105 protein-coding genes and 1 riboswitch (2 of these 106 cut by a window edge) are annotated in these 114,411 nt (G+C 68.0%); of the genes, 63 read left to right on the top strand and 42 right to left on the bottom strand.

The features are described from left to right. The 9 genes from ACN22W_RS06095 to ACN22W_RS06135 form a co-directional block, all read left to right on the top strand. A protein-coding gene (locus ACN22W_RS06095; protein ID WP_419686776.1) for a choice-of-anchor Q domain-containing protein crosses the window boundary here: on the top strand, window positions 1-2,755 show its end. The gene continues 5,963 nt to the left of window position 1, outside the view; the window shows 2,755 of its 8,718 coding nt (coding positions 5,964-8,718); its start codon lies beyond the left edge, outside the window; the stop codon is at window positions 2,753-2,755. Beyond that, window positions 2,752-3,255 (top strand): hypothetical protein, encoded by a 504-nt coding sequence (locus ACN22W_RS06100; protein ID WP_048249436.1) that lies wholly within the window; start codon window positions 2,752-2,754, stop codon window positions 3,253-3,255. The genes ACN22W_RS06095 and ACN22W_RS06100 overlap by 4 nt, the downstream gene beginning before the upstream one ends. A 63-nt stretch (window positions 3,256-3,318) precedes the next feature. Next, window positions 3,319-4,158, top strand: a complete 840-nt coding sequence (locus ACN22W_RS06105) for an outer membrane lipoprotein-sorting protein (protein WP_419686778.1) — start codon at window positions 3,319-3,321, stop codon at window positions 4,156-4,158. Between the two features lie 5 nt (window positions 4,159-4,163). Beyond that, the gene (locus ACN22W_RS06110) at window positions 4,164-5,003 is read left to right on the top strand and encodes a hypothetical protein (protein ID WP_419686780.1); all 840 of its coding nucleotides are present in this window, start codon (window positions 4,164-4,166) and stop codon (window positions 5,001-5,003) included. Then, on the top strand, window positions 5,000-6,700 hold the full coding sequence (locus ACN22W_RS06115; RefSeq protein ID WP_419686782.1) for a c-type cytochrome: 1,701 nt from the start codon (window positions 5,000-5,002) through the stop codon (window positions 6,698-6,700). Before ACN22W_RS06110 ends, ACN22W_RS06115 begins: the two co-directional genes overlap by 4 nt. A gap of 156 nt (window positions 6,701-6,856) precedes the next feature. After that, a complete protein-coding gene (locus tag ACN22W_RS06120) occupies window positions 6,857-8,245 on the top strand; it encodes a cytochrome C (protein ID WP_419686784.1) in 1,389 nt (462 codons plus the stop codon). A gap of 156 nt (window positions 8,246-8,401) precedes the next feature. Next, entirely contained in the window at window positions 8,402-9,235 is an 834-nt protein-coding gene (locus ACN22W_RS06125) for a c-type cytochrome (RefSeq protein WP_419686785.1), read from the top strand. 152 nt (window positions 9,236-9,387) lie between these two features. Continuing rightward, window positions 9,388-10,611 carry a c-type cytochrome biogenesis protein CcsB gene (gene ccsB, locus ACN22W_RS06130; RefSeq protein WP_419686787.1) on the top strand — a complete coding sequence of 408 codons (1,224 nt, stop codon included), beginning with the start codon at window positions 9,388-9,390 and terminating at the stop codon, window positions 10,609-10,611. A gap of 135 nt (window positions 10,612-10,746) precedes the next feature. Next, entirely contained in the window at window positions 10,747-11,256 is a 510-nt protein-coding gene (locus tag ACN22W_RS06135) for a DUF1269 domain-containing protein (RefSeq protein ID WP_412022174.1), read from the top strand. A gap of 134 nt (window positions 11,257-11,390) precedes the next feature. On the opposite strand, the gene ACN22W_RS06140 is transcribed toward ACN22W_RS06135, so the two are convergent. Continuing rightward, window positions 11,391-12,020, bottom strand: coding sequence for a lytic transglycosylase domain-containing protein (locus tag ACN22W_RS06140; RefSeq protein WP_412022173.1), 630 nt, complete (start codon window positions 12,018-12,020; stop codon window positions 11,391-11,393). 540 nt (window positions 12,021-12,560) lie between these two features. Here ACN22W_RS06140 and ACN22W_RS06145 point away from each other — a divergent pair. Next, window positions 12,561-13,346, top strand: a complete 786-nt coding sequence (locus ACN22W_RS06145) for a response regulator (RefSeq protein WP_412023410.1) — start codon at window positions 12,561-12,563, stop codon at window positions 13,344-13,346. A 63-nt stretch (window positions 13,347-13,409) separates the two neighbouring features. On the opposite strand, the gene ACN22W_RS06150 is transcribed toward ACN22W_RS06145, so the two are convergent. Together ACN22W_RS06150 and ACN22W_RS06155 are read right to left on the bottom strand one after the other, a co-directional pair. Further along, on the bottom strand, window positions 13,410-14,612 hold the full coding sequence (locus tag ACN22W_RS06150) for a histidine kinase (protein ID WP_419686789.1): 1,203 nt from the start codon (window positions 14,610-14,612) through the stop codon (window positions 13,410-13,412). Window positions 14,613-14,693: 81 nt separating this feature from the next. Next, a complete protein-coding gene (locus ACN22W_RS06155) occupies window positions 14,694-15,089 on the bottom strand; it encodes a hypothetical protein (protein WP_419686791.1) in 396 nt (131 codons plus the stop codon). A 169-nt stretch (window positions 15,090-15,258) separates the two neighbouring features. Here ACN22W_RS06155 and ACN22W_RS06160 point away from each other — a divergent pair, with 169 nt between their 5' ends. The 13 genes from ACN22W_RS06160 to ACN22W_RS06220 all read left to right on the top strand — a co-directional run bounded on the left by ACN22W_RS06160 (window position 15,259) and on the right by ACN22W_RS06220 (window position 26,721). Next, a complete protein-coding gene (locus tag ACN22W_RS06160; protein ID WP_419686792.1) occupies window positions 15,259-15,780 on the top strand; it encodes an SCO family protein in 522 nt (173 codons plus the stop codon). 192 nt (window positions 15,781-15,972) lie between these two features. Then, window positions 15,973-16,647: a response regulator gene (locus ACN22W_RS06165; RefSeq protein WP_412022171.1), complete on the top strand. Its 675-nt coding sequence runs from the start codon at window positions 15,973-15,975 to the stop codon at window positions 16,645-16,647. Window positions 16,648-16,829: 182 nt separating this feature from the next. Beyond that, entirely contained in the window at window positions 16,830-17,279 is a 450-nt protein-coding gene (gene gspG, locus ACN22W_RS06170; RefSeq protein ID WP_048251278.1) for a type II secretion system major pseudopilin GspG, read from the top strand. Between the two features lie 55 nt (window positions 17,280-17,334). After that, window positions 17,335-18,537, top strand: coding sequence for a type II secretion system F family protein (locus ACN22W_RS06175; protein ID WP_048251279.1), 1,203 nt, complete (start codon window positions 17,335-17,337; stop codon window positions 18,535-18,537). An 18-nt stretch (window positions 18,538-18,555) separates the two neighbouring features. After that, window positions 18,556-20,277 carry a GspE/PulE family protein gene (locus ACN22W_RS06180; protein WP_412022169.1) on the top strand — a complete coding sequence of 574 codons (1,722 nt, stop codon included), beginning with the start codon at window positions 18,556-18,558 and terminating at the stop codon, window positions 20,275-20,277. Then, the gene (locus ACN22W_RS06185) at window positions 20,258-21,139 is read left to right on the top strand and encodes a hypothetical protein (RefSeq protein WP_419686795.1); all 882 of its coding nucleotides are present in this window, start codon (window positions 20,258-20,260) and stop codon (window positions 21,137-21,139) included. Before ACN22W_RS06180 ends, ACN22W_RS06185 begins: the two co-directional genes overlap by 20 nt. Continuing rightward, window positions 21,136-21,666, top strand: a complete 531-nt coding sequence (locus tag ACN22W_RS06190) for a hypothetical protein (protein WP_412022167.1) — start codon at window positions 21,136-21,138, stop codon at window positions 21,664-21,666. The genes ACN22W_RS06185 and ACN22W_RS06190 overlap by 4 nt, the downstream gene beginning before the upstream one ends. After that, complete coding sequence (locus ACN22W_RS06195) at window positions 21,663-22,229, top strand: hypothetical protein (protein ID WP_419686797.1); 567 nt, start codon at window positions 21,663-21,665, stop codon at window positions 22,227-22,229. The genes ACN22W_RS06190 and ACN22W_RS06195 overlap by 4 nt, the downstream gene beginning before the upstream one ends. Continuing rightward, entirely contained in the window at window positions 22,226-22,834 is a 609-nt protein-coding gene (locus ACN22W_RS06200; protein WP_419686799.1) for a hypothetical protein, read from the top strand. Before ACN22W_RS06195 ends, ACN22W_RS06200 begins: the two co-directional genes overlap by 4 nt. Beyond that, window positions 22,835-25,141, top strand: a complete 2,307-nt coding sequence (locus ACN22W_RS06205) for a secretin N-terminal domain-containing protein (protein WP_419686801.1) — start codon at window positions 22,835-22,837, stop codon at window positions 25,139-25,141. 3 nt (window positions 25,142-25,144) lie between these two features. Next, window positions 25,145-25,702: a type II secretion system protein gene (locus ACN22W_RS06210; RefSeq protein ID WP_419686803.1), complete on the top strand. Its 558-nt coding sequence runs from the start codon at window positions 25,145-25,147 to the stop codon at window positions 25,700-25,702. Window positions 25,703-25,711: 9 nt separating this feature from the next. Then, window positions 25,712-26,101 carry a type II secretion system protein gene (locus ACN22W_RS06215; protein ID WP_419686804.1) on the top strand — a complete coding sequence of 130 codons (390 nt, stop codon included), beginning with the start codon at window positions 25,712-25,714 and terminating at the stop codon, window positions 26,099-26,101. Continuing rightward, window positions 26,098-26,721: a type II secretion system protein gene (locus ACN22W_RS06220; RefSeq protein ID WP_419686805.1), complete on the top strand. Its 624-nt coding sequence runs from the start codon at window positions 26,098-26,100 to the stop codon at window positions 26,719-26,721. Before ACN22W_RS06215 ends, ACN22W_RS06220 begins: the two co-directional genes overlap by 4 nt. Before the next feature lie 202 nt (window positions 26,722-26,923). Here ACN22W_RS06220 and ACN22W_RS06225 read toward each other — a convergent pair whose 3' ends face one another. From ACN22W_RS06225 to ACN22W_RS06235, 3 genes are all read right to left on the bottom strand, one after another. Further along, the gene (locus tag ACN22W_RS06225) at window positions 26,924-28,888 is read right to left on the bottom strand and encodes a PhoX family protein (RefSeq protein ID WP_419686807.1); all 1,965 of its coding nucleotides are present in this window, start codon (window positions 28,886-28,888) and stop codon (window positions 26,924-26,926) included. Window positions 28,889-29,053: 165 nt separating this feature from the next. Beyond that, complete coding sequence (locus tag ACN22W_RS06230; RefSeq protein WP_419686808.1) at window positions 29,054-30,247, bottom strand: ammonium transporter; 1,194 nt, start codon at window positions 30,245-30,247, stop codon at window positions 29,054-29,056. Between the two features lie 244 nt (window positions 30,248-30,491). Beyond that, window positions 30,492-30,827 carry a hypothetical protein gene (locus ACN22W_RS06235; protein WP_419686810.1) on the bottom strand — a complete coding sequence of 112 codons (336 nt, stop codon included), beginning with the start codon at window positions 30,825-30,827 and terminating at the stop codon, window positions 30,492-30,494. Window positions 30,828-31,020: 193 nt separating this feature from the next. Here ACN22W_RS06235 and ACN22W_RS06240 point away from each other — a divergent pair, with 193 nt between their 5' ends. The 4 genes from ACN22W_RS06240 (at window position 31,021) to ACN22W_RS06255 (ending at window position 33,504) form a co-directional block, all read left to right on the top strand. Beyond that, window positions 31,021-31,449, top strand: a complete 429-nt coding sequence (locus ACN22W_RS06240) for a hypothetical protein (protein ID WP_412022157.1) — start codon at window positions 31,021-31,023, stop codon at window positions 31,447-31,449. Window positions 31,450-31,539: 90 nt separating this feature from the next. Further along, on the top strand, window positions 31,540-31,995 hold the full coding sequence (locus ACN22W_RS06245) for an Rrf2 family transcriptional regulator (protein WP_412022156.1): 456 nt from the start codon (window positions 31,540-31,542) through the stop codon (window positions 31,993-31,995). Window positions 31,996-32,109: 114 nt separating this feature from the next. Further along, window positions 32,110-32,751, top strand: coding sequence for an NAD(P)-dependent oxidoreductase (locus tag ACN22W_RS06250; RefSeq protein WP_419686812.1), 642 nt, complete (start codon window positions 32,110-32,112; stop codon window positions 32,749-32,751). Window positions 32,752-33,033: 282 nt separating this feature from the next. Further along, window positions 33,034-33,504 (top strand): Lrp/AsnC family transcriptional regulator, encoded by a 471-nt coding sequence (locus ACN22W_RS06255; RefSeq protein WP_129514137.1) that lies wholly within the window; start codon window positions 33,034-33,036, stop codon window positions 33,502-33,504. 49 nt (window positions 33,505-33,553) lie between these two features. Here ACN22W_RS06255 and ACN22W_RS06260 read toward each other — a convergent pair whose 3' ends face one another. The 3 genes from ACN22W_RS06260 to ACN22W_RS06270 are packed head-to-tail and all read right to left on the bottom strand — an operon-like array spanning window position 33,554 to window position 37,053. Next, window positions 33,554-34,327 (bottom strand): ABC transporter ATP-binding protein, encoded by a 774-nt coding sequence (locus ACN22W_RS06260; protein WP_419686814.1) that lies wholly within the window; start codon window positions 34,325-34,327, stop codon window positions 33,554-33,556. A 4-nt stretch (window positions 34,328-34,331) separates the two neighbouring features. Then, window positions 34,332-35,966 (bottom strand): ABC transporter permease, encoded by a 1,635-nt coding sequence (locus ACN22W_RS06265; protein ID WP_419687376.1) that lies wholly within the window; start codon window positions 35,964-35,966, stop codon window positions 34,332-34,334. 43 nt (window positions 35,967-36,009) lie between these two features. Further along, window positions 36,010-37,053, bottom strand: coding sequence for a Fe(3+) ABC transporter substrate-binding protein (locus ACN22W_RS06270; protein ID WP_419686816.1), 1,044 nt, complete (start codon window positions 37,051-37,053; stop codon window positions 36,010-36,012). 242 nt (window positions 37,054-37,295) lie between these two features. Between ACN22W_RS06270 and ACN22W_RS06275 the strand changes: the two genes are divergently transcribed. Continuing rightward, entirely contained in the window at window positions 37,296-37,457 is a 162-nt protein-coding gene (locus tag ACN22W_RS06275; protein ID WP_009688068.1) for a hypothetical protein, read from the top strand. Window positions 37,458-37,607: 150 nt separating this feature from the next. Here ACN22W_RS06275 and ACN22W_RS06280 read toward each other — a convergent pair whose 3' ends face one another. Both ACN22W_RS06280 and ACN22W_RS06285 read right to left on the bottom strand, forming a co-directional pair. Further along, the gene (locus ACN22W_RS06280) at window positions 37,608-38,975 is read right to left on the bottom strand and encodes an amino acid permease (protein WP_412022154.1); all 1,368 of its coding nucleotides are present in this window, start codon (window positions 38,973-38,975) and stop codon (window positions 37,608-37,610) included. 285 nt (window positions 38,976-39,260) lie between these two features. Further along, window positions 39,261-41,552 carry an FUSC family protein gene (locus tag ACN22W_RS06285; RefSeq protein ID WP_129514142.1) on the bottom strand — a complete coding sequence of 764 codons (2,292 nt, stop codon included), beginning with the start codon at window positions 41,550-41,552 and terminating at the stop codon, window positions 39,261-39,263. Between the two features lie 182 nt (window positions 41,553-41,734). Between ACN22W_RS06285 and recC the strand changes: the two genes are divergently transcribed. Genes recC through arfB form a run of 4 tightly spaced genes read left to right on the top strand, consistent with a single transcriptional unit; the run spans window position 41,735 to window position 51,496 of the window. Then, entirely contained in the window at window positions 41,735-45,073 is a 3,339-nt protein-coding gene (recC, locus tag ACN22W_RS06290; RefSeq protein ID WP_419686818.1) for an exodeoxyribonuclease V subunit gamma, read from the top strand. After that, window positions 45,070-48,780 carry an exodeoxyribonuclease V subunit beta gene (gene recB / locus ACN22W_RS06295; protein WP_419686820.1) on the top strand — a complete coding sequence of 1,237 codons (3,711 nt, stop codon included), beginning with the start codon at window positions 45,070-45,072 and terminating at the stop codon, window positions 48,778-48,780. The genes recC and recB overlap by 4 nt, the downstream gene beginning before the upstream one ends. After that, window positions 48,777-51,095, top strand: a complete 2,319-nt coding sequence (locus ACN22W_RS06300; protein ID WP_419686821.1) for an AAA family ATPase — start codon at window positions 48,777-48,779, stop codon at window positions 51,093-51,095. The genes recB and ACN22W_RS06300 overlap by 4 nt, the downstream gene beginning before the upstream one ends. Further along, window positions 51,092-51,496, top strand: a complete 405-nt coding sequence (gene arfB, locus ACN22W_RS06305; RefSeq protein ID WP_048251302.1) for an alternative ribosome rescue aminoacyl-tRNA hydrolase ArfB — start codon at window positions 51,092-51,094, stop codon at window positions 51,494-51,496. Before ACN22W_RS06300 ends, arfB begins: the two co-directional genes overlap by 4 nt. Before the next feature lie 58 nt (window positions 51,497-51,554). Here the strand turns inward: arfB and ACN22W_RS06310 are convergent, their stop codons facing one another. From ACN22W_RS06310 to thiC, 5 genes are all read right to left on the bottom strand, one after another. After that, on the bottom strand, window positions 51,555-52,835 hold the full coding sequence (locus tag ACN22W_RS06310) for an EAL domain-containing protein (RefSeq protein WP_419686824.1): 1,281 nt from the start codon (window positions 52,833-52,835) through the stop codon (window positions 51,555-51,557). 329 nt (window positions 52,836-53,164) lie between these two features. Beyond that, window positions 53,165-54,091, bottom strand: a complete 927-nt coding sequence (locus ACN22W_RS06315) for a DMT family transporter (RefSeq protein ID WP_193097976.1) — start codon at window positions 54,089-54,091, stop codon at window positions 53,165-53,167. Window positions 54,092-54,216: 125 nt separating this feature from the next. Beyond that, window positions 54,217-54,465, bottom strand: a complete 249-nt coding sequence (locus tag ACN22W_RS06320) for a hypothetical protein (RefSeq protein WP_048251305.1) — start codon at window positions 54,463-54,465, stop codon at window positions 54,217-54,219. Window positions 54,466-54,655: 190 nt separating this feature from the next. After that, entirely contained in the window at window positions 54,656-54,868 is a 213-nt protein-coding gene (locus tag ACN22W_RS06325; protein ID WP_048251306.1) for a glycine zipper 2TM domain-containing protein, read from the bottom strand. Between the two features lie 233 nt (window positions 54,869-55,101). Next, on the bottom strand, window positions 55,102-57,033 hold the full coding sequence (gene thiC, locus ACN22W_RS06330) for a phosphomethylpyrimidine synthase ThiC (RefSeq protein ID WP_419686828.1): 1,932 nt from the start codon (window positions 57,031-57,033) through the stop codon (window positions 55,102-55,104). A gap of 124 nt (window positions 57,034-57,157) precedes the next feature. Next, a riboswitch (TPP riboswitch) is annotated at window positions 57,158-57,274 on the bottom strand. Between the two features lie 270 nt (window positions 57,275-57,544). Between thiC and ACN22W_RS06335 the strand changes: the two genes are divergently transcribed. The 3 genes from ACN22W_RS06335 to ACN22W_RS06345 all read left to right on the top strand — a co-directional run bounded on the left by ACN22W_RS06335 (window position 57,545) and on the right by ACN22W_RS06345 (window position 59,344). Beyond that, window positions 57,545-57,817: a pentapeptide MXKDX repeat protein gene (locus tag ACN22W_RS06335; RefSeq protein WP_048251308.1), complete on the top strand. Its 273-nt coding sequence runs from the start codon at window positions 57,545-57,547 to the stop codon at window positions 57,815-57,817. Window positions 57,818-57,893: 76 nt separating this feature from the next. Further along, complete coding sequence (locus ACN22W_RS06340) at window positions 57,894-58,526, top strand: cytochrome b/b6 domain-containing protein (protein ID WP_129514149.1); 633 nt, start codon at window positions 57,894-57,896, stop codon at window positions 58,524-58,526. Between the two features lie 29 nt (window positions 58,527-58,555). Continuing rightward, window positions 58,556-59,344: a molybdopterin-dependent oxidoreductase gene (locus tag ACN22W_RS06345; RefSeq protein ID WP_419686830.1), complete on the top strand. Its 789-nt coding sequence runs from the start codon at window positions 58,556-58,558 to the stop codon at window positions 59,342-59,344. 25 nt (window positions 59,345-59,369) lie between these two features. On the opposite strand, the gene ACN22W_RS06350 is transcribed toward ACN22W_RS06345, so the two are convergent. Together ACN22W_RS06350 and ACN22W_RS06355 are read right to left on the bottom strand one after the other, a co-directional pair. Next, window positions 59,370-59,651, bottom strand: a complete 282-nt coding sequence (locus ACN22W_RS06350) for a helix-turn-helix domain-containing protein (RefSeq protein WP_419686831.1) — start codon at window positions 59,649-59,651, stop codon at window positions 59,370-59,372. Then, window positions 59,648-60,001 carry a type II toxin-antitoxin system RelE/ParE family toxin gene (locus ACN22W_RS06355; protein WP_129514152.1) on the bottom strand — a complete coding sequence of 118 codons (354 nt, stop codon included), beginning with the start codon at window positions 59,999-60,001 and terminating at the stop codon, window positions 59,648-59,650. The genes ACN22W_RS06350 and ACN22W_RS06355 overlap by 4 nt, the downstream gene beginning before the upstream one ends. A gap of 525 nt (window positions 60,002-60,526) precedes the next feature. Between ACN22W_RS06355 and ACN22W_RS06360 the strand changes: the two genes are divergently transcribed. Continuing rightward, entirely contained in the window at window positions 60,527-61,708 is a 1,182-nt protein-coding gene (locus tag ACN22W_RS06360; protein WP_419686834.1) for an EamA family transporter, read from the top strand. Between the two features lie 21 nt (window positions 61,709-61,729). Here the strand turns inward: ACN22W_RS06360 and ACN22W_RS06365 are convergent, their stop codons facing one another. The 9 genes from ACN22W_RS06365 to ACN22W_RS06405 form a co-directional block, all read right to left on the bottom strand. Further along, window positions 61,730-62,929: an MFS transporter gene (locus ACN22W_RS06365; RefSeq protein WP_193097981.1), complete on the bottom strand. Its 1,200-nt coding sequence runs from the start codon at window positions 62,927-62,929 to the stop codon at window positions 61,730-61,732. A gap of 183 nt (window positions 62,930-63,112) precedes the next feature. Next, a complete protein-coding gene (locus ACN22W_RS06370) occupies window positions 63,113-63,937 on the bottom strand; it encodes a phosphodiesterase (protein ID WP_419686836.1) in 825 nt (274 codons plus the stop codon). A gap of 109 nt (window positions 63,938-64,046) precedes the next feature. Next, the gene (locus ACN22W_RS06375) at window positions 64,047-65,078 is read right to left on the bottom strand and encodes an ABC transporter ATP-binding protein (RefSeq protein WP_129514156.1); all 1,032 of its coding nucleotides are present in this window, start codon (window positions 65,076-65,078) and stop codon (window positions 64,047-64,049) included. A gap of 8 nt (window positions 65,079-65,086) precedes the next feature. Next, window positions 65,087-65,983 carry an ABC transporter permease gene (locus ACN22W_RS06380; RefSeq protein WP_419686837.1) on the bottom strand — a complete coding sequence of 299 codons (897 nt, stop codon included), beginning with the start codon at window positions 65,981-65,983 and terminating at the stop codon, window positions 65,087-65,089. A gap of 10 nt (window positions 65,984-65,993) precedes the next feature. Beyond that, entirely contained in the window at window positions 65,994-66,818 is an 825-nt protein-coding gene (locus ACN22W_RS06385) for an ABC transporter permease (RefSeq protein WP_419686839.1), read from the bottom strand. A gap of 17 nt (window positions 66,819-66,835) precedes the next feature. After that, window positions 66,836-67,864, bottom strand: a complete 1,029-nt coding sequence (locus tag ACN22W_RS06390) for an ABC transporter substrate-binding protein (RefSeq protein ID WP_129514159.1) — start codon at window positions 67,862-67,864, stop codon at window positions 66,836-66,838. A gap of 73 nt (window positions 67,865-67,937) precedes the next feature. After that, a complete protein-coding gene (locus ACN22W_RS06395) occupies window positions 67,938-68,963 on the bottom strand; it encodes a substrate-binding domain-containing protein (RefSeq protein ID WP_129514160.1) in 1,026 nt (341 codons plus the stop codon). Window positions 68,964-69,238: 275 nt separating this feature from the next. Further along, on the bottom strand, window positions 69,239-70,327 hold the full coding sequence (locus ACN22W_RS06400) for a hypothetical protein (protein WP_419686842.1): 1,089 nt from the start codon (window positions 70,325-70,327) through the stop codon (window positions 69,239-69,241). A gap of 1,028 nt (window positions 70,328-71,355) precedes the next feature. Next, a complete protein-coding gene (locus ACN22W_RS06405) occupies window positions 71,356-72,513 on the bottom strand; it encodes a LysR family transcriptional regulator (protein ID WP_419686844.1) in 1,158 nt (385 codons plus the stop codon). On the opposite strand from ACN22W_RS06405, the gene ACN22W_RS06410 reads away from it, so the two are divergent. From ACN22W_RS06410 to lpdA, 5 genes are all read left to right on the top strand, one after another. Then, window positions 72,442-73,473, top strand: a complete 1,032-nt coding sequence (locus tag ACN22W_RS06410; protein ID WP_419686845.1) for an alcohol dehydrogenase catalytic domain-containing protein — start codon at window positions 72,442-72,444, stop codon at window positions 73,471-73,473. The two genes, ACN22W_RS06405 and ACN22W_RS06410, sit on opposite strands and share 72 nt — an antisense overlap. A 490-nt stretch (window positions 73,474-73,963) precedes the next feature. Then, on the top strand, window positions 73,964-75,196 hold the full coding sequence (locus ACN22W_RS06415) for a 3-methyl-2-oxobutanoate dehydrogenase (2-methylpropanoyl-transferring) subunit alpha (protein ID WP_412022142.1): 1,233 nt from the start codon (window positions 73,964-73,966) through the stop codon (window positions 75,194-75,196). Beyond that, window positions 75,193-76,239, top strand: coding sequence for an alpha-ketoacid dehydrogenase subunit beta (locus ACN22W_RS06420; protein WP_129514173.1), 1,047 nt, complete (start codon window positions 75,193-75,195; stop codon window positions 76,237-76,239). The genes ACN22W_RS06415 and ACN22W_RS06420 overlap by 4 nt, the downstream gene beginning before the upstream one ends. 1 nt (window position 76,240) lies before the next feature. After that, window positions 76,241-77,557 carry a dihydrolipoamide acetyltransferase family protein gene (locus ACN22W_RS06425; RefSeq protein ID WP_419686847.1) on the top strand — a complete coding sequence of 439 codons (1,317 nt, stop codon included), beginning with the start codon at window positions 76,241-76,243 and terminating at the stop codon, window positions 77,555-77,557. Between the two features lie 5 nt (window positions 77,558-77,562). Continuing rightward, on the top strand, window positions 77,563-78,954 hold the full coding sequence (gene lpdA / locus ACN22W_RS06430) for a dihydrolipoyl dehydrogenase (RefSeq protein WP_419686849.1): 1,392 nt from the start codon (window positions 77,563-77,565) through the stop codon (window positions 78,952-78,954). A gap of 178 nt (window positions 78,955-79,132) precedes the next feature. Here the strand turns inward: lpdA and ACN22W_RS06435 are convergent, their stop codons facing one another. Beyond that, on the bottom strand, window positions 79,133-79,336 hold the full coding sequence (locus ACN22W_RS06435; protein ID WP_419686851.1) for a hypothetical protein: 204 nt from the start codon (window positions 79,334-79,336) through the stop codon (window positions 79,133-79,135). A 243-nt stretch (window positions 79,337-79,579) separates the two neighbouring features. On the opposite strand from ACN22W_RS06435, the gene ACN22W_RS06440 reads away from it, so the two are divergent. Further along, window positions 79,580-80,209, top strand: coding sequence for an NAD-dependent epimerase/dehydratase family protein (locus ACN22W_RS06440; RefSeq protein ID WP_419686853.1), 630 nt, complete (start codon window positions 79,580-79,582; stop codon window positions 80,207-80,209). Window positions 80,210-80,234: 25 nt separating this feature from the next. On the opposite strand, the gene ACN22W_RS06445 is transcribed toward ACN22W_RS06440, so the two are convergent. Further along, complete coding sequence (locus tag ACN22W_RS06445; RefSeq protein WP_419686854.1) at window positions 80,235-81,152, bottom strand: LysR family transcriptional regulator; 918 nt, start codon at window positions 81,150-81,152, stop codon at window positions 80,235-80,237. 128 nt (window positions 81,153-81,280) lie between these two features. On the opposite strand from ACN22W_RS06445, the gene speB reads away from it, so the two are divergent. The 4 genes from speB (at window position 81,281) to ACN22W_RS06465 (ending at window position 86,004) form a co-directional block, all read left to right on the top strand. Further along, window positions 81,281-82,231: an agmatinase gene (speB, locus tag ACN22W_RS06450; protein ID WP_412022136.1), complete on the top strand. Its 951-nt coding sequence runs from the start codon at window positions 81,281-81,283 to the stop codon at window positions 82,229-82,231. A 129-nt stretch (window positions 82,232-82,360) separates the two neighbouring features. Further along, window positions 82,361-83,038: an SOS response-associated peptidase family protein gene (locus ACN22W_RS06455; RefSeq protein ID WP_419686856.1), complete on the top strand. Its 678-nt coding sequence runs from the start codon at window positions 82,361-82,363 to the stop codon at window positions 83,036-83,038. 303 nt (window positions 83,039-83,341) lie between these two features. Beyond that, window positions 83,342-84,772: a purine-cytosine permease family protein gene (locus ACN22W_RS06460; RefSeq protein WP_419686858.1), complete on the top strand. Its 1,431-nt coding sequence runs from the start codon at window positions 83,342-83,344 to the stop codon at window positions 84,770-84,772. 161 nt (window positions 84,773-84,933) lie between these two features. Continuing rightward, window positions 84,934-86,004, top strand: coding sequence for a porin (locus ACN22W_RS06465; RefSeq protein WP_419686860.1), 1,071 nt, complete (start codon window positions 84,934-84,936; stop codon window positions 86,002-86,004). Between the two features lie 58 nt (window positions 86,005-86,062). Here the strand turns inward: ACN22W_RS06465 and ACN22W_RS06470 are convergent, their stop codons facing one another. Next, window positions 86,063-87,019, bottom strand: a complete 957-nt coding sequence (locus tag ACN22W_RS06470; RefSeq protein ID WP_174419065.1) for a LysR family transcriptional regulator — start codon at window positions 87,017-87,019, stop codon at window positions 86,063-86,065. Window positions 87,020-87,210: 191 nt separating this feature from the next. On the opposite strand from ACN22W_RS06470, the gene ACN22W_RS06475 reads away from it, so the two are divergent. The 4 genes from ACN22W_RS06475 (at window position 87,211) to ACN22W_RS06490 (ending at window position 91,268) form a co-directional block, all read left to right on the top strand. Then, a complete protein-coding gene (locus ACN22W_RS06475; RefSeq protein WP_419686862.1) occupies window positions 87,211-88,521 on the top strand; it encodes an MFS transporter in 1,311 nt (436 codons plus the stop codon). A gap of 31 nt (window positions 88,522-88,552) precedes the next feature. Next, window positions 88,553-89,824: a Zn-dependent hydrolase gene (locus tag ACN22W_RS06480; protein WP_419686863.1), complete on the top strand. Its 1,272-nt coding sequence runs from the start codon at window positions 88,553-88,555 to the stop codon at window positions 89,822-89,824. A gap of 25 nt (window positions 89,825-89,849) precedes the next feature. Next, the gene (locus ACN22W_RS06485) at window positions 89,850-90,872 is read left to right on the top strand and encodes a histone deacetylase family protein (protein WP_419686865.1); all 1,023 of its coding nucleotides are present in this window, start codon (window positions 89,850-89,852) and stop codon (window positions 90,870-90,872) included. 105 nt (window positions 90,873-90,977) lie between these two features. Next, the gene (locus tag ACN22W_RS06490; RefSeq protein ID WP_129514186.1) at window positions 90,978-91,268 is read left to right on the top strand and encodes a hypothetical protein; all 291 of its coding nucleotides are present in this window, start codon (window positions 90,978-90,980) and stop codon (window positions 91,266-91,268) included. Window positions 91,269-91,284: 16 nt separating this feature from the next. On the opposite strand, the gene ACN22W_RS06495 is transcribed toward ACN22W_RS06490, so the two are convergent. The 6 genes from ACN22W_RS06495 to ACN22W_RS06520 all read right to left on the bottom strand — a co-directional run bounded on the left by ACN22W_RS06495 (window position 91,285) and on the right by ACN22W_RS06520 (window position 99,301). Beyond that, window positions 91,285-92,247, bottom strand: a complete 963-nt coding sequence (locus ACN22W_RS06495) for a spore coat U domain-containing protein (RefSeq protein WP_419686867.1) — start codon at window positions 92,245-92,247, stop codon at window positions 91,285-91,287. Then, window positions 92,244-94,628: a fimbria/pilus outer membrane usher protein gene (locus ACN22W_RS06500; protein WP_419686868.1), complete on the bottom strand. Its 2,385-nt coding sequence runs from the start codon at window positions 94,626-94,628 to the stop codon at window positions 92,244-92,246. The genes ACN22W_RS06495 and ACN22W_RS06500 overlap by 4 nt, the downstream gene beginning before the upstream one ends. Window positions 94,629-94,635: 7 nt before the next feature. Further along, window positions 94,636-95,355, bottom strand: a complete 720-nt coding sequence (locus ACN22W_RS06505; protein WP_419686870.1) for a molecular chaperone — start codon at window positions 95,353-95,355, stop codon at window positions 94,636-94,638. A gap of 15 nt (window positions 95,356-95,370) precedes the next feature. Continuing rightward, the gene (locus ACN22W_RS06510) at window positions 95,371-95,868 is read right to left on the bottom strand and encodes a spore coat U domain-containing protein (RefSeq protein WP_412023406.1); all 498 of its coding nucleotides are present in this window, start codon (window positions 95,866-95,868) and stop codon (window positions 95,371-95,373) included. A gap of 561 nt (window positions 95,869-96,429) precedes the next feature. After that, entirely contained in the window at window positions 96,430-97,635 is a 1,206-nt protein-coding gene (locus ACN22W_RS06515; protein ID WP_419686872.1) for an MFS transporter, read from the bottom strand. Between the two features lie 754 nt (window positions 97,636-98,389). Next, window positions 98,390-99,301, bottom strand: a complete 912-nt coding sequence (locus ACN22W_RS06520) for a LysR family transcriptional regulator (RefSeq protein ID WP_419686874.1) — start codon at window positions 99,299-99,301, stop codon at window positions 98,390-98,392. A 166-nt stretch (window positions 99,302-99,467) separates the two neighbouring features. Here ACN22W_RS06520 and ACN22W_RS06525 point away from each other — a divergent pair, with 166 nt between their 5' ends. Further along, on the top strand, window positions 99,468-100,388 hold the full coding sequence (locus ACN22W_RS06525; protein ID WP_419686875.1) for a pyridoxal-phosphate dependent enzyme: 921 nt from the start codon (window positions 99,468-99,470) through the stop codon (window positions 100,386-100,388). A gap of 270 nt (window positions 100,389-100,658) precedes the next feature. Here the strand turns inward: ACN22W_RS06525 and ACN22W_RS06530 are convergent, their stop codons facing one another. Further along, entirely contained in the window at window positions 100,659-101,747 is a 1,089-nt protein-coding gene (locus tag ACN22W_RS06530; protein WP_419686876.1) for a DUF2242 domain-containing protein, read from the bottom strand. A gap of 114 nt (window positions 101,748-101,861) precedes the next feature. Further along, window positions 101,862-102,755 carry a LysR family transcriptional regulator gene (locus ACN22W_RS06535; RefSeq protein ID WP_343491663.1) on the bottom strand — a complete coding sequence of 298 codons (894 nt, stop codon included), beginning with the start codon at window positions 102,753-102,755 and terminating at the stop codon, window positions 101,862-101,864. A gap of 108 nt (window positions 102,756-102,863) precedes the next feature. On the opposite strand from ACN22W_RS06535, the gene ACN22W_RS06540 reads away from it, so the two are divergent. Next, window positions 102,864-103,619: a TerC family protein gene (locus tag ACN22W_RS06540; protein ID WP_129514195.1), complete on the top strand. Its 756-nt coding sequence runs from the start codon at window positions 102,864-102,866 to the stop codon at window positions 103,617-103,619. 91 nt (window positions 103,620-103,710) lie between these two features. After that, a complete protein-coding gene (locus ACN22W_RS06545; protein ID WP_129514196.1) occupies window positions 103,711-104,010 on the top strand; it encodes a zf-TFIIB domain-containing protein in 300 nt (99 codons plus the stop codon). Window positions 104,011-104,129: 119 nt separating this feature from the next. Here the strand turns inward: ACN22W_RS06545 and ACN22W_RS06550 are convergent, their stop codons facing one another. Together ACN22W_RS06550 and ACN22W_RS06555 are read right to left on the bottom strand one after the other, a co-directional pair. Continuing rightward, window positions 104,130-104,540, bottom strand: a complete 411-nt coding sequence (locus ACN22W_RS06550) for an Hsp20/alpha crystallin family protein (RefSeq protein ID WP_419686877.1) — start codon at window positions 104,538-104,540, stop codon at window positions 104,130-104,132. Between the two features lie 16 nt (window positions 104,541-104,556). Further along, window positions 104,557-104,997 carry an Hsp20/alpha crystallin family protein gene (locus ACN22W_RS06555; RefSeq protein ID WP_419686879.1) on the bottom strand — a complete coding sequence of 147 codons (441 nt, stop codon included), beginning with the start codon at window positions 104,995-104,997 and terminating at the stop codon, window positions 104,557-104,559. Window positions 104,998-105,243: 246 nt separating this feature from the next. On the opposite strand from ACN22W_RS06555, the gene ACN22W_RS06560 reads away from it, so the two are divergent. Continuing rightward, on the top strand, window positions 105,244-106,161 hold the full coding sequence (locus tag ACN22W_RS06560) for a 3-hydroxyacyl-CoA dehydrogenase NAD-binding domain-containing protein (RefSeq protein ID WP_419686880.1): 918 nt from the start codon (window positions 105,244-105,246) through the stop codon (window positions 106,159-106,161). 39 nt (window positions 106,162-106,200) lie between these two features. On the opposite strand, the gene ACN22W_RS06565 is transcribed toward ACN22W_RS06560, so the two are convergent. Together ACN22W_RS06565 and ACN22W_RS06570 are read right to left on the bottom strand one after the other, a co-directional pair. After that, window positions 106,201-106,479 carry a DUF4148 domain-containing protein gene (locus ACN22W_RS06565; RefSeq protein WP_419686881.1) on the bottom strand — a complete coding sequence of 93 codons (279 nt, stop codon included), beginning with the start codon at window positions 106,477-106,479 and terminating at the stop codon, window positions 106,201-106,203. A 167-nt stretch (window positions 106,480-106,646) separates the two neighbouring features. Beyond that, window positions 106,647-107,495 carry a LysR substrate-binding domain-containing protein gene (locus ACN22W_RS06570; protein WP_048242454.1) on the bottom strand — a complete coding sequence of 283 codons (849 nt, stop codon included), beginning with the start codon at window positions 107,493-107,495 and terminating at the stop codon, window positions 106,647-106,649. Between the two features lie 329 nt (window positions 107,496-107,824). On the opposite strand from ACN22W_RS06570, the gene madL reads away from it, so the two are divergent. The 9 genes from madL to ACN22W_RS06615 all read left to right on the top strand — a co-directional run. Continuing rightward, a complete protein-coding gene (madL, locus tag ACN22W_RS06575; protein ID WP_048242453.1) occupies window positions 107,825-108,220 on the top strand; it encodes a malonate transporter subunit MadL in 396 nt (131 codons plus the stop codon). A gap of 11 nt (window positions 108,221-108,231) precedes the next feature. Then, complete coding sequence (gene madM, locus ACN22W_RS06580; protein WP_193098073.1) at window positions 108,232-108,999, top strand: malonate transporter subunit MadM; 768 nt, start codon at window positions 108,232-108,234, stop codon at window positions 108,997-108,999. Between the two features lie 145 nt (window positions 109,000-109,144). Continuing rightward, entirely contained in the window at window positions 109,145-110,791 is a 1,647-nt protein-coding gene (gene mdcA / locus ACN22W_RS06585; protein ID WP_193098074.1) for a malonate decarboxylase subunit alpha, read from the top strand. A gap of 10 nt (window positions 110,792-110,801) precedes the next feature. Further along, window positions 110,802-111,116 carry a malonate decarboxylase acyl carrier protein gene (mdcC, locus tag ACN22W_RS06590; protein WP_034183256.1) on the top strand — a complete coding sequence of 105 codons (315 nt, stop codon included), beginning with the start codon at window positions 110,802-110,804 and terminating at the stop codon, window positions 111,114-111,116. Continuing rightward, a complete protein-coding gene (locus ACN22W_RS06595) occupies window positions 111,113-112,048 on the top strand; it encodes a biotin-independent malonate decarboxylase subunit beta (protein ID WP_419686884.1) in 936 nt (311 codons plus the stop codon). The genes mdcC and ACN22W_RS06595 overlap by 4 nt, the downstream gene beginning before the upstream one ends. Next, window positions 112,035-112,742, top strand: a complete 708-nt coding sequence (mdcE, locus tag ACN22W_RS06600) for a biotin-independent malonate decarboxylase subunit gamma (protein WP_419686886.1) — start codon at window positions 112,035-112,037, stop codon at window positions 112,740-112,742. Before ACN22W_RS06595 ends, mdcE begins: the two co-directional genes overlap by 14 nt. Further along, window positions 112,729-113,397 (top strand): malonate decarboxylase holo-[acyl-carrier-protein] synthase, encoded by a 669-nt coding sequence (gene mdcG, locus ACN22W_RS06605; RefSeq protein WP_419686888.1) that lies wholly within the window; start codon window positions 112,729-112,731, stop codon window positions 113,395-113,397. Before mdcE ends, mdcG begins: the two co-directional genes overlap by 14 nt. Beyond that, on the top strand, window positions 113,394-114,260 hold the full coding sequence (gene mdcB / locus ACN22W_RS06610; protein WP_419686889.1) for a triphosphoribosyl-dephospho-CoA synthase MdcB: 867 nt from the start codon (window positions 113,394-113,396) through the stop codon (window positions 114,258-114,260). Before mdcG ends, mdcB begins: the two co-directional genes overlap by 4 nt. Then, a protein-coding gene (locus ACN22W_RS06615) for an acyltransferase domain-containing protein (protein ID WP_419686890.1) crosses the window boundary here: on the top strand, window positions 114,257-114,411 show its start. The gene runs 778 nt beyond the window's last position; only the first 155 of its 933 coding nucleotides appear in the window; the start codon lies at window positions 114,257-114,259; its stop codon lies beyond the right edge, outside the window. Before mdcB ends, ACN22W_RS06615 begins: the two co-directional genes overlap by 4 nt.

The following is a 114,411-nucleotide window of genomic DNA, read 5'->3' on the forward strand; positions in this document are numbered from 1 at the left end:
CATGATCGTCGTCGGCCCGGGCACGTACAACGAGATGCTGGTGATGTGGAAGCCGGTGCGGCTGCAAGGCGTCGGTGCCGCGTCGGTGACGGTCAATGCGAACACGCATCCGTCCGGCAAGCTTGATCCGTGGCGCAGGCTGATCGCGTGCCTGTTCGGCACGTCGCTGGACGGTGGGACGATTTCGGCCGCGTACGACCCGACGAAGCCGATTTCGCCGACCAACAACCCGTACGATCCGTCGGGCACCTATCAATGCTCGACGCAGATGCAGGGGCACGTGGATCCGATCCCGTTCGAGCCGACGGTCGGTTGGGACAGCTCGCAAAACGGCAATCTCGGCGAGCTGCTGATGGAGCCGTCGCTGATGGGCGCGTATGAAGGCGCGGGCATCACGGTGCTGGCCAAGGGCGTGCAGACGAGCGCGAACTGCAGCGCGAACGGCGTCTGCACGCTGCTCACGAAGCACGATTGCACGACGGACCCGAACAACCCGAACTACAGCAACTTCATGTGCAATCCGTCGCGCATCGACGGGATCACGTTCACCAACAGCTCGCAGGGCGGCGGCGGGATCTTCCTGCACGGCTGGAACCACTATACGGAGGTATCGAACAATCGCGTGACCGGCAATGCCGGCACGCTGTCGGGCGGCATCACGGTCGGCCAGGTGGAAGTGCCGGACGGCACCATCGCCGCGGACGGCGTGACGCAGTTGCCGTTCATGTACAACACGTTCGTCAACGTCCACCACAACGCCGTCACAGGAAACGCGTCGTATGGCGACGAGATCAACTCGACCACGCCATCGGCGGCCGGCGGCGTGACCCTGTGCTCGGGCGCCGACTACTACCGCTTCAACTACAACTGGGTCTGCGGCAACATCAGCGGTGGTGACGGCGGCGGCGTGGCGCACTTCGGGTTCAGCTACAACGGCGACCTGTCGCACAACGTGGTGTTGTTCAACCAGAGCAACAACCCGACGTTGCCGACGTATGGCGGCGGGATCATCGCGCAGGGCGTGCCGCCCGACGGCACGTTCTGCGAGAACTCGACCATCGACGTCGATTGCGCGCCGCAGCTGTCCGACGGCATCGGCCCGAATCTCGTGATCGACGGCAACCTGATCATGGGCAATACGGCGGAAAGCGGGAAGGGCGGCGGCCTTCGGCTGCAGAACGTCAACGGCACGGACGTGCAACGCAGCCTCGGCAACCCGAACAACTGGTACCAGGTGCGCGTGATCAACAACATCATCGCGAACAACGTGGCCGGCTGGTCGGGCGGTGGCGTGTCGCTGCAGGATGCGGTGCGCGTGAACTTCATCAACAACACGGTGATCTCGAACGATGCGACGGCGTCGGCGGGCGTGCTCTTCAATACGCCGGCCGCGTCGCAGTCGAACGTGCCGCCGCCGGGATGCACGAGCAGCCCGAACAGCGCGGACTCGACGTGCACGAGCTTCATCGAGGCGTCGACGCAGCAGCCGGCCGGGCTGGAGACGGCGGGTCATACGCAGAACCTGATGGCAGCGTTCGTCCCGCCTGCGGGTTTCACGGGGCAGGTCACCTGTCCCGCGAATTCGCCGAACTGCATGAAGTTCTCGAACCCGGTGCTGACCAACAACGTGTTCTGGCAAAACCGCTCGTTCTACATCTCGGTGAGTTCGCAGCCGAACCCGAACATCCCCGGGGTGCAGAACGCGGTCACGCTGAACCCGGTCCTGAACCAGAAGGGGCTGTCGACAGGCACCTGCGTGACGGGCGGCACGACCCCGCCGTTCTATTGGGACATCGGCGCGTACGGCGACACCGGGCCGGCCAATCATCAATCGGGACTGACGATGAACCCGCAGTACTCGATCATGACCAGCACGGCGGGTTACGGCGCGACCAACAAGGCAGCGAATCCGCAGACGGTGGGCCAGTACTGCAACGGCTCGCGGGTGCCGCCGGAAGCCGGCGGAAACGGCTTCGCGGTGCCGCCCGGGATTGCCGACGCGGTGATGCCGAACCCGCTGTTCGGCCTGATGCCGACGGCCACGCCCGATGAAGGCAACCAGTGGATCAACATGTCGTACGGGCCGCTGTCGCTGTTCAACGAGGCGCTCACGCAGGGCAGCACGGGTTACAACGTGATGATGGGCAACTACTCGATCAAGGGCACGTCGCCGGCGATCGGGGCGGCCACGGCATCCGGCGCGCCGAATCACGACATCTTCGGCACGCCGCGGCCGCAAGCCAACGGCTACGACATCGGCGCTGTCGAGTACGTGACGCCCGGCCTGCTCGGCGGCCTGCTCGGTGGCGGCACCCCGATCGATCCGCTGGCGCTGGGCAGCCAGCCGACCGGCCTGGCCGCTCTTGTCCCGAAGGGCATCGGCGGAATCCCGGGCATCGGCGGAATTCCGGGTGTTGGCGGAATCCCGGGTGTTGGCGGAATTCCGGGCCTGTTCAACGGCGGCGTGCCGCTGCCGCCGATCCTCGCCCCGGCACTGCGGCGGCCGCTGGCAGGCGCGCTGCGGCTGGCTCCGCCGGCGCGGCCGCTGCCGGCAGGTGCATTGACGCAGTCTCCGGCGCTGGCGCGGCCGCCGTCAGGCGTGCTGTTGCAGAACCCGGCTCAGACGCCGCTGCGTGCGTGCACGCGGACGCCGGTGCAAACGCCTGCGCAAACGCGTGCGCTGCCGCCGGTGCGGCTCCCGGCGCCGACCCCGGCACCGGCGGCGCCCGCGCCGCTCGCGGGAGCGCTGCAATGAAGCCGGCGGCCTTCCGTGCGGCATCGATGCTGCTGCTCGCGTGCGGCGCCTGCCTCGCCGCGGTCCGGCCTCAGCCGGCCGCGGCCGGGCAGGATGCGCCGGCCGAGCCGGCGGCCCGCCGGCACTCGCCTTACCTGCCGGTGAGCCTGCCGCGGCAGGCGAAGGCCTATTACCAGATGGCGAAGGGCATCGACGACCTGCACGTGCGCAGCACCGCGTCGGGCAACCTGATCCGCTTCAGCTACCGCGTGACCGATCCGGAGAAGGCGCGGCTGCTCGGCGACACGAAAGCGACGGTCTATCTGTACGGCGAAACGAGCCACGCGTTGCTCGTGATTCCGGTGATGGACCAGATCGGCGCGCTGCGGCAGACCGGTCAGCTGGAGACCGGACACGAATACTGGATGGTGTTTTCGAACAAGGGAGGGCCGATCAAGCGCGGTGAACGGGTCAGCATCCTGATCGATTCGCTGCATGTCGACGGGCTGGTGGTCGAGTAATCACAACCATGCGCATGCCGCCGCGCATCGACAACAGGCGGCTTGCATGCGGGGAGAGCAGTCATGAACCGGTTTCTTTTCAAGTCGATTTCGGCGGCGTGCGCCGCCGGCTTTTTGACTTGCGGCCAGGTCGCATCCGCGGCTTCGGCGGCGGGGAATGCGCAGGCGGCGTCGGCGTCGCATATGGACGCGGCGCAGATCGCCGAGCGCAATATCGCGGCCCGTGGCGGGCTGCAGGCGTGGCGGGCGGTGTCGTCGATCAGGATGACGGGGCAGCTCGACGCGGGCGGCAAGAAGAACGTCAGGCTGCCGTTCACGCTGACGTTGAAGCGTCCGCACAAGAGCCGGCTCGAAATCCAGTTCGAGCAGCAAACCGCGCTGCAGGTGTACGACGGCTCGCAGGGCTGGCTGGTCAGGCCGTACCTCGGCCGCAACGATGTCGAGCCGTATACGCCGGCGCAACTCAAGTCCGCCGCGTCATCCGCCGAACTCGACGGTCCGCTGATCGACTACGCGAACAAGGGCACCACGATCCAGGCGCTTGGCACGGAGCAGGTGGAAGGGCATCGCGCATATGTGCTGAAGCTGACGTCGAAGGATGGCGCGTCGCGGCGCCTGTGGGTCGACGCGTCGAGCTTTCTCGAACTGAAGATCGATGGAGAGTCGCGCGTGCTGGACGGCAAGACGCACGGCGTCACGGTTTTCTATCGCGATTACAGGAAGGAGAACGGTCTGGTCATGCCGCACACGCTCGAGACTGTCGTGAGCGGCGTCAAGGAGACGCACCGGATCACGATCGAGCATGTCGCGCTCAACGAGACGGCCGACGACACGATGTTCGGCAAGCCGCCGCTCACCTTCGCGAAGGCGCCGAGTCACCCGGCCGAGATCCGGACGAGGTGACAACCATGGGACGGATCGGATCGTGGGTGCTCGCCGGCTGCGCGATGGCGGCCTTGTGCGGGTGCGAGCAGTTGCCGGGGCAGGGCCTCGGCGTGGACCAGATCGTCGAGAAGAATATCGCGGCGAGAGGCGGGCTCGACGCGTGGCGCAAGGTCCAGACGATGGTCTGGTCGGGCCATGTGGACAGCCCGAACGCGCCCGTGCGCGACGTGCCGTTCATCCTCGCGATGAAGCGGCCGAACAAGACGCGCTTCGAGATCACCGTGATGAACCAGAAGGCCGTGCGCGTGTTCGACGGTCGCGAAGGCTGGAAGCAGGCCGCGAGCGGCAGCGCCGGCTTGCGGTCGTACACGCCGGGCGAGCTGATGGCCGCGCGCGACGAGCAGGTGATCGACGGTCCGCTGATCGACCACGATGCGAAGGGCATCGGCGTGACGCTGGACGGCGTCGACCCGATCGGCGGGCACGATGCGTACCGCCTTGCGGTGAAGTTGCCGTCCGGCGCGGTACGGCATGTGTGGATCGACGGGCGGACGTTCCTGGACGTGAAGGCCGACCGCCAGGTGCGCGGCCCGAGCGGCCCGCTCACGGTGGAGGTGAACTACGGCAACTTCAAGCGCATCGACGGCCTGCAGATCCCGCTCAGGATCGAGAGCGGAACGGCGGCCTCGCCGACCAAGGACACACTGATCATCGACAAGGTGTCGCTGAATCCGCCGCTCGACGACGCGCTGTTCGCCCGGCCCGCATCGCCGGTCGGACGCCGTCCGGCGTCGATCGATGCGCACGTGTCGCAGGCGCCGCCGGTACCGCCGGGCGCCGGCTGGCCGACGGCACGGCCATGAGCGGCATCCGGGGGCGACTGCGCGCCCTCGCGGCGGCGGGCCCGCCGGCCTCGCGCGGGCGGCTGGCGCGATGGGTGTTGCTGGCCGCGTTGTGCGCAAGCGCGGGTCATGCGCTCGCCGACGACGCAGCGGCGCCCGTCGTGCCGGCGGATGCCGGAGAAGCGATCTTCCAGCGCGGCATCCTCGGTTCGGGCGCACCGCTCGAAGCCGTGCATCAGGACGGCGTGCGCCTGCAAGGCGCCGCCGCCGCCTGCGTCAATTGCCATCGGCGCAGCGGGCTGGGCTCGAAGGAGGGCAACAACACCATCCCGCCGATCACGTGGCGCTACCTGGTGCATCCGCGCGAGCAAACCGCCGAGGATCTCGACATCCCGTACGTACCCGGCATGCGCACCGACCGCGAGCCGTACACGGAAGAGCGTCTCGCGCGCGCCTTGCGCGACGGGGTCGACCCGGAAGGCAGGCCGCTCGGCAGCCTGATGCCGCAATACGCGCTCGGCGATGCCGACATGGCCGCGCTGACCGGCTATCTGAAGCGTCTCGATCGCCGCAAGCCGTCGGGCGTCACGGACACGGTGCTGCATTTCGCGACGATCGTCACGCCGGACGCGGACCCGGTGAAGCGGGCGGGCATGCTCGACGTCCTGCAGCACTACTTCGCGGACAAGAACACGTTTCCGTTCGGCACGACGCCACCGCTGCGTTCCACGCGAAGAATGATGTTCATGGTCAATCGCCACTGGGAACTGCATGTGTGGGAACTGAAGGGGCCGCCGGATACGTGGCGTGCGCAATTGACGCAGTTTCTCGCCCGGCAGCCGGTGCTGGCCGTGGTGTCGGGGCTCGGCGGCAGAAACTGGGCGCCGGTCCACGACTTCTGCGAGGCGGAGGCCGTGCCCTGCCTGTTTCCGAACGTCGAGGTGCCGGTCGAAACCGACCACGATTTCTATTCCGTGTACTTCTCGCGCGGCGTGCTGCTCGAATCGGACCTGATCGCGAAGCGCATCCTGGACGAAGCCGGTGCGCGGCCGCCGCCGCAAGCGGTGAAGACGGTCTGGCAGGTCTATCGCAGTGGCGACAACGGCGAGCGCGGCGCACGCGCGCTGGCTGCCGCGCTGAAGGCGCACGGCATCGCCGTGTCGAATCGCGCGCTTGGATCCGGCGACAGCGTTGCGCGCGCATTGCGCCGGCTGCCGCGCGACGACGTGCTCGTGCTGTGGCTGCGGCCACCGGACCTCGCGGCGCTTGCTCACGTGCCGCCCGCGTCGGACACGGTATTCATGTCGGGGCTGCTCGGCGGGCTCGACAATACGCCGCTGCCGACGAGCTGGCGCGGCGTGACGCGTATCGCCTATCCGTTCGACCTGCCCGAAGGGCGGCGCGTGCGCGTCGACTATGCGTTCGGCTGGTTCTCGATCCGGCAGATTCCGATGGTCGCGCCGCAGGTGCAGGCGGACACGTATCTCGCATGCGGCCTGCTCGCCGAGACGCTCAGCCATCTGGTCGATGCGTTCGTGCGCGAGTATCTCGTCGAGCGCATCCAGGACATGCTCGAGCGCCGCATCCTGACCGGCTACTACCCGCGCCTGACGCTCGCGCCCGGGCAGCGCTTCGCGTCGAAGGGCGGCTATATCGTCCGCTTCGCCGGGCCGGATCGCCTGAAACTCTCCGCCGACGGGGGCTGGATCGTCCCCTGAGCGGCCGCGCGCGCCGAGATGGAGTAGGGATCAGACCGCGTAAAGAGGGAGTCGCCCCATGTCGGTTTTCATGGGCGCTCCGCACAATGAAGACATCGTCCGACGTGCGAATGTCGCGTCGGAACGTGGCGACAAACGGCATGGGGGGAAACAGCCATGACTACGTTTCTGGTCGGCCATCGCGCACGCCCTCGCTGGAGACGTGGCGGCTGGATGGCCGTGCTCGCGACGCTCGCGTTGCTGCAGGTGTCGGCCGCGTGGGCGCTGCCTATCTTCGCGCGCCAGACGGGGCAGAGCTGCGTCGCGTGTCATGCCGGCGGACAGTTTCCGGAACTCACGCCGTATGGACGCCTGTTCAAGCTGAACGGCTATACGCTCGGCGAGCGCACGATTCCGATCGCCGCGATGGCCATCGGCGACCTGAGCACGACGCGCGGCAACACCGACTCCAGCGGCAACAAGATCAATCCGAAGAATGCGCTGCCCATGTTCGATTTCGCGAGCGTGTTCCTTGCCGGGAAGATTACCGACAAGCTCGGCGGATTTGCTCAGTTTACCTATATAAACTACGATCACCAGGACGGTAACGGAAAGTGGAAAGGCCACTGGACGTCGGACAACACCGACTTCCGCTTCGTCGACCGGATCATCACCAGCGCGAACGACCTGATCCTCGGCGTGACGTTGCACAACAACCCGACCGTGCAGGACGTCTTCAACACCGCGCCGGCCTGGGGCTATCCGTACATCTCGTCGACGATCAGCCCGGTCGCCAAGATCCCGAGCCTGCCGCTCCTCGAAGGCGGGAGCCTTGCGACGCAGGCCGTCGGCACGGGTGCCTACCTGTACTGGAACAAGCTCGTGTACACCGAGCTGACCGCCTACAGTACGGCCGACGGCATCTGGTCGTTCCTGAGCCACGGGAACAAGCCGGGGGATCCCGTCCACCCGCAGATCTATCTGCGCGGCTACAACCCGTATGCGCGCATTGCGCTGACGCGCGACTGGGGGCCGCACAGCCTGATGGTCGGCGCGTTCGGCTTCAGTGCCGAAGTCTATCCGAACGACCCGAACAATTTCCCGATCTTCGGCACGGGCGTGACGCGCTATCGCGACTACGGCTTCGACGCGCAATACGAGTACCTGCTCGAACCGCACACGGTCACCGCGCAGGCGCGCTACGTGCGGGAGAACATTCACGATCCGAACAATTTCGTGCTGGCCGACAACACGGCGGCGAATCTCAACTCGCTTCGGCTCAAGGCCTCGTACGTTTACCAGAGCAAGTACGGCATCTCGTTGTCGTTCTTCAACACGACAGGTACGCCGGACAGCGCGCGCTACTCGGCCAGCGCGAACTTCTATCCGAATACGCAGGGCTGGATGCCGGAAATCTTCTGGATGCCGGTTCAGTACGTGCGCGTCGGCCTGCAATACACGCACTTCACCCGATTCCTCGGCGCGGCGACCAACTATGACGGAAGCGGACGCAATGCGAGGGACAACGACACGCTGTTTCTCTATCTATGGGTCGCGTCGTTCTGACATCACGTCCGGCGTTTCCCGCACACCGGACCGACCGAAGCACGCGCGGCGAGCGGGTGTCGCGCATCTCGCATCGCGTCGCGATGCGGGCACGTATCCCTGTCGAACGGAATCGATTCGGCAGGCGAAGGCAGTTGCGGCAAGGAGGTGTCTGACATGAACAAGGTGGCCCATATCGTCTCGCTCGCGATGGTGCTGGCCGGGGCGGGTTGCCACGACCTGGAGCGGTCGCGGCAGGTCGACAACCCGGCCGTGTCGGGCAAGACCATCGCGCTGCAGGTGTGTTCGAACTGCCATGGCGCGACCGGCGTGTCCGTGTCGCCGATGTTTCCGAAGCTGGCCGGACAGCGCAAGGAGTACCTCGTCGATCAGTTGACCGACTTCAAAAGCCACGCACGTGCCGATCCGAACGCGAAGCGGTACATGTGGGGCTTCACGCATCTGACCGACAGGCAGATCGACGAGCTTGCCGACTATTTTTCGGGCCAGGGGGCGGTGCCGGGCGAAGCCGGCGATCGCACGCTGCTCGACGCGGGCAAGGCGATCTTCGTGGGGGGCCTGCCGGACAAGGGCGTTGCGGCCTGTATCGGGTGTCATGGCCAGCATGGCGAGGGCATGAGCCGGTTCCCCCGTCTCGCCGGTCAGCATGCGGACTACGTGGTGAAGCAGCTCGCGATTTTCCGGGAAACCGAGACACGGCCACGCGGCGCGATCATGAAGTCGGTCTGCGCGAACATGACGGAGCAGGACATGCGCGCCGTCGCGGCCTATGTCGAGGCATTTCCGCCGGAAGCCGGCGTACCGGCGAGCCCGCCGGTAGCCGGTGCATCGGCGAGCCCGGCGGAAGTCGGTGCATCGGCAAAACCGGCGGAAGGCGGTGCATTGGCGAGCCCGCCGGAAGTCGGTGCATCCGCGAACCCGCCGGAAACCGGCTTATCGGCGAGCCCGCCGGAAACCGGTACATCGGCGGGCCTGCCGGCCGAACAATGAGCAAGCGCTGCCGAATCGGCATCGCATGCGGCACGTGCCGCGCGGCGGGCAGGCAACCGGCGCCGGCAGTGATCATTTAGGTGTCTCGTCTTCCCCGGGACGGGGCGCCTCTTTTTCTTCCAACCCTGCACGGGTCCGTTCAGGTGAATACCATGAAAGCGATGCAATCCTCTCGCGACGGTGCGGCGCCGGTCGCCAGGCTGCCGTATCGGCGACAACACGCGTCCGCCGCGGTTCGTGCTTGCGAGCCGGGCGACGATCGTCCGTTCCTCGCGCGCCTGTCGCTGTTCGACTGGCTGTTCGCACTGGCGCTCGTGGTGGGCGCGGGCTATGCGCTCGCGCACTACAACGCGCACATGGATGACTACGACAAGGCGGTGATGATCGGCGCCGTGCCGGCGCTCATCACGCTCGGCTGGCGCTGGAAGCCCGCGCGGCTGATGATGGCGTCGATCGCCGTGATGTCGCTGCTGTCGATCCAGATCTACCAGGGCGATCTCGCGCGCGCCGATTCGGCGTTCTTCCTCAAGTACTTCCTGTCGAGCCAGTCGGCGATCCTGTGGATGAGCGCGCTGTTCGTGCTCGCGACGATCTTCTACTGGATCGGTTTGCTCGCGCGCTCGCAAACGGGCGCCGCGATCGGCCAGAAGCTCACGTGGGTCGCCGTGCTGATGGGCTTCACGGGGCTGATGGTGCGCTGGTACGAGTCCTACCTGATCGGTGCCGACGTCGGGCATATCCCCGTATCGAACCTGTATGAAGTGTTCGTCCTGTTCAGCCTGATCACCGCGCTGCTCTATCTGTATTACGAAGGCCACTACGGTACGCGCGCGCTCGGCGCGTTCGTGCTGCTGGTGATCAGCGCCGCGGTCGGCTTCCTGATGTGGTATTCGGTCGCGCGCGATGCGCAGCAGATCCAGCCGCTCGTGCCCGCACTGCAGAGCTGGTGGATGAAGATCCACGTGCCGGCGAACTTCATCGGCTACGGCAGCTTCGCGCTGTCGGCGATGGTGTCGGTCGCGTACCTGATGAAGGAGCGCGGCGTGCTCGCCGATCGCCTGCCGACCCTCGAGGTGCTCGACGACGTGATGTACAAGTCGATCGCGGTCGGTTTCGCGTTCTTCACGATCGCGACGATTCTCGGCGCGCTGTGGGCGGCCGAGGCATGGGGCGGTTACTGGAGCTGGGACCCGAAGGAAACCTGGGCGCTGATCGTGTGGCTCAACTACGCGGCGTGGCTGCACATGCGGTTGATGAAGGGCCTGCGCGGCGCGGTTGCCGCGTGGTGGGCGCTCACCGGCCTGCTCGTGACGACGTTCGCGTTCCTCGGCGTCAACATGTTCCTGTCCGGGCTGCACAGCTACGGGAAACTTTGATGCGCACGCATGATGTCCTACCGCCTTCTACCCATGTGTTTCGGTGGGTGTTCCCACTTCAAGCGGGGTGCGCGCCGAACGAGAATGTCATCAGCGGGGCCGATGCATGTCTGACGTGAGATGGGGGGAGTCACCATGAGACGCATTTATTTTCTGTTGCCGACGCCGCAAAGCGCGCTGTCGATCGTCGACGAGTTGCTGTTGCTGCGTATCGAGTGGCGGCATATTCATTTCATCGCGAATCACGGCGTCGTGCACGATGGTTTGCAGGAGGCCACGCTGACGCAGCGCAGCGACTTGCTGCCGTCGCTTGCACGCGGCACGATGGTCGGTTGCGCGACCGGGGCGCTGCTGGGGCTGATCGCGCTGGTGTTCCCGCCCGCGGGCTTGCCGATCGCCGGTGGCGCGTTCGTGACGATCACGTTGTCCGGCGCCGGCTTCGGTGCCTGGGCGGCGTCGATGATCGGCGTCAACGTGCCGAGTACACGCCTGAAGCGTTTCGAGGAAGGTATCGAGCGCGGCGAGTTGCTGTTGATCGTCGACGTTCCGAAGGACCGGGTCCACGAGATCGAGCACCTGATCACGCTTCACCACGCGGACGCGCATCTCGAAGGCGAAGATCCGACCGTTCCCGCGTTTCCCTGAACCGTCGGCCGGCCGGAGTGGGTCGGCGCATGTTGCCGGGCATCGCGGCAGCGCGATATCCGGCAACGCGTTCGTCTGCGCTGCACGGACTGCGGCGCCGCGGCGCGGATTGCCGGAAACATCAGCCGGAAACATCAACTCGAATCGAGGAGCCGTTTGTAGCGCGCGAGCACGCGCGGGACATACACGCGCGTTTGCGGCGACGACGGAATGCGATAGCCGGCGCGAATCACGGCATTTTCTCCGGCATTGTAGGCGGCCAGCGTGAGTTCGACGTTGTCCTTGAACATGTCGAGCAGGAAGCGCAGATAGCGCGCGCCGGCCAGCACGTTGTCGCGCGGATTGAACATGTCTCCGCTCGAAAAGCGCCGAGCGGTGTCGGGCATCAACTGCATGAGCCCTTGCGCGCCCTTGTCCGAGACCGCCTTCGGGTTGTATCCCGATTCGACGTCGATCACCGCGCGCAACAGTTCCGGTGGTACGCGAAACGCGCGGCTCGCTTCCTCGATCACGTCGGCGAACGAGGGCAGCGCGCCGCCGGCCAGCTTCGATGCGGCGTGCTTCATGTCGGGTGGGGCGGGCGCGTTGCTCGCGACGATCACCTTCAGGCCGGCCGTGCCGAGTTCGTTGGTGAGGATGATCGCACCATTGCTGGTCACCGTGCCGAATATCTGCGCGTTCGCGGCGCACGTCCACGCCGAGCCGAGTGCCACGCATGCGGCAGCGATCGCGATTCTCAATCCGGATAAAGGTCGGCGGTGCATCTTCCAGGTCTCCTGCACCTGGATTGTCGGCGACGGGAAACCGGACCGGCAATGGGGCACCTCCCTACACTTCGAGGCCAAAACGGCGGCCGCAAAAAACGGTGCAAAGTTGTTACTCCCGTAACGGCTGGTAATGAGCAGTAACCGGAGAAGATTAACAATCCTTACTACACGGCGTTGGTTTCTTCTCGATTTGGCGTAGTCGCGGCGGGAATGTTTTTATTCATGTTGGAATGCGAGTGACATTCCCGCCATCGGTATTCACACTGACGCGCCGAAAAACATGAAATCGATACAGTTCTGAAACATTTCCGGAGGGCGGCGAGGGTGCGCCGCGGACAGGCGGAATCCGGATCGCCGCCGCCGCAGGCTGGTGGCGCGATGGCGCGATCCTTGCTGTAGCGACACGCATGGCTGTTGGTTGTCGCGAAATTCAATCATCAATCCGGGCAGGGGAAACCACGCAGCGAGCGTTTCCGGAACTGCGCAGGATGTGTCGGTGCGACACGCCGCGCAGGGATGGAGGAACGGGGGATCGTCGTGAATACCAAATGTCGCGTTGTAATTGCAGAGGACCATGACCTGCTGAGAAATGGCCTGCGGTCGATGTTGTGCGCGCAAGGCGACTATGACGTCGTCGGCGAGGCACGGGACGGCAAGGAGGCGTGTCATCAGGCATTGGCGCTGGCTCCCGATCTGATCCTGATGGATCTGTCGATGCGCGGGATGAACGGCATCGATGCGAGCGCAACGATCAAGCGGCGCACGCCGACGGTCCGGATCATCGCGCTCACGGTTCACCAGAGCGAGGAGTACGTGCGGGAGGCGCTGCGGGCGGGGGTCGACGGTTACGTGCTCAAGGACGTTTCGTTTGACGAATTGCTCCTCGCGATGCGCATGGTCAGGCAGGGGAAGAAGCATCTGAGCGCGGACGTGTATGGCTACATGGTCGACTCGTTTGTGACCGGCCGCGAAATGCCTGCGCCGAGAAAGGCCTGGGACATCCTCACCGCGCGCGAGCGTAGTGTGCTGAAGCTGATTGCCGAAGGGCGCACCAACCGACAGGTCGGCCAATACCTGAATCTGAGCCCGAAGACGATCGAGAAGTATCGGGCGAGCATGATGCACAAGCTCCATCTCGCGAACGTGACGGAACTGGTGCTGGTCGCGATGAGCATGGGCTTGTTGACCTCGCTCGCGGCGAAGTGCGCGGAACCGGATGCGGACGACGTGCCGACTCACTCGATCGACGACGTCGGGGCCCCGGAAGACGCCGGCGCGCATGCGAGACTGGACGATTATCCGCTCGGCGGCATGAAGGATTGACCGCGGGATTGACCGCGCGATTGACGGCGGGGCTGACTGCTTGACCGACTGCGATCGCGCGCGTCAGCAGGCCCAGCTCGCCGAGATGAGCGTGCCCGTGGCGGCCGACGACTGGATCGAGAACGTGCCGCCGTGCGACTCGACGCGGTGCTGCATGCCGATCAGGCCGAGCCCGTCCGTGTGCGCGTCTTCCGTCGTCAGCGTGCGATGTTCGTAGCCGATGCCGTTGTCGCGAATCGTCAGCAGCAGGCCGTCGGCGTCGTGGCGCAAGCCGAGTGCGATCTTGGTGGCCTCCGCATGCTTGACGATGTTGTTGAGCGCCTCCTGCGCGACCCTGAACATGTCCGCCTTCAGATGGTCGGGTATGTCGTCGTCGTCGACATCGCAATTGAACTCGACCGTCAGCGTGTTCACGTCACGCTCGATGCGCCGGCACAGCGAAGCGAGGGCCGCCGACAGGCCGAGCTTGTCGAGCATCGGCGGCCGCAATTCACCGCATATCTGCCGTACTTCGCCGATCGTTTCGCGGATCCGGAGCACCGTCGAATCGAGCAGATTCGCCGCCTCGTCGATTTCGCCGCGACGAATGCGCATCAGCGCGTCTTCATTCATCAGCTTGATGAGCGTCAACGCCTGACCGAGCCCATCGTGCAATTCCGCGGCAAGCCGGTAGCGCTCCTTCTGCTGGCCCATCAGCAGATAGGCGTGGCGGGCAGGCGCGCCCGCGTAGTGCTCCGCGGCTGCATCGTGCGGCTCGGGCTCGAGGGCCGGCGGTTCCTCGAACAGCGTCAGCAGCAGGCGCTCGCTGGTTGTCGTGGCGGGAAGCGCCTGCTGGTGCACCATGAACTGCGCGGGATGGCCGGTTCGACCGCTGAGCATCGTCGTGAACGAATGACAGGGAAGGGTGGCGCCTCTGGATAATTCGTCTGCCAATTCGCCGTGGGCATCGTCGAGCGCCATGTCGGACAGATGCTTGCCGACGAGCTCGGCGCTCGAATAGCCGAACAGTGCCTCGGCGCTGCGATTCGCCGAGACGAAGGTTCCGTCGGCCGTGAGAATGGCAAGGGCGGCGCCGCGTGCATCGGTGACGATACCGTCGCCGCGATCGCCCGCGCGCACCGCACCGCGAAGCTTGCGCATCGCATCGATCAGATCGAGCAGCCTGATTTGTGGCCTGGCGGGCTGGCGTTCAATCATGGGAGCTCCCGATGCGCAGTTTTCAGGAAACCGTAAGATTGCGTCCATTCTAGGACGCGACCGCTGCACGCCGCAACAAGGGGAATGCGGGGTTGGAGCATGGGGACATCCCGGCACCCGCCAGCGGGTAATCCAGCAAGCGGACATACCCTACCGGCCTTTGGGGGGCGTCATCCCATGACGCTCGGGACCGAATTCAAGACACTGCGCTGACGAGGCACGGAAACGGCCATTGTCTTGTTTATCGTCAGGGGAGGTCGGTATGAAACGGATTGCCAGATCGACGATGGGGGCATTCGTGGTGGCGGGTGTCACGATCGCCGCGACCGCCGCGTGGTGCGCGCCCGTCGATAGCGTCGCCGAGGGCGTGGGCGAGAACGTCAGCGAGCGCGTTGGCGAGCATTCCGCCGCGAATGTCGATGAAAATGCGATGCCTGCGATGCCTGCGATGCCTGCGATGCCTGCGATGCCTGCGATGCCTGCGATGCCGGATGTTGCCGCGAGCCCCGACGACCACGCGATGCCGGACGCCGTCGGGCACGTCATGGAGCACGACGCGCAGGGCGCCGCCGGGAGCGCGGTCAAGCAAGCTGATGAAAGCACAACCGAAAGCACGCGCGGAAAAACCGCGGAAAGCAGTACCGGGGACGCCGCCGGACCCGCCACGGAAAACGCGGAGCCAGCCACCGCCGGGACCGCACCCGAAGCAGCCGGCATGCACATGCATCACGTCGTGATGCCGGGCACGATGCACACGACGGCCCAATACACGCTGCCGTCGGTCGACCTCGTGCGAGACGACGGCAAGACCGTATCGCTGGTCAAGGAAGTGGACGACGGCAGGCCGGTGATCCTGACGTTCATCTACACCACCTGCACGACCATCTGTCCGATGATCAGCCAGACCCTCGAGCGGCTGCAGGGCGAGCTGGGCCCCGACCGCGACAAGGTGCACATCGTGTCGATCTCGATCGATCCGGAGCAGGACACGCCGGAGCGGCTCAAGGCCTATGCCGCGCACTTCGAAGCCGGGCCCGAATGGCAGCACTACACGGGCACGGTCGAGGCGAGCATCGCGGCGCAGCGCGCGTTCAACGTCTTTCGCGGCGACAAGATGGCTCACACGCCGGTGACGTTCATGCGGGCCGCACCCGGCCAGCCGTGGCTGCGCATCGACGGCTTCGCGACGCCGACCGAACTGCTCGCGGCCTATCGCGACGTCGTCGCTTCCAACTAGCGTAGTGTCCGCTGGCAAGCGGTGCTTATGTGCCAGCGGAGTCGTGCTCGTGGCAAGGCGCAAACCGCAGCGATGCCCAGTGGCATCGCGAGGATTTGCCACGCAGCCACGGGCGCGAAGGCGCAGCGCATAAGTGCCGATCAGCGCCGTACGCTGCACTAGGTGCAACGCGTCCGTCAGGGAGCGTCGAAATTGGAAAAGAAGCATCGCGTGCTGATCGTCGAGGATCAGCATCTGCTGCGGCTCGGTCTCAGCCACATGGTGTCCGAGCTGGACGACTACTGCATTGTCGGCGAGGCGAGCGGAGGGTTCGAGGCCTGCTGTCTCGCCGCGCAGACGCTGCCCGACCTGATCCTGATGGATCTGTCGATGCCGGGCGGCAGCGGCTTCGAAGCGATTGCCGCGATCAAGCGCGATGCGCCGCGTACGCGGATCATCGTCCTCACCGTCCATCGCAGCGAAGACAACGTCAGGGAGGCGTTCGCGTCCGGTGCGGACGGCTACGTCGTCAAGGATTCGTCGTTCGCCGACCTGGTCCGCGAGATGCGCTTCGTGATGCAGGGCAAGTGCGTGATCAGCCTGGACGCGTATCGGGCCCGCGCCGGCCTGCAGGGGCTGCACGAGACGAGCGCTCACAAGGCGCGCCTGTGGAATGCGCTGACGACCCGCGAGCGCACGGTGCTGCGTCTCGTCGTCGAGGGGCACACGAGCCGGCAGGTCGGCGAGTGCCTCCAGCTCAGCCCGAAAACGGTGGAAAAGCATCGTGCGAACCTGATGCGCAAGCTCGGCATCGTGAACCTGACCGGCCTCGTCCACTTCGCGATCGACATCGGCGTGCTCGCGCTGACCGACGACGACCGTGTGTGAAAACCCTCCATCGCGCCATCGCGCAACTGGGGGGGATCTACCCATGTCGATGGACGGCCCTCCCTACTTCTGACGCGTATCGCCCTGAACAAGAATGCAATCAACGGCTTCAGCGGTGCTGAAGCGGCAGGCGATACAGGGAGAAAGCCGTGCGCGACGAATTGTCCTCGATCCGGCCCGGCATGCCGGGGCTGCAGCGGCAGGGCGGCGGGCTCGCTCGCCGCATCCGTGCGAACCGCGGCTTCACGCTGCTCGAGCTGCTCGTCGTGATGGTCATCATCGGGTTGCTGGCGGGGCTCGTCGCGCCACGGTATTTCGAACAGGTCGGCAAGTCGAACGTGAAGATCGCCCGCGCGCAGATCGTGTCGCTCGGCCAGGCCCTCGATCAGTACCGGCTCGACGTCGGTTTCTATCCGACGACCGAGGAAGGGCTGGATGCGCTCGTCAACAAGCCGCAGAGCGCGCCGCGGTGGAGCGGCCCGTATCTGCAGAAGGCGGTTCCGGTGGATCCGTGGGACCGTCCGTACCAGTATCGCTCGCCCGGCGAGCACGGCGACTACGACCTGTATTCGCTCGGCAAGGATGGGCGCGGCGGCGGCACCGGCGAGAACGTGACGATCTCGTCGTGGTAGGGCGGTGAGGCCCGGCGGCCGTGCCTGTCGTGCGCAGTCAGCAAGGAGAGTCGACGTGAAGTTCGTGCTGCGTGTCTTCGATACGAATGGCTCGGTCCAGACGCTTCGCCTCGACAGCGACTCGCCGGCGACCGCGGCGGCGCTCGCGCGCTCGCGCGGCCTGCGGGTCGTGTCGGTCAGCACCGACGCGCGGCGGCAGCGGCGCGGCGCGCGCCGGTTCGGAATGCCGGGCGCGCGGTTCGACGTCGCGATGTTCGCGCGCGAGCTCGCGGCGCTGCTCGACGCGGGCGTCGGCGTGGTCGACGCATTGCGCACGCTCGGCGGCAACGTGCGGCGCGAAGCGTCCGCTCAGGTGTATCGCGACCTGCTGCGGCAACTGGAGGAGGGGCAGTCGCTGTCGGCGGCGCTCGAGCACGCGAGCCCGATCTTCCCGCCGGTGTTGATCGCGTGCGTGAAGGCGAGCGAGCAGACCGGCGGCCTCGCCGACAGCCTGACTCGTTACTCGCGCAATAGCGCGACGCTCCACGAGCTGCGCGCGCGTGTGGTGTCGGCGGCGATCTATCCGACGGTGCTGTTGTTCGTCGGCGCGGCCGTCGTGCTGTTTCTGCTCGGTTTCGTGGTGCCGCGGTTCGCGTCGCTCCTCGAACACAGCGGCCGCGAACTGCCGCTGATGTCGCGGCTGCTGATGGCGTGGGGCGGCATGGTGCACGCGCACGGCGCCGGGCTGGCGGCCGCGTTTGCAGTGCTGGCCGTGGCAACCGGCGTTGCGCTGCGCCGGCCGGCGCTGAGGATCTGGATCGCCGATCGCCTGCTGGCGCTGCCCGGCATCGGGCAGCATTTCCGCGTGTTTCGCCAGTCCCAGTTCTATCGCACGACGGCGATGCTGGTCGACGGCGGCATTCCCGCCGTTCGCGCATTCGATCTGGCGCGCGGCCTGGTAGGCCGCGCGGACCAGGCCGCGCTCGCGGGCGCGCTGCAGCAGGTCCGCAATGGCGCGAGGATCTCCGATGCGTTCCAGCAGGCCGGCCTCGCGAACGCGATCGGCTACCGCCTGCTGACGGTCGCCGAAAAAACCGGCGGCCTCGGGCCCGTGCTCGACCGGATCGCCGCGTTCCAGGAAGCACAGGTGTCGCGCACGATCGATCTGATCTCGCGACTGATCGAGCCCGCGATGATGATCGTGATCGGCGTGGTGATCGGCGGCATCGTCGTGCTGATGTACCTGCCGATCTTCGAGATCGCGTCGAGCATTCAGTAGGCTGCCCTGGAGACACGCGTGGATACCGTCACCCCCCCACCGGAAGACTTCCCCGACGCGGGCCCCGCGTTGCGCGACGTCCTGCGCGCGCTCGGCAGACAGCACGGCTCCGGCATTCGCGCACTCGAAGTGCTGATGGCGCAGACGGCGCTCGGCGCGGACGAGATGCGCGCGCAGCTCGCCGCGCAATTCCGGATGAAGCCGATCGGGATGCGCGAGCTGGGCCGCCTCGAGCCGGATTTCGACACGGTGCCGTTCGTCGATGCGACGGCTCGCCTGTGCGTGTGCTTCCGCGATCCCGACGGCGGCGACGCGCGGTTGTTCGCGATCGCCGATCCGCTCGATGCACGCACGCGCGGCTGGGTCGAACACCGAATGCGTGCGCGACCGGCGGTGCCGTACGGCTGGGCGCTTGCGAGCGCCGGGGATCTCAACGCGTATCTGACCGTGCGCGAGAAGGATATTCGCGCGATGGACTCGCTCGCGTTCGACGATCCGATCCAGAACGCGCCCGATCCGGCGTCGCTCGCGCTGACGCTGCAGGGCATCAGCAGCGACGACAGTCCGGTGGTGCGCCTGCTCAATTCGACGATCTACGACGCGCTCAAGATGCTCGCGAGCGACATCCACCTGGAATGCCGCGCGAACGGCCTGATGATCAAGTGCCGTGTCGACGGCGTGCTTACCGTGGTGGGCCGCGTCGAGGGTCGGGATGTCGCCGACCAGGTCCTGTCCCGCGTGAAGGTGATCTCCGAGCTCGATATCGCGGAGCGCCGCGTTCCGCAGGACGGGCGCTTCAAGGCGATGTACGCCGGGCGCGAGATCGATTTCCGCGTGTCGATCATGCCGAACCAGTTCGGCGAGGACGCGGTGTTGCGGATACTCGACCGCTACCAGCTGTCCCAGGCCGCGGGCGGCCTGACGCTCGAGGCATTGGGCTTCCAGCCGGGCGACACGCGCTTCATGCGCTCGGTTGCGTCGATGCCGTACGGGATGCTGCTCGTCACGGGGCCGACCGGCAGCGGCAAGACCACGACGCTTTACGCGATCCTCACCGAGATCAACAACGGTCTCGAGAAGATCGTGACGATCGAGGATCCGGTTGAATACCAGCTCGGCGAAATCCTGCAGATTCCGGTCAACGAGGCGAAGGGCCTGACCTTCGCGCGCGGGCTGCGGTCGATCCTGCGGCACGACCCGGACAAGATCATGGTCGGCGAGATCCGCGATCCGGAAACCGCGCAGATCGCCGTGCAGGCCGCGCTGACCGGCCACCAGGTGTTCACGACCGTGCACGCGAACAACGTGTTCGACGTGATCGGCCGCTTCACGAACATGGAGGTCGATCCGTACAGCTTCGTCTCCGCGCTCAACGGCGTGATCGCGCAGCGGCTGCTGCGCCAGTGCTGCCCGGATTGCCTGGCCGAGGACGCGGTGGACGCGGATGCGCTCGCCCGCTCGGGCATCGACCCGGATTCGGCCGGCAGCTACCTGTTTCGTCGCGGCACGGGGTGCGCGATGTGCCGCGGCAGCGGCTATCGCGGCCGGCGTGCGATCGCGGAGGCGCTGCGCATGAACGACGAGCTGAGGCAACTGCTGTCGGAGCGCGCGCCGCTCGGGCACATCAAGGCGGCGGCGCTGCGCCACGGGATGACGACGTTGCGATCGGCGGCAATCGAACTGGTGCGGCGCGGCGAAACGACGCTCGAGGAGATCAATCGTGTCACGATGGTTGAATAACCCGCTTGCGATCGGCGTCGGGACGCGCGAGATCGTCGTCGGCGTCCGTTCGCCCGCACTGTGGCGACCGCGCAAGCGCGCGTTCGCCGCCGATCCGGTCAGCGTCGCGATTCCCGACGTGCAGTTCGGCAGCGAGACGGGCGTGCTCGACGCGCTGCGCGCCGCGCTGGCCGCGACCGGCACGCCACCCGGCGGCGCGGCCGATGCCGCCACCACGCAGGGGCAGGCGCGGGGCGCGCACGTCGTGCTCGACGATTTCTGGTGCCACCACGCGATATTGCGCGGCGACTTCCGCGCGTTGCGCATGCGCGAACTTGAAGAAATCGTGCTCGCCCATTTCTCCGACACATACGGGATCGACGGTGCATCGCTGGTCGTGCGCTTCTGCGTGCAGCAGGGCGGCCGCGCGCTTTTCGCCGGCGCGCTGTCGCGCACGCTGCACGACGGCATCCATGACGCGGGGACATCCGCCCGGGTCCGCATCCGCAGCCTGAGATCGGGTCTTCCGGAGACGCTGAATCGCATCGCGGTGAAAGCCGGCGCCGATGGGCTGCTGATTGTCGTCGCCGATGCGTTGATGCAGGCGATCATGATCGAGCGGGGCGGCTGGGCCGCCTACGATGCGCAACGCCTCTTTCCCGGCGAGTCCGACGACGCGTCGCGGCTGGCCGAACTCGCGGAGCAGTTGTTCGAACGTTCGGCAACGCGGACCGGCCTGAAGTGCGAGGACTGCCCGGTCTATCTGACCGGGATCGACATGGACTTCGCGCCGTTCGATGCGCGATTCGCGGCCGCGGTACGGCTGCCAGGGCCGGCGCTCGCCGGCTCGTCCGCGAGCCGGCTGATGGAGTACGCGCCATGATGCCGATGCTCGATATCGACTTCTGCCGGCGCGGTGCACGCACCGGGACGAGCGGGGTGATCCTGCTGGGCGTCGCCGTGCTGCTGTGCGCCGCGTGCGGCGCATGGCTGTGGCATGCCTATGCGGAGAACGACCGCGCGCGGGCGAACGCGGAGGCCGCCGAGCATCGGACGCTCGCGCAGCGGCACGTCGTGAAGCCGCCGCCGACGGCGGCCGCGAAGCTCGCGGAAAAGCAGAGCCAGGCGGTGCTGCGCGAACTGACCGTGCCGTGGCAGACGCTGTTCGCGCTCGTCGAGGACTATCCCGACCATGACGTCGCGCTGATCGGCATCGACCAGAACCCGGCGCAAGGCCAGATCCGCATCACTGCCGAAGCGAAGAATCCGGACGCGATGATCGCGTACCTGAAGTATCTGCAGACGAGCGTCGTGCTGCGCGAAGCGGTGCTCAACGGTCATCTCGTCGAGGACAACGTTCCGGGCAAGCCGGTGCGTTTCCAGATCACGGCCGTCTGGAGGACGTCATGAAAACCGATCGGTTGACGGACCGCCTGGCCACGCTGCGTTTCGAGTTGCGGCGCGCCTTCGGTCTGCCGGGACTCGTCGGCCTGCTGCTGATCGGCGCGGCGGCCATCGCGGTCGCGGCGATCGCCAGCCTGGAAGCCGATACGCGCGCGATGCAGGCGCCGGCCGGGGTCGTGCGGGCGACGCACGGCCATCGTCCGGTCGCGGCGCGCGGCGCGCAGGCGGACGCGGTAGCGCTCGACACGTTGCCCGAGCTGTTCCCGCGGTTCTCGCAAAGTGCGGACGACATCGCGTCGATCTTCGCGCAGGCGCGCGACAGCCATCTGACGCTCGGTTCGGCCGAGTATCAGGTGACGACCGAGTCGGGCGCGCACTTCGCGCGCTATCAGGTGCTGCTGCCGGTCAAGGACCAGTACGGTGCGATCCGGCAATTTCTCGCGTCGGTGCTCAATCACGTGCCGAACGCGGCGCTGCAGGAAATCCACGTCGAGCGCCCCGCGGTGGGCAGCAACATCCTCGATGCGCGCGTGCGCTTCGAGCTCATCTACCGGAGCGCCCAGCCATGATTTCCGCCGTCATGAAGCCCGCGTCGCACCGGCGCATCGCGCTGGCGCTGTGCTGTGTCCTCGTTGCCAGCGCCGGGTATCGCGTGCTGGTCGCGGCGATGCAGCAGCCGGCAGCGGTCCCGGCATTCGGCGGCCTGCATCGCGACGGCGGGCATACGCTGCCGGCGCGGACCGCCGCGCACGCCGCGGTGCCCGCGTCCGTGTCCGTGTCCGCACCACGACCTGCGTCGGCCGGCGCGGCAGCGGCGACGCCGCAGGAGAAGCTCGCCGCGTTGCGCGCGCCGGTGTCCATCGAAGCGGCGCACGACCCGTTCACCGCGTCGTCATGGCTGCCGCCGGCGCCCGTCGTCGTGCCGACACTGCCCGACACGCGCCCGGCGCCACCGTCGGCGCCGCCGGTCCCGTTCACCTATGTCGGCGAGCAGGACGCCAAGGCGGCGAAGCCGCATGTGTTTCTCAGCAACGGCGATCAGTTGCTGATCGTTTCGCCAGGTGACGTGATCGATGGCCAGTATCGCGTCGAGTCGGTTTCGGAGTCGAACGTGGTGCTGACCTATCTGCCGCTGAACCAGGTGCAGGTGGTGGCCATTCCAAGGGAAAAGTAGATGAAAACCTCATGCACACGGGGTGCGCGCCGCGCTGGGGACAGCGGCCCATCGACATGCCTTTCGCCCTTCACGCCGTTCGATTTCCGGCACGCGCCGGCGAGCCGGATCGCGACGAAACGCGCGCTGGCGATCGCCGTGGCGCTGCTCGCGTGCGGCGGCTGCGCGCATGTGCCGAACGTCCAGGACGATCCGACCAACGCGCAGGTGAGGATCGACGCGTTGCACGCGCGCGACGCCGAAGTCAACCAGTTGCTCGATAACGCCGACCAGTTCCGCAAGCAGAACCAGTTCGACGATGCGGCCCGGTCCGACTACATGGCGACCCAGCTCGATCCGTCGAGCGAGCGCGCCCGCAGGATCGGCACGATGATCGAGCAGGACCGCAAGCATCTGGCGATCCTGCAGGAAGCGGACCGCATGATGAAGCGCGGCTCGTACGCGCAGGCGGCCGAACGCGTGCATCGCGTGCTGGTCGAGGACCCGAGCAATGCGATGGCCGGGCGGATGCAATCGGAGCTCGACGACAAGCGCCGGCAGCAGCACTCGGAACGGGACGACAAGCTCGCCGCTTCGTCGATCATGCGCACGCCGGTGTCGCTGCAGTTCCGCGACGCGAACGTGCGGATGGTGTTCGAGGCGTTGTCGCGGACGTCGGGGCTGAACGTCATCTTCGACCGCGACGTGCGCGCCGACCTGAAGACGACGATCTTCGTGCAGAACGCGTCGCTGCAGGACACGGTCGACATGATCCTGTTGCAGAACCAGCTCGACAAGAAGCAGATGAATGCCAACACGCTGTTCATCTACCCGGCGACGCCCGCGAAGGAGCTCGAATACCAGGAGCTCAAGGTGCGCACGTTCCAGCTGTCGAACGTCGACGCGAAGCAGGTCCAGTCGCTGCTCAAGAGCCTGTTGAAGGTGAAGGAGGCCGTGATCGACGAGCACGCGAACACCGTGACGATCCGCGGCACGCCGGACATGATCAAGGTCGCCGACGAGATGATCGCGGCCCAGGACCTGCCGGAGCCGGAGGTGATGCTCGAGGTCGAGGTGCTGGAGGTGTCGCACGAGCGGATGTCGCAGCTCGGCATCAACTGGCCCAACTCGTTCACGGTATCGACGCCGAGCACGGCGAGCACCTGGGGCGCGCTGCATCATCTGCCGGTCAATGCGCTGAATGTCAGCGGCCTGTCCGCCACCGCGGACTTCAAGCTCACGGACACCGATGCGAACCTGCTCGCGAGCCCGCGCATCCGCACGCGCAACAAGGAGAAGGCGCGCATCATGATCGGCGACAAGGTGCCGGTGATCTCGAGCTCGAGCACGCCGAGCACGAGCGGTCCGTCGTTCACGCAGATGATCCAGTACCTGGATGTCGGCATCAAGCTCGAGGTGGAGCCGCAGGTCTATCGCGACGGCGACGTCGGCATCAAGCTGAATCTCGAGGTCAGCAACATCACCAATACGATCCAGAGCAGCAATTCGCAAGGGCTGAACTCGCTCGCGTACCAGATCGGCACGCGCAGCGCGTCGACGAGCCTGCGCCTGCGGGACGGCGAAACCCAGATCATGGGCGGGCTGATCTCGGACGAGGACCGCCGCAACGCGAACAAGGTACCGGGGCTCGGGCAGATGCCGTTGCTCGGCCGCCTGTTCTCGGATCATGAAGGCGATCACAAGAAGACCGAGATCGTGCTGCAGATCACGCCGCACATCGTCCGGCCGCAGGTCGCGGCGGATGCGGACACGCAGGAAGTGTGGTCGGGCACCGACGTCAACGTGCATGCCGACCAGTTGCGGCTCGATCCGGTGGCGCTGAACGCGGAAGATGCCGCGGCCACGGCCGCGACGCCCGCGACGAAGCCGATGCCCGGCAGCGTGGGCGGCGGCACCACGGGCGGCAGGGCGCCGTCGCCGCTGGAGGCGGCGGCGATCCGGGCGCAGCCGTCGCCGGAGAGCGGGGCGTTCGGGCAGATGCCTGCCGCGCCTCGCACGACGCCGCCGCCCGAACCTTACGGCGGGCGTTTCTCGAGACCGCAGCCCGCGCTGCCCGCGCCCGCGGCGGGCGCGGCACCCGCGAATGGTGACGCGCAGGCGGCCGGGCCGGTGGGCAACGAAGTCGCGCCGGCCCCGGGCACGACCGTGACGCCGGTGGCGTCGCCGGCCGTGCAGGCTGCCGCGCCGGCTGCACCGGCTGCACCGGCTGCACCGGCCGCGCCAGCGACGCCGCCTCCGACGCTGCAGATGCCGGCGGGCGATATCCCGAGCGATAACCCGCTTCACCCGATTCAGAACGGGAATTGAACCGTGGCTACCCGGACCGGCACGACGCGCAGCGGCTGCACCGGCCGTCCCGGGCAGCGCGGCTTCACGCTGATCGAGATGGTGATCACGCTCGCGCTCGTGGCGATACTCGCGCTCGCGGTCATGCCATTTTCCGAGCTGGTCGTGCAGCGCCAGAAGGAGCACGAGCTGAGTGTCGCGTTGCGGGAGATCCGCACCGCGCTCGACGCGTACAAGGACGCAAGCGATGCAGGGCAGATCGAAAAGGAAGCGGAAGCGTCCGGCTATCCGCCGTCGCTGGCCGTGCTGGTGACCGGCGTGAAGAACGCCCGGGATCCGAAGGGCGGCCTGCTGATGTTCCTGCGTCGGGTGCCGCGCGATCCGTTCTTCGCGGGCGATCCCGACACGCCCGCCGAGGAGACCTGGGACGTGCGCGCCTATGGCACGCCGCTGGATCCGGCGGCCGGCGGTCCGCCGGCCGGCGACGCATCCGGGAGCGCCGAGGCCGGCAAGGACGTGTTCGACGTGACGTCGAAATCCGCGGTCGTCGGCATCAACGGCATCCCGTACAAACAATGGTGACGGTGCAACATGAAACACGCTCGCACGCGCAGGTCCCGCGGATTCACGCTGATCGAGATCGTGGTCGTTATGGCCATCATCGGCCTGCTTCTGACGTTGGCCGTGCCGCGCTACATGCACAGCATCGAGCGCGGGAAGGAACAGGTCCGGCAGCAGAACATCGCCGTGATGCGCAATGCGATCGACCAATACTACGGCGACAACGGCCAGTACCCGGACACGCTCGACGAACTGGTCGCGAAGCACTATCTGCGTTCGGTCCCGCTCGATCCGGTGAATGGCGACGACAAATGGGCAGCGGTCGCGTCGCCGGACGAGTCGAAGCCGGGCGTCTACGACGTGGTGCCCGCGAGCGGCCCGCAGGGTGTGCCGCCGAGCGCGGCCGGAGCGGCGAAATGAGCCGGGCCGGCCGGACGGCGCGCGCGATGCGCGGCTGCCCGCGTGCCGCGCGTCAGCGCGGGCTCGTGCTGCTGGCGCTGCTGATCGCGCTGATGCTTATGTCGATCGCACTGGCAGGGGCGCTGGATGTCTGGTCGCTGCAACGGCGCCGCGAGGACGAGCGGCAACTGCTGTTCGTCGGCGATCAGTACCGGAAGGCGATCGTCCGCTACTACCGTCTGGCGCGCGTGTACCCGCAAACGGTCGACGACCTGCTGGACGACAACCGGTTCGTCAAGCCGGCGCATCATCTGCGCCGCGCCTATCCGGATCCGATTACCGGACAGAACGACTGGGCGTTCCTGTGGCGGGACGATCGCTTCTATGGCGTCTACAGCAACTCGGATCAGGCGACGGTCAAGCGGGCGGGATTTCCGCTGCGATACATGGACTTCGAGGGCGAGGAGACTTACCGCAAGTGGAAGTTTCTGTACCTCGCGCCCGGCCTCATCCTGCCGGCCAGCGACGCGGCCCCGGTGTCCGCGTCCGCGGCCGTGCCTGCCCAGGCGGCGAGCTTCCCGAGCCTGTCCGGGTTCGCGGGCGGCTACCTGCCGGGGCAGTCGCCGTCCGGCCTGCGTTGACGGTCGACCGGTCGCCGCGCGCGCCGGCGTGCGCGCAAAAAAAAAGCGCGACGCCCGCACTGGGCATCGCGCACAAACCGGCGTGGAGCGCCGACGAATGAACGGTGATGAAGAAAGGGACGCCCGGTTAGGGACGCCCGGTCAGGGACGCCCGGTTAGGGACGCCCGGCCAGGGGACCAAGCCCCCCCTCGCGCGAATCGGTCAGGCCTTCGCGAGTTTGATGCTGGTTTGCTCGGCCGTCAGGTAGCCGACGCTTGCGCCGAAGCGATCCTTGAAGTTCGCGCGCACGAGCGGATCGAGCGTCGGCTTGACCTTGTCGTGCAGCGGCGATTCCCAGTCGCCCGCGTGCTGGAAGTTGCTCATGATGTACGTCCAGCCGTTGATCTCGTCGACCGCGTGCAGGCCCGTCGATTCGGCGCCGGCCGGGCACGACAGCACGCGCACGAGCGACTTCGTGTCGACGTTGTAGGCCCACAGGAAGTTGTTCACGTGCATGCCCGAGTCCTCGCCGATGAAGAGCGTGCGCAGCTTTTCGGAGAACTTCAGGTTGTCGGGGTTCGCGATCTTGTCCGGGTTCGCGAGGTTGCCGAGCCCGTCGGCCGCGGCGAGATCCTCGCCGACGAGCGCGGCCGGCGCGCCCATGTCGACCGGCACCCATTCGCTGTCGATCGCGCTGCCCGTCGTATCGCGCTGGCTGCCCTTCAGGTTCAGCGCGTAGACGGCGCCCGCGGCGATCTTCTTGTCGACCGCGACGTCGCGCGACACCGCATTGCCCTTGACCATCGACGTCTCGATCCGCGACATCGCCGTATAGACGATCTTGTCCTTCGCGTTCACGGTCGTGCCTTCGAGCTTCGTGAAGGCCATGCTGCCGCCGAGCAGCGCCGCGTAGCGGTGCGTCTCGAGGAACGCGGCCGCCTTTTCCATCCCCGGCTTCACGCGCATCCAGTTGAACTTGCCGCCGAAGTGGATCTTCGCGTAGCTCGCATCGTTCGGATCGGTGGTCGTCAGGTCCATGATGTCCGACGCCTTCAGCGTATTCGCGAGCGCTTCGATCTCGCTGCTGGTCGCGTGGCCGATCTTGATCCACGTGAGCGTCGCGGTGCCCGCGCCGGCCGACGACGTCTGCGTCCACTTCGCGACGTACAGCGTGCCGGCCGACAGGTCGGCCGCCTTGTCGGCGACGAACATGAACAGGCCGCCGTTGGTTGCGTCGTCACCCATCATCACGGTGCGCTGGTCCGGCATCACCTGGATCAGCTCGTGCGAGATGCGGCCGAGGCAGTAGTGCTTCTTCACGGTGCCCGTGCCGTCCGCGTTCACGGTGATCTCGGGCAGGTGGCCGTAGTGGTAGGGGTTCGCCTTCGTCTCGTCGCCGAACGTGTTCTTGCTGAACGCCTTGAACTGCGCGTCGGTCGCGACCTTCGTCGCGTCCGGCTCGTATTCCTCGCTCGACAGGTGCGTGCCCCACGGCGACAGGCTCGCGCCGCAGGTGATCCACAGGCCGTGCGCCTTCGACGTGTCGACGTTGTGGTACTTGACGACCTTCAGCGCGCCGTTGGCCGGATCCTGGTCGAGCGTGAGCACCGCGATCGGCGACGGCAGCTGGCCGTACTGCGATGCGCTGGCCTGGTCGCGCGTCGTGTATTCGAACTGCACGACCGCGAACACCGTGTTGCCCTTCACGCCGGGCACGTTCGCGTTCTTCAGCGTGAGCAGCGAGCTGCCGTCCGGGCAGTCGGAATAGAACTGGCGCTCCTTGCCGGCCACCGAACGGTCGATGATCGGCTGGTTGTTGATGTCGTAGTAGCCGCCCGCGAGCGTCGTGCCGCCCTTGCCGTCCGGCACCATGTCGCCCGTCACGAAGAACGGCCGGTACGCGAGCTTGAAGTTGCGCGCCGAGCCGTCCGAGAACGACACCGACAGCGTCGAGCCGACCGTCGTCGTGGCCATCGCGGCCGCGTTGTCGAGCGTGGGTGCTGCCATCGCCGAGAACGTCGCCGACGTATACGCGGCGGCGACCGGGGCCGGCGTCGACGCCGGATTGTCGTCGCCGCCGCAACCCGTCAGCAGGGCCGGCAGCGCGAGGCCGGAAAGAGGCAGCATCGGCGCGCCGGCGAGGATCTTCAGGGCCTGACGACGGGCAGCATTGGGCAACGCGGGCATGTGGAGTCCAGTTTCAGTTGTTGGAAGAATGGCCTTCGCGAAACGGAAGCAGGCGAGCGGCAAGCTTCGCGAAGGCAAATTGAAAACTGGACCGAAGTGTAAGGACGCTCGATGAAAGTTTTGTGAATTGAAAACGTAATATTGCGTCGGGCGTTCGTCAGGGGCTCAATCGCGTTCCGGCGTCGCCGAGATGCGATGGATCGACAGGTCGGCGCCGTCGAATTCGGCTTCGCGATCGAGGCGCAGCCCGACGGTCGCTTTCAGCGCGCCGTAGACGAGCGTGCCGCCCGCGGTCGCGATCGCAATGCCGCCGAGCGTGCCGACGAGCTGCGACATGAACGACACGCCGCCGAGGCCACCGAGCGCGGGCAGCCCGAACACGCCGGCCGCGAGGCCGCCGAGCGCGCCGCACATCCCGTGCAGCGGCCACACGCCGAGCACGTCGTCGATGCGCCACTTGTTCTGCACGCAGGTGAACATCGCGACGAACAGCGCGCCGGCCGCGGCGCCGGTGACGAGCGCACCGATCGGGTGCATCACGTCGGAGCCCGCGCATACCGCGACGAGGCCCGCGAGCGGCCCGTTGTACGTGAAGCCCGGGTCGTTGCGGCCCGCCATCCACGCGGCGAGCGTGCCGCCGACCATCGCCATCAGCGAGTTCACGGCGACCAGGCCGCTGATCTTGTCGAGCGTCTGCGCGCTCATCACGTTGAAGCCGAACCAGCCGACCGCGAGCACCCATGCGCCGAGCGCGAGGAACGGGATGTTCGACGGCGGGTGCGCGGCGATGCGGCCGTCCTTCGCATAACGGCCGTGACGTGCGCCGAGCAGCAGCACGGCCGGCAGCGCGACCCAGCCGCCGAACGCATGCACGACGACCGAGCCCGCGAAATCGTGGAACGGCGCACCGAACGCATGCGTGAGCCACGCCTGCACGCCGAAGCGCTCGTTCCACGCGATCCCCTCGAAGAACGGATAGATGAAGCCGACGATGATCAGCGTCGCGATGAGCTGCGGGTTGAACTTCGCACGCTCGGCGATGCCGCCGGACACGATCGCCGGGATCGCCGCCGCGAAGGTCAGCAGGAAGAAGAAGCGCACGAGCGCGTAGCCGTTGTGCTGCGACAGCGTGCCGATGTCGTCGAAGAATTCGACGCCGTAGGCGATCGTGTAGCCGATGAAGAAATACGCGAGCGTCGACACCGAGAAGTCGACCAGGATCTTCACGAGCGCGTTGACCTGGTTCTTCTTGCGGACCGTGCCGAGTTCGAGAAATGCGAAGCCCGCGTGCATCGCGAGCACCATGACGGCGCCGATCAACAGGAACAGTGTGTCGACGCCGGATTTCAGACCATCCATGCCGTGGCTTCCTTGCGCAAAAAACGGGCAAGGAACGCAAGTATCGAGCCAACTTGGTGAACGGCTGCGTGGAATTGGTGCTCTGGCCCCGCGCGATGCGGCATTCCGGTGAATCGTGCACGGTCCGGGGGCGCGGCCGGCAGGGGCTGGTGGCCACATCGGATGCACGCGCGTGGTGCGTGCGGCGGGGCCGGCGGTGCGATGTGGTGCGCAACGGTGCGTCGCTGCGCACCGATCTGGCGCGTCAGTGACGCACGAACAGCATGCGCGGCCGGCGCAGCCGCAACGCGCACGCGGACCAGTACGCGGCGACGGTTGCCAGTCCGAGCGCGGCGAATGCGAGCGCCGCGAAGCCCGCGAGCGACTGGCCGTCGCTGTCGGGGCCGAGGATGCCTTGCGCGACGATCAGCGCGGCCGTCCAGAAGCCGATCACGGCCTGCGTGAACAGACGTGCTGACGCGACGCGGCGCGGACGCCCGGCTTCGGCCAGGCGGCGCGCCGACGGCGGGCGCAGGCACAGGAACAGGGTGGCGGCGAGCAGCGCGGCCAGCGCGATGAACCAGTCGATGAGGAAAGCCATGAGGAAAAGGGGACACGTACGAAGCGGATTGAAGCGTGCCCACTTTAGTGGCGTAGCGTCTGCGATTGAATCAGACGAATCCGAAATTGAAAGGCATTTTTAATCACGGGGCGTTATTGGGCCTGTTCCACAGGCGGTATCATCGACGTCGGTACAACCACGAGGCCGTGCGACGCGCGGCCGGAGATTGCTGATGAACATGAAGATTTCGCGGGCGCGTCGCGTGCCCGGGTCCGCACTGGCGGCCGTCGCCGTCGGTGCGCTGCTGTTGCTCGCCGGCTGCGAGAAATCCGGCGCGCCGGCCACGCAACCCGATACGGCCGCGAGCGCGGCCGCCGATGCCGCGAACAATGCGGCCAAGGCGATCGACCAGGTGGCGAGCACCGTCAACCAGCAGCTCAACGCCGCGAAGGCCGGCATCGCGTCCGCCGCGTCGGCCGTGCCGCCGCTGTCCGCGAGCGGCCTCGCATCCGCCGCGCAGGCGCAAATCGACGCGGCAGCGTCCGCGGTCGTCGCGCATGCGGCTTCCGAGGCAGGCGCGAAGATCGCGGAAGCCGGCAAGAAGCTCCAGCAGTGGAGCCAGCAGAACGCCGCGGGTGCCAAGCCCGCGAGCGGCCAATGACGCGGGCTTGCATAATCCGCAAAATGTAATTATCATGGTTACACATGTCGCCGGCCGCGGTACGGGCCGGCGTCGCCGAGTGGGTGAGGAATGAATACCAGCAGCCGGTTCGCGTTTGCCGTTCACGTGCTTGCCTTGCTGTCGATGCAGGAGGGCGTGCCGTTGTCGTCCGACATCATCGCGGGCAGCGTGAACACGAATCCGGCCCTGATCCGCCGGCTGCTGTCGATGCTGGCGGCCGCGGGGCTGACCACGTCGCAGCTTGGCGCGGGCGGTGGCGCGCTGCTGGCGCGCGAGCCCGGCGAGATCACGCTGCTCGACGTGTATCGCGCGGTCGACGATGCGCAACTGTTCGCGCTGCACCGCGAGGCGCCAAACCCCGCGTGTCTGGTCGGGCGGCACATCCAGGGCGTGCTGATCGACTACATCGGCGACGCGCAGCGCGCGATGGAGGCATCGCTTGCCACGCGCACGCTGGCCGATGTCACGGCCGACGTGCTGAATCTGGAGCAGCGCACGCAACACGCAGCACGCGCCGGCGGGTGACCGGAGGCAGGCAGGGCAGGTGCCGCGATCGGCGCAACGGACGATTCGCTCCGTTTTTTTTCGGCCTTATATGTAATTGACGATGTTACACATTTTACTTTCTGGAGAATCGAGATGACGCAACGTACCTTGAACATCGCGCTGTTTGGCGCCACCGGCATGATCGGCTCGCGTATCGCGGCGGAAGCGGCCCGACGCGGCCACCGTGTCACCGCGCTGTCGCGCAATCCCGGCGCGGCCGGCGACGGCATCACCGCGAAGGCGGCCGACCTGTTCGACGCGGCCAGCATCGCGGCCGCGCTGCCGGGTCATGACGTCGTCGCGAGCGCGTACGGTCCGAAGCAGGAAGATGCGGCGAAGGTCGTCGCCGTCGCGAAGGCGCTGGTCGCCGGCACGCGTCAGGCGGGCCTGAAGCGGCTCGTCGTCGTGGGTGGCGCCGGTTCGCTCGAAGTCGCGCCCGGCAAGCAGCTCGTCGACAGCGAAGGTTTCCCGGACGCGTACAAGCCGGTCGCGCTCGCGCACCGCGATGCGCTCGACTACCTGAAGACCGTCGGCGATCTCGACTGGACGTTCTTCGCGCCGGCTGCGCTGATCGCACCGGGCGAGCGGACGGGCACGTTCCGCACGGGCGCCGGCAAGCTGATCGTGGACGCGCAAGGCAACAGCAAGATCTCGGCGGAAGACTACGCGGCCGCGTTCGTCGACGCGCTCGAGCAGGACAGCTTCGTGCGCGAGATCGCGACGGTCGCGTATTGAGCGGCGTGAGGCCGGCGGCGCGTAAGCGCCGGCCTGGCCCGGACGCGGCGCACGAGCCGACACGCGCGCGAACTTCAGGCGACGCTACCTTGACGGGTGGCGTCGCCTGTTTCGTTTGGAGAGCGGCGACGGCTGGCGGGATCGTGCACGGGGCGGATTCGTTCGTGCCGTGCTCGTCCCGGATTGGTATTTATACCGGTCGACGCGGTGGGGTGGTTTCCATATTGTTCCCCGTTGTGCAGGATGCATAGAATAAATTTCTATCTACGAGGGACTGGAGAAATGGACGCCATCGATCGCAAGCTGCTGGAGTTGTTGCAGTCGGATGCCACGCTGCCGATCGCGGAACTGGCACAGCGCGTGAACCTGTCCCAGACGCCGTGCTGGAAGCGGGTGCAGCGGCTCAAGGAAACCGGCGCGATTCGCGCGCAGGTGGCGCTGTGCGATCCGCGCAAGCTCGGGGTCGGCACGACCGTGTTCGTCGCGATCCGCACGAACCAGCACACCGAGGAGTGGGCGCAGCGTTTCACGCAGGCGGTGCGCGACATGCCGGAAGTGGTCGAGGTCTACCGGATGAGCGGCGAGACCGATTACCTGCTGCGCGTCGTGGTGGCCGGCATCGACGACTACGACCGCGTCTACAAGCAGCTGATTCGCGCGGTGCCGCTGTTCGACGTCAGTTCGTCGTTCGCGATGGAGCAGATCAAGTATTCGACCGCGCTGCCCGTACGCGATCTCTCCGAGCCGGCTTGACGCGGCACGGGCGCTGCCCGCGCCGCGTGGCGAGGACGGCAGCGCGGGTTCAGCGGCCGCGCGCCAGTGCGCGCGCGCGTTCGTCGGCCAGCGCGTCGCGGCGCACGAAATCCGCGACGAACGGGCTGGCCGGATGGTGATGCAGCGCGTACGGCGTATCCCATTGGGCGAGCTGGCCGTCCTTCATCACGCCGACCCGGTCGGCGATCGCGAACGCTTCGGCCTGGTTGTGCGTGACGAGGATCGCGGTGTGGCCCGTGCGTTTCAGGATGTCGCGCAGCTCGAACGCGAGCCGCTCGCGCGTATCGACGTCGAGATTCGAGAACGGCTCGTCGAGCAGCAGCAGCTCCGGCGACGGCGCGAGCGCGCGCGCGAGTGCGACACGCTGCTGCTGGCCGCCCGACAACTCGTGCGGATACGCGCCGCCTGAATCGGCCAGGCCGACGAGCTCGAGCATGTCCGCGACGCGCATGCGCCGTTCGGCCTTCGGCATGCGCCGCAGGCCGAACGAGACGTTGTCGGCCGCGCTCAGGTGCGGGAACAGTGCGTAATCCTGGAACATCATGCCGATGCGGCGCCGCTCGGGCGGCACGTCGAGCGACGGCGCCGCGACGGGCACGCCGTCCAGCACGATGCGTCCCATCCGCACCGGTTCGAAACCGGCGATCGCGCGCAGCACGGTGGTCTTGCCGCAACCCGACGCGCCGAGCAGGCAGCCGATGTCGCCGCGCGGCAGCGCGAGGCTCAGCCCGTCGACCACCGTGCGGCGGCCCTGCGGCGTGTCGTAGGCGAGGCAGAGGTCATCGAGTTCAAGCAGGTTCACGGTGTCAGGCTCCGATCTTGTGGCGGGTGCGGGCGAGCAGGATCACGGGCACGAGCCCGGCCAGCACGATCGCGAGCGCGGCGACCGCGCCTTCTTCGTAGGTGCCGCGCGCGGCTTCCGCATACAGCCAGGTCGCGAGCGTGTCGAAGTTCAGCGGGCGCAACAGCAGCGTCGCCGGCAGTTCCTTCATCGCGTCGACGAACACCAGCAGCGCGCTCGTTGTGAGCGCGGGCCGCAGCAGCGGCAGGTGCACGCGGCGCAGCGTGCCGCCGGCCGTCTCGCCAAGCGAGCGTGCCGCCTGTTCGAGCGACGGCGGAATGCGTGCGAGTCCGGCCTCGATGCTGCCGGCCGGGATCGCGAGAAAGCGCACGGTATAGGCGATCACGAGCGCGGCCGTGGAACCCATCAGCAGCAGCCCGTCGCGGCCGAGCGCCGCGCCGAACAGCCGGTCGGCCGCCGCGAACGGGATCAGCAGGCCGATCGCGAGCACGGTGCCCGGCACCGCATAACCGAGGCTCGCGATCCGCGCGCACACGCGGGCAGGGCCGGCACGGGCACTGTCGCGTTGCGCGCGCGCGGCCCAGGCGACGACGAGCCCGCATGCGAGCGTCGCGGCGGTGGCGGCGGTCGCGATCGTCAGCGTGTTGGCCAGCCCCGTCATCAATTGCGCGGACACGCCGCCGACGAGATGCAGCCGCTTGCCGGTCTCGACCGCGAGGTATGCGGCCGGCGCGCCGAAACCGAACAGCACGGGCAGCCAGCCGAGCACGGCAGCGCCCAACGCGGCTGCTCCGGTGAGGCGGCGCGGCGCGATCGGCCGCATGCGGCGGCCATGCGCGTAGCGCTGGCGGCGGCGCCCGTAGCGTTCGAGCACGATCATGCCGACGACGATCGCGAGCATCGCGAGCGCGATCTGCGCGGCGCCGGCGAGATCGGAGCGCGTGATCCATGTCGTATAGACGGAGACGGTCAGCGTTTGCACGCCGAGGAATTCCGATGCGCCGATGTCGTTCAGCGTTTCGAGCAGCGCGAGGCTCACGCCGACCGCGATCGCGGGCCGCGCGAGCGGCACGACGACGCGCCAGAACGTCGCGATGCGTCCCGCGCCGAGCGTGCGCGCGGCTTCGAGCAGGCTCGCGGACTGCGTGACGAACATCGCGCGCGTGCTCAGGTAGACGTATGGATACAGCACGAAGCCGAGCACGAAGATCGCACCGGGCAGCGAGCGCAAGTCGGGCAGGCGGAACTGGCGCGGGCTGTCGAAGCCGAGCAGCCAGCGGATCGCGCCTTGTACGGGGCCGATCGGGTGCAGCAGGTCGAGATACGCGAATGCGACGATGTAGGTGGGGACCGCGAGCGGCAGCAGCAGCGCCCACGTCAGCATCCGGCGACCGGGAAAATCGTATGCGGTGACGAGCCACGCGCAGCCGGTGCCGACGATCGACACGATCGCGCCGACGCCTGCCAGCAGCAGCAGCGTATTGACGAGCGCCTGCGGCAGCACGAATTCGGCGAGATGCCGCCAGTGCGCGAGATCGGCGCCGAACGCGGCGGCCACGAGCACCGCGAGCGGCGCGGCGACCGCGGCCGCGATCGCCAGCGCCGCGATCAGCCACAGGCTGCCCGCGCGTGGCCGCAGGCGCGGCCGGTACGGCTGGCCGCGCGCGCCGGCGCGCACTGCATCAGTTGTCAAAACCGACCTTGTCGACCAACTGGCTCGCCTGCTTGCGATACTTCGCGATGTCCGCCAGCGGCAGCGGATCGACCTTCAGCGTGCCGAAGCTCGCGATCACCGGATCGAGTTTCACGTTCGCGCGCACCGGGTATTCGTAGTTCGCCTGCGCATACAGCGCCTGCGCTTCCGGCGACACGAGGTATTCGAGCAGCTTCACCGCGTTGGCCTTGTGCGGCGCGTGCTTCGCGACCGTCGCGCCACTGATGTTGACGTGCGTGCCGCCGCTCTTCGCGTTCGCGAACGTGGGCCGCACGACCTTGATCGCGTCGCCCCACTTGCGCGCATCGGTGCCCGGCTCGGAGTTTTTCATGTGGCCGACGTAGTACGCGTTCGCGAGGCCGACGTCGCAGATGCCGCCAAGAATGTCGCGCGCGACGTCGCGATCGCCGCCCGTCGCTTTGCGCGCGAGGTTCGCCTTCACGCCGCGCAGCCATTTCTCGGTCGCGGCTTCGCCGTCGTGCGCGATCATCGCCGCGACGAGTGCCGTGTTGTACGGATGCTGGCCCGAGCGGATGCAGACCTTGCCTTTCCATTTCGGATCGGCGAGATCCTCGTAGCGGAACGCGTCGACCTTGAGATCCTTTTCGACGTACAGCACGCGGTCGCGCAGCGACAGCGCATACCAGTCGCCGTTCGCGCCGCGCAGGTTCGCGGGAATCGCGTTGTCGAGCACCTTCGAGCGCACCGGCTGCGCGAGCCCGCCGTCGACGAGATCGAGCAGGTTGCCGACGTCGACCGTCATCAGCACGTCGGCCGGCGACTGCGCGCCTTCCGCCTTCACGCGTTCGAGCAGGCCGTCCTTCACGAACACCGTGTTGACCTTGACGCCGCTCTGCTTCGTGAACGCATCGATGAGCGGCTGGATCAGCTTCGGTTCGCGGGTGGTGTACAGGCTCACTTCCTCGGCCGCATGGGCAAGCGGCGCGAAGGCGGCCGCGGCGAGGGCAAGGGCGCCGGCGAGCGGCAGCAGGCGGGTGCGCGGATTCGACATGGAGACTCCGGTGGGGCAGGTGGACGAGGGAGCGTTCCGGGGCGCGCCTGCCGCCCGAGCGATCCGGAACATTACAAAATGAAAGACTCCGGATTCTAGATCGAAATGGGAACGATTATCAAATGAAAGCTTGAGGCGGGCGGCGGGAAAGGTGGAGAGGGGGAACGGAAACGGGGCGTCGCAGCGGGGGCGCAAGCGCGTAGAATGCCCGCTTCGATGAAATTGACGGAGTTGGCCCGACCATGAACGATCAGCGCAAGAAGAACCCTGTCCGCAACGTGAGCATCCTGATCGTCGTGGCCGTGCTGCTCGTGATCGGGACGATCCTGTACAACGCGATTTCGCAGAAGCGCGCGTACGACGAGGCCCATCCGGCCGAGGCCGCGAGCGCGGCATCGCACTGACGTGACGGCGCGCGGCCCGGTCGGGTCGCGCGTGTGGCGTGCATGAGGAAGGGCGGGAGCCCGCGGCTTCCGGCGCGGCAGACGCCGCGCGAACCCGGGCAAGACGCGGGTGCCGGAGCCGGCACGCCGCGCAGGCAGGTCAGTCGTGCGTCAACGTGACGCAGGGGCGAACTTCGGGCGGATCCGTGCGTAGAACACGACCGCCAGCAGCGCGAGCCAGGCCGCGCCGACATACAGCGCGACGCGCGTGTCCTCGAACCAGCCGAGCATCACGATTACGAAACCCATGAACGCGATCGTCAGCGCCGGTGCGACCGGCCACAACGGTACCTTGAACTTCAGCGCCGCGACTTCGGCGTTCGACAGGCGACGGCGCATCGCGACCTGCGACAGCAGGATCATCAGCCAGACCCACACGGTCGCGAACGTCGCGATCGCCGCGACCATCAGGAATACGTCCTTCGGCATCAGGTAGTTGAGCACCACGCCGACGAGCAGCGCGCCCGCCATCACGAGCACGGTGACCCACGGCACGCCGTGCCGCGACGTCGTCATCAGCACGCGCGGCGCCTGGCCCTGCCGCGCCATCCCGAACATCATCCGGCCGGCGCCGAAGATGTCGCTGTTGATCGCCGAGATTGCCGCGCTGATCACGACCAGGTTGAGGATCGTCGCGGCCGACTTCACGCCGAGCGCCGAGAAGATCTGCACGAACGGGCTGCCGTCGCCGCCGACGCCCGTCCACGGGCTGATCGACATCAGCACGACCATCGTCAGCACGTAGAACAGCAGGATGCGCGCCGGCACCGCGTTGATCGCGCGCGGAATCACGCGCTCCGGGTCCTTCGCCTCGCCGGCGCTCATCCCGATCACCTCGATCCCGCCGTACGCGAAGATCACGACCGACAGCGACGCGATCAGCCCGCCGACCCCGTTCGGCAGGAAGCCGCCGTGGTTCCACAGGTTCGCGAAGGTCGGCACGTCGGCCGAATGGCCGAAGTGCATGCCGGTCAACAGGATCGCGACGCCGCCGCCGATCATCGCGACGATCGCGCCGACCTTGATGATCGACAGCCAGAACTCGAGCTCGCCGAACACCTTCACGTGGCACAGGTTCAGCCCGCAGATGATCGCGACGACCCCGAGCACCCAGATCCATTGCGGGACATCCGGAAACCAGAAGCCCATGTAGATGCCGAACGCCGTGATGTCGGCGATCGCGACGATCACCATTTCGAGCGTGTAGGTCCAGCCGGTGACGAATCCCGCGAACGGGCCGAGGTTCTCGGTCGCGTAGTGGCCGAACGAGCCGGCGACGGGTTCGCGCACGGCCATCTCGCCGAGCGCGCGCATCACCATGTAGACGGCCGCGCCGCCAAGGATGTACGCCAGGATCACGGCCGGGCCCGCGAGCTGGATCGCGGACGCCGAACCGTAGAACAGGCCCGTGCCGATCGCCGAACCCAGCGCGAGAAAGCGGATGTGCCGCGCGCTCAGGTGGCGCTGCAAGTTTTTCATCGAGTCTCCGATATCGTTATGCGACGGACCGGGCGAGCGGGACCGGTCCGATTGGCTCAAGTTGTCTATACAACTTGAATGTGAACGAATGATAACAAGCCGGGCCGGGTGACCGGAATCGGGTATTCCCTGACTGGCGCAATGAGCGCAATAGGGGATGGGGCGGTCGCGCCGCATACGGGCGGGCCGCGTGAAGCGGGCGGGTCATGCTTCGGGAGCGTGGTGAATCGGGGCGAACCGGTGGCCGATCCGCGGCGTGCGCGGGCCGGCCACCGGCGGGGAACGTCAGGCCGGCAGGCGGATCACGCTCGCGTCCTTGCGGATCAGCAGCGACGACGCGAGCATCTGCTTGCACTGGTGCGCGAGCACCTTCAGGTCGTGCGTGAGCTCGGCGCCCACCGCCTCGGATTTTTCCGCGGACACGACCATCGCGTCGAGCTCGCGCGTGATCTGCTTCGACGCCTCGAGCTGATCGGCGGGCGGCGGCTCGCCGGCTTCGGCTTTTTCGAGATTGTCGAGCACGGCGGCAAGCCCGCGCTGCAGCGCGTCGTCGTGGACGAGGCCGCCGTCGACCGCACACGCGCTGCGGATCAGCGGCGCGGCGGCGGTGATCTGCGCGCCGAGCACGTGCGTCTGCACGAGCAGGTCGTTCAGTTCGGGCACGAAGCGCTGGTGCGCCTTCGGCTCGATCATCATCCGCTGGAATGCCTGCCCGAGGTTCGCGAACGCGATGTGCACGTCCTTGCGCGCGAGGCGGTAGCGATAGTCGTCGTCGAGGCTCGCAGCCGGGGTCTCGACCGCCGCGGCGATGACCGGCACCACGGCTGCGCCATCGGCGGTGGGCACGGGCGGCGGCGACGCGCCACGCCCGGCGCGCCACACGGCCTCGAAATACTTGCGGGTCGCGGTGAGCATGTCGGTGACCTGCTTGCCCATCAGCCGGTATTCCCAGTACGGGAACAGCCGGCTCGCGGCGATCGCGATCATGCAGCCGACCACCGTGTCGATCGCGCGCTCGCCGATGATCCGCATGCTGCCCGGCGCGAGCAGGTGGAACATCAGCAGCACGTACGACGACGTGAATACGACGCTCGCCGCGTAGTTGAACAGCAGCAGGCTGTAGCTCATCACCATCGACCCGAACATGATCGCGATCAGCAGGTGCGGCTCCTTCACCGTGTAGATCAGCGCGATGCTCGCCGCGCAGCCGATCATCGTGCCGATGATCCGCTGCGCGTTGCGTTGTTTGGTGAGCGAATAACCGGGCTTCAGGATGATGATGGTCGTCATCACGATCCAGTACGCGTTCGTGAGCGGCAGCAGCCGGCCGAGCCAGAAGCCGACGGCCACCGCGATCGTCACGCGCAGCGCATGGCGGAAGCTCGGCGAGCTCATGTTCAGGTTCGAGAAGATCAGCAGCGGCGACATCCGGCGGCGCTGCAGGAAGCGCGCGAGCGCCTTGTCGATCTTCAGTTCGGTTTGCTGCGGATCCGCATGACCGGACAGGTTGCGCCGCATCCGGTCGATCAGGCGCGTCGCGCTCCAGATTCGCCTGAACGTCGCGAGCACGGCCGCATAGGCTTCCGCATTGGTGGCCGCGAAGTTCTTCTTGCGCATCAGCTCGATCTCGTACTCGATCGCGCGCAGTTCGGCCTTGACGCTGACGTGCGAATGCGGCGCGCGGTTCTCGAGCACCGCGAGGCCGATCTCCTCGAGATCGGCGGCCGCCTTGCGGATCAGGTCGCGGTAGAAAATGATCAGATCCGAGCCGCCGAACGTGTTGCGCACGAGCGGGTAGTCGGTGTGCGCGCCGACGAACAGCTCGTGCAGGTCGACGCTGTTGATGAACAGGTTGTACATCGTCGTGCGGCCGGGATCGAGCTTGCCGCGGCGCAGCTTCGGCAGGTTGCGCAGCACGATGTCGCGCGCGGTTTCCTGCGTTTCGACCGCGGTGATCTGCTTGGCGACGAGATTGCGGTAGCACTCGTCGAGATCGGCATCGAGATCGTAGAACTGCGCGCGCGCGAGCAGGTAGTCGGCGCACGCGAACAGGCTCTCGGCGAGCGCCTGCTGCTCGATCCGGCGTGCCTGCCATTGCGACACGAGCGTCGCCCAGTACGTGTACCAGAGGCCGCCCGCGAGAATCCAGCCGGCGTTGATGAAGGCCTGCAGCGGCGTGAACTGCTCCTCGAGCGTCATCACCATCATGAACAGCGTCGCGAAGCTGATCTGCGGCCAGCGGTTGCCGTAGACGACGATCAGCGACAGCACGAACGTGAGCGGCACGATCGTGAGCCACAGCGCGAAGATGTTCGGTGTCGCGAGGCCGGTCGCGAGCGCGGCCAGGAAGCCGATCACGCTGCACGCGAGCATTTCGTTGTGCTTGTACTTGAGCGGGCCCGGCATGTCGACGACGCATGCGCCGAGCGCGCCCGTCGAGATCGTGAAGCCGAGCTCCCGGTTGTGAAACACAATGAGGCACAGCACGGCCGGCAACGAGACGCCGACCGCGATCCGCAGGCCGCCGAAAAAGTACTGGCTATAGAAAAACTTTCTGATTTCGACCGAATAGCGCATCGATGGGCTGAATGGCAGACGAAGACGCCCGGGGGCGGCGTGTTGACTGGCGACGAGTCTATCGTATTTCGCGGTCCGCAAAACCTGGCTTTCCGGATGACCCTCGCGGCGGCGGTCCATTTGCTATCCTTGGTGATCCTGTTCGCCCGGCCCGGCCGGTGCGAGGTTCCGACGCCCGCTTCATGCTCCATCTCTTCTATTCGAACCGTCACGAAACGCTGGCCGATGCGCTGCTCGAGGATCTGGCCGCGTTCCCGGCCCGCAACGGCCCGTGGGCGCCGCAACAGGTCATCGTGCCGAGCGCGGCGCTGCGCCGCCGCCTCGAGCTCGACATCGCCGCGCGCAGCGGCGTGTGCGCGAACGTCGAGTTCACGTATCTCGCCCAATGGCTGTGGGCGCAGATCGGCCGTGTGCTGACGGTACCCGCGCGTTCGCCGTTCGCACCCGACCGCCTCGTGTGGCGCTGCTACCGGCTGTTCGCGCAGGCGGCAAGTGGCGCGCCGTGGCTCGCGTCGCCGCGGCTTGCCGCGTATCTGTCCGCGTCCGACGATGCGATGCGCTACGAACTCGCGCACCGCGTCGCGGCCGTGCTCGATCATTACCTGACGTATCGCCCGGAGTGGCTGGCCGCGTGGCAGGCCGGCGAATCCGTGCTCGCCGGCGACGGCGCGCCGCGCGGGATCAGCGACGCCGCGCGCGACGACGAGCGCTGGCAGGCCGCGCTGTGGCGCGCGCTGCTCGCCGAACTGAGCGACAGCGGCACGCCGCCCGCGCATCGTTTCCTCGTCGACGCGCGCCATCTCGATGCGGATGCCGTCGCGCGTGCCGACTGGCCGGAATCGGTCAGCGTGTTCGCGCTGCCGACGATGCCGCCGCTGCATATCGCGCTGTTGCGCGAGCTGTCGCGCTGGATCGACGTGCGCGTCTATGCGCTGAACCCGTGCCGCGAATTCTGGTTCGACATCGTGACCGCCGCGCACGCCGAGGCACTCGATGCGGCCGGGCGGCTCGACTACCAGGAAGTCGGCCATCCGCTGCTCGCCGAATGGGGCAGGCAGACGCAGGCGCAGCTTCACATGCTGCACGAACTGACTGAAAGCGCGGCGTCAGGCGACGCGGCGCGTTTCGTCGAGAATCCCGCGCCGACGTGGCTGGCGCGCGTGCAGAACGCGATCCTCGACCTGCAGCCGGAAGCCGAAGCCGGCGACGCACCGGCCGAGCGCGGGATCGAGGTGCACGTGTGCCACAGCCTCGCGCGTCAGCTCGAGGTGCTGCACGATCGGCTGCTCGCATGGTTCGACGCGGACGCGAGCCTGCAGCCGTCCGACGTGCTCGTGGCGGTGGCCGACCTCGCGGCGGCCGGGCCGCTGATCGATGCCGTGTTCGGCACGGCCGGTGGCGGCGGCGCGCGCGTGCCTTACCGGATCACCGGGCTGCCGCCGTCGCAGGCGAACCCGGTCGCGCGCGTGCTGCTCGACTGGCTCGCGTTGCCGGAACGGCAGGTCGGCGCGCCGGAGCTGGTCGAATGGCTGCGCGTCGACGCGGTGGCCGCGCGCTACGGCATCGACGCGGCCGCGCTCGAGACGGTGCAGACCTGGCTCGCGGCCGCCGGTGCGCGGCGCGGGCTGTCGCCGCTCGCGAGCGACGACGCGGCCGTGCCGTCGCCGCGTCATACGTTCTCCGATGCGCTCGCGCGGCTCTTTCTCGGTTATGCGATGCCCGAAGGCGCGGCGCCGGTCGGTGCGTGGCTGCCGATCGAGGCGGCCACGGGCAGCGAGGCCGAACTGCTCGGCCGGCTCGCGCGCTTTACCGACGATCTCGACGGCTTCGCGCGGCGGCTCGCCGAATCGCACACGCCGCGCGGCTGGAGCGAACTGTTTGCCGACACGCTCGCGCGTTTCTTCGATTCGGGTGCCGCGTACGCGGACGCGCTCGCGGGCGTGCGCGACGCGCTCGACGCGATGCTGGCCGCGATGACCGAGGGTGCGCCCGACGAAGCGTTGCCGGCGGCCGTCGTCCGCGCGGGGCTGGCCGCGGCGCTCGACGATCCCGCGCGCGGCGGAGTGCCGTGGGGCGGCGTCACGTTCTCGTCGCTGACGAGCCTGCGCGGCCTGCCGTACCGCGTCGTCTGCCTGCTCGGGATGGACGACGGCGTGTTGCCGAGCCTGGCGCGCGCGGACGAATTCGACCTGATGGCCGTGTTGCCGAAGCTCGGCGACCGGCAGCGCCGCGACGACGAGCGCAACCTGTTTCTCGACCTGCTGCTCGCTGCCCGCGACCGCTTGCTGATCGCCTATACGGGCCGCAGCATCCGCGACAACGCGCCGTTGCCGCCCGCGGCACTCGTCGACGAACTGCTCGACCATCTCGCGCTCGTCACGGCCGGGCCCGACGCCGCGCCGGACGCGGTCGATGCCGCGCGGCGCGCGTTCATCGTCGAGCATCCGCTGCAACCGTTCGCGGCCGCCTATTTCCAGCCCGGCAGCGAACTCGTTTCGTATGACGCCGAGCGTGCGACGCTCGCGTCGCTGCTGGCCGCCGATGCATCGCGCGACGGGCCGCGCGAGCTGCCGTTCTTCGCGCAGCCGCTGCCGGCCGAACCGGTCGAGCCGGTCGCGTTCAGCGAATTCGAACGCTTCTGGCGGCATCCCGCGCGGGCGCTGCTGCGCGCGCGGCTGGGCATCGTGCTTGCCGACGCGCAGGCCGAACTGCTCGACACGGAGCCGTTTGCGCTCGACTTCGCCGGCAGCGACGCGCTCGCCGAGCGCGTGCTGCCGCTGTTGATCGAATCGGGCGACGGGGCCGTGCACGATCACGCACTGCGCATCGCGGACGCGAGCCCGGAACTGCCGGGCGGCGCGACGGGCGCCGTGTGGCGCGACCAGGCGCTCGGCTCGATGACGCAGCTTGCGTCGAACGTACGCCGCGCGCTGGCCGACGGCATGGAGCGGCGGCCATTCTCGCTCGTCGTCGTGCCGGCCTGGCCCGACACGGAACAGGCGCTGTTCGGCGCGGACGACGCGATGCTGGCGGGCGACGCGGTGAGCGCGCCGCTCGAGCTGCACGGCACGCTGAACCGGCTGACGCCGGCCGGGCAGATCATCTACCGTTATGCGCGGTCGAGTGCGCGCGACTACCTGTCCGCGTGGCTGGCGCATCTCGTCTACTGCGCGGTCGAGCCCAACGGCCCGCGCCGCACGCTGTGGTTCGGCAGCGGCGGCGCGTTCGAGCTGACGCCGGTCGCGGCGCCGCTCGAACGGCTCGCGCCGCTTGCCGCGCTGTTTCGCGCGGGGCGACGCATGCCGCTGCGGTTCTTCCCGCGCAGCGCGTGGGCGAGGGTGTCCGATGGCGAGGCCAAGGCCGCGAGCGTCTGGATCAACGAGCGCGTCGTGAGCGAAGCCGACGATCCGGCCATCGCGATCGCATGGCGCGGCGCGCATGCGTCGCTCGACGAGCCGTTCGGCACACTTGCGCGGCTCGTGTTCGAGCCGCTCGTCGAGCATCTGAAGGAGGTCGCATGAGCGCCGTGTCGCAGCCGCAGCAGGCGCTCGAACTCGACGTGTTCGCGTGCCCGCTCGACGGCGTCAACCAGATCGAGGCGTCGGCCGGCACCGGCAAGACCTGGAACATCTGCGCGCTGTATGTGCGCCTGCTGCTCGAAAAGGATCTCGGCGCGGACGAAATCCTCGTCGTGACCTTCACGAAGGCGGCGACGGCCGAGCTGCACGAGCGGATTCGCAGTCGGCTCGCGCAGCTCGCGCATGTGCTCGACACGGGCGACGACGGCGGTGATCCGTTCATCGCGCGCCTGCTCGACACGACGCTCGGCGAAGCAGGCTCGCTCGACCCCGAGACGGCCGCGAAGCGGATCCGGCGCGCACTGCGCGCGTTCGACCAGGCCGCGATTCATACGATCCACGCGTTCTGCCAGCGTGCGCTGCAGGAAGCGCCGTTTGCGGCCGCGATGCCGTTCGCGTTCGACATGGAGGCCGACGATGCGTCGCTGCGCTTCGAACTCGCGGCGGACTTCTGGCGCACGCGCGTCGAACCGGCGGCCGCGCGCTGGCCGGGCTTCGCGACCTGGCTCGTCGAATCGGGCGCCGGCCCGGCCGCGCTCGATGCGCAGCTCGCGCGCCGGCTGAAGAAGCCGCTCGCCGCGCTGCGCTGGGACGGCGTCACCGAGCCTGACGAGTCGGCCGAGGCCGCCGCGGCCGAATGCTTCGCCGAGGCGGCACGGATGTGGGCGGCCGAGCGCGATGCGATCGATGCGTTGCTGCGCACCGCGCAGCCCGCGCTGAACCAGCGCTCGCACAAGCCCGATGCGGTCGCCGATGCGCTCGACGCGTGGGCCGCGCACTTCACGCAAGGCGACGCGACGGCCGCGTTGCCGAAAGCCGCACTGAAGCTCACGCATTCCGCGCTGGTGAAGGCGACGAAAAAAGGCGGGGCAACCCCCGAACATGCGTTCTTCGACGTGGCCGACGCGCTCGAAGCGGCCGTGGCGGCGGCCGAGGCCGCGCAGCGCGCGCGCTGGCTGATGCTGATCGCCGAATGGCTCGACATGGCGCCGGGCGAGCTGGCCGAGCGCAAGCGTACGCGGCGGGTCGTCTCGTTCGACGATCTGCTCGCGAACCTGTACCACGCGCTGCATGCGCACCCGTGGCTCGCCGAGACGCTGCGCGCGCGTTATCCGGCCGCGCTGATCGACGAGTTCCAGGATACCGATCCGCTGCAGTTCGCGATCTTCAACCGGATCTTCGCGCCGGGCGGCCCGCTGTTCCTCGTCGGCGATCCGAAGCAGGCGATCTACAGTTTCCGCGCGGCCGACCTGCATACCTATCTGGCGGCGCGCGCGAGCGCGAGCGCGTGCTACACACTCGCGGTCAACCAGCGCTCGACGCCCGCGATCGTCGATGCCTGCAACCGCTTCTTCATGTCGAATCCGCGTGCGTTCGTGCTCGACGGGCTCGACTACTACGCGGTGCGTGCCGGTACGCGCGTGCGTGCGCCGTTCGTCGACGAAACCGATCCGGGGCCGGCCGGCGACTTCCGCGTCTGGGCGTTGCCGGGCGGCGAAGGCACGCTGCTCAAGCGCGACGCGCAGGCGCAGGCCGCCCAGGCCTGCGCGGCCGAGATCGCGCGGCTGATGCGCGGCGCGCGCGAAGGGCGCGTGCGGCTGGGCGACACGCCGCTGTCGCCGGGCAACGTCGCGGTGCTCGTGCAGACGCACCGGCAAGGCAGTCTCGTGAAGCGCGTGCTCGCGACGTGGGGCATCGGCAGCGTCGAACTGGCGCAGGCCTCGGTGTTTTCGACCGACGACGCCGAGCAGCTCGAACGCGTGCTGGCGGCGATCGATGCGCCGGGCGACCTGCGGCGTCTGCGCGCGGCGCTCGCGGCCGACTGGTTCGGCCTCGATGCCGGGGCGCTGTGGCGGATGGAACAGGGCGACGGCGATGCGCAACGCGAAGCGTCCGCGGCCGACAGCACCGACGCGATGAGCTGGGTCGAGCGCTTCTCGCGGTATCGGCTGCTGTGGCGCGAACGCGGTTTCGCGGTGATGTGGCGCACGTTCACGCGCGAGCTGCGGATCGCCGAACGGCTGATGGCCGGCGCGGACGGCGAACGCCGCGTGACCGACATCAACCATCTGGCCGAACTGACGCAGACACGCGCATCCGCGCAGCCGGGCATCGCGCCGACGCTGCGCTGGCTTGCCGCACAACGGCTCGACGGCGGCGGCGAGGAAGCGCAGTTGCGTCTCGAATCCGATCGCAACCTCGTGCAGATCGTGACCGTGCACAAGTCGAAGGGTCTCGAATACGCGATCGTGTTCTGTCCGTTCCTGAACGACGGCGGCCTGCGCGAGCCGCCCGCGTCCGCGCTGCCCGATGCACGCGAGTATCACGACGACGCGGGCGATGCGGTGCTGCATTACGGGTGCGACGACGAGGCGGCCGCACACGCGGCGCGGCAGGCGATGCGCGAGCAGGCCGCGGAACGCGCGCGGCTCGTCTACGTGGCGCTCACGCGCGCGGTCTATCGCTGCTACGTCGTTGCCGGGCTGTACCTGTCGTCGCGCTCGACGCGCGAAGCGCGGCGCAGCGTGCTCAACTGGCTCGTCGCCGGCGCCGGCCAGTCGTTCGATGCGTGGCTCGACGAGCCGCCCGACGAAGCCGCGCTCGACGCGGCGTGGCGCGCGCTTGCGGGCGGCCCCGTGAGCGTCGCGCCGCTGCCGGCGCCCGCGCGTCCCGAGCGTCTCGCGGCCGGGCACGATGCATCGCAGACACTCGCGGCGCGTCATGCGACACGCGTGCTGCGCGATGCGTGGCGCATGGCGAGCTTCAGCTCGCTGACCGCGTCGATGGCGCGCGAGGAAGCGGGCATCGCGGCCGTGCCCGACGACGAGTTGCGGCCCGATCACGATGCGCTTGCCGAGGTGGTGCCGGACGGCGAGTTCATCCTGGCCGATCCGGTCGCGCCCGAACCGCCGGACGACGACATCCTCGTGTTTCCGCGCGGCGCGGCGGCCGGCGAGTGCCTGCACCGCCTGTTCGAACTCAGCCGGTTCACCGAGCCCGAGTCGTGGCACAAGGCCGCGCTCGGTGCGCTGCACGACCGGCCGGTCGAGGCCGAGCCGGAACTCGCGACGCGGCTGCCGGCGATGATGGCGCGGCTCGTCGACGACGTCGTGCGCACCGAGCTCGTGCCGGGCATGCGGCTCGCCGATCTCGATCCCGCGAAGCGGCTCGACGAAATGGGGTTCCTGTTCCCGGCGCCGTCGCTCGACCTGACGGCGCTGCGCCGGTTGCTGGTCGCGCACGGTTACCCGGACGTTGCACTGGAGGCGGGTAATCTCGCCGGTTTCATCAAGGGTTTCATCGACATGATCGTCGAACACGACGGCCGCTTCTGGATCGTCGACTGGAAGTCGAACCATCTCGGCACGACGCCGGATGCCTACGGCCCGCGTGCGCTCGACGTCGCGATGGCCGATCACGCGTATCACCTGCAGGCGCTGCTCTACACGGTCGCGCTGCATCGCTACTTGCGCGGGCGGTTGCCCGCTTACGACTACGACACGCATATCGCGGGCTACCTGTACCTGTTCGTGCGCGGCGTGCGGCCCGACTGGCGCAGCGGCGGCGAGCCGGCCGGCGTGCATGCGCGGCGGCCCGCGCGCGCGCTCGTCGACGCACTCGACCGGATGATGGAAGGGGGCCGCGCATGAACGCATCCGACGACTTGCTCGAATTCACCGGCGGCCTCGTCGCGCGGCTGCCCGAACCCGCCGATTTCGGCATCGCGCTCGCGGAAGGCTTCGCGCGTCGCATCGGCGACCTCGCGCGGCGTGCCGGCGCGCCGGCTGCGTCCGCGCGCTGGGCGGCACGCGCCGCGTTCGCGACGAGCCGTGCGACCGCGGGCGGCCACGTGTGCGTCGCGCTCGGCGCGCTCGCGCAGCGCTACGAAGAACCGCTCGACGACATCCGCGCGGCGCTCGCCGCGAGCGGCGTGGTGGCGTTCGGCACGCTCGCGCGCGGCGACGAGCGGCCGCTGATCGTCGACCGGCACGATCATCTGTACCTGTCGCGCTATTTCGACTACGAACGGCGGCTGGCCGATGCGCTCGTGGCGCAGGCCGGTGTCGCCGCGCCCGACGAAGGTCTGTCGCCCGACCGGTTGCGCGACAGCCTCGCGCGTTACTTCGGGCCCGCGACGGGCGAAGTCGACTGGCAGCGCGTCGCGGCGATCGTCGCGCTGACGGGCCGCGTGACCATCGTCAGCGGCGGCCCCGGCACCGGCAAGACGACGACCGTCGTCGGCGTGCTGGCCTGTTTGCTCGACGCGCACCCGGGGCTGCGCATCGCGCTGGCCGCACCGACCGGCAAGGCCGCGCAGCGGATGCAGGAAGCGCTGCATGCGCGGGCCGGCGACCTGCCGCCCGAACTCGCGGCGCGTCTGCCCGACACGTCGTACACGCTGCATCGGCTGCTGGGCGGCGGCGGGGCGGCCGGCTTTCGGCATCATCGCGACAATCCGCTGCCGTACGACCTGATCGTCGTCGACGAGGCGTCGATGATCGACGTCGCGCTCGCCGCGCATCTGCTCGACGCGCTCGCGCCGGGCGCGCGGCTCGTGCTCCTCGGCGACAAGGATCAACTGGCCGCGGTCGAGGCGGGTGCCGTGTTCGCCGAGCTGAGCGCGCGGCCGGCGTTTACCGCCGCGGCGCGCACGCGCATTGCGCGGGCGCTCGGCATCGACGAGGCGGCATTCGTCGCGGCATTGCCGGTGCCGGACGAGGCCGCAGCCGCAGCGGCAGCGGCAGCAATTCCGGCGGCGAATCCGGTGTCCGCGGTGGCCGGGGCCTCGGCGCCCCCATCGGCATCGGCCGCCGCTTCAACACGCAAGCCGGCGGCTCGGCGGCGAGTCGATGCGCGGCAGGCATCGCTCTTCGACGATGAACCGCAGCACGACGAGGTCGCCGCGGTCGACACTGCGCCGCCTCCCGCAGGCCCGGCACTGACCGATGTCGGTGATGCAGGTCAGGCGGGCGGCGCCCCCGCGTGGATCGAGGCCGACGAACTCGCATGGCTCGACGCTGTCGAGCTGCCGCCGTTCGACGCGGGCGATGCAGCGCTTGCATCGGTCACGGCTGCGGCGCACGACGAAGCTGCCGCCGTATTCGCCACACCGGCACTCGCACCGGCGCCGCTCGCGGACTGCGTCGTCTGGCTCGAACGTAACTACCGCTTCGGTCTCGATTCGCCGATCGGGCGGCTGTCGCTCGCGATCCGCAGCGGCGACGTTCAGGCCGCGCTCGACGCGCTGCCCGCCGACGACACGGCCGCCGCGTCGTTCCACGACGATGCGGGCGATACACTCGCGCCGGCGACGGTCGAGCGGCTCGCACGGCGGTTCGGCGCGTACCTCGACGCATTGCGCGACACGCTGGCGGCGTCGGTGCCCGATCCGCTGCCGCTGTTCGATGCGCTCAACCGGTTCCGGATCCTGTGCGCGACCCGCAGCGGCTCGCGCGGCGCGGAGCACGTCAACGCGCTCGTGGCCGCGCATGTGCGGCACGCGGCGCGCGTGCCGCTCGCGGTCGGTGCGCACTGGTTCACCGGGCGGCCGATCATGGTGACGCGCAACGACTATGCGCTCGGGCTGTTCAACGGCGACATCGGCATCGCGCTGCCCGACGCGCACGGCGTGTTGCGCGTGTGGTTCAGGCGCGCGGACGGCACCGTGCGCGCGGTGTCGCCGGCCGCGCTGCCGCCGCACGAAACCGCGTTCGCGCTGACGGTCCACAAATCGCAGGGCTCGGAATTCGACGAAGCCGCGCTCGTGCTGCCGGCATCGTTCGGTCGTGTGCTCACGCGCGAACTCGTCTACACGGCCGTGACGCGTGCACGTACGCGCGTGCAGGTGATCGGGCCGCGGCGCGTGCTGGCGCAGGCGGTCGCAACACGCACGCAGCGCGATTCGGGGCTCGCGGCACGTGTTGACGAAGCGCTCGCACGGCGCCGCACGGAGGGTTCGCGATGATGATCCGCTACACGCTCGATCCGGCCGAAGTCGAATGGACGGCCGTGCGCGCACAGGGTGCGGGCGGGCAGAACGTGAACAAGGTGTCGAGCGCGATTCACCTGCGCTTCGACATCCGTGCATCGTCGCTGCCGCCTGTCATCAAGGAGCGGCTCCTCGCGCTGTCCGACCAGCGCATCACGCGCGACGGCATCGTCGTGATCAAGTCGCAGGAATACCGCACCCAGGAGAAGAACCGCGACGCCGCGCTGGCGCGCCTCGACACGTTGATCGGCAGCGTCGCGTACACGCCGCGCGCACGGGTCGCGACGCGGCCGACGCGCGCGTCGAAGGAACGGCGGCTCGAGCACAAGTCGCGCCGCAGCGTGGTGAAATCGGGACGGGGGAAGGTGGTCGACTGACGCACGGTCGACCGGACGTTCCGCGGGCATCGCGGTCGCGCGCACGCCGCGGCGCCGGCTACCGCATCACGGTGCCCGCGCTGTCGAGCACGAAGTCGACGCAGAACACGACGAGCCGACTCTGCGCGCGGATCGCGACGGCGGCCGTATAACAATCGCGGCCTTCCGTCAGCGAGAAGTGCGGGCCCATCAGCGCGACGCGCCCGGGGGCGGCGATCGCGCGCTGGAAGTACGGGCGCCGCGACCAGTTGCTGTGGGTTTCCGGAAAGAGCGGCGCGAGGCGGGCGACGTTCGGCTGGCCGTCGTCGGACCGCGCACCGATCGACGGCAGGAACTGCTCGCCGATCTCGTCGGTGACGAACACGCGGCGCGCGGCCGGCACCGCGAACACGCGTTGCGCGGCGTCCTGCAGGCTGCCGCTCGCGGAGAACGCGGCCGCGCCGGCGAGCACGAGCCGCTCGATCGCGTCGAAGCCCGGCTGTTCGGCGATGGCCGGCGTGTGCCGGCGGGCGATGAAGCGCTGCCACGCGGCATCGAGCATCGCGGGTGCCGCCGCGCTCGCGTTTGCGATCGACATATCGGGCTGGCCGAACTGGAAGCCCTGCACGAAATCGATGTCGGCCTCCATCAGTGACTGCAACGCGTCGTCGCTTTCGACGCCCTCGGCAAGCACCATTGCGCCGGCCTGGTGCAGCATCGACACGAGGTGATGCATGATGCGCCGATCGTCGGCCGACCCGGTCGAGCGCTCGACCAGCGAACGATCCAGCTTGACGATGTCGGGTCGCGCACGCCACACGCGGTCGAAGTTCGAGAAGCCCGTGCCGAAATCGTCGATCGCGATCAGGAAGTCGCGATGCTGGATCATGTCGATCGTACGGGCGAGCGCGGCTTCGTCGCGTGACGGCTGTTCGACGACTTCCAGCACGATCCGGTTCGGCGTCAGCGCGAAATGCCGGCACAGCGCCTCGACGAACTCGCGCTGCACGAGGCCCGAATCGAGCACGCGCGGCGTCACGTTCAGGAACAGCCAGCCGTCGCCGATGCCCTGCGCGACGAAGTTGGCCGTGTGCAGGCAGCGCGCGAGCCGATCGAGCAGCAGTGCATCGGCGTCGCCGCGTGTCTTGTCGAACAGGGCGGTGGGCGACACCAGCGCACCGTACGCGTCGACGACGCGCAGCAGCGCCTCGTAACCGACGACGCGCTTGTGCGTGATCGACAGCACGGGCTGGAACACGCTGCGCAGCGTCGTGGTGCGATAAGTGGCGAGCCAGCCGCTGGGCGTCGGCGTGAGGCGTTCGAGCAGGGATTCGAGGGATAGGTCGCGGGCGGGCTTCATGTCAACGGTGCCCAGGGGCGAGCGGCGGGGCTACGTCGCGCCGCCACGCTGAAGCCGTCGCACGCGAACGTGGACGCGAAAGAACGTGGGGCATCGTGACCGCCTTCTGCGGATGAGTGTTCGAAGTGTAACTGGAATGCGGCGGCCCGCGTATCAGGGAAATTCCAGACGCACCCGGTGCGCGGCCGCGGCCAGGCCGGCGCCGGCACGCAGCGGGGCTCGGCCGCGTGCGCGCGTCACCGTCAGAAGAATGCCGGCACGCCGGCGAACAGTCTTTGCCCGGCCGCCGGCGCGCACCGTGAGGTGGGCGGCCGCGCGCGCCCGAATCCTCAGGTCGCTTCGCCGCTTCGCGGCCCGAGACCGGGAATCCGCTTGATCGCACCGGTCGCGAGCGCGGTGCCGACGAGCACGATCGCGCAGCCCTCGATCATCACGGCCGTCACGTGTTCGCCGAGGAACAGCGCGCCCCACAGCAGGCCGAACACGGGGATCACGAACGTCACGGTAATCGCACGGGCGGGGCCGACGTGCGCGATCAGGTAGAAGAAGATGAAATATGCGATGCCCGTGCATGCGACGCCGAGGCTGAGCACGGCGCCCCATGCGTGCGCACTGACCGGCGCGGCCGGCCAGGTGGCGATCGCGAACGGCAGCAGCAGGATGGTCGAGCCGATCATGCTGCCGGCCGCGTTGACGAGCGGATCGACGCCGCTGAGTTTGCGCTTCGTGTAATTGGCCGCGATGCCGTACAGCAGTGTCGCGCCGAGCGCGGCGGCGGCGGCGAGCGCGGTCGCGCTGGCGCCCGTGTCGCCGTGCGCATTCGCGATCTGGTTCCACACGAGCGTGAGCACGCCGGCAAAACCGATCACGAGGCCGAGCGCGCGCGGCAGCGACAGCTTGTCCTTCAGCCACAGGTACGCCACGAGCGCGCCCCAGAGCGGCGTCGTCGCGTTGATCACCGACGTCAGGCCGGCCGACAGCGTCAGTTCGGCGAACGCGAACAGGCAGAACGGAATACCCGAGTTCAGCGCGCCGACGACGAACAACGGCCACGCATGACGACGCAGCCGGGCGCCGAGATCGGCGGGTTTGAAGCGCGTCAGCGCGAAGCCCGTGAGAAACAGCGCGCCGATGCCCACGCGCAGCGCCATCAGCGGCGCGACGCCGAAATCGACGACGCCGACCCGGATGAACAGGAACGACGCGCCCCACAGGGCAGCGAGCACGGTCAGCAGAATGGCGTTCTTGGGCGACATCGATCGAGGGGGCGGAGGAGGACGGGATGCGGAGAATCTTACACCCCGTTACCTCGCCGTCGTTTCACGATTCGATGAAACGACAAGAAACGGAAATTTCGCCGTCTGGCGGCGGCGCGGCCCGCTCAGTGATGGCGCCAGCCGCCGCGTCCGCCGAAGCCGAAATTGAGCGATAGCGCCGGTCCCCAATAACCGCCCCACGCGGGCGCATACGCAGGCGCCGGGTAGTAGTAGACGGGGCCCGGATCGGCGTACACGGGCGCCGGCTGCACCGGTGCGGCCGTGTAATAGCCGCCAGGATAATAACCGTACGGGTAGTAGCAACCGGCGAGCGTCGCGCAGGCGAGCGCCGCGGCGACGAAGGTCCTGTTCATGATGTCTCTCCGGCGGAGCCGGCAATCGGCAGATGCTTAAGCTTAGGCCGCGCACCGATGACACGGTGTGCAAAACGGTAACGGATCATTTCCGGGCGCGCTGTCGCGCGCATCGCGGCGCCGCATGCGAAAACGGCGCTTCCGCGCCGCGGAAACGCCGTCCGGCCGACTGTCGCGGCGCGTGGCCGCCTTACTTGCCGACCTGGTTACCGATGATGCCGCCGGCCGCCGCGCCGCCCAGCGTCGACAGCGCACTGCCGCCGATCGCCGCGCCGGCTACGCCGCCGACACCCGCACCGATTGCCGTGTCACGCTGGCGCCTCGACATCGAATCGCAGGCCGACAAACTGGCCACCGTCGCAACGAGGAGCGCACATACCCCAATACGCCGAATCGAGTTCATGATCGTTGTCCTTGTGGTAGTGAATGGAGGACGCGCGACCGGTTGGCGGCCACGCATGAACCCAATCTACGCGCCGCCCCGCGACGCTGCTGTAAGGACTTGTTAAGGCGCTCGCGGTTTCGTAATCAATTGTTTCCCGTGGGTGCGCAGGCACGCGACATGCGCAAAAAAGCCCGCTCGAGAGCGGGCTTCGTGCATCGCGATGCGTTTCCGGTGTGGATCGCCGCGTTCGCTTACTGACGGTGATAGATCTCGGCGCCGGTCTTGACGAACTCGACCGCCTTGACTTCCATCCCCTTCTTCAGCGCTTCGGATTCCGACACACCTTGCTGCGCGGCGAATTCACGCACGTCCTGCGTGATCTTCATCGAGCAGAAGTGCGGGCCGCACATCGAGCAGAAGTGCGCGACCTTCGCCGAATCCTTCGGCAGCGTCTCGTCGTGGAATTCGCGCGCCTTGTCCGGATCGAGACCGATGTTGAACTGGTCTTCCCAGCGGAACTCGAAACGCGCCTTCGACAGCGCGTTGTCGCGCACCTGTGCGCCCGGGTGACCCTTCGCGAGGTCGGCGGCGTGCGCGGCGAGCTTGTACGTGATGATGCCTTCCTTCACGTCGTCCTTGTTCGGCAGGCCGAGGTGCTCCTTCGGCGTCACGTAGCACAGCATCGCGGTGCCGAACCAGCCGATCATCGCGGCGCCGATACCCGACGTGATGTGGTCGTAGCCCGGCGCGATGTCGGTCGTCAGCGGCCCGAGCGTGTAGAACGGCGCTTCCTTGCACCAGTCGAGCTGGAGATCCATGTTCTCCTTGATCAACTGCATCGGCACGTGGCCGGGGCCTTCGATCATCACCTGCACGTCGTGCTTCCACGCGATCTGCGTGAGTTCGCCGAGCGTCTTCAGTTCGCCGAGCTGCGCTTCGTCGTTCGCGTCGTAGATCGAGCCGGGACGCAGGCCGTCGCCGAGCGAGAAGCTCACGTCGTACGCCTTCATGATCTCGCAGATCTCTTCGAAGTGTTCGTACAGGAAGCTTTCCTTGTGATGCGCGAGGCACCACTTCGCCATGATCGAGCCGCCGCGCGACACGATGCCGGTCATCCGGTTCGCGGTGAGCGGCACGTACTGCAGGCGCACGCCCGCGTGGATCGTGAAGTAGTCGACACCTTGCTCGGCCTGTTCGATCAGCGTGTCGCGGAAGATTTCCCAGGTCAGGTCCTCGGCCTTGCCGTTGACCTTTTCCAGTGCCTGGTAGATCGGCACCGTGCCGATCGGCACTGGGCTGTTGCGGATGATCCACTCGCGCGTTTCATGGATGTGCTTGCCGGTCGACAGATCCATCACCGTGTCGCCGCCCCAGCGGATCGCCCACGTCATCTTGTCGACTTCCTCGCCGATCGACGACGTGACGGCCGAGTTGCCGATGTTCGCGTTGATCTTCACGAGGAAGTTGCGGCCGATGATCATCGGCTCGGATTCCGGGTGGTTGATGTTCGCGGGGATGATCGCGCGGCCGCGTGCGATTTCGTCGCGCACGAATTCGGGCGTGATCTCGGCCAGCGCGTTCGCGCCGAAGGCCGCGGCGCCGAACGCCTGGCCCGGGTGCTGGCGGCCCATCATCGCGGCGAGCTTCGCGCCGTTCGGGCCGCTCGACTTCAGGCTCTCGAGGTACTCGGCGCGGCGCTGGTTCTCGCGGATCGCGATGTATTCCATTTCCGGCGTGATGATGCCCTGGCGCGCGTAGTGCATCTGCGTGACGTTCTTGCCGGCCTGTGCGCGGCGCGGGTTGCGGTGCAGGCCCGGGAAACGCAGGTCGGCGGTGGCCGGGTCGGCCGCGCGCTCGAGGCCGTAGCGGCTCGACAGGCCGGAGAGCACTTCGGTGTCGCCGCGTGCTTCGATCCAGCCCTGGCGCAGCGCGGGCAGGCCCGCGCGGATGTCGATCGTGGCTTCCGGATCGGTGTAGGGGCCCGACGTGTCGTACACGTAGATCGGCGGATTCTTTTCGCCGCCGAAGCCGGTGGGCGTGTCGGCCTGCGTGATTTCGCGCATCGGCACGCGGATGTCGGGCTGCGAGCCGGTTACATAAACCTTTCGCGAATTCGGCAGCGGCGCGACAGCGGCGGCGTCGACATGAGCGTCGGCGGACAGAAACTTCGGATTGGCGTTCATGCAATCTCCTGTGTGAGCGCCGGACAGGCGCGTCGGCGCTTGCCCGGAGCCCTTGACGTATGTGGGGCTCGAGCTAAGCAGGAGACGAGGCTTGGTGAGGCGGCGGATTTCGTCAGAAGGATGGCGGCGAAATCCGTACGCTTCCCTGCGCTGGCATTATCCAGATCAGGTTCAAAGGGTATTTCTCACCCGCAATGCCGGTTGTTTGACCGAACGCATTGCAGGACCCCCGCGTTAGCAAGGGCACACGATACACCGGGTTTGCGGCGGTTTCAACCGGGCGTAGAGTGGTTATCCCGGTGCAGCCGCAACATGGCGGGCGGCGCGGCAGGCCGGGTGCACCGCAGCACATGCCTTTGCCGTTCGGTCCGGCACCCCGATCGGCGGCGGCCGAGCGGCGCAGCATGACGGGTTGTCCGGCCGGCATAAAAAATATTTTCAGAGCGGCTGTCATTTCCCGCGACGTCGTCCGTCTATTCGGCTCCTTAAACCCATGTTTCGGAGAGATGTCATGAAAAACGTACTGATTGCCGCTTGCGTCGCCGCTCTTGCCACGATCGCAACGGGCGCCTATGCGCAGAACGATGCGATGTCGAAGGACGGCACGTCGATGTCGAAGGACGCGATGGGCCACGACGCGATGGCGAAGGATGGCGCGATGAAGAAGGACGGCATGAAGAAGCACGCGATGAAGAAGGACGCCATGAAGAAAGACGCGATGGGCCACGACGCGATGTCGAAGGGCGACGCGATGAAGAAGGACGCAATGAGCCCGTCGAACTGACGGATGCGCGCGGGGCGCGGCCAGCCGGCTGCACGCGCGCATCGCGTCCCGTCGCAGCACCCCTGGAGTCTTCATCATGCAAACCGTTCCCGCAACGGATCGCGCGCCCGCGACGCCACCCGCGCGCCCGATCCATCCGCCGTGGGTGCGCGTGAGCCACTGGCTCAACGCGCTCGCGGCGATCCTGATGGCGCTGTCCGGCTGGCGCATCTACGACGCGTCGCCAATCTATCCGTCGTTCACGTTTGCGCACGGCATCACGATCGGCGGCTGGCTCGGCGGCGCGCTGCAATGGCATTTCGCGGCGATGTGGCTGCTGGTCGCCAACGGGCTGTTCTACCTCGTGATGTCGATCGCGACGGGGCGCTTCGCGCGCAAGATGCTGCCCGTCACGCCGGCGTCCGTGTGGCGCGACGTGCGCGCCGCGCTGGGCGGGCGGCTGTCGCACAACGACCTGAGCGTCTACAACGCGGTGCAGCGTGCCGCGTACCTGACCGCGATCGTCGATCTCGTCGTGCTGGTGCTGTCGGGGCTCACGATCTGGAAGTCCGTGCAATTCCCGCTGCTGCGCGAACTGTTCGGCGGCTATGACAACGCACGCGTCGTGCATTTCTGGGCGATGTCGCTGCTCGTCGCATTCTTTGTCGTCCACGTCGCGATGGCGCTGCTGGTGCCGCGCTCGTTGCTCGCGATGCTGCGCGGCCGCTGACCCGCAAGCCGCGGGCGAAGGAAATCATCATGTCGGAATCCGAAAACAGGCGTGGCGAGCCGCGCTGGACGCTCGACCGGAAGTCGCTCGAACTCGATGTGCGCCGCGAGCTCGAGATGCCGTCGCGGCGCCTCTTCAACCGGCGCGTGCTGACGCTCGGTGGCCTGACGATGCTCACCGGCTGCACGCTGCAGGACGACGCATCGGTCAACACGTTCCTCGAGACAGTATCGCGCATGAACGATCGTGTGCAGGCCTGGCTGTTCAGCGGCGAACGGCTCGCGCCGACCTACACCGAAGCCGACATTACGCGACCGTTCCCGTTCAACGCGTTCTACGCGATCGACGACGTGCCGCACGTCGATGCGTCGACGTATCGGCTCGTGCTGTCCGGCCGCGTGACGGGCAAGCGCGTGTGGACGCTCGACGAGCTGTATGCGCTGCCGCACGCGGAACAGATCACGCGGCATATCTGCGTGGAAGGGTGGAGTGCGATCGGCCGCTGGGGCGGCACGCCGTTCGGCGCGTTTCTCGCGCGCGTCGGTGCCGACACACGGGCGAAATACGTCGGCTTCAAGTGCGCGGACGATTACTACGAGAGCATCGACATGCCGACCGCGCTGCATCCGCAGACGCTGCTCGCGTTCGACTACGACGGCCAGCGGCTGCCGCCGGAATTCGGCTTCCCGATGAAGCTGCGGATGCCGACCAAGCTCGGCTACAAGAACCCGAAGCACATCATGGAAATCTTCGTGACCGATACGTATCCGGGCGGCTACTGGGTCGATCAGGGGTACAACTGGTTCGGCGGGTCGTGAGCGGCGCGCGTGGCGCGCTCATGCGTCACGCCGATTCGCGCACCTGGAGATCGACGCGCAGGCCGACTGCGGCCGCCATGTTCACGAGCGCGTCGAGTCCGAACAGGTTGATCTTGCCGCGCAGCAGGTCGGAGACGCGCGGCTGCGTGACCCCCAGCCGTTGCGCCGCCTGGGCCTGGCTGAGCTCGAGCTGCGCGATGCGCTGCTTGAGCGCGATCATCAGTTCGGAGCGCAGCTTCATGTTCTCGGATTCGGCCGGCTGGCCTTCGATTGCGTCCCAGACGTTGGTGTAGCGTTCATTGGTCATCGTTTCAACTCCATCATCAGCGTGCGATAACGCCGGGCGGCCAGGTCGATATCGGGTTTGCTCGTGCGTGCCGATTGTTTCCGGAAGCAGTGAAGCACGTAGACGGCATCGGCGAATGTCGCGACGTAGACGATCCGGAACGCGCCGCTCGCATCGCGCAGGCGAATTTCCCGCACGCCGACGCCGATGGTACGCATCGGCTTCCAGTCGTCGGGCGCGAAGCCGCGCTGTACCTGGTCGATCTGGTGGCCGGCGTCGCGCCGCGCGGGCAGTGGAAAGCCACGAAGATCGTCAAGCGCGCTGCCGACGAAAACAACCGGCTTCGGCGGAAGGATGGTTGGATTATACAAAATTTTGTATGGATGGTGCGGGTTTCGAATGGAGGTTGTGGACCGCTGGAAGAGGGCGTGTCGACCGTCACGATAAGCGCGAAGCAGCGGCCGGCGCGCATGATTGGCCGTCCGGCCGATGGTGGGGTCGATCGGGTCGGATTGCGATGGGTCGCGTGTGGAATCGGCACCGCCGCCGGCAACGCGTGCGCATTGCGAATCCGGCCCCGGATTTCACCGGCCCGCCGACCGGAAGCCCGCCAGCCGGATAATGTCGCGCCGAAACATCAGTCCCTATCCTTTCAGACAGGTCTGACGATGCTTTCGAATCCTTGATGCCATAATGCCGAGCGTGCGCAGCCGAAACGGTTGCGCGCGTTTTTTTTGTCCCTCTGCCGCCGCTTGCCGGTTCTCTTTCGTCGCCGTTCGCACTGCCATGTCGTTCCGCACGTTCGCTCTGCCTTCCCGGTCCCGTCAGGACCGTTTGCCGGCATTGCCGGCGTTTTTTAGCGGGGCACGCGGCGCGACGTGCGGGCGGGTCGCACGATGACGCCGCTCGACCGCCTCCTCGATTTCCTCGCCCGCTTTTCGTTCCGGATCCGCCTGCCGCAAAGCCGCGGCGGCCGCGTCGCGCTGGCGCTCGTGTTCATCTATTTCGTCTGGGGTTCGACCTACAGCGGCCTGCATTTCGCGCTGCAGTCGTTCCCGCCGCTGCTGCTGTCGGGGCTGCGCAACCTGCTCGGCGGGATCGGCCTGTTCATCTTCGCGCTGCGGCGCAAGCCCGAATGGCCGACGTTGCTGGAGATCCGCAATGCGGGGATCGTCGGCACGATGCTCGTCGCGCTGTCGTCCGGCACGATCGCGCTCGGGATCAGTTCGGTCAGCAGCGGCTCGGCCGCGGTGATGGTCGCGACGGTGCCGCTGTTCGCGACCGTGATCGCGGCGGTCGCCGGGCGGCCGGTGACGAAGGGCGAGTGGGCGGCCATCGCGCTCGGGATGGTCGGCATCGTCGTGCTGAATTCGGGCGGCGCAGCGGCCCAGAATTCGGCGCTCGGCACGATCTGCATTCTGGCCGGTGCGCTGTTCTGGGCGGGCGGCGCGCACCTCGCGACGCGGCTCAAGCTGCCGTCCGACCTGTTTCTGTCGACGTCGCTGCAGATCGGCCTCGGCGGCCTGATTTCGACGCTGGTCGCCTGGCTGATCGGCGAACGCATCGAACACGTGATGGCCGGGCCGGTGTTCGCGTTCCTGTACCTGATGGTGTTCTGCACGATGGCCGCGTACGTCGCGTACGGCTACCTGATCCGCCACACGAGCCCGATCATCGCGAGCAGCTGCATGTACGTGAACCCGATCGTCGCGGTCGCGCTCGGTGCGCTGCTGCTCGGCGAACCGGTGACGATGGCGACCGTGGTCGCGACCGTCGCGATCCTCGGCAGCGTCGGGTTGTCGTTCCTGTTCGATCCGGCCCGCCGGCCCGCGGCGCGCGCGGCGGCCGTCAGTTCGCCGGTGGCGGCGACCGTCGCGGCCGCGCCGGCTGCGGACGTTTCGTCGGCGCCCGAGCAGATCGCGATACCGGATGCGGCGCCCATCCTGACGCCTTCGGCTGTCCCACTTGCGGTGCCGACTCCGGCTGCCGTGATGGACCCCGCGGCCGTGATTGACCCAGCACAGGCATTCGCGCCGCCGCCCACCGACGAACCGGCCGCGCCCCGCGCCGACGCGTGACGCCGCGGTGGCCGGTGGCGCTCAGCCGTGCCGGCCGCCGCGATGGTGGGACCAGCCGGCCAGCGCGGTGAACAGCAGCCCGGCCGCGCACATGCCGATCCAGCCGAACGCGTGCCATGCGGCGACGCCGGCCGACGAGCCGAGTGCGCCGCCGATGAAATAACACACCATGAACACCGTGTTGACGCGGCTGCGCGCCTCGGGCTTCAGCGCATAAATGCGCGACTGGTTCGAGATCTGCGCGGCCTGCACGCCGACATCCAGCACGATTACGCCGATCACGAGCCCGACGAGGCTCGAACCCGACAGCGCGAAGATCACGAACGACAGCGCGAGCAGCGCGATCGCGAGCGAGATGATCGCGCGCGGGCCGCGCTTGTCCGCGAAGCGGCCCGCGTACGGCGCCGCGAGCGCGCCCGCCGCACCGACGATCCCGAACAGGCCGGCCACCTGCGGACCGAAATGGAACGGTGCACCGGCGAGCAGCAGCGTGAGCACGGGCCAGAACGCGCTGAACGCCGCGAACAGCGCGGCGCCCGTCAGCGAGGCCTCGCGCAGCCCGCGCAGTTCGACCGCGAGATGCCACATTGAGCCAAGCAGCTTGCCGTACGGCAGCGTCGACGTCGGCGAGCTGCGCGGCAGCCGCAGCACGATCACGGCGGCGAGCGCGACGAGCGCCGCGACCGACGCGGCGAACACCGCGCGCCAGCCGAAATACTCGGCGACGAAACCGGCGGCCGTGCGCGCGAGCAGGATGCCGAGCAGCAGGCCGCTCATCACGGTGCCGACCGCGTGTCCGCGTTCGGCCGGCGGTGCGATTTCGGCGGCGAACGGCACGGCCTGTTGCGCGATGGTCGCGAGCACGCCGATCGCGAGGCTTGCGACGGCGAGCACGGCCAGCGACGGCGCGGTGGCCGCGACGATCAGCGCGACCGACAGGCCGGCGATCTGCATCAGGATCAGCCCGCGGCGGTCGAACCGGTCGCCGAGCGGCGCGAGCAGGAACATGCCGGCCGCATAACCGAGCTGCGTCGCGGTCGGCACCGCGCCGATCCATGACGCGCCGTCGGGAAAGGTGGCGCGGAAGCTGTCGAGCAGCGGCTGGTTGTAGTAGATGTTCGCGACCGATACGCCCGCGATCGTCGCGAGCAGCAACAGCAGGCTGCGCGAGTAGTGGGGCGAGGCGGCGTCGGTCGGGCGGTCGGTGGAAGCGGTGGACATGGCAGCGCGGGCGGAGTTGGACGGCGCGGCGTGCGGCGCACGCGTCGGGTGCGCCGGTAGGCCGGTTGCCGGTCGAGGCTGCCGATCATACCGGAGCACCGTGAATCCTGCCGGGCAGGCGGCGAACCGGCAAACCGGCACAACCTGCCGGCCGCCGCCCGTCATCGTGCGTGCTTTACGCCATCAGTCGACCAGCTCGCCCGTCGGTTCATAGAACGGATACGGCCCGGCGCCTTCGTCCACATACACGTGGTGCGACGTCATTCCCGTGTCCGGCGCATAACGATGCACCGCGAATGCCGGCGGTTCGAGCCGGAACGCGGACGGCGCATCGGCCCGCAGGTCGAATGCGACCTGGTGCGCGGGCGCCGGCACCGCCGACGCGAGCGTGCCGCCGAAACGCGTGAACATCGTGCGGTGCACGTGGCCGCACAGCACGCGCTCGACGTTCGGATAACCGCGCAGCAGCGCGTCGAGTTTCGCGGCGGCGGCGGGTGCGAGACGCAGCGCATCCATATGGCCGATCCCCGACACGAACGGCGGGTGATGCAGCGCGACGATCACCGGGCGATCGCGCGCGGCGTCGAGTTGCGTGGCGAGCCAACCGAGCCGTACGTCGCACAGGTCGCCGTGGCTTGCGCCGGGCACTTGCGAATCGAGCGCGAGCACGCGCACCGCGCCGAGGTCGAGCGCGTACTGCACGAATTCGCCGTCCTGCAGTTCGGCGCGATCGGCGAACGCGCGGCGCAGCCCGGCGCGGTCGTCGTGATTGCCGATCATCAGGTAGTACGGAATCTCGAGCGGCGCGAGCAGGTCGCGCAGGTGGGCATATTCGTCGTCGTGGCCGAAGTCGGTCAGGTCGCCGGTGACGAGCACGGCATCGGGGCGTGGCTCGAGCGCGTTCAGCTTCGCGATGCAGCGCGCGAGCGCGGCCGCCGTGTCGACGCGCCGGTACGCGAGCTGGCCCGGACGCTTGATGTGGAGATCGCTGATTTGAGCAAGCAGCATCGTCGTTCCTCGGAATCGTCTGGTTATTGTGGGGGCGGCGTCGTGCGCCGCGGTGGGGTGGTGCATGGGTGATGCCTGAGTATGACTTGGGTGTTGCCTGATTGTTGCATCACGCGCCGAGCGCGATCAGGCCTTCCGGTGCGATCGTCAGGCCGACCGCCGTGCCGTGCGCGAGCGCGATGCGGCCCGGTACGTCGATCACGAGCGCGTCGGGCGCCGCGTGCTCGATCGTGAGCCGCGTGCGCTCGCCGAGGAACGCGCACGCACCGACCGCGCCGCGCAGCGGCGCATGCGCGGGATCGGCGAGTTGCGCGTCCTCGGGGCGGAAGAACCACTCGTCGGCGGCATGCGGCGTGACGATCGCGCCGCCCGTCGTCACGAGCTTGCCATCGCGCCATTGTCCCGCGAGCCGGTTCAGCGTGCCGATGAACTGCGCGACCGTGCGGTTCGCCGGCCGGTAGTAGATGTCGCGCGGCGTGCCGATCTGTTCGATGCGGCCCGCACCCATCACGACGATCCGGTCGCCGAGTTCCATCGCTTCGGCCTGGTCGTGCGTCACGTAGACCGTCGTCACGCCGAGCTCGCGCAGCAGCGCATTCATCTCGCGACGCAGCACGTCGCGCAGTTTCGCGTCGAGCGCGGTCAGCGGCTCGTCGAGCAGCAGCACGCGCGGCCGCACGGCCAGCGCGCGGGCGAGCGCGACGCGCTGGCGCTGGCCGCCCGACAGTTGATCGACCGGTTTGTCCGCGTGCGCGTCGAGCCGCATCATCGCGAGCAACTCGTCGACGCGTTCGCGCAGCGCGCGCGGTTCGGTCTTGCGGATCTTCAACCCGTAGCCGACGTTGCCGCGCACCGTCAGGTTCGGAAACAGCGCGTAGTTCTGGAACACCATGCCGACCTGCCGGCGCTCGATCGGCAGCGACGTCACGTCGTCGTTGCCGAACGCGATCGTGCCGCCGGCATCCGGCGTGTCGAGGCCCGCGATCAGGCGCAGCGTCGTTGTCTTGCCGCAGCCCGACGGCCCGAGCAGCACGAGCGTTTCGCCCGCGCCGATCGACAGGTCGAGCGGTTCGAGCACGCGCGTGCCGCGGAACGTCTTCGCGCAGCCGGTCAGGGTGATGGGAGTGGAATCGAGTTTCATGGATAGGTTCAACGCGGGCGGCGCTTGAGTGCGCGCGTGCCGGACGGGTCGACGCCGAGCCACTGCATCGCGACGAGGAGCGGCAGCGTCATCAGCAGGAACAGGATCGTGTACGCGCTGCCGACTTCGAGGCGCAACGATGCATAGGTATCGGCGAGCCCGACGGGCAGTGTCTTGGTGTCGGGCGTATGCAGCATCCACGTGAGGTTGAATTCGCCGATCGACAACGTGAGCACCGCGAGCGCACCCGCGACGATGCCGGGGCGCAGATTCGGCAGCACGATCGTGACGAAGCGCGTGACGAACGATGCGCCGAGGCTGGCCGCGCCTTCCTCGAGCGTGCGCAGGTCGGCGCCGGCCGCGACGGCCGCGACCGCGCGCACCATGAACGGCAGCGTGAACACGACGTGGCCGACGACGATGAACCACAGGCTCATCCGGAACGCGGTGAAGCCGCCGTAGACGACCAGCAGCGCGAGCGCCGACGCGAGGCCGGGCAGCGCGACCGGCAGCACGAGCGCTTCCTCGATCGCACGCGCGATGCGGCTCTTGCTGCGCGCGAGCGCATAACCGGCCGGCACGCCGACGACGAGCACGATCGCGAGCGTCGCGAACGCGACGTAAAGCGACAGCGCGACCGAGCCGTGATACTGCTGCCATACCTGTTCGAGCCAGCGCAGCGTGAGGCCGCTCGAGATTCCGCGGAAATAGTTGACGGTCAGGCCCGCGAGCACCGACATCACGACGGGCACGATCAGGAACGCGCACAGCAGCAGCGTGACGCCCCATTGCAGCGCGGCGATCGCGCGCGCGCCGGTGACGCGCGGCGCGCGGCGGGCGACACCGTTCGCCTGCGCGGGAGCGGGCGACGGCGACGGCGCGGAAGAGCCGGAAAGCGATTGCATGAAGGAATCCTCAGGCCGCGGCGGCGGCGGTGTGGCCCGTGAACCGGCGCGCGAGCGCGAGCACGGCCCAGGTGACGATGCCGAGCACGATCGACAGGCCGGCCGCCGTCGCGATGTTCGCGTTCAGCGTGAACTCGGTATAGATCGTCATCGGCAGCACGTTCAGGTCGGTGGCCAGCGTGAACGCGGTGCCGAATGCGCCCATCGCGGTCGCGAAGCAGATCGCGCCGGCCGCGATCAGGCCCGGCGCGAGCGCGGGCAGCACGATGTCGAGGAAGATCCGCCACGGCGATGCGCCGAGCGAACGCGCAGCTTCCTCGAGCGACGCGTCGAGCTTCGACGCGGCCGCGATCACGGTGACGATCACGCGTGGAATCGAGAAGTACAGGTAGCCGACGAACAGCCCCGCGACCGAATACGCGAATACCCACTTGTCGCCCGTGAGCTTCGCGGACAGCATGCCGACCAGCCCCTGGCGCCCGGCGAGCATGATCACCATGAAGCCGACGACGACGCCCGGGAACGCGAGCGGGAACGTGAGCAGCGCGAGCAGCACGCGCTTGCCCGCGAATTCGCGGCGCGCGAGCAGCAGGCCGGAGATCGTCGACAGCGCGAGCGTCGCGAGCGTGACGCCGGCGGACAGCGCGACGGTCTCGCCGAGGCTCTTCATGTAGCGCGCGTTGCCGAGTAGCGCCGCGTACTGCGAGAAGAATGCGCCGTCGGCAGACACCTGCACGAGCGCCGCCATCGGCAGCAGCCAGAACGCGGCGAACACCGCGAGCGCCGGCGCGACGAGCGCGACGCGCCAGCGTAGCGGGAAAGTCAGGTCGAGCATCGATCGCGTTCCGCCGCTTACTGCATCACCTGCAGGTACTGCTGGCCGAACGCCTGCTGGCCGGCCGCCATCTTGCCGAAGTCGACCGACTTGGCGCGCGCGTATTCGCTCGCCGGCAGGAACTTCGCGGCGACGTCGGCGCCGAGCGCCTGCGCGCGCACCGGGCGCAGGTACGCGTTGGCCCACAGCTTCTGGCCTTCGTCCGACAGCACGAAATCGAGCACCTTCTTGCCGTTCGCATCGTGCGGCGCGCCCTTCACGAGGCTCATCACGTACGGCACCGCGATCGTGCCTTCCTTCGGAATCACGAACTCGACGTTCGCGTTGTCCTTGTACTTCGCGCGGTACGCGTCGAAATCGTAGTCGAGCAGGATCGGAATCTCGCCGGACAGCACACGCGCATATGCGGTCTGCTTCGGCACGATCGGCGCGTTCGCCTTCAACTTGCGGAACCAGTCGAGTGCCGGCTTGAAGTTGTCGAGGCTGCCGCCGAGCGCCTGGTTGACCGCGACCGCGCCCGCATAACCGACGAATGCGCTCGACGGATCGAGATAACCGACCATGCCCTTGTATTCAGGCTTCAGCAGATCGGCCCACGAGCGCGGCACCGGCTTGCCGTCGAGCGCGTCCTTGTTCACGAAGAAGCCGAGCGTGCCCGAGTGGATCGCGAACCAGTAGCCTTGCGGGTCCTTCAGGTTCGCGGGAATGTCGTTCCAGTGCGCGGGCTTGTACGGCGCGATCACGCCCTTGTCCTTCGCCTGGAATGCCGACGATACGCCGAGGTAGACGACGTCGGCCACCGGGCTCTTCTGCTCGGCGATCAACTGCGCGATTGCCTGGCCCGAGTTCTTGTTGTCGAACGGCACGCGGATGCCGGTCTTCTGCTTGATCGCCGCGATCTGCGCGGCCCAGTCGGCCCATTCGGGCGGGCAGTTGTAGCAGATCGCCGATTCGTCGGCGTGGGCGGCGGGCGCGCCCGCGATGAGCGCGGCGCAGGCGAGCGGCGCGGCGAGCGCGCGCAGCAGCGAGGTCAGGCGAAAGGACACGGTAGGTCTCCGGGCGAGTGTGTGGCGCTGGGGTGGTGTGGTTGTCGGGTGCGTGCTGGCGGGGCGTGCGTGTTCAGGCCTTGCGCAATTGCAGGTCGGTGGCCGGCGGCGCGACCGTCGCGCCGTCGCGCACCACGTGCGGCAGGATCAGCGACGTGCGTTCGATCGTCGCGCCGCCGATGCATTCGACGAGACGCTGCCATGCGTGGCGGCCGATGTCGCGGTTCGGTGTCGCGACGCTCGCGAGCGGCGGCGCGAGCAATTCGCCGATCGCGATCCCGTCGAAGCCGAGCACCGACAGGTCGTCCGGGATCGAGAAGCCTGCTCGGCGCAGGCCGCGCATCACGACCATCGCGAGCAGGTCGTTGCTGCAGAAGAGGGCGGTCGGGCGCGTCGCCTGTGCGGTGAGATGCGCGAGCACCGCGTCGGGCAGCTCGGGCGCGTTGAAGTCGACTTCGACCGGCGGCAGCGTGGCGACGCCGCTTTCCTCGAGGGCCTGCGCGTAACCGAGATGACGCTGGCGTGCGCGATCCGATGCGGCGAGCGAGCCGGCCAGCATCAGCACGCGGCGGTGGCCACGCGCGGTCAGCAGCCTCACGCCGTCATACGCGGCGCGACGGTTGTCGACCGACACCGACGGACGGCGCTGCGTGTCGTTGTGCATCAGCACGTAATGCGGGCCGTCGCGATCGAGCATGTCGAGCAGCGGGTGCGTGTCCGCGTCGGCGACGGTGAGGATCAAGCCTTCGACGCGCTGCTCGCGCAGCGTCTCGATCGCGTGACGCTCGCGCGCCGCGTCGTACTCGGTCGTCATCAGGATCAACTTGAAGCCGGCCGCGGTCGCGAGCTCGTCGATGCCTTGCAGGCAGTCGGCGAACACGGGGTTCGACAGCGTCGGCACGACGACGCCGACGAGTCGCGTGCGTTCGCCGCGCAGTTGCCGGCCGAGCGGGCTCGGGCGGAATTGCAGCGTGTCGATCGCGGTGCGGATCGTTTGCAGCGTGGCGGGGCTGACGGTATGCGGGGCGTTGATCGCGCGCGAGACGGTGGCGATCGAGAAGCCCGCGAGGGCAGCGACATCCTTGATGGTCGAGGTCATTAAATAACGCGATGTAAACGTTTTCGGCAGGGAAAATTATCGAAAACGTTTGTGACTTCGCGATGACGCACGAGCAGGGAAGGCCCGAAAGGGCACGAACGGAATCGTGTGAAGGATCGGAGGGCAACGCCGCTGTCGATTGTATCGGCGAAAGCGACCGCGTGCGCGATTCCGTCGTCGGAACGCGTGGTGCCCCGTCGCGCACATGTCTGCGCGACGGGGCAATCGGACGCGATCAGGCTCGACGGCGACGCTCGTGCCGCCGGCGGTTGACGTTACAGCGCGACGAACAGCATGCCGTGCGGGTCCTGAAGGGCGGATGCGTTGCCGACACTCGTCGCGATGGGTGTCAGGTGGCCCGACTTCGTATCCAGCTTCATCACCTGACCCTGGCCGGCACTGTAGGCGTCGCCTTGCGAGAACGATGCGTCGACGCGGTAGGTCGTGTTGCTGGCGTCGGTGAACAACATGAAGGTCTTGCCTTGCGGTCCCGGCGCGGGCACCCAGCGCGTATCGTCGACCGGATAGATGGGGCCGTCCTTGTCGTTGAAGAGCGTGAGCGTCAATACGCTGACGGTCTGGCTTGCGCCCGGGTTATGGAGGAACACCAGCTTGCCGTCGGCCTGGCTGTCGAGCACGAGATCGCCGGCGGAATCGATCGCCTCGGAATCAGGGTCCGTCAGGCTCAGTGTCACCGACTGATTGAAAGTCGGATTCGGCGATCCGCCGACGGACGGCGTCAGGTCGGTGGCCTGCGCGTTGCCGGCGAGCACGGGCGCGACGTCGAACGTCGTGCCGTTTGCATTCAGCGTGAGCTGGCCGACCGTCGGTGCGACGGTGCCGGGTGTCGTCGGGTTCGATGCGCTCACATAGATGTTCCCGTTGAGCAACTGCATGTCGTCGAAGCCGCCGCCGTGTGCGGTCGGATTGACGGTCGGCGCGTAGGTTTTCTGCGTGCCGGCCTTGAGGTCGATGATCGTCAGTTCGGGATTGCCGTCCTCGTTGGCCATCGCCCACAGCGTGTTCGTATCGGCGCGAGCCATCAGTCCATCGACGTGGCCCGGCACCGTATACGTCTTGAGCACGTTGCCGCTCAGGTCGTATTGCACGACGTCGTTGGTCAGGCCCGGCACGGAGCCGTCCTTTACGTCGCCGGCTTTCTGATAGCCGATGAAGACCGTGTTGTTGAACTGGACGATCGAGTCGGGCTTGTCGCTGGACGTGGGCGCTTTCGCGAATACGGTCAACGTATAGCCGGACGCGGTGGCGGTGTTCGGTACGGCCGCGGTATTGGTCGGCGCGACACCGGGCGTGGAGGTTGCGTCGTCGCCGCCGCAGGCGGCAAGAAAGACCGATGCTGACATGACGGTTAACAGGGGCTTTCTTAACATTATGTTTTCCTAACTGAATGGATCGTGCGGGATGAGCGAAATGCGCGTATTACCGTCTGTTACGGGCAACGCGGGTCAGGCTATGCCGCGTATATTTCCATTCGGTGACAAACTTCGCGACCCGGCTGTGATTGCCCGAAAGCATTGCTGGCGCTAGCACGGCGAAGCTTAAGGCGGGATTAAGGGGATCGCTTGAATCGTGCGGAACGGCGGATATTCAATGAATTCGGCGCGATAACGTAAGCGGTATGCGCGAGTCGATATCAAGCAAACCTTAATATTGCCGCGCCACGAATGAAAGGTTGGGTGCTGAATAACGGTATCGATTCGGCCGGTACGCGGAGATCATCATGCGTTCGAGATTCGACGGCGGGCGTAGTACGGCAGCAGGTGTGGGCGACCGGGGCTGTGACGGTGAAATCGGGTGCCCACGACCGGGAGGGGCCTGACAGGGTCAAATGCGGAAGATCTGGCCGGGCAGTGGTAGAATCCGGTCCGCCCTCTTGCCGGGGTGATGAAATTGGTAAACATAGCGGACTTAAACACGATTGAGTGCCCGGTCGGAAACGGTCGGTGCAGAACCCTTCAAATTCGGTGAAACCCCTGATGCGCGCATCGAGGCAACGCCGAGCCAAGCCTCGCGGCACCCGCGAGGAAGGTGTAGAGACTAGACGGGGGGCGCCTAAGGCGCATGGGCAGCGGTCACGCCCGCGCGCGACGGTGAAGGCATAGTCCAGCGCACGAACGGCATCGCGCACGCGACGCCGGCTTCGAAAGAAGCAGTGTGACGAAAATCCGCCGCCTTAATTGGCTTGCCGGTTCAAGTCCGGTCCCCGGCACCACGAACGCTTCCATGCGATTCCATGAAGGTCCGAAAACCCGCGAGAAATCGAGCGCTCGCGGGTTTTTTGTTTTTGCGGCATTGCATCGGACGTGATGATCCTTCTCGACGCGCTAGGCAGCGATTCATACCTCGCTCATGCGTTCGTCAACACAGCCGGTCAACCTCGATCGGCACCGGAAGACGGCATACGCAACGTATCGATCAACGCACGCAGCCCACCCGACACGTGCCGATGACCGGGGTAATACAGACATAGCCCCGGCATGACCGGACACCAGTCGATCAACACGCGTTCGAGACGTCCGTCGCGCAGCGCATCGCGGACGAGATGATCCGGTACGAACGCGATCCCGATGCCGTCGATCGCGGCATCGACCATCAGCGGCTGATCGGTCAGCGTGAGCGGGCCGCCGACATTCACCGTTTCGACGACGCCGCGACGCTCGAACTCCCAGCGATAGATCGCGCCGCTGTCGAAGCGAAAGCGGATGCAGTCGTGCCCGTGCAGATCCTGCGGCACCTCGGGGCGCCCGCGCGCCGCGAAATAGGCCGGCGACGCAACCACGGCGAAGCGCACCGGGTCGGACACGCGCACCGCGATCATGTCTTGCGGCACGGCCTCGGCCAGCCGGATCCCCGCATCGAATCCGCCGGCCACGATGTCGCCGAGCTTCCCGTCCGTCACGATGTCGAGGTGGACCTGCGGGTAGTCGCGCAGGAAACCCGCGAGCACCGGTTTCAGCACCATGCGGATCGCGCCTTCGCTGGCGTTGATGCGCACGGTGCCGCTGGGCGTGTCGCGCAGCCCGTCGACCGCGAGCATCGCCTCCGCAACTGAAGAGATCGCGGGGCGGAGCTTTTCGACGAGTCGTTCGCCGGCATCCGTCAGCGACACGCTGCGCGTCGTGCGGTTGAACAGGCGAACACCCAGACGCTGCTCGAGGCTCTTGATCGAATGACTGACTGCCGACGGCGTGACGTCGAGCTCGATCGACGCCGCGCGAAAACTGAGGTGCGTCGCCGCGGCGAGGAACACATTGAGCGAGAACAGATCGCCGCTTTTCAATTGATGAGCTGAATTCATCGTGACATAAAGATTGGCGAGATTGTCATGATAATGCGCCTTTTCTAGACTAGGGCCTTCGTCATCGCATCCACCGGCCGCCGTGGCAACGACGTCGCGGCGACAGGCGCCGACGGATTGGGCGATGAACGCTACGTTCGGTTGAACAAGGAGCAGGCAATGAAGATGAAGGCGATCGTGATGACCGGCGCCAATCGGCCCTGGGAAGTCCGGGAAGTGCCGGTTCCGCAAGCCGGGCCGGGGCAGGTGCTGGTGAAGGTCCACGCGTCCGGCATGTGTTATACGGACGTCTGGGCGACGCAGGGCTACGGCGGCGACATTTACCCGCAGACACCCGGCCATGAGGTGGTTGGGGAAGTGGTCGAAGTGGGCGCCGGTGTGCATGCGCGAAGGGTGGGCGACCGGATCGGCACGACCTGGGTGCAGTCCGCGTGCGGTCGCTGCGCGTACTGTCGCGAGCATCGTCCGCTGTCCGGCCAGACGGCCGTGAACTGCGACGCGCCGCGGACCACCGGGTTCGCATCGCAGGGCGGGCATGCGGAGTACATCGCGGTGGCGGCCGAGGGGACGGTGCTGTTGCCCGACGGGCTCGCCTATGTCGATGCCGCGCCGATGATGTGCGCCGGCTACACGACGTGGAGCGGCCTGCGTGATGCGGCGCCGCAACCACACGAGAAGGTCGCCGTGCTCGGGATCGGTGGCCTGGGACACGTGGCGCTGCAATTGTCCCGGGCGTGCGGTTTCGAGACCATCGCGATCACGCATTCCGCGGACAAACGCGACCTGGCGACCCGGCTGGGCGCGGACCAGGTCGTGGCAAACGGTGCGGAACTGCGCGATCTGGGTGGCGCGGACGTGCTGCTGGTCACGACCAATGAGTTCAGTACTGCAGAGGAAGTGATGGCCGGCTTGCGCGTCGACGGCCGGGTGATCCTCTGCGGGCTCGATTTCACCAAGCCGTTCTCGATCGCGTCGCAGAGCAAGCCGTTCCACATGATGCGTCAGCAGGTCATCGGATCGACTCACGGCGGTCTGCGTTACCTGAGCGAGGTGCTGGACCTCGCCGCCAAAGGCAAGGTCAAACCGATCGTCGAAACATTTGCGCTGGACGAGGCCACCGAAGCATACGGTCGCCTCGCGTCGGGGAAGATGCGTTTTCGCGGCGTATTCACGCCCGCACAAGGCAGCTGAAACTGAAAGTCGCCGGGTGGGTGCGGGTGGCCGTCCACCCGGCACGCGCGTTCGACCGGTTTGCCGCGCTCCGTATTCGCGCGGTTCCCCGTCGATCGACCGGGTTTATCGGCGATCGACGTCCCACTGATGTTGGTTGCCGCCCGGTTCAGCGTGGGTCGCCGGCGCCACTCGCCTCCCGATCTTGCGTTCGACGTCAATCGCGGCGACGGCCGCGAATTCCTCTCCGGCCCCGGATCGCAGGGGCACGGCACCGCGTGACCGGCAGCCGGCGCCAACCGGCCACCCCGGGCACGCCATCCCGCCATCCCGCGCCTATCATGGCAAATATGCTCACCGCGATCGAGCGGGTTAGTCATCGACGGCCGGCGCGGCATTGCATAGATTCCCAAGGTTGGCGTGCTTATCCGCGCGCCAGCCCGCGCGCAGGCCGGCAACCGGCCGCGCGTTCCTATCAGCGTGAGACACAATCGAGCGTGGAGACGACACGATGAGCCTGTCAGAGCCATTGCGTCTGCATGTGCCGGAGCCCACCGGGCGCCCGGGCTGCAAGACGGACTTTTCCTATTTGCATCTATCGCCGGCCGGCGCGGTTCGCCGCCCGCCGATCGACGTTGCCGCGGTGGACACCGCCCATCTCGCCCGCAGCCTGGTGCGCGTGATCGACGACCGCGGCGAAGCCGTCGGCCCGTGGGCGCCGGACCTCGACGATGCGCGGCTGATTGCCGGGCTGCGCGCGATGCTCAAGACCCGCATCTTCGACGCGCGCATGATGATCGCGCAGCGCCAGAAGAAAATCTCGTTCTACATGCTGAGCCTCGGCGAAGAGGCGATCGGCACCGCGCACGCGATGGCGCTGCGCGACGGCGACATGTGCTTCCCGACCTACCGGCAGCAGAGCATCCTGATCGCGCGCGACGTGTCGCTCGAGCGGATGATCTGCCAGCTGATGTCGAACGAAGGCGATCCGCTGAAAGGCCGCCAGCTCCCCGTGATGTACTCGGATCGCGACGCGGGCTTTTTCTCCATTTCCGGCAATCTCGCGACGCAGTTCATCCAGGCGGTCGGCTGGGCGATGGCGTCGGCGATCAAGGGCGACACGAAAATCGCGTCCGCGTGGATCGGCGACGGCGCGACGGCCGAAGCCGACTTCCATACCGCGCTCACGTTCGCGCACGTGTACCGCGCGCCGGTCGTGCTGAACGTCGTCAACAACCAGTGGGCGATCTCGACATTCCAGGCGATCGCGGGCGGCGAAGGCACGACGTTCGCGGGGCGCGGCGTCGGCTGCGGGATCGCGTCGTTGCGCGTCGACGGCAACGACTTCCTCGCGATCTACGCGGCATCGAGCTGGGCGGCCGAACGCGCGCGCCGCAACCTCGGCCCGACGCTGATCGAGTGGGTGACGTACCGCGCGGGCGCGCATTCGACGTCCGACGACCCGACCAAGTACCGGCCGAGCGACGACTGGTCCCATTTTCCGCTCGGCGATCCGATCGACCGTTTCAAGCGCCACCTGATCGTCAAGGGCATCTGGTCGGACAGCGCGCACGAAGCGCTGACGGCCGAACTCGAGGCCGAGGTGATCGCCGCGCAGAAGGAAGCGGAGAAATACGGGACGCTGGCCGACGACCGGATTCCGTCGCCGGCCTCGATGTTCGACGACGTGTACAAGGAGCTGCCCGCGCACCTGCGCCGTCAGCGCCAGGAACTGGGAGCATGACCATGGCTCAACTCGAGACAGGCACGGCGGCGCAGCCGATGACGATGATCCAGGCGCTGCGCTCCGCGATGGACGTGATGCTCGGGCGCGACAGCGACGTGGTCGTGTTCGGGCAGGACGTCGGGTATTTCGGCGGCGTGTTCCGCTGTACCGAAGGACTGCAGAACAAATACGGAAAGTCGCGCGTGTTCGATGCGCCGATCTCCGAAGGCGGGATCGTCGGGGTGGCAGTGGGGATGGGTGCGTACGGGCTGCGCCCGGTGTGCGAGATCCAGTTCGCGGATTATTTCTACCCGGCATCCGACCAGATCGTGTCGGAAGGCGCGCGGCTGCGTTATCGCTCGGCCGGCCAGTTCATCGCGCCGATGACGATCCGGATGCCGTGCGGCGGCGGCATCTACGGCGGCCAGACGCACAGCCAGAGCCCGGAGGCGATGTTCACGCAGGTGTGCGGTCTGCGCACGGTGATGCCGTCGAATCCGTACGACGCGAAAGGGCTGCTGATCGCGTCGATCGAGAACGACGATCCGGTGATCTTCCTCGAGCCGAAACGGCTGTACAACGGGCCGTTCGACGGCCATCACGAACGGCCCGTCACGTCGTGGCTCAAGCATCCGGCGAGCGCGGTGCCCGAGGGCTACTACACGGTGCCGCTCGATACGGCCGCCGTGGTGCGGCCGGGCAACGACGTGACGGTGCTGACGTACGGCACGACGGTGCACGTCTCGCTCGCCGCGGCCGAAGAAACGGGCATCGACGCGGAAGTGATCGACCTGCGCACGCTGTGGCCGCTCGATCTCGACACGATCGTCGCGTCGGTGCGCAAGACCGGGCGCTGCGTCGTGGTGCACGAGGCGACCCGCACCTGCGGTTATGGCGCGGAACTGGTGTCGCTGGTTCAGGAACATTGCTTCTACCACCTCGAAGCGCCGATCGAGCGCACGACGGGTTGGGATACGCCGTATCCGCATGCGCAGGAATGGGCGTACTTTCCGGGGCCGGCCCGGGTTGGCGAAGCGTTGCGACGCGTGATGGAGGCGTGAGATGGGGATTCATGTCATCAAGATGCCGGATATCGGCGAAGGGATCGCCGAGGTCGAGCTGGTGGCCTGGCATGTGGAAGTCGGACAGACGATCAAGGAAGACCAGCCGCTCGCCGACGTGATGACCGACAAGGCGGCGGTCGAGATTCCGTCGCCGGTGACGGGGAGGGTGCTCGAACTCGGCGGCCGCATCGGCGAGATGATGGCGGTCGGCAGCGAGCTGATTCGTCTCGAGGTCGAAGGCGACGGCAACCTGAAGGCCGGCGCACCGGTGCGGGAAACAAAGGTAGAAACCTCACCGGTTGCGGCGGCAGCGTCGAAGCCGGTTGCCGACGTGCCGGCTGAAAAGCCTGCGGCGCCGCGTCATGACGCGAAACGTGCGCCTGCGGAACCGCGTCGGGCGGAACCTGCGGCGCAGCCGCGCGCGGCGCTCGCGCCGGGCGAACGACCGCTCGCGTCGCCGGCCGTGCGTCAGCGCGCGTGGGACATGGGTGTCGAGTTGCGCTACGTACGCGGCACGGGTGACGCAGGTCGGATCCTGCATACGGATCTCGATGCGTATGCGCGCACGGGCAGCGGCGCGGCGCGAGCATCGCAAGCGCACGGCTACGACGAACGCCACGACGAAACCGAAGTGCCGTTGATCGGCCTGCGGCGCGCGATCGCGCGCAAGATGCAGGAGGCGAAGCGCCGCATTCCGCACTTCAGCTACGTCGAGGAAATCGACGTCACCGAACTCGAATCGTTGCGTACCGACCTGAATCGTCGTTACGGCGACACGCGCGGCCGCCTCACGCCGCTGCCGCTGTTGATCCGTGCGATGGTGATCGCGTTGCGCGACTTCCCGCAGATCAATGCGCGCTTCGACGATGAAGCGGGTGTCGTCACGCGTTACGGCGCGGTGCACATGGGCGTCGCGACGCAGACGGATGGCGGCCTCACGGTGCCCGTGCTGCGTCATGCCGAAGCGCGCGACGTGTGGTCGATCTCGGCCGAAATCGCGCGGCTCGCCGATGCGGTGCGCACGAACCGTGCGCAGCGCGACGAACTCAGCGGCTCGACGATCACGATTTCGAGCCTCGGCGCACTCGGCGGCATCGTGTCGACGCCGGTCATCAATCATCCCGAGGTCGGCATCGTCGGCGTGAACCGGATCGTCGAGCGGCCGATGATTCGCGACGGCGCGGTCGTCGCGCGCAAGATGATGAATCTGTCGTCGTCGTTCGACCATCGTGTCGTCGATGGCGCGGATGCGGCCGAATTCATCCAGGCCGTGCGCGGGGTGCTCGAACGCCCGGCACTGCTGTTCGTGGAGTGAGCGCGATGAAAAACGAACACACCACGCTGCTCGTGATCGGCGGCGGCCCGGGCGGCTACGTCGCCGCGATCCGGGCCGGCCAGCTCGGCATTCCGACCGTGCTCGTCGAGCGCGACCGGCTCGGCGGCACGTGCCTGAATATCGGCTGCATTCCGTCGAAGGCGCTGATCCACGTGGCCGACGCATTCGAACAGGCGTGCGGCCAGGCCGGCGAAGGGGCACTCGGGATTCGCGTGCGCACGCCCGAGATCGACATCGCGCAAAGCGTCGCGTGGAAGGATGGCATCGTCGACCGGCTGACGCGCGGCGTCGGCGCGCTGCTCAAGAAGAACGGCGTGCGCGTGCTGCATGGCGACGCACGCGTGATCGACGGCAAGACCGTCGAAGTCGTCTCGGGCGGCCACTCGGCGCAGATCAGTTGCGAGCACCTGTTGCTCGCGACCGGCTCCGAACCGGTCGAACTGCCGTCGATGCCGTTCGGCGGACCTGTCGTGTCGTCCACCGAAGCACTATCGCCCACGACGTTGCCGAAGCGGCTGGTCGTCGTCGGTGCCGGGTATATCGGGCTCGAACTCGGGATCGTCTACCGCAAGCTCGGCGTCGAAGTCAGCGTCGTCGAAGTGGCGGAGCGCGTGTTGCCTGCGTACGATGCCGAACTCGCGCGGCCGGTTGCCGATTCGCTCGCGCGGCTCGGTGTCCGGCTGTGGCTCGGCCACAAGGTGCTCGGGCTCGCGGAAAACGGCGCGGTGCGCGTGCAGGCGGCCGACGGCGCCGAGCAGACGCTGCCGGCCGATCGCGTGCTGGTCGCGGTCGGCCGCCGGCCGCGCGTCGACGGCTTCGGGCTCGAGTCGCTGCGGCTCGATCGCAACGGCCGCGCGCTGCGGATCGACGACGAATGCCGGACGTCGATGCGCAACGTCTGGGCGATCGGCGACGTCGCCGGCGAACCGATGCTCGCGCATCGCGCGATGGCGCAGGGCGAGATGGTGGCCGAGCTGATCGCCGGCCGGCGCCGCAAGTTCATGCCCGCGTCGATTCCGGCCGTGTGCTTTACCGACCCCGAGATCGTGACGGCCGGCTGGTCGCCGGACGACGCGCATGCGGCCGGCGTCGATTGCGTGAGCGCGTCGTTCCCGTTCGCGGCGAACGGACGCGCGATGACGCTGCAGGCGACCGACGGGTTCGTGCGCGTGGTCGCGCGGCGCGACAACCACCTGATCGTCGGATGGCAGGCCGTCGGGCGCGGTGTGTCGGAGTTGGCCGCGGCGTTTTCGCAATCGCTGGAGATGGGCGCGCGGCTGGAGGACATCGGCGGCACGATCCACGCGCACCCGACGCTCGGCGAAGCGCTGCAGGAGGCCGCGCTCCGCGCGCTCGGGCACGCGTTGCATGTTTGACGCGGGCACCTGACACGGAGACGCCGATGCGCAACGTGCGCATCGGCGGCCTTCCGGTTAGCGCACCGGTGCCGGTGTAGAAGCCGATCTGAAACGGCTGCCCGCGCGTGTGCCTTTTGTCAGGGGAGCGCGCGGGGTTCAACGTGTTGCGCCGTCACATCACGATAAAACGCATCGACTATCTGAGATAACCCCGGTTGTTCGAGTGATAGTGGTCCGCGTTCTCCAGCATCGCGACCTTGACCGGCACATGGCGAATGCGCGCGAGGAACGGCTCGCTCGGATGCTGCGGCGTCCAGTGCTCCGCGGTTGGTTGCGTGAGCAGGATCGGGCCCACGGTAAAGCCCTCCGGCTCGACCGCCGGCCGGACATCAATAGCCATTCAACGGGATGGGGTACGATGGAAATGGCTATTCGACGCGCACATGGGCGACAAGCTGATGCGCGGAGTGGCCCGAAGCCGGCAGCACCGCGAGACCGTTTCGAGATATGCAACGCGTGCGGCTTGTAATTTTTCGAGATGTGGGAGGGTTGTCTGCGCCGGGGCGGCCGACCATCATGTGGAAAGCCGGAAACCGGGCCGCTTCCGGCCCGCCAACGCAGGCTTCACACGGAAGAACCGGACATGAAACTGCTGCTCGTCGGCGCGACCGGACTCGTCGGGCGCCACGTCCTCGAAGTCGCGCTCGCCGATGCGCGGGTCGATCATGTGATCGTCCTCGCGCGCCGGCCGTTGTCGCCGCATCCGAAGATGCGCGCGCTGGAAGTCGATTTCGATCATCTGCCCGGCGAGGCCGACTGGTGGCAGGCCGATGCCGTGATCTGCACGCTCGGCACCACGATGCGGGCCGCCGGGTCGCAGGCGGCGTTCCGGCGCGTCGATCACGACTATCCGCTGGCGGTCGCGCGGCTCGCGCACCGGTACGGCACGCCGACTTACGTCCTGAATTCCGCACTCGGCGCGGATCCTGCGTCGCGCATCTTCTACAACCGCGTCAAGGGCGAGGTCGAGCAGGCGCTCGCCGGTGTCGGGTTCGCGTCGCTCACGTACGTGCGGCCGGGCCTGATCGGCGGCAGCCGCGATGAATTCAGGGTCGGCGAGCGGATGCTGGTGTTCGCGCTGAACGTCGCGCAACCCGTGTTGCCGGCGAAGTGGCGCGTGAACCCCGCGCGGAAAATCGCCCGCGCGCTGCTCGACGCGGCGCTCGACGCGCGGCCGGGCGTGCAGGTCGTCGCATCGGACCGGCTCGTCTGAAGCGGAAGGGGGCGACGCGCGCCGGCTATTGGCTCGCGAAGCCGTCAAGCCCGCCGAACTGTTCGGCGAGCGCAGCGGTGAATGCATCGAGCGCTTCGCTGCCGTCGCAGTTCCTCGGCGTCGCGAGCTGGAATTCGACCGTGTGGCTCAGCTTGCTCGCGAGCAGCCTGCGCATCTTCCCGGCGGCCACCCATGGCGCCGCGACGTGGTCGGGCAGGAAGCCGACATGCGCGCCGGACAGGATGAAGATCACGTCGGCGTCGACGTTCTCGGAGAACGCGGTCGGTTGCGCGTTGCGCAGCGCCGCACCCGACGTGTTCGTCTTGTAGAGCCGCGCGACGTTGCTCGTGCGCGCGATGTCGTTGACCGACACGGTCTTCTTCGCGAACAGCGGATGCCGGGCGCCGCAATGCAGCGACTGGTGTTCGACGAACAGCGGTGCATAGTGCAGCCCGGCCTGGTGGCCCGAAAAGTAGCCGATCGCGAGCTGCAGCTCGCTCTTCAGCAACCTGCGCTCCAGCTCGTCGGGCGGCACCGCGATCATCTCGATCAGCACGTCCGGCGCCTGCTCGCGAAAGCGGCCGACGGCCGCCGCGATCGATTCGACGATGTCCGGCGCGAGCCGCTCGGACAGGCCGATGCGCAACTCGCCGAGCAACGTACCCGACACGTGCTGCGTATCGCGTGTGAACACGTCCATCGCCTGCAGGAGCCGCCGCGTCGACTGCAGCACGCGTTCGCCCTTCGGCGTCAGCCGGAACCCGCTTTTGCCGCGGTCGCACAGCCGGAACCCGAGACGGGTCTCGAGCTTGGCCATCTGCGTGCTGATCGTCGACGGCGCCATCCCGAGCGTGCCCTGCGCGGCGCTGAAGCCGCCGCTTTCGACGATCGTCAGGAACAGCCGCAGCAACTGCAAATCCATGTCTCTCAGTCGGGTCAGCATGGTGATACATCGCGTTTCGTGAAGTCAGCTTATGTTAGTTCATATTTTTCGTCGGATGCGCTGACGGCAGAATCGGGCACGAGGTCGCCGGCAGCGCGACCGTGTCCCCTTCAGACAGGAATCCGACGATGAGCCAGAACGATCTCGCGTTCACGCGCGACAGCCTCTACGGCACACAAGCCGAACCGACCTTCGCGGGCGCGACGAGCTTCATGCGCCGGCGTTTCAGCCGCGATCTCGATGGCGTCGACCTCGCGATTACCGGCGTGCCGTTCGATTCCGCCGCATCGCACCGGCCCGGCACGCGCTTCGGCCCGCGCGGGTTGCGGATCGCGTCGACCGGCATTGCGTGGGAGCGCCCGTGGCCGTGGTCGTTCGATCCGTTCGACGTGCTGGCCGCGGTCGACTATGGCGATTGCGCATTCGATCTCGGGCAGCCGGAATCGGTGCCGGGCGCGATCGAGCGGCATGCCGATGCGATCCTCGCGCGCGGCTGCGCGATGCTGACGCTCGGCGGCGATCACTTCATCACGTATCCGTTGCTGAAGGCGCATGCGAAGGTGCACGGGCCACTGTCGCTCGTGCATTTCGATGCGCATACCGACACGTGGCCCGACCGCGACGTCAAGCGTATCGATCACGGGACGATGTTCTATCACGCGGCGCGCGAAGGGTGGGTCGTGCCCGAGCGGTCGGCCCAGGTCGGCATCCGGACCACCAACGACGAACCGATGGGATTCGACATCCAGGATGCGCGCCGCGTGCATGCGTCGACGCCCGCCGCGGTCGCCGCGCGCATTCGCGAGCGCGTCGGCGATCATCCCGTGTATCTGACCTTCGATATCGACTGTCTCGACCCGGCGTTCGCGCCGGGCACCGGTACGCCGGTCGCGGGCGGGCTGTCGAGCCATCAGGCGTTCGAGATCCTGCGGCACCTGGAAGGCATCAACCTGGTCGGCATGGATGTGGTCGAGGTGTCGCCGCCGTATGATCATGCGGAAATCACGTCGCTGGCCGGCGCGACGATCGCGCTGGAACTGATCTGCCTGTATGCATCGCGCCGTCGCGGCGCGCGGTGACGGCGGGCGTCGGCCGGATCACGGCGCATCATCGATTCGTAAAATTGTTTCGTCATATAAAGCGATAGCGCGATCGCGACCCCCGCGCTGACCTACGATGGAAACATTGCTTCCATCGTTCGCCGAACCGTGTGCACCCACTACCGCGCCCCCGGCGAAGACCCGGGCATCAGTGAACTGAAGATCGGCATCGGCGATCTGTACCGCCGCGACCCGTGGGCACCCGATGTCTATCCCGACTACGCGGCGCCGCTTGTGCGCGCCGACGGCGACGGCCTTGCGGTCGTTGCGGCCGTGTTCGGCTTCTGGCCGAAATTCATGCAGCCCGAACGGATCGACGAGAACGGCCGAAAAAGCAGGAAGCTCGACACGGTGAACGCACGGGCTGAAACGGTCGGCTCGTCGCGGTTGTACGGCAACGCCTGGCGCAACGGCCAGCGCTGCCTGATCCCGGTGCGCTGGATCTGCGAGCCGTGCTACGAGAGCGGCCGCAACGTGTGGCACCGGATCGGCGTCGACGGCTGGCAACCGTGCTGCGTCGCCGGCATCTGGCGGCGCTACGAAGGCGGCGACGGCCGCGCATGCGTCGGCATGGCGATGCTCACGGTGAACGCCGACGACCATCCGTTGTTCTCGCGGATGCATCGGCCCGGCGACGAGAAGCGGGGCGTCGTGATCCTGCGCCGCGACGACTACGACGAATGGCTGCACGCGCGCGACATCGAAGTCGCGCGGCGCATGCTGAACCTGCTCCCCGCCGCCGACATGACGGCCGCGCCCGATCAGGCGCCATCCACCGGCGCCTGACCTTTCATTTTTCCAACGTCAGATCGGCGGCAAAACCGGCCCGACGCATCGCGATTGTTCGGACAATTTCCAAAATGGATCGATACCGGGTAATCACCGATATCTCGCAAGTTGTATATACAAGATCATCCGCTGGCAATGTCGGCACACGTCGTGTCGCTTGCGCGCCAGCGTGCAGACCGTGCGTGCGTGGCGCATGCCGGCGATCCACGGCGCCCCGCACCCGAAGAGCCGAAAGGGCGGCTCGCAGATTCCTGTCTTGTTCAAACCATTCGCGATCCTGAGTATTTTGGAGATTTCCCCGTGTCAACGAATCCCAGTGGAAAAGCCGGCGGCCTGATCGAGGTACGCTCGATCGACTTCATTCCCGACGCCGAGCGCCACGGCGGCTTGCTGAGCCAGTTCACGTTGTGGCTGTCGGCCAACATGCAGATCACGGCCATCGTCACGGGCGCGCTCGCGGTCGTGCTCGGCGGCGACGTGTTCTGGTCGCTGGTCGCGCTGCTGCTCGGCCAGCTCGTCGGCGGCGCGGTGATGGCGCTGCACGGCGCGCAAGGCCCGCAGCTCGGGCTGCCGCAGATGATCTCGAGCCGCGTGCAGTTCGGCGTGTACGGCGCGATGATCCCGATCGTGCTCGTGTGCCTGATGTACATCGGCTTTTCCGCAAGCGGCTCGGTGCTGGCCGGGCAGGCCGTCGCGCAGCTGCTGCACGTCGACGACGCGGCCGGCATCCTGCTGTTCGCGGCCGTGATCGTCGTGCTGACCGTGTTCGGTTATCGCGCGATCCACTTCGTCGGCCGGATCGCGAGCGTGGTCGGCATCGTTGCGTTCGTCTACATGTTCTCGCAGCTGTTCGCGAACCACGACATCGGCGCGCTGCTCGCGAACAAGCATTTCTCGCTCGCGAGCTTCCTGCTGTCGATGTCGCTGTCCGCGTCGTGGCAGATCGCGTTCGGCCCGTACGTCGCCGACTATTCGCGCTACCTGCCGCGCTCGACGTCGTCGGTCGCGACGTTCCTCGCGGTCGGCCTGGGTTCGGTGATCGGCGCGCAGGCGGCGATGGTGTTCGGCGTGTTCGCGGCCGCGCTGGCCGGCGGCCAGTTCGCGCACCACGAAGTGTCGTATATCGTCGGTCTCGGCTCGACGGGTGCTGTCGCCGCGCTGCTGTACTTCAGCATCGCGTTCGGCAAGGTGACGGTGACGGCGCTCAACGCGTACGGCAGCTTCATGTCGATGGCGACGATCGTCAGCGGTTTCCGCGGCAAGGGTGCCGTGTCGTCGAAGAGTCGTCTCGTCTACATCTTCGGGATGATCTGCGTGTCGACGCTGATCGCCCTCGCGGGCCGTCATTCGTTCCTGAAGGAATTCACCGCGTTCATCCTGTTCCTGCTCGCGTTCTTCACGCCGTGGAGCGCGATCAACCTGGTCGACTATTACTGCTTCACGCGCTCGCGCTACGACGTGCCGGCGCTGTCCGATCCGGATGGCCGCTACGGCCGCTGGAACGTGATGGCGATCACGATCTACGTGGTCGGCATCCTGGTGCAACTGCCGTTCATGTCGACGCACATCTATACGGGGCCGCTCGTCGACGCGCTCGGCGGCACCGACATCTCGTGGATCCTCGGCCTGATCGTGCCGGCCGTGCTGTATTACGTCGCCGCGCGTGCGTCGCGACGCAGCATCCCCGAACGCCTGATCCTGCCGATCGAGCGCGGCGAAGTTCACCACTGACCACGCGCATCGCGCATCGGGCCGGCGCACTGCCGGCCTGAGCGTCGCGCCGAGCCTGGCGCCGCCTGCACCAGGCTCTCACCCACATTCACCATCCCGCGATGCCGGTGCGGCGCAGTTGCCGCGCCCGGCGTCGTTTCATTCTCTTTCTATTGAATAGTATGACTAAACAAATGAAAGCCCGAGGCTGCGATCCCCGGGCGTGGCCGGTGCACGCCGGTCTTCGCATGACGGTGGCGGCCGCGTGCCTCGCCGGATCGGGCGCCGCGCTCGCGCAGGACGGCGTCACGCTGTACGGCGTGATCGACGAATTCGCGCAGTACGTGAATACCGGCAACGGCTATACGGCGGCGATCGGCTCGGGCGGTCAGTGGGGCAGCCGGTTCGGGCTGAAGGGCGGCGAGGATATCGGCGGCGGGCAGAAGATCGAGTTCGCGCTGGAAAACGGCTTCAACCCGAACGACGGTTCGCTGGCGAGTTCGGGCAGCATGTTCAACCGGCAGGCGTGGGTCGGCGTCGCCGGGCAGTGGGGCAAGGTGCGCGCGGGCCGCCAGAATTCGCCGCTGTTCAACGACCAGGGCGGGCAGGACGCGTTCGGCGGCGTCACGCAGGCGTCCGGCATGGATAACCTGACCGTGTTCGCGTTCCGCACCAGCAACACGCTGTCGTACCAGAGCCCGGAGATCGCCGGTTTCCAGGGCGGGCTGTATTTCGGGTTCGGCGATGCGGGCGGCGTGCGCTCGGCCGGCTCCAGCCAGCAGTTCGACCTGACCTACGAGCACGGGCCGTTCGCGGCGTTCGTCGCGGGCCAGTGGCTGAAGAGCGCAACGGCGGCCACCACCGATCGCACGATCATGGCCGGCGCGTCGTACGCGATCGGCAAGGCGACCGTGTACGGCGGTTTCTCCGCGGTGAAGTGGGCCGACTTCGGGATCGATTCGCGCGTGTACGGGCTGTCGGTCAAATACCAGTTCAACCCGGCCAACTATGTCGCGCTCGGTTACGCATATCTGCACGACCAGTCGTCGCAGGGCAACAATGCGGACCAGCTCGGGCTGATGTACGAGTACGACCTGTCGAAGCGCACGAGCTTCTACGGCGCGCTGTCCTACCTGCGCAACCGCAACCAGGCCGGCTACACGCTCGCCGGCGCGGCGAACCCGGGCCTGCCGCTCGCGTATCCGGGCGCGAATGCGCGCGGCGTGCAGCTCGGCATCGTGCATCGCTTCTGACGATGGCGACGCGCCGGGCCATGTGTGCCCGGCGTCTTCCTCGGGCGCGTTCGCGCCCTTACTTCCCCAGCCGCTCCGCGAGCGAATAGCGCTGCATGCAGCGCTCCATCGCGTCGAGAAACGCGTGCTCGGCCGCGTTCATCTTGCGGTCGCGATGCCACAGCAGGAACACGTCGACATCGACGAGCCCGTCGTCCGGCGGCAGCCGCCACAGCCGCTGCTGCGCGATGTCGTCGCGCACGATGTGCTCGGGCAGGCAGCCGATTCCGTAGCCTGCGAAGATCAGACGCCGCACTTCCTCGAGGCTCGGCGACGACGCGACGATGCGCCCCGTGAAGCCCTTCTGGTCGCGGAATACGGTGAGTGGCGACAGGCTGTCGCCGATCTGGTCGCTCGTGAACGACACGAAATTCTCCGCGAGCAGATCGTCCATCCGCAGTTGCGTCTGCCCGAACAACCGGTGATGGCGGCCGCAGTAGATCGCGTAACGCTGGCGCAGGAAGCAGCGCATCTCCAGCTTGTCGTGCGGCGTGCGGCACAGGCCGAGCCCGGCCGTGGCCGTCTTCTGCAACAGCGACGACAGGATGTCCGACGAGCGCATCACCTCGATCTGCAGGTCGATGCGCGGGTATGCGCGATGGAAGTCCGCGAGGAACTCGTCGTAGACGGGCGACTCGATGCGGCTCACCGTCAGCAGCCGGATCGACCCGGTCAGGTCGGCCGTGCTGTCGTCGATTTCCGTTTCGAGGCGCGAGATGCCGCCGTAGATGTCGCTCGCGATCCGGTACACGGCTTCGCCGGCCGGCGTCGGCGCGAAGTGCGCGCCGCGCCGCTCGATCAGCCGGCGCTCGAGCGCATCCTCGAGCCGTCGCAACGCCTGGCTCACGGCCGGCTGCGTGACGTGCAGCCGCGCGGCGGCGCGGCTCACGCTGCGCTCCTGCATGATCACCAGGTAGGTGCGCAGCAGGTTCCAGTCGAGGCGGTCGTTCAGGAACGGGGCGAGGTCGGGGCGCATCGGGTCTCCGGGCGAGGCGTTGAAGCGAGCATTAGTTAAATTTATATAGTGAATAATAACTTGAAATTTGACTAATGATTTGCGGTCGCCGATAAAGGAGGGGTGCCGCAGCGTGCGGCGCGAGGCCGCGCCAGACGGCTGCCATCACGATATTGCGCGTCGCGTCGCAGCGGCGCGCGTCAGGAGCCCGCATGACCCAGTCCCGTTCCTCCACCCCCCAGCCGGGACGCGCCGCGACGGCCGCGTTCATCGGCACGATGATCGAGTGGTACGACTTCTACATCTACGCGACCGCTGCCGCGCTCGTGTTCGGCGAACTCTATTTCCCGTCGCACGACCCGTTCGTCAGCACGATGGCGTCGTTCGCGACGTTCGCGGTCGGCTTCTTCGCGCGCCCGCTCGGCGGCGTCATCTTCGGTCATCTCGGCGATCGCATCGGCCGCAAGAAGGCGCTGATGACGACACTGATGATGATGGGTGTCGCGACCGTCTGCGTCGGGCTGCTGCCCGATTATTCGAAGGTGGGCGTGCTCGCGCCGGTGCTGCTCGTCGCGTTGCGCGTCGTGCAGGGGATCGCGGTTGGCGGCGAATGGGGCGGTGCGGTGCTGATGGCGGGCGAGCACGCACCGCAGGGGCGCCGCACGTTCTTCGCGTCGTTCGCGCAGCTCGGCAGCCCGGCCGGGCTGATCCTGTCGCTGATCGCGTTCCGCGCGGTCACGTCGATGGACAAGGCCGACTTCCTCGCGTGGGGCTGGCGCCTGCCGTTTCTTGCGAGTTCGGTGCTGCTCGTGGTCGGCATCCTGATCCGGCTCGGCGTGAACGAGTCGCCGGAATTCGCGCGCGTGAAGGAAGCGAACCGCACGGTGAAGCTGCCGGTCGCCGAAGTGTTCCGTTCCGCGTCGGGGCTCGTGTTCCTCTGCATCGGCGCGAACACGATCGGGATCGCGGGCGTCTATTTCACGAACACGTTCATGATCGCGTACACGACGCAGTACGTCGGCGTATCGCGTTCGCTGATCCTCGACAGCCTGTTCGCGGTCGCGATCATCCAGTTCGTCGCGCAGCCGATCGCCGCATGGACCGCTGAGCGCATCGGCGGCGCACGCTTCCTGAAGCTCGCGGCGCTGCTCGCGATGCTGTCGCCGTATCCGATGTTCATGCTCGTGCAGGGCGGCACGTCCGTGTCGCTCGTCGCGGGCATCGCGCTCGCGGTGGTGTGCATGGCCGGTTTCTATTCGGTGATCGCGGGTTTCGTGAGCGAGGTGTTTCCCGCGCATGTGCGCTATTCGGCGATCTCGCTTGCGTACCAGATCTGCGGCGCGCTCGCGGGTGGCCTGACGCCGCTCGTCGGCACGTGGCTCGCGCATCGCTTCACGGGCCAGTGGTGGCCGCTCGCGGTGTTCTACACGTGCCTCGCCGGCATCTCGCTGCTTTGCATCGTCGCGCTCGACGCGCGCCGCGCGGCGCAACCGGCCGCCGCCGAAGCGCTCGGCTCACATTGAATATCAACGAAAGCATTCATCCGGAGTACGTATGGAACACCTGCTGGAAATCGACGGCGCCCGTTTGTGGCAGAGCCTGGCGGACATGGCGCGCGTCGGCGCGACGCCGCGCGGCGGCGTGCGGCGCCTCGCGCTCACTGATGACGACCGGCGCGGGCGCGACCTGTTCGCGCAGTGGTGCCGCGACGCGGGGATGACGGTGAGCGTCGACGCAGTCGGCAACCTGTTTGCGCGGCGCGACGGCGCCGATGCGCACGCCGCGCCGGTGCTGATCGGCAGCCATCTCGACACGCAGCCCGAAGGCGGCCGCTTCGACGGTGTCTACGGCGTGCTCGCCGCGCTGGAGCTCGTGCGCACGCTGAATGACGCGGGCATCGTGACCGGCAAGCCGCTGGAGATCGTGTCATGGACCAACGAGGAGGGCGCGCGTTTCGCGCCGGCGATGCTCGGTTCGGCCGTGTTCACCGGCGCGTTGCCGCTCGCCGACGCGCTCGCGAAGCAGGACGCCGACGGCGTCACGCTCGGCGCGGCACTCGACGCATGCGGCTATCGCGGCACACGCGCGACGGGCGGCGCGGTCGATGCGTATTTCGAGGCGCATATCGAACAGGGGCCGGTGCTCGAGGCGAGCGGCGCGACGATCGGCATCGTCACGGGCGGGCAGGCGATCCGCTGGCTCGACGTGACCGTGACGGGCGTGGCCGCGCATGCGGGCACGACGCCGATGCCGTATCGCAAGGATGCGTATTTCGCGAGCGCGCAGATGGCGCTCGAACTGGAACGGATCGTCGCCGGTCATGCGCCGCGCGGGCTTGCGACGATCGGGCAGGTCGGCATCCGCAACGCGTCGCGCAACACCATTGCCGGCGACGTGACGTTCACGGTCGACCTGCGTCATCACGACGATGCCGAAGTCGATGCGATGGAGCGCGACTTGCGCGATGCGTGCGCGCGCGTCGCTGCGGCGCGTGGCGTGCAGGTCGCGATCGACACCTGCTGGCGCAGCCCGGCGACGCCGTTCGATCGCGACTGCGTGGAACAGGTCGCGCAAGCGGCGGCCGCGTTCGGCTACACGAACGAACGGATCGTCAGCGGCGCCGGCCACGACGCGATCCTGCTCGCACGCCGCTTCCCGACCGCGATGGTGTTCATCCCGTGCGTCGACGGCCTGTCGCACAACGAGGCCGAGGATGCGCTGCCCGACGACGTGACGCGCGGCACGAATGTGCTGCTCCACGCGGTGCTGGCGCGTGCAGGCGTTGCTGCGCGCGTCGAAGCGGCAGCGACCGCACCGGGTGCATGACGCGGCGAACCGACGAGGACGAACGATGAAAACCTATTTCCATCCCGAACAACTGCTGCACCATCCGCGCAGCTACCTGTCGCGCGGCCAGATGCGCGAACCGCAGGAAGTGCCCGAGCGCGCGGCGCGGCTCGTCGCGGCCGTCCGGTCGCTCGACTTCGACGTGTGCGAGCCGGCCGACCGCGGCACCGCGCCGATCGCGGCCGTGCACGACATGAACTACCTGCGCTTTCTCGAGGACGCGCATCGCGACTGGAAGCAGATGCCCGACGACTGGGGCGACGAAGTGATGTCGAACGTGTTCGTGCGCGATCCGAACCCGCTGCGCGGCGTGCTCGCGAAAGCCGCGCGCTACCTTGCCGACGGCAGTTGCCCGATCGGCGCGAACACGTGGCGCGCCGCGTACTGGTCCGCGCAGGGTGCGCTCGCGGCTGCCGCCGACGTCAACGACGGCGCACGCGAAGCGTACGCGTTGTGCCGGCCGCCGGGCCATCACGCGCGCCGCGACGCGGCCGGCGGCTTCTGTTACCTGAACAATGCGGCGATCGCCGCGCAGTCGCTGCTCGGCCGCCATCGCCGGGTCGCGATCCTCGACACCGACATGCATCACGGGCAGGGCGTGCAGGAGATCTTCTACGGCCGCGATGACGTGCTGTACATATCGATCCATGGCGATCCGACCAACTTCTATCCGGTCGTCGCGGGTTACGAAGAAGAGACGGGCGCGGGCGCGGGCGACGGCTTCAACCTCAACCTGCCGATGCCGCACGGTTCGCCGGAATCGGCGTTCTTCGCACGGCTCGACGACGCGCTGCGTGCGCTCGCGCGGTTCCAGCCCGATGCGCTCGTGCTCGCGCTCGGCTTCGACATCTACAAGGACGACCCGCAATCGCAGGTCGCCGTCACGACCGACGGCTTCGGGCGGCTTGGCGGCGCGATCGGCGCGCTCGGCCTGCCGACGGTGATCGTGCAGGAGGGCGGGTATCACCTCGAAAGCCTCGAGGCGAATGCGCGTGCGTTCTTCGGCGGGTTCGCCGCCGCGCGCTGATCGATTCAGCGGGGGCCGGATCGGGTGCGCGCGGCTTCACGTTTTCCGCGCGCACGCGGATAATTCGCGCATGTTCTGGACGGATGCACGAAGGAGGGCCGAACGATGAACGCAACCGGCCGAATCAAACACGGCACGCTCGCGCTCGCGGCGCTGGGCGCATGGTCGCTCGCCGGCGGTACCGAGCCGTCGATTCCGCTGCGGGTCAGTCTCACCATTCCGGAAATCTGCACGATCGGCGCGGGCGCGCGCGAGGCCGCCGATGCGGACATGCCGAGCGTCAGCTGCGTGCACGGCACGCCGTTCGTGCTGAGCCGCGCGCCGCTGCCCGACGTGCGAACGGCGCCGCGCAGCGTCGGTGCGGGCGCGCCGCCCGCGTGGACCGTCACGTTCTGAACGGCTCCCTTTCCCGCTAGAAGCTGATCGTCGCGGTGATCTTGTCGCTGTAGTTGCCGGGCGCGGGCGTGGTCTGCGCCGGCACCGCGCCGTATACGGTCACGACCTGCGACGTGCCCGTGCCGACGCCCGTGACCGTCGAGCTGCCGCCCGTGCCGTCGCCCCACGCGATCGAGCGCGCGGCGTCCGTGTAAAGCCCGTAACCGATCGTGCCGCCGCCGCCGCTGCGCTGCATCTGGCGCGCCGTCACATTGCCGGTGCCGCCGCCGTCCAGCGCGATCTTCCATGAGTCGCCGTTCGTGCATTGCGCGGTGATCGAGCCGGTCGCCGCGAGTGCGCCCGATAGCAGGCTCGCGGTGCCGAAGCTGACGTTGGTCGAGCTGATGGTGCAGTCGTTGATGACGTTCGCGGTGGCCGTGAACGGGAAGGTGCCGCTCGACGTCGTCAGCGATGCGCAGGTCGGCGCGCCGAGCAGGTAGAACCCCGTGTTGATCGACGTCGTGGTGCCGCTGAACAGCTGCGAGTAGGTCGTGGTGCTGTTGCCGGTGGTCGGCACGGTCGGCTGGTTCGCGGCGATCTGCCCATACACCGTGACCGTCGCGCTTGCGCTCGTCGCGAGCGCGGGTTTGGTGAGCGTCACCGACGCGGGCGTCGTGCCGGAATACACGGAACCCCACGCGACCGAATGCGCGCCATCGAGATAGAGGTCGTACTGCATCGCGTTGCCGCCGTTGACGAGGCTGCGCGGGCTCGTGCCGCCGAGATTCAGGCACACGAGCACGTTCGGCGTCAGCGTGACGGCGGACCACGTGCACGTGACGCTGACGGTGCCGGTCGCGGTGACCGACGCGAGCGAGATCGGGCTGACCGAGCCGAAGCTCACCGTCGACGCGGTGGCCGTGCACGATTCGGCCTGCGCGTGGCGCGGCACGCCGCACCACGCGGCGAACGCGATTGCGAGCAGCAGGACGAGCCTCATGGCGCGGCCCGGCAGGTGAGCGGGCCGACGGTCGGCAGCGTGCCGTTGCCGGGCGTCGTGAACGCGAATTCCGCGACGCAGCGTTGTGTGCCGTAGTCGATCACGAGATGGTTGTCCTCCTTCAGTCCGTCGATGAACGTGAGCCCGTCGTAACCGACGATCGTGTCCGCGCCGCTTTCGGCGTGATGCACGCGCGCGCCGGCCGGCAGCGGGCGGCCGGCCGCGTCGCGCAGGATCACCGACGCCGCGCGATAGCGCGATACGCCGAAATGCGCGACGACGCCCGATTGCGCTTGCGGCACGACCGTCATCGACGTGCGGGCGATTCGCGCATCGGCGGGCAGCTTCATCGAATCGATCGCGACCTGGTTGTTCTGGTACGCGTTCAGGTCGGGCACGAGCAGGTGTCCCGCGCGATCGGTCGTGCCGATCACGCGGTTCTCGTGCAGCACCGGGATGCCCGCGACGCCATCGGTCGACACGAGCGCGAAGCCGTCGTCGATCCGGCGCGACAACTGCAGGCTGCTATCCATGAACACCAGCGCGCCGCTGACGTCGAGCGACGCGCCGGTCTGGCGGTCGATGGTCTGCGCGGCCGCGATGACCTCGCCCGCATGGCCGAGATAGCGCAACTGCGCCTGCCGATACGGCACCGCGCCGGTGCCGCCGGTCTGCGCACCCCAGCCCCAGCCGCCGTCGTAGTCGGGCGGGCGGCTCGCGTCGACGGTGTAGTTCGACTGGCCGCGCTGGCGGCCGACGGTCGCGTTGATCGACGTGTTGCGGCCGAGCCCGATGTTCAGCGACACGAACGCGCCGTTCGTGCCCTGCTGCGCGAAATCGCGGTAGGCGCTCACGCTCAGTGACGCGAGATCGCCGAGGCTCAGCGTGTACGACACCGTGCCGATCCGCGCGCTCGGGCCTTGCGGCAGCCGGAAGCCGATATAGCTGAGCGACAGCGTCTGGCGGTGCATGAACGGCAGCGCGAGCGTCGCCTGGTCGGTCGCCGACGGCACCGACGCGCCTTCGCGCGACGCGAGATCGCCGTAGCGGCCGAAGGCGCGGATGGTCTGCGCGTTGATCGAGAAGCGCGGTGCGATCAGCTGGTAGCCGACGCTCACCTGCGTGCCCGGAAAACGGCCGACACTGCCCGCGACCGCGCCGCTCACGACGCCCGCATAACCGAGACGCATCAGCGCACCGACGCCGGTGTTGAGCACGCCGCCGGCCGCTTCCGCATGCCCCTCGACGGTCAGCGCGTCGCTGATGCCGCGCCGCATCGAGCCGCTGACGGCTGGCCGCGCGTCGTAGTCGAACGACTGCAGCCCATAGTTGCGGCGCAGGAAGCCGGCTTCGAACGAATAGCTCGACAGCCCGGGGGACAGCATGCGCGTATCGACGTAGAGCGGCACCGAGGTCGCGACGGTGCGCCCGAGCGCGTCGCGCGTGATGACGGTCGCCTGGCCGGCGCCCGTGATACCCGGCACGTCGTGGATGATGAACGGGCCGCTCGGCACGTTGCCGGTGTACTGGCGCACGTTGTTGATGTACAGGTCGACCGCCGACGGCACGGCGGCGGAGCCCGCGAGCGACGGGATCGGGAACGTCACGAGATCGGGCCGCAGCGCGAAGTTGCTGCGCCACTGGAAGCCGCCGAGGCGCACCGCGCGCGTCCACGCGAGCGATCCCGAGATCGCGTCGCCGATCTGCGTCGTGCTCGGCCGTGCCGGGTCCGAATGGCTCCACGATGTCTCGAAGCGCGTGTAACGCCGCTCGCCGTTGTAGAAGGTCGCGGTGCCGGTGCTATTGAACACGCCGTTCGGATCGAAGTAGCGCACGTCGGTGTAGAGCGAGAACTGCCAGTCGCCGATCGTCTGCGCGTATGCCTCGTAGTTGATCGCGATCCCGCGCGACGCGGTGGCCGCCTGCGTGGCCGGCAACGCGCGGCTGTCGACCGCGTACGGGCGGCGCAGCGTGTCGGGCATCTGCAGGTCGATGCTCTGGCGCGCCACGTCGTAGCGGTAGCGCAGGCCGGGAATCGTGTCGAGATCGACCGTCGCCGCGTCGGCGATGCCGAGCCGGTCGGTCGCGAAACCGATCGTGCGCAGGTCGGCGCCGCTCGCAGACAGGTGGCCGTCGCGTTCGCGGAAGTGCGCGAGCAGCGCGGTGCTTTCGCCGTTGACGCTGACTTCGAGGATCACGTCGTGCACGCTGTCGGTCATCACGAGCGCCGTGGGTTCGTCCGCGCGCGCGTAGCCGGGGGCGAGCAGGCCGCTGGCCACGGCGGCCGCGAGCACGGCGCGCGCCGCGCGTCGCGGCGTTCCGCGTCCGATGGCCGGGAACGGGCCGGCGCGTGGCGAAGGGGAAGGGGCCGGGCGGCGCACCGGCGGTCTAGCCCGGCGGCTCCACCGCGACGACCGCGCTGGCCGGTTGCGAATTGACGGCCGCGCGCACCGTGACCTTGCCGCCGAGCGCGACGCCGGCCGGCAGCGGCACGCTCCACTGGCTGGTGCGGCCCGCGAGCGCGTAGCCGAGCAGCCCGTGCGTGAGCGGGTACGCGTGGCCGTCGCCGGTCACGAGCTCGACCGACGCCAGTTGCGCGCGGCGCGCGCCGCCGTTGCGCACGCGCAGCACCCAGCCGCCGTTGCTGCGCAGCAGCGTCCAGTCGAGCTGCGGCGCGCCGTTGCTCGCGGGCTCGACGAATACCGGAATCGAGTAGCGCAGCCGGATCGACACACCGTTGGTCGATGCCTCGCCGGGCTGCGGCAGCTCGTCGATCAGCAGCCGGTAGCTTTGCTCGATACCGGACGGCGTGCGCGACGCGCGCACGACACGGATCAACTGCTCGGACTGCGTGCCGACCTCGATCAGCGGCGGGCTCGCGACGAGATCCTGCGTGGGCGTCAGCCTGTCCTGGCCGTCGGCCTGGTCCCAGCGGAACACGCGCACCTGCCCGTACACGGGGCGCTCGCCCGAATTGCGCAGCGTGATGCCGGTAGCCGTGTCGTCGGTGCCGAATTCGATCGTGACGGGGGAAATCTGCAGCGACGCGGCGTGCGCGGCGCCGGCCGCGCACAGCAGCGCGGCGAGCGTTCGACGTATTGCGGTCATGCGAGGCGGCGCCGGTCAGAAGTAAACGGTTGCGGTGACGGTCGTCTGATAGGTGTCGGGCTTCGGCGTCGTCTGTGTGGGCACCTGACCGTAGACGGTCAGTGACTGCGCGGTGCCCGAGCCGGTGCCGGCCACCGTGTCGGTGCCTTGCGTGTTGCCCCAGATCGTCGTGTGTCCGGCATCCTGGTAGAGCTGGAAGCCGACGGTCGTCGACGTGTTGCCGGTCGCCGTGCCGGCCATCAGGCGGCTCGAGACGGTCGACCCCGCGACCTGGCCCGCGTCGAGACCGACGTTGTACGGTGTCGTATTGGTGCAGGTGACGCTCAAGGTCGTCTGCTGGTTGATCGCGGCGGACAGCACGCCGTTGGTGCCGAACGCCAGCGGATTCGCGGTGATCGCGCAGTTCGGCTGCAGCGTCAGCGTGACGTTGAAGGTGGAGGTTGAAGTGCCGTTCGAATAGATGGCAGCGTCGGCGGCGGGCGTCGCAAGGCCGATTGACAATGCGAGCGACAAAACCGTGGAAGCGATGGCGACTTTCACAATGGTCCCCCGTCGATTTGTTTTTCATTGGATTTGTGCCGCGCGTTGTTTGCCACGACTTCATTAATCCTGATACGAATCGGCGAATCTTTCAATCTCAAAGTTTGAGTTGTTTCATTTTGTCACGGTCGAATTTTTCTTTATGTTAATAAAAACTGGAAGTATTGCGTTTTTCGATTTTGTCTTGCGCGAATCGAGCGAAAGTTTTCCTGCGAACCGGCAATGGGTATGTGACTCATGTAGGGTGTGACACGATTTTCATGAATGACATCGATTATTGAATCATTTAATAAAAAATCGGAAACCAATGCGCTTGATGGAATGGGTTGGCGGCGAATTATTTGAGCGGATTGAACCGATTCCAGTAATCCGGTGAATGGATTTGATTTTCGCGGTGACGGAGTGCAGCGATATTCCGGATTTTTTTTGATTGAAGAATCGGGGATTACGGATCGACAGCTGAAAACGAACACGGCCGCATTGCGCGGCCGTAGGCAGGTGGACACTATTGGACGCCGGTCCGACGTATCGCGATTACGAATTCGCGGTGGCCGGCGTGCGGCGGCGCTGCGCAATCTGCAGCATGACGAGCGCGAGTCCGGCCGCGGCGATCAACCCGCCGACGAGCGGCACCGCCGCGTAGCCGAAGCCGGCCGAGATCGCCGCACCGCCGGCTGCCGCGCCGACCGCGTTGCCGAGGTTGAACGCGCCGATGTTGACCGCCGATGCGAGCCCCGGCGCTTCGTGGGCCGCGCGCATCACGCGCATCTGCAGCGGCGGCACGACCGCGAACGTCGCGACACCCCAGACGAGCAGCGTGACGGCGGCGCCCGCATGCGTACTGGCGAGCAGCGGGAACGCGGCCATCGTCGCGATCAGCAGCAACAGGAAGCCGATCAGCGTGCCGTCGAGCGAGCGGTCGGCGAGGCGTCCGCCCGCGATGTTGCCGATCGAGAAGCCGACGCCGATCAGCACGAGCATCGCGGTCACGAAACCGGGCGTCGCGCCGGTCAGGTGTTCGAGCGTCGGCGCGACATACGTGTAGAGCGTGAACATCGCACCGGCGCCGAGCACCGTCGTCCCGAGCGCGCCGAGCACGACCGGTCGCGTCAACACCGACAGTTCGGCGCGCAGGTCGGGCATCTTGCCGGCTTCACCCTTCGGCAGCGCGGCGAACAGCCCGGCGATCGCGACCAGGCCGAGGCCCGCTGTTGCCACGAACGACATGCGCCAGCCGATGATCTGGCCAAGCCAGGTCGCGGCCGGCACGCCGCCGACGTTCGCGATCGTCAGCCCCATGAACATCGTCGCGACCGCGCTGGCCTGCTTTTCGCGCGGCACGAGGCTGGCCGCGACCACCGAGCCGAGCCCGAAGAACGCGCCGTGGTTGAGGCTCGTCACGAGGCGCGCGAGCAGCAGCGTCGTGTAGTCCGGCGCGACCGCCGACAGCAGGTTGCCGATCGTGAAGATCGACATCAGGGCGATCAGCGCCGAACGGCGCGACCAGCGCGCGAGCAGCAGCGTCATCAGCGGCGCGCCGACCATCACGCCGATCGCATAGGCGCTGATCAGCATGCCGGCCTGCGGGATCGACACGTGCACGCCGTCGGCGATCACGGGCAGCAGGCCCATCGGCGAGAACTCGGTCGTGCCGATGCCGAACGCACCGGCGGCGAGCGCCAGCAGCGGCAGCGCGGCACTGCCGCCCGGGCGGGAAGGGGAAGAAGTCGTGGCGTTCACGCGATGGGCTCCTGTATTCGAGAGGCAGCGGCACGGAGCCGTTGCGGATAGCGCGAAGTGTGCCCGCATTACTTTTGCGGAAAAAGCCGCATTCGAAGGAAATTATCTTGATTTCATGTCAACAATGCGAGGCACGTGCGCATGCGCGCGAGACTCACTGACGGTGCTCGGGCGGGGCAGGAGAGCGATGGAGCCTTTCGGGAACGACTTTCGTAACGAATTAGGGAGGTTCATCGCCCGGCGAATCGCGATCCGATGGCGGTTCGCAATCGATCGATGGCAGACCCGCGCGACGATTCGGGCATCGTTCGGCGACCGCGCGGTCGGGCAGATCCGGCCGGCTGTTCAAGCGCCGGTCATACGCGGCGCGAACATCGCCTCCTGGCTGAAAGTGCTTTGTCGGCAAGGCGTGCGGGAAAAAAAGCCCCGGCCACAGGGGGACCGTGACCGGGGCGGAAACGCATCCTCTCTTTGGCACGAGGGTTGGATGCGTGCGAAGTATATTTCGGCACATGACAATTCGAATGGGCGTTAAACGGCCGTTTTTGGTGCCAATTTAAAAATGCCGGCGCTGCGGCATCCGTCGTCATCGTTTGGAGAGATTTTTAGTAGGCACGATGCCGTTGTTTAGCGCGTCAGCACGGCTAAATCGTCGCTTTAACGGATATCGGAATCCGCTCGTCAATCGGAGACGCGAATCGCGATCGCAGGATCGCTTGCCCGACGCGCCCGGCGTTCGGCGTCCGACACCCGGTCAATCCGGCGCACCGGCCGCGTCGCGTACGGCCGCGAGAAACCGCGCGACGACCGGCGACGGTACGGTCGCCGCGCCGTCGAACACGAACTCGATGTCGAAGCGGCTCGCGAGCTCGTCGAGCGCGACGAGCCGGACCGTGCGCGGGCAGGTGGGCGACGCGCTTTCCGGCACGAACGCACAGCCCATCCCGGCCGCGACGAGGCCGATCAGCGTCGGGATGTCGCTGCCGATCTGCGCGATACGCGGCGTGAAGCCGGCCTGCTGGCACTGCGCCATCAGGAACCGGTGGTGCGCGGCCGAGCGCTGCGCGTCGAACCAGACGAACGGCTCGTTCGCGACGTCGGCCAGCGTACGCGGCGTGCCGACGCGTCCGCCCGGCGGCGCGGGCATCGCGAGCACGAAGCGGTCGCTCAGCAGCCGCACACCCGACAGGTGCGGCGCCTCGTCACGACGCCACGCCATGATCCCGCCGTCGAGCTGGCCGCGCACCAGCGCGTTCGCCTGTTCGGCCGACAGCATCGGCGCGATCGACAGCTTCACGTCCGGGCATGCATCGCGAAACGCCTTGAGGACGTTCGCGACGACCGGCAGCGGCAGGCAGTTCGGCAGCGCGCCGAGCCGCAATTCGCCGAGCTGGCCGGCCGCGCTGCGCAACGCGCGCTCACGGCTGTCCTGCAGCGTTGCGAGCAGGCCGGTCGCGTCCTGCAGGAAGCTCGCGCCGGCCGCCGTGAGCGTGACGCCCGTGGCACGGCGGATCAGCAGCGGCGTGCCGATCGCGTCCTCGAGTTCGCGGATCTGCCGCGACAGCGCGGGCTGGACGATGCCGGCCGCGCGGGCGCCGCCCATCACGCTGCCGGCTTGCGCGACGGCCACGAAGTAGCGCAGGTGACGCAGTTCGATCTGGCGCATGCGGTGTCCATTCCGGTTCGTTGATATACCTGTGGAGCATAACAAACGTCATCCGATGGTATTGGAAGGCATGGCGGGCGTGCCGTACGATGGCCGTCATTGCCGCGCTGACTCGCTCACGAGTCGCGTGCGTTCCCTTCGTTTCCCTCTCGCCGCGTCCGATCCCATGCCGCTTCATATCCCGACCCCTTATATCCGCTCGCAAATCGCGTCCCGCCGGCTCGGCAGGACCATCCGGCTGAAGCTCGATGCGCTGCAGCCGTCGGGCTCGTTCAAGCTGCGCGGCATCGGCGCCGCCTGCGAAGCGCGGCATGCGGCCGGCGCGCGGCGGTTCGTGTCGTCGTCGGGCGGCAACGCGGGCATCGCCGTCGCGTATTGCGGCCGCGAACTCGGCGTGCCGGTGCTCGTCGTCGTGCCGGAAAGCGCGTCGGCCCGCGCGCGCGAGCTGATCCGCGTCGAAGGCGCGGAGCTCGTCGTGCACGGCGCGAGCTGGGCCGAGGCGAACGCGTTTGCGCAGTCGACCCTCGGCGAGCACGACGCGTTCGTGCATCCGTTCGACGACCGCGTGCTGTGGCAGGGCCACGCGACGATGATCGACGAGATGGCGGCGGCCGGTCCGAAGCCCGACGCGGTCGTGCTCGCGGTCGGCGGCGGCGGGTTGCTGTGCGGCGTGCTCGAAGGGCTGGCGCGCAACGGCTGGCACGACGTGCCGGTCGTCGCGGCCGAAACGGAAGGCGCCGACTGCTATGCGCGCTCGCTTGCGCAGGGGCGTCCCGTCGAATTGCCGGCGATCACGAGTATCGCGACGTCGCTCGGCGCGAAGCGGCCGTGCGACGCGGCAGTCGAATGGGCGACGCGCCACGAGATCCATCCCGTTGTCGTATCCGATGCCGAAGCGGTGGCCGCGTCGCTGCGGTTTCTCGACGAACACCGGATCGTCGTCGAGCCCGCGTGCGGTGCCGCGCTGGCCGCGCTCGAGCGGCCGGTGCCCGTGCTGGCGTCGGCAAAGGAGATCGCCGTGATCGTCTGCGGCGGCGTGACGGCGACCGTCGAGGATCTGCAGACGCTGCGCGCGAAGCTGCGGTAAGCGGGGAGGCGGTGCGCGGGTTGGTCGGGTAACGGCCGGGTGGTTATTGGCTTCGATGACCGTGGGCGTCTGCCTCGCGTGGGCTGACACGACGCGTCACGGTCGCTTTCCCGTTGAGGCAATGATGGCTAGGCAGTCGGCAGGCAGCCGGAGGCGCGGGATTTTCTGCGGAGAATGACGGGGAGGGAGAGCGCATCGTCGCGCTGCGCCGGATGCGGGCCAGCGCGACGATATGGACGGCCTGTCAGGACGGCCTGTCAGGACGGCCGGTCAGTTCGCGGCTGGTGCGCTCGCACCGGACGGTGCTGACGACGAGGCGGGGTTGGCGGCGGCAGGCGCCGGCGTTTTGTCCGCCGGCGCAGGCGATGCGCTCGAAGGCACGGATACCGGTGCGGGCGCAGATGCCGCGGCGGCAGGTGCAGCCGATACCGGCGTAGCTGCGGCCGGCGCCGAAACGGCAGGCGTCGATGCCGCGACGGCCGGCGCCGAAACAGGGCCCGAAGTGGGCACAGGCGTGGAAGCCGACGCAGGAGCCGAAGCCGCCACAGCCGCCGATGCGGCCACCGCCCCCGAAGCCCCCGCCGGCGCGGCAGCACGCATCGCAGCCGGCACGACGACGGCCGACGCAGCAGCCGGCGCGACATTCGCACCCGATTCAGGCGCCACGCCCGGCACCGAAAGCGGCACCGGCGCCGCGGGCGGCGTCGGCACGACCGGCGTCGTCATCTTCATCGGTTCGCCTTGCGGCGTCGGCGCGGGTTCGGGCAGCGGCGTGACGGCTTCCTTCTCGGCGGCCTTCACGGTCGCGCGATCGCGGCGGGCCGGGTCGATCTTCAGGAAATGGTCGACGAGATTGAAGAAACGCTCATAGAACACGCCGGCGGGAATCGTCTCGCTCGCGGTCTTGACGAGCGCATCGTCGCTCGACCCGATCGGCAGCGACAGCGAGCCGAACACGCTCAGGCCGACGCTGGCCGACGTATTCGACTTCTTCAGCGTGTAGCGGTCCTGCACCGCGTTCACGTACGCGATGCTCGACGAGCCGTCCGCGTTCGCATCCGCGCACACGACGTGAAACTCGATCACGACGTGCATGTCGTTGTTCGGCTGGAAATTCTTGCTGCCGTCGACCGCGTCGTTGCGCGACGACGACACGACGTAACCCTGGCTCAGCAGCGCGCGCCGCGCGGCCTCGCAGGTCGCGTCGGATTTCGAGTGGAACGTATGCGCATACGGGCTGGTCGTCGCATCGAACTGTTCCTGCTGGTAGATCGGCTTGGGCGGCGACGAGCACGCCGCCAGCACGGTCGCGGCCGCGAGCGCGCACGAAACGGAAAACAGGCGAAATCGGTTGTGCATGGCGTCTTTCAGAAGGCTCGCGAGATGTCGCGCAATGGCGGTGCGTGGATGATGCGCGCGGCAATCTCGTATGGCCGGGGCGTCATTATAGTTTCGTTTGATGTCGCGCTCGCTTCAGCCGGCCGGCGCGGCGCGCGTCATGGCGAGCAATTGCGACGTCAGCGGATGGTGTTCGCCGCGCCGCGAGCGGATCGCGTGGATCTCTTCCGTCACGTCGCCCGCACGCCCGAGCCGCCTGAGGCCGCGCAGCAGCGACGCATCGTTCGCGCCGAGCTCGCTCAGCGGAAACACGCCGAGGCCGCGCGCCGCGAACACGGCCATCAGCGCGCTGTCCTCGAATTCCCCGGCCACGCGCGGCACGATCCGCTCCGCTTCCAGCCACTGGTCGAGGCGCGCGCGCAGCGCCGAATGCGCGGTCGGCAGCAGCACGGGCAGGTCGGCCAGGCACTGCGGAAAGCGTTGCCGCGCGGCCGGTGTGACGAGCGCCGCGGGCCCGTACCAGTCGACCGGCGACGCGACCAGCCGCTCGCTCGTCACGCGCAGGTTCGAACCGGACGGCGCGCCCTGGCCGGCCAGCACGAGATCGAGGTGATGCAGCGCGAGTTCCGCGAGCAGCGCATCGTGCTCGCCCTCGTGGCACAGCAGCCGCAGCGTGGGCGTGTCGAGCACCGGGGCGAGGATCGCGTGCGCGGCGAGCTTCGAGATGCCGTCGGCGAGGCCGACCGCGAGCCGCACGGTCGGCTGGCTGGCCGCCGCGCGCACTTCGTCGGGAATCAGCCGCCCCATCTCGAAGATCACCTCCGCGCGCGCAAATGCGGCCTGGCCCGCGTCGGTCATCGTGACACCGCGCCCGGCCGGGCGCAGTAATTGGTGCCCGAGCGATTTCTCGAGTTCGCGCACCTGCGCGCTGATCGTCTGCACGGCCATGTCGAGCCGCCCGGCCGCGCGCGCGAAGCCGCCTTCCTTCACGACGACCCAGAAATAGTACAGATGTCGGAAATTCAGCATCGGATCGATATATCGGAAAAACCGAACCTAAATTCAGATTCTCTCTGATTTTTCCGAAGTTCGGGGCGGAATATCATCGGGCTTTCCACTTTCGTATCGGCCCATTTCATGGACTACCTGCTGACGCTTGCCGCCGACCCCGCCGTCTGGGCCGCGCTCCTGACGCTCGTCGTGATGGAAGTCGTGCTCGGCATCGACAACCTGATCTTCATCTCGATCCTCAGCAACAAGCTGCCCGAAGCGCAGCGCGCCCGCACGCAGCGCCTCGGCATCGCGCTCGCGCTCGTGATGCGGCTTGCGCTGCTCGGCAGCGTCGCGTGGATCGCGAGCCTGACCGAACCGGTGTTCACGCTGTTCGACCACGCGTTCTCGTGGCGCGACATGATCCTGCTGTCGGGCGGCCTGTTCCTCGTATGGAAGGCGACCACCGAGATCCATCATCACGTGTCGCACGACGGCGAAGGCGCGGGCGGTTCCGGCGGCGCGGCCGGCCTGACGGTGTGGGCCGCGATCGGCCAGATCGTGATGCTCGACATCGTGTTCTCGATCGACAGCATCGTGACCGCGATCGGCATGACCGAGCACGTCCCGATCATGTTCGTCGCGGTGATCGTCGCGGTGGCCGTGATGCTGTTCGCCGCGCAGCCGCTCGCACGCTTCATCGACCGCAATCCGACCATCGTGATGCTCGCGCTGTCGTTCCTCGTCGTGATCGGCATGACGCTGATCGCCGAAGGCTTCGGTTCGCACGTGCCGAAGGGTTACATCTACGCGGCGATGGCGTTCTCGGCGTTCGTCGAGGGCATGAACATGCTGGCGCGGCGCGCGAAGTCGAAGCGCGCGGCGCGGGTGGAAGGCCGTTGAGCGGGCGCGTGCGAGGCCGGCCACGATGGCGGCCGGCTCGCGCGCCTGCATCCGGAATGCGTACGTCAATCGCACGAAAAGGAGAAACGCGATGAAATGTCCTGTCTGCAAGACGCCCGACCTGCTGATGGCCGAGCGCCAGTCGATCGAGATCGACTACTGCCCGACGTGCCGCGGCGTGTGGCTCGATCGCGGCGAACTCGACAAGCTGATCGCACGCGAGAGCGGCGACGCGCCGGCACGTCGCGACGAGGCGCCCGCGCCGCGCGTCGCCGACGCACCGCGCGATCGCGATGGTTGGGGGCGCGACGGTCGTTCGCACGACGACCGCCACCGGCACGACGGCCAGCGCCGCCGCAAATCGGTGTTCGACCTGTTCGATTTCGATTGATTGCGACTGCGACGCGCTCGCCCGCGCGTCGCCCGTTGCAAAAAAGCCCCGCCCGGCATCGCGCCGGGGCGGGGCTTTTTCATGCGCGTCGCGTGACGCGTGACGACGTGCGACGACGCTTACGCGTTGCCGGCCGTCACGTCGATGCGTCGCGGGCGCGTTTCCTCGCGGCGCGGAATCGTCAGCGTCAGCACGCCGTCGCGCAGGTTCGCGTCGATCCGCGACGTGTCGAGGTCGGGGCTCAGCACGAACGTGCGCGCGTAGCGCAGCGCGCGGACTTCGGCGTGCCGCACACGCAGGTCGGCGGACGTATCGATACGCGTGTCGGCTTCGATCGTCAGCGTGTTGTCGTGCACCTTCACGTCGAGGTTCTCGCGCGGCACGCCGGGCAGGTCGGCCCGCAGCGTCACGCCGAGAGGGTTCTCGACGATGTCGACGGCCGGCGTGATCGCGGGCCGGCGCGCGGCTTCGGCGGCGGCAGGGTGGACGGTGCTCGTGTGGCGCTCGGCCAGGGTCGGGTTCGTGTTCATGTCGGTATCCTGAATATTACTGAACAGTAATGGCACGCGGCTTCGATGCCTCGCGACGGCCCACGCGAATCAGCAGGCAGCCGTTTTCGTAGCGGGCGCTGACTTGATCGGGATCCGCGTCCCGCGGCAGCTCGACGACGCGTCGGAACGTGCCGTGAAAGCGCTCCTGCGCATACGTACGCACATCGTCGCTTTCGCTGCGCGGCGCGGGCTTGCGCTCGCCGCTGATCGTCAGCAGGTCCTTGTCGATCGACACGTCGAAGTCGGTTGCGGCCATGCCGGGCGCGAACGCGACGATCTCGATCGCGTCGTCGGTGGCGCCGACGTCGAGCGCGGGAAATGAACCCGGCCGCACCGCGCGGATGCCGGACGGGCGCTCGCCGAACAGGTTCGCCACCTGCCGCTGCACGCGGGTGAATTCGTCGAACAGGTCGTTGCCGAAATGAATACCGCTCATGTTGATCCTCCGGAACAGGAAACGCGGGAGACGTGACGACGCGACGCCTGCGGCGGGCGCGACGGGGTGCTCCACTGGGTCGAAACGGGGGCAGTGCGTTGCATGGAGCACTGCCCGGCAACGGGTAATTAGTGGCCACTGCCGCGCATTTCAAGAGGGAAATTGCAACTTGCGTCAACGCGTGCCCGCGCGATTCGATGCGACAATCGCCGCGCACTATCCGCAGACCAACGACACGGGACAACCATGGACATTCAACGCATCGCGATCGTCGGCGCCGGCGTGATCGGCGCGAGCTGGGCGGCTTTCTACCTGACGAAGGGCTTCGACGTCGTCGCGACCGATCCGGCGCCGCAAGCCGACGCGCGATTGCACGAAGCGCTCGCCGCGTTTCTCGGCGAGCGCGCCGGCGAGCTTGCCGCGCGGCTGACGTTCGATGCCGATCTCGTGCGCGCGCTCGACGGCGTCGATTTCGTGCAGGAGAGCGGCCCCGAACGGCTCGACCTGAAGCGTGCGCTGTACCGGCAGATGGACGACGTGCTGCCCGCGCACGTGCCGATCGCGTCGAGCTCGTCGGGCCTGAAGATGTCCGACATCCAGAGCGCGTGCGCGAAGCATCCGGAACGCTGCCTGATCGCGCATCCGTTCAATCCGCCGCACCTGATTCCGCTCGTCGAGCTGGTCGGCGGCGACGCGACCGGCAAGGACGTGATCGCGCGCGTGAAGGACTTCTACGATGCGCTCGGCAAGCAGACGATCGTCCTCAACAAGGAGATGACCGGCCACGTCGCGAACCGGCTCGCGGCCGCGCTGTTTCGCGAGGTGTATCACCTCGTCGGCGAAGGCGTCGTGAGCGTGGCCGATGCGGACAAGGCGGTCGCATGGGGCCCCGGCTTGCGCTGGGGGCTGATGGGGCAGTGCCTGACCTATCACCTCGGCGGCGGCGCGGGCGGGATCGCGCACTTTCTCGAACACCTGTCGGGGCCGATCACGAGCTGGTGGGACGACCTCGGCACGCCTTCGTTCGATCCGGACGTCGATCGCAAGCTGAACGACGAACTGCACGCGATCCAGGGCGAGCATTCGATGCAGGAACTGGCGGCCGAGCGCGACCGGCTGCTCGTCGAGCTGATCGACGCGCGGCGCCGCAGCTTTCTGCCCTGATCGCGATGCCGCGCCGTGTATCGGCGGGGCCGCGACCGGTTACTGCTGTGCCGCCGTTTGCGGGGTCTGTGGCGTCTGCGCGAGCCATGCGGGGCTCGCGGCCTGCACGAGTTCGCGGTTGCGCGCGCGCGTCGCGGCGCTCGGCGGATAGTTGCCGTCGTTCGTCGGCAGTTCGCCGTCGAGATAGGCCTGCTTCAACTGGGCGATGACTTCCGCGCGCGTCAGGCCCTGCTCGGGCGCCGCGGCGTCGGTCTGGGCAAAGGCGGGGGACAGCAGGGCGGCTGCGGCGGTCGCGACGGCGAATCGCAAGACGTTCATGGTGCGCTCCGATCAAGGGGACGGGACACCGGATGCGCACGGCACCATGCCGTGCGTTCCGATGGGCCCCATTGTCGCGAGCGGGTGCTGCGCGGACGATGACGCGTTCCGGGCAAAGCTGCCAATTGCGGGTGCGCCTGCGCGTGTGCGCGCCGCGCCCGGTACGGTTACAACTCCGCCGCCGCCGTGATCAGCGTGGCTTCGAGCGCGAGCGTCGAGCGCGACGCGGCCGCCGGCCGGTCGATCACGTATTCGAGTTCGCCGAGTTCGGGCAACCCGGCGTCGAGCCGCGCGAGCCCGGCCGGAATCACGTAGCCGGCGAACGCGCTGACGCCGAGCCCCGCGCTCGCGGCCGCGCGCAGTACCGCGACGCTGCTGCTCACGACCGCGATCCGGTACGGCCGCCCGATGGCCTCGAGCGATTCGAGCACGCGGCGGCGCGACACGCTCGGTTCCGGATGCATCGCCAGCGGCAGCACGGTCTCGTGGCCGGTGATCCGCGAATCGGGGCCCGTGCACCAGTACAGCGGCTCGCTGCGGATCACGCGGCCGCGCCGGCTGCCCGCGATGCGCTTCGCGAACACGAGATCGTGCCGCCCCTCGTCGAGCGCGTCGAACAGGTCGCCCGACAGCCCGGTCGAGATCGCGAGCTCGACATCCGGATTGCGCTGCACGAAGCTCGCGAGCGCGGCCGTCAGGTGCGCCGACGCGAAATCCTCCGACATCGCGAGCCGCACCTTGCCCGACAGCGGCGGCCCGCACACCGACGTGACGGCTTCGTCCATCAGTTCGAGAATGCGCACCGCGTAGCGGAACAGCGCGTCGCCGTGCTGCGACAGGTGCACGTTGCGTGTGTCGCGCTCGAACAGCGGCCGGTCGAGCAGCTCCTCGAGCCGGCGGATGTGCTGGCTGACGGTCGACTGCGACAGGTTCACGCGCTCGGACGCGGCGGTGAAACTGCCGGACTGGGCGACGGCGACGAAGCTGCGCAGCAGCTCGGGCGGTAACGGACGCATTGCTAAATCCACTGAATCGGTTTCGACAACTTCATAAATGGCCGGAGATTGCGGGGCTAGTATCGGATCACGCCCCGGTGCGGCCCGCGCAACGGGACGAACCGGACGCGCAACCCGCGTCGTGCCCCGGAGCTGTATCGGTCAGTCTACGGCATCCGGCGTTCGGCCCGAAACCGCATCATCCCATCGACCGCCCGAGAACGCGCCCGCACGACGGGCCGCCGGGCCGCGGCGCACCGCCGCAGGAGACAGTCCGCGCACGGGATCGACGTGCGGGCCTGCCTCCCGCACGCGTCAGGCGCCCGTCACGAAGAGACTGGAGACGACTCATGATCATCTACGGAACCGCGCTGCTGGCGTTCTGCCACCTGGCCGGACTGTTCCTCGGCGACCTGCTGGGCACCGCGATCGGCGTGAAGACCAACGTCGGCGGCGTCGGCATCGCGATGCTGCTGCTGATCTGCCTGCGGCTGTGGCTGCACCGGCGCGGCTGGCTGCCGAAGGAAACCGAGGCCGGCGTCGGTTTCTGGGGTGCGATGTACATCCCGGTCGTCGTCGCGATGGCCGCGAACCAGAACGTCGTCGCCGCGTTGAAGGGCGGCCCCGTCGCGCTGCTGGCCGCCGTCGGCGCGGTCGCGATCTGCGCATGCTGCATCGCGGTACTCGTGCGCACCGGGCGCGACGACACGGCCTTCGCGGGCGTGCCGCAATTCGAAGAACAGTAACGGAGGCCGCCATGCTGCAGATGCTCGAAAAAGTCGTCGCCCATAACGGGCTCGTCGCGTCGTTCGCCCTGGTCGGCCTGATCATGTGGCTGTCGTCGATCGCGTCGCGCAAGCTCACGTTCGGCCGCGTGCACGGCTCCGCGATTGCGATCGTGATCGGTCTCGCGCTCGCGTATGTCGGCGGGGCGTTCACCGGCGGCGAGAAGGGGCTCGCCGACGTGCCGCTGTTCGCGGGCGTCGGCCTGATGGGCGGTGCGATGCTGCGCGATTTCGCGATCGTCGCGACCGCGTTCGAAGTGCAACCGACCGAAGCGCGCAAGGCCGGGCTCGTCGGCGTCGTATCGCTGCTGCTCGGCACCGTGCTGCCGTTCATCGTCGGCGCGTGCATCGCGCGCGCGTTCGGTTATACCGACGCGGTCAGCATGACGACGATCGGCGCGGGCGCCGTCACCTACATCGTCGGGCCCGTCACGGGCGCGGCGATCGGGGCGAGTTCCGACGTGATCGCGCTCAGCATCGCGACGGGGCTGGTGAAGGCGATCATCGTGATGGTCGGCACGCCGGTCGCGGCGAATTTCATGGGCCTGAAGACGCCGCGTTCCGCGATGATCTTCGGCGGCCTCGCGGGCACCGTCAGTGGCGTGAGCGCGGGGCTCGCCGCGACCGACCGCCGGCTCGTCCCGTACGGCGCGCTGGTCGCGACGTTCCATACGGGCGTCGGCTGCCTGCTCGGCCCGTCGGTGCTGTTCTTCACGACGCGCGCGCTGGTCGGCGCGTAGGGCCTCGCGACGCGGCCGGCGCGACGCGAATCGCGTGCGGGCCGCATCCATCGCGGCGTCCTCTGAGTCGCATTCGTCAACATCATCAATCGGCGGCGGCGCCAGGCTTAGAATGCCGCTGAACCATCGAAGCGGAGAACTGTTCATGACGGGATGGAATCACGCGCGGCAGGCGCGCGATGCACGCCTCGCGGCCGGCGCGGCTTACGCGCAGGGCAAGCGGGTCGATGCGCGCGACACCGTGGCGTTGCTCGAAGCGGTGCTGCGGCCTGGCGACCGCGTCTGCCTCGAAGGCGACAACCAGAAGCAGGCCGACCTGCTCGCGACGGCGCTCGCCGACGTCGACAGCGCGAAGGTGCACGACCTGCACATGGTGCAGTCGGGCGTCGTGCTGCCCGAGCATCTCGACGTGTTCGAGCGCGGCATCGCGAAGCGTCTCGATTTCGCCTATTCGGGCCCGCAGTCGCAGCGGATCGCGAAGCTGCTGTTCGGCGGCAAGATCGCGCTCGGCGCGGTGCACACCTATCTCGAGCTGTTCGCGCGCTACTTCATCGACCTCACGCCGCACGTCGCGCTGATCGCCGCGGTCAGCGCCGATCGCGACGGCAACCTGTACACCGGCCCGAACACCGAGGACACGCCGACCGTCGTCGAGGCCACCGCGTTCAAGGACGGCATCGTGATCGCGCAGGTCGACCGCATCGTCGACAAGGTGCCGCGCGTCGACATCCCCGGCGACCGCGTGCATTTCGTCGTCGAGGCCGGCCGGCCGTTCTACGTCGAGCCGCTGTTCACGCGCGATCCGGCCGCGATCACCGAAACGCAGATCCTCACCGCGATGCTCGCGATCAAGGGCATCTACGAACCGTACGGCATCAAGCGCCTGAACCACGGGATCGGCTTCAACACGGCCGCGATCGAGCTGCTGCTGCCGACCTACGGCGAGAAGCTCGGGCTGAAGGGCAAGGTCTGCACGCACTGGGCGCTCAATCCGCACCCGACGCTGATTCCCGCGATCGAGTCGGGCTGGGTCGAGCAGGTCCATTGTTTCGGCTCCGAGGTCGGGATGGACGAGTACATCCGCGCGCGTTCCGACGTATGGTTCACGGGCCCCGACGGGTCGCTGCGCTCGAACCGCGCGTTCTGCCAGACAGCCGGCCTCTACGCGTGCGACATGTTCATCGGCTCGACGCTGCAGATCGACCTGTCGGGCCATTCGTCGACGGTCACGGCCGAGCGGATCGCCGGCTTCGGCGGCGCGCCGAACATGGGCAGCGACGCGCGCGGCCGGCGCCATCCGAGCGAGCCGTGGCTGAAGGCCGGCGCGGAAGCCGACCCCGACACGCCGGCGCCGCTCAGGCGCGGCCGCAAGCTCGTCGTGCAGATCGGCGAGACCTTCGGCGACAAGAACGTGCCGATGTTCGTCGAGAAGCTCGACGCGCTGAAGCTGGCCGACAAGCTGCAGCTCGACCTCGCGCCGATCATGGTCTACGGCGACGACGTCACGCACATCGTCACCGAGGAAGGAATCGCGAACCTGCTGATGTGCCGCGACAAGGACGAGCGCGAGCATGCGATCCGCGGCGTCGCCGGTTATACGGACATCGGGCGCGGCCGCGACCGGAAGATGGTCGAGCGGCTGCGCGAGCGCGGCGTGATCCGCCGCCCGGAGGATCTCGGCATCGATCCGCTCGACGCCGACCGCCGCTGGCTCGCCGCGCGTTCGATCAAGGATCTCGTGCACTGGTCGGGCGGGCTTTATGCGCCGCCGGCCCGGTTCCGCAACTGGTGAGGAAGAGGGCATGGAACAGTTGAACTATCGCTTCACCGCGCGTGAGCGCGCGAAGGGCGAACTTGCCGCGGCGCTCGTCGGCGTGGTCGCGTCCGGCAATCTCGAAGTGCTCGTCGAGCGCGTGCTGCCGGGCAACGAATGCGAGATCGATATCCGCACCGCGGCCGTCGGCTTCGGCGCGGTGTGGCAGGCCGTGGTGTCGGATTTCGTCGAGCGGCGCACGCCGGGCGGCCTGAAGCTGTCGATCAACGACGGCGGCGCGCGGCCCGACATGGTGTCGCTGCGGCTCGCGCAAGCCGTGCGCGCGATCGAGGGGGACGCATGACGACCGAAGTGATCCACGACGCGCCCGCGTTCGTCGCGAACGGCGCGAGCTGGTACGAAGCGTCGGCGCGGCAGCGCATCGACGGGCTGCTCGATGCGGGCAGCTTCAGCGAATTCCTCGGGCCGGCCGAACGCGTGACGAGCCCGCACTTGCCGCTGTTCGACCTGCCGCAGCAGTTCGACGACGGGATGGTGGTCGGCCACGGCCGGCTCGACGGCAAGCCGGTGTTCGTCGCCGCGCAGGAAGGCCGCTTCATGGGCGGCGCGTTCGGCGAAGTGCACGGCGCGAAGCTCACCGGGCTGCTGCGCGCCGCGCGCGAGCTCGGCAAGCCGGTGCTGATCCTGTTCGATACGGGTGGCGTGCGGTTGCAGGAAGCGAACGCGGGCGAACTCGCGATCGCCGAGATCATGCGCGCGCTCGTCGACGCGCGTGCGGCCGGCGTGCCGGTGATCGGGCTGATCGGCGGGCGCGCGGGGTGTTATGGCGGCGGCGGGTTGCTCGCCGCGTGCTGTTCGGCGCTCGCGGTGTCGGAGCAGGGGCGCATCAGCGTGTCGGGCCCCGAGGTGATCGAGACCAATCGCGGTGTCGAGGAATTCGACGCGAAGGACCGTGCGCTGATCTGGCGCACGATGGGCGGCAAGCACCGCCGGCTGATCGGCGGCGCGGATCGTTACGTGGCCGATACGCCGGACGCATTCCGCGCGGAGGCGCTCGATTTGATCGGCTGCGCGCCGACCTTCGATGCGGCGATGCTGCGTGCGGAACAGGCACGCCTCGAAGCGCGCGTCGAACGGTTCGGCGCGTGCAAGGACGCGCTCGACGTGTGGCGCAAGCTCGGTGCGAGCACGCCGGAAGCGATTCCGGGCATGCAGGACGACACGTTCGCGACGCTCGCGGATCAATTGCAGGAGAGCCCGCATGACGCTCGATGAAGTACTGAACTCGCTGTTCCCCAACGGCCATTCGATCGCGCGCACCGGCGGCCTGCTGACCGGCCACGCGGAACTGGCCGGCACGCGCGTGGACGTGATCGGCGTCGCCGACCGGTTGCCGTTCGGCATCGACGAGGCGCTGGTGTTGGCGTCGCGCGTGCTCGACACGATCGCGCGCGGCGGCGATACGCCGATCGTCGTGCTCGTCGACAGCGACAGCCAGCGGATGAGCAAGCGCGACGAACTGCTCGGCCTGAACGAAGGGCTGTCGCATCTCGCGAAATGCCTGATGCACGCGGATCTCACGGGGCACCGGACGATCGGCGTGCTGTACGGCCACACGGCCGCCGGCGCGTTCATCGCGACCGCGCTCGCGACACGCACGCTGCTCGCGCTGCCGGGCGCCGAGCCGGAGGTGATGGACCTGCCGTCGATGTCGCGCGTGACCAAGCTGTCGATCGACGTGCTGAAGGAGATGTCGCAGTCGACGCCGGTGTTCGCGCCGGGGCTCGACAACCTCGTGAAGATGGGCGCCGTCGATGCCGTACTCGACCCGGCCCGCGCGCTCGACACGCAGGTCGGCGAATGGCTCGTCAAGCCGCTCGATCGCATCGACCGGCGCGCGGCGCGCGGCCGGCCGGTCGCAGCCGACGTTGCGGGCCGCGTCGAGGCACTCGCGCGTGATGCACGCTGAGCTGCCGCTGCGCCGCCACACGCTCGTCACGCTGACGGCGGCGGGGTGGGGCGCGGCATGCGCGCGGGACCCCGCGCTCGCGGCCGATCCGCTCGTGCGCGCGTGGGCCGCGCACGGTTGGCCGCTCATCGTGCGCCGCGCGTCGCCCGACGAGGCCGATGCCGGCCGCGTGCCGCTCGGCCTGCCGCTGCCGCCTTCAGCGGGCAAACGGCGCATTGCGCTGAACGTCGCTGCCGACGCGCTCGCGACGGTCGGCCCGTTGCCGGCGTTGGGCGACGTGCTTGCGGCCGCACCCGACGCATGGCGCGCACCGTTGCGCGAACTCGATGCGCTCGGCGCGCGCTGCGGCGTCCAGGGCCGCGTGTTCGGCAGCCTCGCGTGGCAAGTGCTGACGGGCGAGCCTTACCTCGGCCCGTCGTCCGATCTCGACATCGTGTTTCCGCTGCCGGATGCCGCGTCGCTTGCGCCGCTGCTCGACGGCCTCGCGGAGATCGACGCGCGCGCGCCGATGCGCATCGACGGCGAATTGCTGCGCGCCGACGGCGCGGGCGTCAACTGGCGCGAACTGCATGCGCGGTTGCCTGAGGTCGCGGCCAAGACCGCGATCGCTGTCGAGCTGATGCCGGCCGACGCCTTCACCGGAGGCGCGCGATGAGCGCATGGGCTGCCTGCCGCGTGCCGGCGCCGTCCGACGCCGAGCGCATCGCCGGGCTGGCCGAGCGCAGCCTCGTGCTCGAGATCGAGACCTATCCGAAGCCGGGGCTCGTCAGTCACGTCGACACCGGCAGTCATGCGGACATGGATGCCGTGACGTTCGCGCGCAGCGCCGCCGTGCTGCGGCCGTACTTCGCGGAGTTGGCCGACGCGGGCGCCCGCGACGCGGACATGGCCGTGCTGCGCAAGATCGGCCTGCGTGCCGAGCACGCGATGCTCGCCGCGACCGGCGGCGTCAATACGCACCGCGGCGCGATCTTCGGGCTCGGGCTGCTGTGCGCGGCCGCGGGCCGGCGCGCGACGCTCGATGCCACGGCAAGCGGGGTGACGCTGGGCACGTTGGTTTCCCGCCGCTGGGGCACCGATATCCTCGGCGGCCCGCGTTTGCCGGACAGTCACGGCGAGCGCGCGAGCCGCCGCTACGGTGTCGGCGGTGCACGCCGCGAGGCGGCCGACGGCTTCACGACCGTGTATGCGGTCGGGTTGCCCGCGTTGCGCCGCGCACAGCGCGACTTGCCGGGCGATGCGGAAGCCGCGCGCGTCGATGCGTGTTTCGCGCTGATCGCCGCGCTCGACGACACGAACCTGCTGCACCGGGGCGGGCAGGCCGGCCTCGATTTCGCGCGGGCGACCGCACGCGCGTTCATCGCGCGCGGCGGCGTGCGTGCGCGCGACTGGCGGCTGCGTGCGGCCGCCGCGCATCGTGCGTTCGTTGCACGCAGGCTGAGCCCGGGCGGCGCGGCCGACCTGCTCGCGATGAGCGTATTCGTCGATGCGCTCGAAGCCGACGGGGAGGCGCGATGACGCTGGCCATCCTCTGTTCGGGACAAGGCGCGCAGCGCGCCGACATGTTCGACCTGACCGCTACGGCGCCGCAGGCCGACGCGCTGTTCGCGCATGCGGGCCGCCTCCTCGGCGACGATCCGCGCGTATGGGTCCGGCAGGCCGGACCGGA

Source organism: Burkholderia theae, from assembly GCF_048565265.1.
GTDB lineage: Bacteria > Pseudomonadota > Gammaproteobacteria > Burkholderiales > Burkholderiaceae > Burkholderia > Burkholderia theae.

Coding starts and splice junctions, on each gene's coding strand:
- ACN22W_RS06100 (WP_048249436.1), top strand. CDS start 2,752: ATGAAGCCGGCGGCCTTCCGTGCGGCATCGATGCTGCTGCTCGCGTGC.
- ACN22W_RS06105 (WP_419686778.1), top strand. CDS start 3,319: ATGAACCGGTTTCTTTTCAAGTCGATTTCGGCGGCGTGCGCCGCCGGC.
- ACN22W_RS06110 (WP_419686780.1), top strand. CDS start 4,164: ATGGGACGGATCGGATCGTGGGTGCTCGCCGGCTGCGCGATGGCGGCC.
- ACN22W_RS06115 (WP_419686782.1), top strand. CDS start 5,000: ATGAGCGGCATCCGGGGGCGACTGCGCGCCCTCGCGGCGGCGGGCCCG.
- ACN22W_RS06120 (WP_419686784.1), top strand. CDS start 6,857: ATGACTACGTTTCTGGTCGGCCATCGCGCACGCCCTCGCTGGAGACGT.
- ACN22W_RS06125 (WP_419686785.1), top strand. CDS start 8,402: ATGAACAAGGTGGCCCATATCGTCTCGCTCGCGATGGTGCTGGCCGGG.
- ccsB (WP_419686787.1), top strand. CDS start 9,388: ATGAAAGCGATGCAATCCTCTCGCGACGGTGCGGCGCCGGTCGCCAGG.
- ACN22W_RS06135 (WP_412022174.1), top strand. CDS start 10,747: ATGAGACGCATTTATTTTCTGTTGCCGACGCCGCAAAGCGCGCTGTCG.
- ACN22W_RS06140 (WP_412022173.1), bottom strand. CDS start 12,020: ATGCACCGCCGACCTTTATCCGGATTGAGAATCGCGATCGCTGCCGCA.
- ACN22W_RS06155 (WP_419686791.1), bottom strand. CDS start 15,089: ATGACGTGCCCGACGGCGTCCGGCATCGCGTGGTCGTCGGGGCTCGCG.
- ACN22W_RS06160 (WP_419686792.1), top strand. CDS start 15,259: ATGCACATGCATCACGTCGTGATGCCGGGCACGATGCACACGACGGCC.
- gspG (WP_048251278.1), top strand. CDS start 16,830: ATGCCGGGGCTGCAGCGGCAGGGCGGCGGGCTCGCTCGCCGCATCCGT.
- ACN22W_RS06190 (WP_412022167.1), top strand. CDS start 21,136: ATGATGCCGATGCTCGATATCGACTTCTGCCGGCGCGGTGCACGCACC.
- ACN22W_RS06195 (WP_419686797.1), top strand. CDS start 21,663: ATGAAAACCGATCGGTTGACGGACCGCCTGGCCACGCTGCGTTTCGAG.
- ACN22W_RS06200 (WP_419686799.1), top strand. CDS start 22,226: ATGATTTCCGCCGTCATGAAGCCCGCGTCGCACCGGCGCATCGCGCTG.
- ACN22W_RS06205 (WP_419686801.1), top strand. CDS start 22,835: ATGAAAACCTCATGCACACGGGGTGCGCGCCGCGCTGGGGACAGCGGC.
- ACN22W_RS06215 (WP_419686804.1), top strand. CDS start 25,712: ATGAAACACGCTCGCACGCGCAGGTCCCGCGGATTCACGCTGATCGAG.
- ACN22W_RS06220 (WP_419686805.1), top strand. CDS start 26,098: ATGAGCCGGGCCGGCCGGACGGCGCGCGCGATGCGCGGCTGCCCGCGT.
- ACN22W_RS06225 (WP_419686807.1), bottom strand. CDS start 28,888: ATGCCCGCGTTGCCCAATGCTGCCCGTCGTCAGGCCCTGAAGATCCTC.
- ACN22W_RS06230 (WP_419686808.1), bottom strand. CDS start 30,247: ATGGATGGTCTGAAATCCGGCGTCGACACACTGTTCCTGTTGATCGGC.
- ACN22W_RS06235 (WP_419686810.1), bottom strand. CDS start 30,827: ATGGCTTTCCTCATCGACTGGTTCATCGCGCTGGCCGCGCTGCTCGCC.
- ACN22W_RS06240 (WP_412022157.1), top strand. CDS start 31,021: ATGAACATGAAGATTTCGCGGGCGCGTCGCGTGCCCGGGTCCGCACTG.
- ACN22W_RS06245 (WP_412022156.1), top strand. CDS start 31,540: ATGAATACCAGCAGCCGGTTCGCGTTTGCCGTTCACGTGCTTGCCTTG.
- ACN22W_RS06250 (WP_419686812.1), top strand. CDS start 32,110: ATGACGCAACGTACCTTGAACATCGCGCTGTTTGGCGCCACCGGCATG.
- ACN22W_RS06255 (WP_129514137.1), top strand. CDS start 33,034: ATGGACGCCATCGATCGCAAGCTGCTGGAGTTGTTGCAGTCGGATGCC.
- ACN22W_RS06270 (WP_419686816.1), bottom strand. CDS start 37,053: ATGTCGAATCCGCGCACCCGCCTGCTGCCGCTCGCCGGCGCCCTTGCC.
- ACN22W_RS06275 (WP_009688068.1), top strand. CDS start 37,296: ATGAACGATCAGCGCAAGAAGAACCCTGTCCGCAACGTGAGCATCCTG.
- ACN22W_RS06280 (WP_412022154.1), bottom strand. CDS start 38,975: ATGAAAAACTTGCAGCGCCACCTGAGCGCGCGGCACATCCGCTTTCTC.
- ACN22W_RS06285 (WP_129514142.1), bottom strand. CDS start 41,552: ATGCGCTATTCGGTCGAAATCAGAAAGTTTTTCTATAGCCAGTACTTT.
- recC (WP_419686818.1), top strand. CDS start 41,735: ATGCTCCATCTCTTCTATTCGAACCGTCACGAAACGCTGGCCGATGCG.
- recB (WP_419686820.1), top strand. CDS start 45,070: ATGAGCGCCGTGTCGCAGCCGCAGCAGGCGCTCGAACTCGACGTGTTC.
- ACN22W_RS06300 (WP_419686821.1), top strand. CDS start 48,777: ATGAACGCATCCGACGACTTGCTCGAATTCACCGGCGGCCTCGTCGCG.
- arfB (WP_048251302.1), top strand. CDS start 51,092: ATGATGATCCGCTACACGCTCGATCCGGCCGAAGTCGAATGGACGGCC.
- ACN22W_RS06310 (WP_419686824.1), bottom strand. CDS start 52,835: ATGAAGCCCGCCCGCGACCTATCCCTCGAATCCCTGCTCGAACGCCTC.
- ACN22W_RS06315 (WP_193097976.1), bottom strand. CDS start 54,091: ATGTCGCCCAAGAACGCCATTCTGCTGACCGTGCTCGCTGCCCTGTGG.
- ACN22W_RS06320 (WP_048251305.1), bottom strand. CDS start 54,465: ATGAACAGGACCTTCGTCGCCGCGGCGCTCGCCTGCGCGACGCTCGCC.
- ACN22W_RS06325 (WP_048251306.1), bottom strand. CDS start 54,868: ATGAACTCGATTCGGCGTATTGGGGTATGTGCGCTCCTCGTTGCGACG.
- thiC (WP_419686828.1), bottom strand. CDS start 57,033: ATGAACGCCAATCCGAAGTTTCTGTCCGCCGACGCTCATGTCGACGCC.
- ACN22W_RS06335 (WP_048251308.1), top strand. CDS start 57,545: ATGAAAAACGTACTGATTGCCGCTTGCGTCGCCGCTCTTGCCACGATC.
- ACN22W_RS06340 (WP_129514149.1), top strand. CDS start 57,894: ATGCAAACCGTTCCCGCAACGGATCGCGCGCCCGCGACGCCACCCGCG.
- ACN22W_RS06345 (WP_419686830.1), top strand. CDS start 58,556: ATGTCGGAATCCGAAAACAGGCGTGGCGAGCCGCGCTGGACGCTCGAC.
- ACN22W_RS06350 (WP_419686831.1), bottom strand. CDS start 59,651: ATGACCAATGAACGCTACACCAACGTCTGGGACGCAATCGAAGGCCAG.
- ACN22W_RS06360 (WP_419686834.1), top strand. CDS start 60,527: ATGACGCCGCTCGACCGCCTCCTCGATTTCCTCGCCCGCTTTTCGTTC.
- ACN22W_RS06365 (WP_193097981.1), bottom strand. CDS start 62,929: ATGTCCACCGCTTCCACCGACCGCCCGACCGACGCCGCCTCGCCCCAC.
- ACN22W_RS06370 (WP_419686836.1), bottom strand. CDS start 63,937: ATGCTGCTTGCTCAAATCAGCGATCTCCACATCAAGCGTCCGGGCCAG.
- ACN22W_RS06375 (WP_129514156.1), bottom strand. CDS start 65,078: ATGAAACTCGATTCCACTCCCATCACCCTGACCGGCTGCGCGAAGACG.
- ACN22W_RS06380 (WP_419686837.1), bottom strand. CDS start 65,983: ATGCAATCGCTTTCCGGCTCTTCCGCGCCGTCGCCGTCGCCCGCTCCC.
- ACN22W_RS06385 (WP_419686839.1), bottom strand. CDS start 66,818: ATGCTCGACCTGACTTTCCCGCTACGCTGGCGCGTCGCGCTCGTCGCG.
- ACN22W_RS06395 (WP_129514160.1), bottom strand. CDS start 68,963: ATGACCTCGACCATCAAGGATGTCGCTGCCCTCGCGGGCTTCTCGATC.
- ACN22W_RS06400 (WP_419686842.1), bottom strand. CDS start 70,327: ATGTCAGCATCGGTCTTTCTTGCCGCCTGCGGCGGCGACGACGCAACC.
- ACN22W_RS06410 (WP_419686845.1), top strand. CDS start 72,442: ATGAAGATGAAGGCGATCGTGATGACCGGCGCCAATCGGCCCTGGGAA.
- ACN22W_RS06415 (WP_412022142.1), top strand. CDS start 73,964: ATGAGCCTGTCAGAGCCATTGCGTCTGCATGTGCCGGAGCCCACCGGG.
- ACN22W_RS06420 (WP_129514173.1), top strand. CDS start 75,193: ATGACCATGGCTCAACTCGAGACAGGCACGGCGGCGCAGCCGATGACG.
- ACN22W_RS06425 (WP_419686847.1), top strand. CDS start 76,241: ATGGGGATTCATGTCATCAAGATGCCGGATATCGGCGAAGGGATCGCC.
- lpdA (WP_419686849.1), top strand. CDS start 77,563: ATGAAAAACGAACACACCACGCTGCTCGTGATCGGCGGCGGCCCGGGC.
- ACN22W_RS06435 (WP_419686851.1), bottom strand. CDS start 79,336: ATGGCTATTGATGTCCGGCCGGCGGTCGAGCCGGAGGGCTTTACCGTG.
- ACN22W_RS06440 (WP_419686853.1), top strand. CDS start 79,580: ATGAAACTGCTGCTCGTCGGCGCGACCGGACTCGTCGGGCGCCACGTC.
- ACN22W_RS06445 (WP_419686854.1), bottom strand. CDS start 81,152: ATGCTGACCCGACTGAGAGACATGGATTTGCAGTTGCTGCGGCTGTTC.
- speB (WP_412022136.1), top strand. CDS start 81,281: ATGAGCCAGAACGATCTCGCGTTCACGCGCGACAGCCTCTACGGCACA.
- ACN22W_RS06465 (WP_419686860.1), top strand. CDS start 84,934: ATGACTAAACAAATGAAAGCCCGAGGCTGCGATCCCCGGGCGTGGCCG.
- ACN22W_RS06470 (WP_174419065.1), bottom strand. CDS start 87,019: ATGCGCCCCGACCTCGCCCCGTTCCTGAACGACCGCCTCGACTGGAAC.
- ACN22W_RS06475 (WP_419686862.1), top strand. CDS start 87,211: ATGACCCAGTCCCGTTCCTCCACCCCCCAGCCGGGACGCGCCGCGACG.
- ACN22W_RS06480 (WP_419686863.1), top strand. CDS start 88,553: ATGGAACACCTGCTGGAAATCGACGGCGCCCGTTTGTGGCAGAGCCTG.
- ACN22W_RS06485 (WP_419686865.1), top strand. CDS start 89,850: ATGAAAACCTATTTCCATCCCGAACAACTGCTGCACCATCCGCGCAGC.
- ACN22W_RS06490 (WP_129514186.1), top strand. CDS start 90,978: ATGAACGCAACCGGCCGAATCAAACACGGCACGCTCGCGCTCGCGGCG.
- ACN22W_RS06495 (WP_419686867.1), bottom strand. CDS start 92,247: ATGAGGCTCGTCCTGCTGCTCGCAATCGCGTTCGCCGCGTGGTGCGGC.
- ACN22W_RS06505 (WP_419686870.1), bottom strand. CDS start 95,355: ATGACCGCAATACGTCGAACGCTCGCCGCGCTGCTGTGCGCGGCCGGC.
- ACN22W_RS06520 (WP_419686874.1), bottom strand. CDS start 99,301: ATGCGCCAGATCGAACTGCGTCACCTGCGCTACTTCGTGGCCGTCGCG.
- ACN22W_RS06525 (WP_419686875.1), top strand. CDS start 99,468: ATGCCGCTTCATATCCCGACCCCTTATATCCGCTCGCAAATCGCGTCC.
- ACN22W_RS06530 (WP_419686876.1), bottom strand. CDS start 101,747: ATGCACAACCGATTTCGCCTGTTTTCCGTTTCGTGCGCGCTCGCGGCC.
- ACN22W_RS06535 (WP_343491663.1), bottom strand. CDS start 102,755: ATGCTGAATTTCCGACATCTGTACTATTTCTGGGTCGTCGTGAAGGAA.
- ACN22W_RS06540 (WP_129514195.1), top strand. CDS start 102,864: ATGGACTACCTGCTGACGCTTGCCGCCGACCCCGCCGTCTGGGCCGCG.
- ACN22W_RS06545 (WP_129514196.1), top strand. CDS start 103,711: ATGAAATGTCCTGTCTGCAAGACGCCCGACCTGCTGATGGCCGAGCGC.
- ACN22W_RS06550 (WP_419686877.1), bottom strand. CDS start 104,540: ATGAACACGAACCCGACCCTGGCCGAGCGCCACACGAGCACCGTCCAC.
- ACN22W_RS06555 (WP_419686879.1), bottom strand. CDS start 104,997: ATGAGCGGTATTCATTTCGGCAACGACCTGTTCGACGAATTCACCCGC.
- ACN22W_RS06560 (WP_419686880.1), top strand. CDS start 105,244: ATGGACATTCAACGCATCGCGATCGTCGGCGCCGGCGTGATCGGCGCG.
- ACN22W_RS06565 (WP_419686881.1), bottom strand. CDS start 106,479: ATGAACGTCTTGCGATTCGCCGTCGCGACCGCCGCAGCCGCCCTGCTG.
- ACN22W_RS06570 (WP_048242454.1), bottom strand. CDS start 107,495: ATGCGTCCGTTACCGCCCGAGCTGCTGCGCAGCTTCGTCGCCGTCGCC.
- madL (WP_048242453.1), top strand. CDS start 107,825: ATGATCATCTACGGAACCGCGCTGCTGGCGTTCTGCCACCTGGCCGGA.
- madM (WP_193098073.1), top strand. CDS start 108,232: ATGCTGCAGATGCTCGAAAAAGTCGTCGCCCATAACGGGCTCGTCGCG.
- mdcA (WP_193098074.1), top strand. CDS start 109,145: ATGACGGGATGGAATCACGCGCGGCAGGCGCGCGATGCACGCCTCGCG.
- mdcC (WP_034183256.1), top strand. CDS start 110,802: ATGGAACAGTTGAACTATCGCTTCACCGCGCGTGAGCGCGCGAAGGGC.
- ACN22W_RS06595 (WP_419686884.1), top strand. CDS start 111,113: ATGACGACCGAAGTGATCCACGACGCGCCCGCGTTCGTCGCGAACGGC.
- mdcE (WP_419686886.1), top strand. CDS start 112,035: ATGACGCTCGATGAAGTACTGAACTCGCTGTTCCCCAACGGCCATTCG.
- mdcB (WP_419686889.1), top strand. CDS start 113,394: ATGAGCGCATGGGCTGCCTGCCGCGTGCCGGCGCCGTCCGACGCCGAG.